Origin of the sequence: Tabrizicola sp. YIM 78059, from assembly GCF_004959785.1 — a bacterium.
Taxonomy (GTDB): domain Bacteria; phylum Pseudomonadota; class Alphaproteobacteria; order Rhodobacterales; family Rhodobacteraceae; genus Tabrizicola; species Tabrizicola caldifontis.
Genome location: NZ_SJZH01000008.1, coordinates 1 through 110987, shown reverse-complemented (window position 1 = coordinate 110987; position 110987 = coordinate 1). Strand labels below are relative to the sequence as shown.

109 protein-coding genes and 1 riboswitch (1 of these 110 running past the window's edge) are annotated in these 110987 nt (G+C 66.4%); of the genes, 43 read left to right on the top strand and 66 right to left on the bottom strand.

Going from position 1 to position 110987, the window contains the following annotated elements; genetic code table 11:
* Positions 1-496, bottom strand: partial view of a hypothetical protein gene (locus tag EZM81_RS12010; protein ID WP_136645886.1) — the beginning only. The gene continues 2564 nt to the left of window position 1, outside the view; 496 of the gene's 3060 nt are visible here — the first part of the coding sequence; the start codon lies at positions 494-496; its stop codon lies beyond the left edge, outside the window.
* A 162-nt stretch (positions 497-658) separates the two neighbouring features.
* On the opposite strand from EZM81_RS12010, the gene EZM81_RS12005 reads away from it, so the two are divergent.
* From EZM81_RS12005 to EZM81_RS11995, 3 genes are all read left to right on the top strand, one after another.
* Positions 659-1354: an SIMPL domain-containing protein gene (locus tag EZM81_RS12005; protein ID WP_136645885.1), complete on the top strand. Its 696-nt coding sequence runs from the start codon at positions 659-661 to the stop codon at positions 1352-1354.
* A gap of 108 nt (positions 1355-1462) precedes the next feature.
* Positions 1463-2608: a hypothetical protein gene (locus tag EZM81_RS12000; protein WP_136645884.1), complete on the top strand. Its 1146-nt coding sequence runs from the start codon at positions 1463-1465 to the stop codon at positions 2606-2608.
* Complete coding sequence (locus EZM81_RS11995; protein WP_136645883.1) at positions 2608-3366, top strand: hypothetical protein; 759 nt, start codon at positions 2608-2610, stop codon at positions 3364-3366. Before EZM81_RS12000 ends, EZM81_RS11995 begins: the two co-directional genes overlap by 1 nt.
* Positions 3367-3383: 17 nt before the next feature.
* Here the strand turns inward: EZM81_RS11995 and EZM81_RS11990 are convergent, their stop codons facing one another.
* The 9 genes from EZM81_RS11990 to EZM81_RS11950 all read right to left on the bottom strand — a co-directional run bounded on the left by EZM81_RS11990 (position 3384) and on the right by EZM81_RS11950 (position 11624).
* A complete protein-coding gene (locus tag EZM81_RS11990; protein ID WP_135449927.1) occupies positions 3384-4673 on the bottom strand; it encodes an O-acetylhomoserine aminocarboxypropyltransferase/cysteine synthase family protein in 1290 nt (429 codons plus the stop codon).
* 167 nt (positions 4674-4840) lie between these two features.
* Positions 4841-5806, bottom strand: coding sequence for a class II fructose-bisphosphatase (gene glpX, locus EZM81_RS11985; RefSeq protein WP_136645882.1), 966 nt, complete (start codon positions 5804-5806; stop codon positions 4841-4843).
* 78 nt (positions 5807-5884) lie between these two features.
* Positions 5885-6433, bottom strand: a complete 549-nt coding sequence (locus EZM81_RS11980) for a hypothetical protein (protein WP_136645881.1) — start codon at positions 6431-6433, stop codon at positions 5885-5887.
* Positions 6434-6484: 51 nt separating this feature from the next.
* Positions 6485-6985, bottom strand: a complete 501-nt coding sequence (locus EZM81_RS11975) for a hypothetical protein (protein WP_169052363.1) — start codon at positions 6983-6985, stop codon at positions 6485-6487.
* A gap of 61 nt (positions 6986-7046) precedes the next feature.
* Positions 7047-8342, bottom strand: coding sequence for a homoserine dehydrogenase (locus EZM81_RS11970; RefSeq protein WP_135449930.1), 1296 nt, complete (start codon positions 8340-8342; stop codon positions 7047-7049).
* A 67-nt stretch (positions 8343-8409) separates the two neighbouring features.
* Positions 8410-8634, bottom strand: a complete 225-nt coding sequence (locus tag EZM81_RS11965; RefSeq protein ID WP_135450028.1) for a hypothetical protein — start codon at positions 8632-8634, stop codon at positions 8410-8412.
* A gap of 74 nt (positions 8635-8708) precedes the next feature.
* A complete protein-coding gene (locus EZM81_RS11960; protein ID WP_136645879.1) occupies positions 8709-9293 on the bottom strand; it encodes a hypothetical protein in 585 nt (194 codons plus the stop codon).
* Positions 9294-9300: 7 nt separating this feature from the next.
* Positions 9301-9855 carry a TadE/TadG family type IV pilus assembly protein gene (locus EZM81_RS11955; RefSeq protein WP_136645878.1) on the bottom strand — a complete coding sequence of 185 codons (555 nt, stop codon included), beginning with the start codon at positions 9853-9855 and terminating at the stop codon, positions 9301-9303.
* Positions 9852-11624, bottom strand: coding sequence for a Tad domain-containing protein (locus EZM81_RS11950; protein ID WP_169052362.1), 1773 nt, complete (start codon positions 11622-11624; stop codon positions 9852-9854). Before EZM81_RS11950 ends, EZM81_RS11955 begins: the two co-directional genes overlap by 4 nt.
* A 442-nt stretch (positions 11625-12066) precedes the next feature.
* Here EZM81_RS11950 and EZM81_RS11945 point away from each other — a divergent pair, with 442 nt between their 5' ends.
* The 7 genes from EZM81_RS11945 (at position 12067) to EZM81_RS11915 (ending at position 21209) form a co-directional block, all read left to right on the top strand.
* Positions 12067-13500 (top strand): Glu/Leu/Phe/Val dehydrogenase, encoded by a 1434-nt coding sequence (locus EZM81_RS11945; RefSeq protein ID WP_136645876.1) that lies wholly within the window; start codon positions 12067-12069, stop codon positions 13498-13500.
* A gap of 230 nt (positions 13501-13730) precedes the next feature.
* Positions 13731-14654, top strand: coding sequence for a glycosyltransferase (locus tag EZM81_RS11940; protein WP_136645875.1), 924 nt, complete (start codon positions 13731-13733; stop codon positions 14652-14654).
* Between the two features lie 138 nt (positions 14655-14792).
* Positions 14793-16043 (top strand): sarcosine oxidase subunit beta family protein, encoded by a 1251-nt coding sequence (locus tag EZM81_RS11935; protein WP_135449936.1) that lies wholly within the window; start codon positions 14793-14795, stop codon positions 16041-16043.
* Positions 16044-16216: 173 nt separating this feature from the next.
* On the top strand, positions 16217-16480 hold the full coding sequence (locus EZM81_RS11930; RefSeq protein WP_136645874.1) for a sarcosine oxidase subunit delta: 264 nt from the start codon (positions 16217-16219) through the stop codon (positions 16478-16480).
* Entirely contained in the window at positions 16477-19389 is a 2913-nt protein-coding gene (locus tag EZM81_RS11925; protein ID WP_136645873.1) for a sarcosine oxidase subunit alpha family protein, read from the top strand. The genes EZM81_RS11930 and EZM81_RS11925 overlap by 4 nt, the downstream gene beginning before the upstream one ends.
* Positions 19382-19927 (top strand): sarcosine oxidase subunit gamma, encoded by a 546-nt coding sequence (locus EZM81_RS11920; RefSeq protein ID WP_169052361.1) that lies wholly within the window; start codon positions 19382-19384, stop codon positions 19925-19927. Before EZM81_RS11925 ends, EZM81_RS11920 begins: the two co-directional genes overlap by 8 nt.
* 94 nt (positions 19928-20021) lie before the next feature.
* Entirely contained in the window at positions 20022-21209 is a 1188-nt protein-coding gene (locus tag EZM81_RS11915) for a DegT/DnrJ/EryC1/StrS aminotransferase family protein (RefSeq protein WP_136645871.1), read from the top strand.
* 92 nt (positions 21210-21301) lie between these two features.
* On the opposite strand, the gene EZM81_RS11910 is transcribed toward EZM81_RS11915, so the two are convergent.
* The 4 genes from EZM81_RS11910 to EZM81_RS11895 all read right to left on the bottom strand — a co-directional run bounded on the left by EZM81_RS11910 (position 21302) and on the right by EZM81_RS11895 (position 25329).
* The gene (locus EZM81_RS11910; protein ID WP_135449941.1) at positions 21302-22240 is read right to left on the bottom strand and encodes a LysR family transcriptional regulator; all 939 of its coding nucleotides are present in this window, start codon (positions 22238-22240) and stop codon (positions 21302-21304) included.
* A 3-nt stretch (positions 22241-22243) separates the two neighbouring features.
* Positions 22244-22795: a polyhydroxyalkanoate synthesis repressor PhaR gene (phaR, locus tag EZM81_RS11905; RefSeq protein WP_135449942.1), complete on the bottom strand. Its 552-nt coding sequence runs from the start codon at positions 22793-22795 to the stop codon at positions 22244-22246.
* Between the two features lie 123 nt (positions 22796-22918).
* Positions 22919-23368, bottom strand: a complete 450-nt coding sequence (locus EZM81_RS11900; protein ID WP_135449943.1) for a Phasin — start codon at positions 23366-23368, stop codon at positions 22919-22921.
* 155 nt (positions 23369-23523) lie between these two features.
* Positions 23524-25329 carry an alpha/beta hydrolase gene (locus EZM81_RS11895; RefSeq protein ID WP_136645870.1) on the bottom strand — a complete coding sequence of 602 codons (1806 nt, stop codon included), beginning with the start codon at positions 25327-25329 and terminating at the stop codon, positions 23524-23526.
* A 96-nt stretch (positions 25330-25425) separates the two neighbouring features.
* On the opposite strand from EZM81_RS11895, the gene phaZ reads away from it, so the two are divergent.
* Positions 25426-26694, top strand: a complete 1269-nt coding sequence (gene phaZ / locus EZM81_RS11890) for a polyhydroxyalkanoate depolymerase (protein ID WP_136645869.1) — start codon at positions 25426-25428, stop codon at positions 26692-26694.
* Between the two features lie 555 nt (positions 26695-27249).
* Here the strand turns inward: phaZ and EZM81_RS11885 are convergent.
* Complete coding sequence (locus EZM81_RS11885; protein ID WP_135449946.1) at positions 27250-27999, bottom strand: carboxylesterase; 750 nt, start codon at positions 27997-27999, stop codon at positions 27250-27252.
* A gap of 161 nt (positions 28000-28160) precedes the next feature.
* Here EZM81_RS11885 and thrS point away from each other — a divergent pair, with 161 nt between their 5' ends.
* Positions 28161-30107, top strand: a complete 1947-nt coding sequence (gene thrS / locus EZM81_RS11880) for a threonine--tRNA ligase (RefSeq protein ID WP_136645868.1) — start codon at positions 28161-28163, stop codon at positions 30105-30107.
* A gap of 211 nt (positions 30108-30318) precedes the next feature.
* On the top strand, positions 30319-30525 hold the full coding sequence (locus EZM81_RS11875; RefSeq protein WP_135449948.1) for a cold-shock protein: 207 nt from the start codon (positions 30319-30321) through the stop codon (positions 30523-30525).
* Positions 30526-30536: 11 nt separating this feature from the next.
* Here the strand turns inward: EZM81_RS11875 and EZM81_RS11870 are convergent, their stop codons facing one another.
* From EZM81_RS11870 to EZM81_RS11865, 3 genes are all read right to left on the bottom strand, one after another.
* Positions 30537-30869 carry an arsenate reductase family protein gene (locus EZM81_RS11870; RefSeq protein WP_136645867.1) on the bottom strand — a complete coding sequence of 111 codons (333 nt, stop codon included), beginning with the start codon at positions 30867-30869 and terminating at the stop codon, positions 30537-30539.
* Positions 30870-31219: 350 nt separating this feature from the next.
* A complete protein-coding gene (locus EZM81_RS18675; RefSeq protein WP_256371625.1) occupies positions 31220-31342 on the bottom strand; it encodes a hypothetical protein in 123 nt (40 codons plus the stop codon).
* Positions 31343-31593: 251 nt separating this feature from the next.
* Positions 31594-32739, bottom strand: a complete 1146-nt coding sequence (locus EZM81_RS11865) for an alpha-D-ribose 1-methylphosphonate 5-triphosphate diphosphatase (protein WP_136645866.1) — start codon at positions 32737-32739, stop codon at positions 31594-31596.
* 104 nt (positions 32740-32843) lie between these two features.
* Between EZM81_RS11865 and EZM81_RS11860 the strand changes: the two genes are divergently transcribed.
* Entirely contained in the window at positions 32844-33515 is a 672-nt protein-coding gene (locus tag EZM81_RS11860) for a DUF1045 domain-containing protein (RefSeq protein WP_371685743.1), read from the top strand.
* Here EZM81_RS11860 and phnN read toward each other — a convergent pair.
* Genes phnN through EZM81_RS11840 form a run of 4 tightly spaced genes read right to left on the bottom strand, consistent with a single transcriptional unit; the run spans position 33497 to position 36444 of the window.
* Positions 33497-34021: a phosphonate metabolism protein/1,5-bisphosphokinase (PRPP-forming) PhnN gene (phnN, locus tag EZM81_RS11855; protein ID WP_136645864.1), complete on the bottom strand. Its 525-nt coding sequence runs from the start codon at positions 34019-34021 to the stop codon at positions 33497-33499. The two genes, EZM81_RS11860 and phnN, sit on opposite strands and share 19 nt — an antisense overlap.
* A complete protein-coding gene (phnL, locus tag EZM81_RS11850; RefSeq protein WP_136645863.1) occupies positions 34018-34701 on the bottom strand; it encodes a phosphonate C-P lyase system protein PhnL in 684 nt (227 codons plus the stop codon). The genes phnN and phnL overlap by 4 nt, the downstream gene beginning before the upstream one ends.
* Before the next feature lie 4 nt (positions 34702-34705).
* Entirely contained in the window at positions 34706-35467 is a 762-nt protein-coding gene (phnK, locus tag EZM81_RS11845; protein WP_136645915.1) for a phosphonate C-P lyase system protein PhnK, read from the bottom strand.
* 20 nt (positions 35468-35487) lie between these two features.
* Positions 35488-36444, bottom strand: coding sequence for an alpha-D-ribose 1-methylphosphonate 5-phosphate C-P-lyase PhnJ (locus EZM81_RS11840; protein WP_135449954.1), 957 nt, complete (start codon positions 36442-36444; stop codon positions 35488-35490).
* A gap of 44 nt (positions 36445-36488) precedes the next feature.
* Between EZM81_RS11840 and EZM81_RS11835 the strand changes: the two genes are divergently transcribed.
* On the top strand, positions 36489-36695 hold the full coding sequence (locus tag EZM81_RS11835; protein WP_136645862.1) for a hypothetical protein: 207 nt from the start codon (positions 36489-36491) through the stop codon (positions 36693-36695).
* A 2-nt stretch (positions 36696-36697) separates the two neighbouring features.
* On the opposite strand, the gene EZM81_RS11830 is transcribed toward EZM81_RS11835, so the two are convergent.
* From EZM81_RS11830 to phnG, 3 genes are read right to left on the bottom strand one after another with little or no spacing between them, the layout of a single operon-like run.
* A complete protein-coding gene (locus EZM81_RS11830) occupies positions 36698-37894 on the bottom strand; it encodes a carbon-phosphorus lyase complex subunit PhnI (RefSeq protein WP_136645861.1) in 1197 nt (398 codons plus the stop codon).
* Positions 37894-38475 carry a phosphonate C-P lyase system protein PhnH gene (gene phnH / locus EZM81_RS11825; RefSeq protein ID WP_136645860.1) on the bottom strand — a complete coding sequence of 194 codons (582 nt, stop codon included), beginning with the start codon at positions 38473-38475 and terminating at the stop codon, positions 37894-37896. The genes EZM81_RS11830 and phnH overlap by 1 nt, the downstream gene beginning before the upstream one ends.
* Complete coding sequence (gene phnG, locus EZM81_RS11820; RefSeq protein WP_136645859.1) at positions 38472-38915, bottom strand: phosphonate C-P lyase system protein PhnG; 444 nt, start codon at positions 38913-38915, stop codon at positions 38472-38474. The genes phnH and phnG overlap by 4 nt, the downstream gene beginning before the upstream one ends.
* Positions 38916-39033: 118 nt before the next feature.
* Between phnG and phnF the strand changes: the two genes are divergently transcribed.
* Positions 39034-39750 (top strand): phosphonate metabolism transcriptional regulator PhnF, encoded by a 717-nt coding sequence (gene phnF / locus EZM81_RS11815; RefSeq protein WP_135449959.1) that lies wholly within the window; start codon positions 39034-39036, stop codon positions 39748-39750.
* Here phnF and EZM81_RS11810 read toward each other — a convergent pair.
* The 16 genes from EZM81_RS11810 to EZM81_RS11735 all read right to left on the bottom strand — a co-directional run bounded on the left by EZM81_RS11810 (position 39741) and on the right by EZM81_RS11735 (position 56350).
* Entirely contained in the window at positions 39741-40409 is a 669-nt protein-coding gene (locus EZM81_RS11810) for a chloramphenicol acetyltransferase (protein ID WP_136645858.1), read from the bottom strand. The genes phnF and EZM81_RS11810 overlap by 10 nt on opposite strands.
* Before the next feature lie 172 nt (positions 40410-40581).
* Complete coding sequence (gene phnE, locus EZM81_RS11805; protein ID WP_136645857.1) at positions 40582-41910, bottom strand: phosphonate ABC transporter, permease protein PhnE; 1329 nt, start codon at positions 41908-41910, stop codon at positions 40582-40584.
* 185 nt (positions 41911-42095) lie between these two features.
* Complete coding sequence (gene phnE / locus EZM81_RS11800; RefSeq protein WP_136645856.1) at positions 42096-42974, bottom strand: phosphonate ABC transporter, permease protein PhnE; 879 nt, start codon at positions 42972-42974, stop codon at positions 42096-42098.
* A gap of 63 nt (positions 42975-43037) precedes the next feature.
* Entirely contained in the window at positions 43038-43934 is an 897-nt protein-coding gene (phnD, locus tag EZM81_RS11795) for a phosphonate ABC transporter substrate-binding protein (protein WP_136645855.1), read from the bottom strand.
* A gap of 37 nt (positions 43935-43971) precedes the next feature.
* Entirely contained in the window at positions 43972-44790 is an 819-nt protein-coding gene (phnC, locus tag EZM81_RS11790) for a phosphonate ABC transporter ATP-binding protein (RefSeq protein ID WP_136645854.1), read from the bottom strand.
* A gap of 109 nt (positions 44791-44899) precedes the next feature.
* On the bottom strand, positions 44900-45838 hold the full coding sequence (locus tag EZM81_RS11785) for a lysophospholipid acyltransferase family protein (RefSeq protein ID WP_135449965.1): 939 nt from the start codon (positions 45836-45838) through the stop codon (positions 44900-44902).
* Between the two features lie 15 nt (positions 45839-45853).
* A complete protein-coding gene (locus tag EZM81_RS11780; protein ID WP_135449966.1) occupies positions 45854-47089 on the bottom strand; it encodes an alpha-D-ribose 1-methylphosphonate 5-triphosphate diphosphatase in 1236 nt (411 codons plus the stop codon).
* Complete coding sequence (locus EZM81_RS11775; RefSeq protein WP_240784076.1) at positions 47086-47754, bottom strand: class I SAM-dependent methyltransferase; 669 nt, start codon at positions 47752-47754, stop codon at positions 47086-47088. The genes EZM81_RS11780 and EZM81_RS11775 overlap by 4 nt, the downstream gene beginning before the upstream one ends.
* Positions 47751-48554: a phosphonate ABC transporter, permease protein PhnE gene (gene phnE / locus EZM81_RS11770; RefSeq protein WP_135449967.1), complete on the bottom strand. Its 804-nt coding sequence runs from the start codon at positions 48552-48554 to the stop codon at positions 47751-47753. Before phnE (EZM81_RS11770) ends, EZM81_RS11775 begins: the two co-directional genes overlap by 4 nt.
* Positions 48551-49324 carry a phosphonate ABC transporter ATP-binding protein gene (locus EZM81_RS11765; protein ID WP_211195407.1) on the bottom strand — a complete coding sequence of 258 codons (774 nt, stop codon included), beginning with the start codon at positions 49322-49324 and terminating at the stop codon, positions 48551-48553. Before EZM81_RS11765 ends, phnE (EZM81_RS11770) begins: the two co-directional genes overlap by 4 nt.
* 37 nt (positions 49325-49361) lie before the next feature.
* Complete coding sequence (locus EZM81_RS11760) at positions 49362-50225, bottom strand: PhnD/SsuA/transferrin family substrate-binding protein (RefSeq protein ID WP_135449969.1); 864 nt, start codon at positions 50223-50225, stop codon at positions 49362-49364.
* A 101-nt stretch (positions 50226-50326) separates the two neighbouring features.
* On the bottom strand, positions 50327-52039 hold the full coding sequence (locus EZM81_RS11755) for a cation:proton antiporter (protein WP_136645852.1): 1713 nt from the start codon (positions 52037-52039) through the stop codon (positions 50327-50329).
* A gap of 361 nt (positions 52040-52400) precedes the next feature.
* Positions 52401-53456, bottom strand: coding sequence for a hydrogenase expression/formation protein HypE (gene hypE, locus EZM81_RS11750; RefSeq protein WP_136645851.1), 1056 nt, complete (start codon positions 53454-53456; stop codon positions 52401-52403).
* Positions 53453-54589: a hydrogenase formation protein HypD gene (gene hypD, locus EZM81_RS11745; protein WP_136645850.1), complete on the bottom strand. Its 1137-nt coding sequence runs from the start codon at positions 54587-54589 to the stop codon at positions 53453-53455. Before hypD ends, hypE begins: the two co-directional genes overlap by 4 nt.
* A complete protein-coding gene (locus tag EZM81_RS11740) occupies positions 54586-54867 on the bottom strand; it encodes a HypC/HybG/HupF family hydrogenase formation chaperone (RefSeq protein WP_135450031.1) in 282 nt (93 codons plus the stop codon). Before EZM81_RS11740 ends, hypD begins: the two co-directional genes overlap by 4 nt.
* A 4-nt stretch (positions 54868-54871) precedes the next feature.
* Positions 54872-56350 carry a sigma-54 dependent transcriptional regulator gene (locus EZM81_RS11735; protein WP_136645849.1) on the bottom strand — a complete coding sequence of 493 codons (1479 nt, stop codon included), beginning with the start codon at positions 56348-56350 and terminating at the stop codon, positions 54872-54874.
* Between the two features lie 77 nt (positions 56351-56427).
* Between EZM81_RS11735 and EZM81_RS11730 the strand changes: the two genes are divergently transcribed.
* The gene (locus EZM81_RS11730) at positions 56428-56892 is read left to right on the top strand and encodes a hypothetical protein (protein WP_136645848.1); all 465 of its coding nucleotides are present in this window, start codon (positions 56428-56430) and stop codon (positions 56890-56892) included.
* A 14-nt stretch (positions 56893-56906) separates the two neighbouring features.
* On the opposite strand, the gene hypB is transcribed toward EZM81_RS11730, so the two are convergent.
* From hypB to EZM81_RS11690, 8 genes are all read right to left on the bottom strand, one after another.
* Complete coding sequence (gene hypB / locus EZM81_RS11725) at positions 56907-57791, bottom strand: hydrogenase nickel incorporation protein HypB (protein ID WP_136645847.1); 885 nt, start codon at positions 57789-57791, stop codon at positions 56907-56909.
* Positions 57791-58132: a hydrogenase maturation nickel metallochaperone HypA gene (hypA, locus tag EZM81_RS11720; RefSeq protein ID WP_136645846.1), complete on the bottom strand. Its 342-nt coding sequence runs from the start codon at positions 58130-58132 to the stop codon at positions 57791-57793. The genes hypB and hypA overlap by 1 nt, the downstream gene beginning before the upstream one ends.
* Positions 58125-59012 (bottom strand): HupK protein, encoded by an 888-nt coding sequence (locus tag EZM81_RS11715; RefSeq protein WP_136645845.1) that lies wholly within the window; start codon positions 59010-59012, stop codon positions 58125-58127. The genes hypA and EZM81_RS11715 overlap by 8 nt, the downstream gene beginning before the upstream one ends.
* A 130-nt stretch (positions 59013-59142) precedes the next feature.
* Entirely contained in the window at positions 59143-59910 is a 768-nt protein-coding gene (gene hybE / locus EZM81_RS11710; protein WP_136645844.1) for a [NiFe]-hydrogenase assembly chaperone HybE, read from the bottom strand.
* Positions 59907-60740: a hydrogenase expression/formation protein gene (locus EZM81_RS11705; protein ID WP_136645843.1), complete on the bottom strand. Its 834-nt coding sequence runs from the start codon at positions 60738-60740 to the stop codon at positions 59907-59909. Before EZM81_RS11705 ends, hybE begins: the two co-directional genes overlap by 4 nt.
* Before the next feature lie 8 nt (positions 60741-60748).
* Positions 60749-61165, bottom strand: a complete 417-nt coding sequence (locus EZM81_RS11700; RefSeq protein ID WP_136645842.1) for a hydrogenase accessory protein — start codon at positions 61163-61165, stop codon at positions 60749-60751.
* A gap of 6 nt (positions 61166-61171) precedes the next feature.
* A complete protein-coding gene (locus tag EZM81_RS11695; protein WP_136645841.1) occupies positions 61172-61492 on the bottom strand; it encodes a HypC/HybG/HupF family hydrogenase formation chaperone in 321 nt (106 codons plus the stop codon).
* Positions 61493-61727: 235 nt separating this feature from the next.
* Positions 61728-62339 (bottom strand): HyaD/HybD family hydrogenase maturation endopeptidase, encoded by a 612-nt coding sequence (locus EZM81_RS11690; protein WP_248298207.1) that lies wholly within the window; start codon positions 62337-62339, stop codon positions 61728-61730.
* Between the two features lie 286 nt (positions 62340-62625).
* On the opposite strand from EZM81_RS11690, the gene EZM81_RS11685 reads away from it, so the two are divergent.
* From EZM81_RS11685 to EZM81_RS11645, 9 genes are all read left to right on the top strand, one after another.
* Complete coding sequence (locus EZM81_RS11685; RefSeq protein ID WP_136645839.1) at positions 62626-63954, top strand: sensor histidine kinase; 1329 nt, start codon at positions 62626-62628, stop codon at positions 63952-63954.
* Entirely contained in the window at positions 63951-64937 is a 987-nt protein-coding gene (locus tag EZM81_RS11680; RefSeq protein WP_136645838.1) for a HupU protein, read from the top strand. Before EZM81_RS11685 ends, EZM81_RS11680 begins: the two co-directional genes overlap by 4 nt.
* Positions 64934-66346, top strand: coding sequence for a nickel-dependent hydrogenase large subunit (locus tag EZM81_RS11675; RefSeq protein WP_136645837.1), 1413 nt, complete (start codon positions 64934-64936; stop codon positions 66344-66346). The genes EZM81_RS11680 and EZM81_RS11675 overlap by 4 nt, the downstream gene beginning before the upstream one ends.
* A gap of 63 nt (positions 66347-66409) precedes the next feature.
* The gene (hypF, locus tag EZM81_RS11670; RefSeq protein ID WP_136645836.1) at positions 66410-68644 is read left to right on the top strand and encodes a carbamoyltransferase HypF; all 2235 of its coding nucleotides are present in this window, start codon (positions 66410-66412) and stop codon (positions 68642-68644) included.
* A gap of 190 nt (positions 68645-68834) precedes the next feature.
* Positions 68835-69920 carry a hydrogenase small subunit gene (locus EZM81_RS11665; RefSeq protein WP_136645835.1) on the top strand — a complete coding sequence of 362 codons (1086 nt, stop codon included), beginning with the start codon at positions 68835-68837 and terminating at the stop codon, positions 69918-69920.
* Positions 69921-69923: 3 nt separating this feature from the next.
* Positions 69924-71717, top strand: coding sequence for a nickel-dependent hydrogenase large subunit (locus EZM81_RS11660; RefSeq protein WP_136645834.1), 1794 nt, complete (start codon positions 69924-69926; stop codon positions 71715-71717).
* A 14-nt stretch (positions 71718-71731) separates the two neighbouring features.
* Entirely contained in the window at positions 71732-72304 is a 573-nt protein-coding gene (locus tag EZM81_RS11655) for a HupE/UreJ family protein (RefSeq protein ID WP_136645833.1), read from the top strand.
* A gap of 4 nt (positions 72305-72308) precedes the next feature.
* Positions 72309-73049 (top strand): Ni/Fe-hydrogenase, b-type cytochrome subunit, encoded by a 741-nt coding sequence (gene cybH / locus EZM81_RS11650; RefSeq protein WP_136645832.1) that lies wholly within the window; start codon positions 72309-72311, stop codon positions 73047-73049.
* A 99-nt stretch (positions 73050-73148) separates the two neighbouring features.
* Positions 73149-74807 carry a thiamine pyrophosphate-dependent enzyme gene (locus EZM81_RS11645; protein ID WP_136645831.1) on the top strand — a complete coding sequence of 553 codons (1659 nt, stop codon included), beginning with the start codon at positions 73149-73151 and terminating at the stop codon, positions 74805-74807.
* An 80-nt stretch (positions 74808-74887) separates the two neighbouring features.
* Here the strand turns inward: EZM81_RS11645 and EZM81_RS11640 are convergent, their stop codons facing one another.
* The 3 genes from EZM81_RS11640 to EZM81_RS11630 form a co-directional block, all read right to left on the bottom strand.
* Entirely contained in the window at positions 74888-76303 is a 1416-nt protein-coding gene (locus EZM81_RS11640; protein WP_205909973.1) for an FGGY family carbohydrate kinase, read from the bottom strand.
* A gap of 66 nt (positions 76304-76369) precedes the next feature.
* A complete protein-coding gene (locus EZM81_RS11635; protein WP_211195406.1) occupies positions 76370-77491 on the bottom strand; it encodes an NAD(P)/FAD-dependent oxidoreductase in 1122 nt (373 codons plus the stop codon).
* Positions 77484-78866 carry an NAD(P)/FAD-dependent oxidoreductase gene (locus tag EZM81_RS11630; protein WP_169052366.1) on the bottom strand — a complete coding sequence of 461 codons (1383 nt, stop codon included), beginning with the start codon at positions 78864-78866 and terminating at the stop codon, positions 77484-77486. Before EZM81_RS11630 ends, EZM81_RS11635 begins: the two co-directional genes overlap by 8 nt.
* Before the next feature lie 156 nt (positions 78867-79022).
* Between EZM81_RS11630 and EZM81_RS11625 the strand changes: the two genes are divergently transcribed.
* The 4 genes from EZM81_RS11625 to dctP are packed head-to-tail and all read left to right on the top strand — an operon-like array spanning position 79023 to position 82797.
* Positions 79023-79781 carry a DeoR/GlpR family DNA-binding transcription regulator gene (locus EZM81_RS11625; protein ID WP_135449994.1) on the top strand — a complete coding sequence of 253 codons (759 nt, stop codon included), beginning with the start codon at positions 79023-79025 and terminating at the stop codon, positions 79779-79781.
* A gap of 25 nt (positions 79782-79806) precedes the next feature.
* Positions 79807-80316 (top strand): TRAP transporter small permease subunit, encoded by a 510-nt coding sequence (locus tag EZM81_RS11620; RefSeq protein ID WP_135449995.1) that lies wholly within the window; start codon positions 79807-79809, stop codon positions 80314-80316.
* Positions 80317-81654 (top strand): TRAP transporter large permease subunit, encoded by a 1338-nt coding sequence (locus tag EZM81_RS11615; protein WP_135449996.1) that lies wholly within the window; start codon positions 80317-80319, stop codon positions 81652-81654. It begins immediately after the preceding gene.
* Positions 81655-81708: 54 nt separating this feature from the next.
* On the top strand, positions 81709-82797 hold the full coding sequence (gene dctP / locus EZM81_RS11610; protein ID WP_135449997.1) for a TRAP transporter substrate-binding protein DctP: 1089 nt from the start codon (positions 81709-81711) through the stop codon (positions 82795-82797).
* Between the two features lie 53 nt (positions 82798-82850).
* Here dctP and EZM81_RS11605 read toward each other — a convergent pair whose 3' ends face one another.
* The gene (locus EZM81_RS11605) at positions 82851-83420 is read right to left on the bottom strand and encodes a flavin reductase family protein (protein WP_136645829.1); all 570 of its coding nucleotides are present in this window, start codon (positions 83418-83420) and stop codon (positions 82851-82853) included.
* 83 nt (positions 83421-83503) lie between these two features.
* Between EZM81_RS11605 and EZM81_RS11600 the strand changes: the two genes are divergently transcribed.
* The 3 genes from EZM81_RS11600 (at position 83504) to EZM81_RS11590 (ending at position 86342) form a co-directional block, all read left to right on the top strand.
* Positions 83504-83989, top strand: a complete 486-nt coding sequence (locus EZM81_RS11600) for a GNAT family N-acetyltransferase (protein ID WP_136645914.1) — start codon at positions 83504-83506, stop codon at positions 83987-83989.
* A 39-nt stretch (positions 83990-84028) separates the two neighbouring features.
* The gene (locus EZM81_RS11595) at positions 84029-84781 is read left to right on the top strand and encodes an EcsC family protein (protein ID WP_136645828.1); all 753 of its coding nucleotides are present in this window, start codon (positions 84029-84031) and stop codon (positions 84779-84781) included.
* 85 nt (positions 84782-84866) lie between these two features.
* Positions 84867-86342: an AMP-binding protein gene (locus tag EZM81_RS11590; protein WP_136645827.1), complete on the top strand. Its 1476-nt coding sequence runs from the start codon at positions 84867-84869 to the stop codon at positions 86340-86342.
* A gap of 257 nt (positions 86343-86599) precedes the next feature.
* Here the strand turns inward: EZM81_RS11590 and EZM81_RS11585 are convergent, their stop codons facing one another.
* Positions 86600-86824: a hypothetical protein gene (locus EZM81_RS11585; RefSeq protein ID WP_136645826.1), complete on the bottom strand. Its 225-nt coding sequence runs from the start codon at positions 86822-86824 to the stop codon at positions 86600-86602.
* A gap of 16 nt (positions 86825-86840) precedes the next feature.
* On the opposite strand from EZM81_RS11585, the gene EZM81_RS11580 reads away from it, so the two are divergent.
* Entirely contained in the window at positions 86841-88031 is a 1191-nt protein-coding gene (locus EZM81_RS11580; RefSeq protein ID WP_136645825.1) for a PqqD family peptide modification chaperone, read from the top strand.
* A 6-nt stretch (positions 88032-88037) separates the two neighbouring features.
* Here the strand turns inward: EZM81_RS11580 and ptsP are convergent, their stop codons facing one another.
* From ptsP to purD, 3 genes are all read right to left on the bottom strand, one after another.
* On the bottom strand, positions 88038-90284 hold the full coding sequence (ptsP, locus tag EZM81_RS11575; RefSeq protein WP_135450002.1) for a phosphoenolpyruvate--protein phosphotransferase: 2247 nt from the start codon (positions 90282-90284) through the stop codon (positions 88038-88040).
* 306 nt (positions 90285-90590) lie between these two features.
* Complete coding sequence (locus tag EZM81_RS11570) at positions 90591-91847, bottom strand: aspartate kinase (protein ID WP_135450003.1); 1257 nt, start codon at positions 91845-91847, stop codon at positions 90591-90593.
* A 307-nt stretch (positions 91848-92154) separates the two neighbouring features.
* Positions 92155-93423 (bottom strand): phosphoribosylamine--glycine ligase, encoded by a 1269-nt coding sequence (purD, locus tag EZM81_RS11565; protein ID WP_136645913.1) that lies wholly within the window; start codon positions 93421-93423, stop codon positions 92155-92157.
* A 64-nt stretch (positions 93424-93487) separates the two neighbouring features.
* On the opposite strand from purD, the gene xseA reads away from it, so the two are divergent.
* Complete coding sequence (gene xseA / locus EZM81_RS11560; RefSeq protein ID WP_136645824.1) at positions 93488-95050, top strand: exodeoxyribonuclease VII large subunit; 1563 nt, start codon at positions 93488-93490, stop codon at positions 95048-95050.
* A gap of 347 nt (positions 95051-95397) precedes the next feature.
* Here the strand turns inward: xseA and EZM81_RS11555 are convergent, their stop codons facing one another.
* The 4 genes from EZM81_RS11555 to EZM81_RS11540 are packed head-to-tail and all read right to left on the bottom strand — an operon-like array spanning position 95398 to position 97708.
* Positions 95398-95787, bottom strand: a complete 390-nt coding sequence (locus tag EZM81_RS11555) for a hypothetical protein (protein ID WP_136645822.1) — start codon at positions 95785-95787, stop codon at positions 95398-95400.
* 1 nt (position 95788) lies between these two features.
* The gene (locus EZM81_RS11550) at positions 95789-96181 is read right to left on the bottom strand and encodes a hypothetical protein (protein WP_135450006.1); all 393 of its coding nucleotides are present in this window, start codon (positions 96179-96181) and stop codon (positions 95789-95791) included.
* A gap of 4 nt (positions 96182-96185) precedes the next feature.
* On the bottom strand, positions 96186-96584 hold the full coding sequence (locus EZM81_RS11545) for a hypothetical protein (RefSeq protein ID WP_135450007.1): 399 nt from the start codon (positions 96582-96584) through the stop codon (positions 96186-96188).
* A 56-nt stretch (positions 96585-96640) separates the two neighbouring features.
* Positions 96641-97708: an alkane 1-monooxygenase gene (locus EZM81_RS11540; protein ID WP_136645821.1), complete on the bottom strand. Its 1068-nt coding sequence runs from the start codon at positions 97706-97708 to the stop codon at positions 96641-96643.
* Between the two features lie 205 nt (positions 97709-97913).
* Between EZM81_RS11540 and ftsY the strand changes: the two genes are divergently transcribed.
* From ftsY to EZM81_RS11525, 3 genes are all read left to right on the top strand, one after another.
* The gene (ftsY, locus tag EZM81_RS11535; RefSeq protein WP_136645819.1) at positions 97914-98978 is read left to right on the top strand and encodes a signal recognition particle-docking protein FtsY; all 1065 of its coding nucleotides are present in this window, start codon (positions 97914-97916) and stop codon (positions 98976-98978) included.
* A 251-nt stretch (positions 98979-99229) separates the two neighbouring features.
* The gene (locus tag EZM81_RS11530) at positions 99230-99838 is read left to right on the top strand and encodes an inner membrane-spanning protein YciB (protein WP_135450010.1); all 609 of its coding nucleotides are present in this window, start codon (positions 99230-99232) and stop codon (positions 99836-99838) included.
* Positions 99839-99937: 99 nt separating this feature from the next.
* Complete coding sequence (locus EZM81_RS11525; RefSeq protein WP_136645818.1) at positions 99938-100573, top strand: hypothetical protein; 636 nt, start codon at positions 99938-99940, stop codon at positions 100571-100573.
* 16 nt (positions 100574-100589) lie between these two features.
* On the opposite strand, the gene EZM81_RS18325 is transcribed toward EZM81_RS11525, so the two are convergent.
* The 3 genes from EZM81_RS18325 to EZM81_RS11515 are packed head-to-tail and all read right to left on the bottom strand — an operon-like array spanning position 100590 to position 102678.
* Positions 100590-100739 carry a hypothetical protein gene (locus tag EZM81_RS18325; protein WP_169052360.1) on the bottom strand — a complete coding sequence of 50 codons (150 nt, stop codon included), beginning with the start codon at positions 100737-100739 and terminating at the stop codon, positions 100590-100592.
* A gap of 18 nt (positions 100740-100757) precedes the next feature.
* The gene (locus EZM81_RS11520) at positions 100758-101711 is read right to left on the bottom strand and encodes a tetratricopeptide repeat protein (protein ID WP_169052359.1); all 954 of its coding nucleotides are present in this window, start codon (positions 101709-101711) and stop codon (positions 100758-100760) included.
* Positions 101712-101769: 58 nt separating this feature from the next.
* Complete coding sequence (locus tag EZM81_RS11515) at positions 101770-102678, bottom strand: alpha/beta hydrolase (protein WP_136645816.1); 909 nt, start codon at positions 102676-102678, stop codon at positions 101770-101772.
* 128 nt (positions 102679-102806) lie between these two features.
* Positions 102807-102884: riboswitch (SAM riboswitch) on the top strand.
* Positions 102885-102946: 62 nt separating this feature from the next.
* Here EZM81_RS11515 and metZ point away from each other — a divergent pair.
* The 3 genes from metZ (at position 102947) to EZM81_RS11500 (ending at position 106850) form a co-directional block, all read left to right on the top strand.
* Positions 102947-104128, top strand: coding sequence for an O-succinylhomoserine sulfhydrylase (gene metZ, locus EZM81_RS11510; RefSeq protein ID WP_136645815.1), 1182 nt, complete (start codon positions 102947-102949; stop codon positions 104126-104128).
* A 153-nt stretch (positions 104129-104281) separates the two neighbouring features.
* The gene (folE2, locus tag EZM81_RS11505; protein ID WP_136645813.1) at positions 104282-105367 is read left to right on the top strand and encodes a GTP cyclohydrolase FolE2; all 1086 of its coding nucleotides are present in this window, start codon (positions 104282-104284) and stop codon (positions 105365-105367) included.
* Between the two features lie 34 nt (positions 105368-105401).
* Positions 105402-106850 carry a TrkH family potassium uptake protein gene (locus tag EZM81_RS11500; protein WP_136645812.1) on the top strand — a complete coding sequence of 483 codons (1449 nt, stop codon included), beginning with the start codon at positions 105402-105404 and terminating at the stop codon, positions 106848-106850.
* Between the two features lie 12 nt (positions 106851-106862).
* Here EZM81_RS11500 and EZM81_RS11495 read toward each other — a convergent pair whose 3' ends face one another.
* On the bottom strand, positions 106863-107645 hold the full coding sequence (locus EZM81_RS11495) for an enoyl-CoA hydratase (protein WP_136645811.1): 783 nt from the start codon (positions 107643-107645) through the stop codon (positions 106863-106865).
* Between the two features lies 1 nt (position 107646).
* Positions 107647-108036, bottom strand: a complete 390-nt coding sequence (locus tag EZM81_RS11490) for a polymer-forming cytoskeletal protein (RefSeq protein ID WP_135450018.1) — start codon at positions 108034-108036, stop codon at positions 107647-107649.
* 164 nt (positions 108037-108200) lie between these two features.
* Between EZM81_RS11490 and EZM81_RS11485 the strand changes: the two genes are divergently transcribed.
* Complete coding sequence (locus tag EZM81_RS11485; protein ID WP_135450019.1) at positions 108201-109166, top strand: agmatinase; 966 nt, start codon at positions 108201-108203, stop codon at positions 109164-109166.
* Between the two features lie 50 nt (positions 109167-109216).
* A complete protein-coding gene (locus EZM81_RS11480; RefSeq protein ID WP_136645809.1) occupies positions 109217-110893 on the top strand; it encodes an amidohydrolase in 1677 nt (558 codons plus the stop codon).
* Positions 110894-110987 lie beyond the last annotated feature (94 nt).

Sequence of the window (110987 nt, the reverse complement as noted above, 5' to 3'; positions counted from 1 at the left end):
GGGGAAGAACGGTGTCGGCGGCGACGGTCTGGCCGAACCAGGGCTCGCCGACAAACTTGCCCTCTTCGGGGATGGCGACGAAGGAAACCGGATTCAGCCGATGCTGGACGGCGAAGGCCTCGGCCTCTTCAAGCGTTTCGCGTGCGACGACGGCGACCTTGACGGTTGCCCCCTTGCCCGACCAGTCGAAGACCAGATCCTCGACCGCATAGGGGGTGCGCCCTTCCAGCGCCGCGGCGATCTGGCGGCGCTTGTCGTTGCGGCTGGGGCCAGGGGCCTCGATCTCGGTGTAAAGGATCTGGCTGTTCGGGAGGATGATCTTTGTCGCAAAGCCGATCGGCGACAGGCCAAGCGCGGTGCGGCGCAGATAATCCAGCGCGTCAGCCATGTCGGGGGCGTCGAAGGCGACTTCGCCGATGGAAAGCCAGCCCTTCGGCGTCCGATGCAGCAGCGCTATGGCGTCGCGGGTCAGGTCAAGTGCGAATGTCGGTTTCATGGGGCCGGGTCTAACACGGAAAATCTGCGTGCGGGAACGTGTTCCGCCGCGTTGCCGCACAACTACAGCAGCTTTTTGCCGAAAGAAAGGAAAACGGCCAAGGATCCGCTTGCGGCCTGCGTCACAACTCCGAAATCTAGCGCCAGTCAAAGGAGTAGACCGATGCGCCTTGTTCAAGCCATGATCCTGTCCGCCGCCCTGGCCCTGCCCCTGTCTGGCCCGGGGGCTGCCGAGGAGGCAAAGGCCCCCAGGATCGTCGTGACGGCAACCGGGACGGTCGAGGTGGCCCCGGACATGGCCACGCTGACCATCGGCGTCACCACCCAGGGCGACACGGCCGCCGCCGCGCTTGCCGCCAACAGCGCCTCGGTCGAGGCAGTCATGGCCCGTCTGGCCGCCACCGGTGTCGAGGCGCGCGACATGCAGACGTCGAACCTGTCACTTTATCCCAACTGGTCGGGTACTGAAGGCATGGCGCCCACCATCGCGAATTATGTCGCCTCGAACCAGGTGACGATCCGAATCCGCAAGCTTGATGCGCTTGGGGCGATCCTGGACGCCGCGGTTGCCGACGGCGCCAACACGCTGAACGGTCTGGCCTTCGGGCTGGCCGATCCCGACCCGCTGCTGGACGAAGCCCGCAAGAAGGCCGTGGCCGCGGCGCGCGCGCGGGCCGAGCTTCTGGCTGCCGCAGCCGGGGTGACGCTGGGCCCCATCGTCCAGATCAGCGAGGGCGGCAGCTGGAGCGAGCCCGTGCCCATGTATCGCGCAGAGGTGGCGGCCGCACCGGTGCCGGTCGCCGGGGGAGAGGTTGGTCTATCCGCGACGGTGACCATCCAGTACGAAATCTCTCGGTAATCGCCGGCCCAAGCGACGAGATTCGCAACAGTTCCGCCGTTTGGGCCTTATTTTGCCCAAGTCTGCAAGCAGTGATCCTGCAGGCAACGACAGTGGCAAGGCAGGGGAATGGTGCGCGCGGCGTTCAGGATGCTGGTTTTCGGCGCCATCCTTCTGGCGGCCCTGGCCTTTGTCGTCCTGCGCCCGCGCATGTTCGAGGCCATCCTGCCTGACTCGGCGATCACCTTTCTGGAAGGGCTGACCGGGCCGGGCGCGGCCGGCGCGCCGCGCAACGCCGGTCAGTCGCCGGCCGATTACCTAGAGGACGGCGCAGAGGGACTGCTGGCGCAGGGGCCGATCGCCGCAGGGCCGGGCAACAGCCCCGTCTTCATCCGCGATGCCGTGACCGGCTACTCCGTGCGACTGGCAACGGGTGTCCCGGCAGAAATCACAACGATCCGCCCCATTCTGGGGTGTCGTCTGACCCCCCCTCAACCCGGCAGCATCGTCGGCCATGTGGTCGCCGGCAGCAGCGGCGTTGCCACGGCTCTGGCAACCTACAACGATACGCATCTTGCAGCCGAAGTGCAGGTCTTCGTGGACCATTACCGCAGGACCGGCATGGCAGATCCCGCGCAGGCCTCCGCCCCGGCCTACGAGGCTTATGATGTGGCCGTTACCGAGACGCGAGCCCCGGTCTATCTGGTGCTGGAAAGCGGGACCGGCAACCGGTTGTGGAACATCCACCTCGCCGAAGGCGCGCGGATCGAACGGGTTGTGCTGCTGGGTGCGGATCAGGCCGGGGTTGCCAATCTTGATCCGGTCGTGCCGGTCGAGGTTCTGCTGAACGGCGGCCTGCGCGCGTGCGACATCGAGCCGGCCTATGTGCTGAATCCGGGGCACCGCCTCTATCAGGATCTCGCCAGCGGCTCGTCCACGGCGGCCGAGGCAGACCAGCGAGTTGCCGCGCAACTGGAAGCGGCCATGCGGTACGACACATGGTTTCATGACAGTTTCGGCGTGAAGGCGGGCGAAAGCCGGATCGGTTATGCGGCAGGCACGATCTCGATCATCGGTCCGGTGCCGGGTGCGGGCGAACCCAAGGCGGTTTCCGCCCCGATCCTTGGCGCCAAGGTGCGAATGACCCGCGACATCTATCTGGAAATCGCAGGCCAGGTGCCGGAGGGCGAGGATTTTGCCTCGCGCGTCCGCGCCATCGCCACCGCCTTTGCCTTCGGTGATCTGACAAATCTTCGACAGGGGGCACGGTTCTGATGCTGCGCCTGGTGATCTCGACCGGGCTGCTGCTCATGGCCGCAGGATTCGGCGCTGCCGGCTGGCAGTTCTGGCAAGGGATCGACCCCGGCAATCCCGGCATGGCCACAGAACGCGCCAATAGCGCCGATACAGGCCAGCCTTGGCTGATCTCTGCCACGGGCACCCCGGTTTCCCGGCTGGAAGCCGAAGCATACCTGGCGCAAGAGCGTCTGGTGCCGGCGCGACGCGCGACGCTGACCCTGAAGGCCAACCTGGCCGCCCTGCTTTCCCAAGGCGAGAAGCTTCCGGAGGAGCCCTATCTTCAGGTTCTGGCCGACATCCGTGCCCCGGTGCTTGCCCGGTCCCTTTGTGCCGTGCTGACCGAACGTATCGCCGCAGACTGCGCCGTCGATTCCGCCCGGGTGGTCGAGGGCAGCGTCGATCCTTTGCAGGGAACGGCGGCATTTCGGATCGAACTTGTCTACCGTCTCAAGCCCCAGGACCAGGAGATGCCGGATCCTGCCAGCCATGTCCTGAATCAGCGCGCTGTCGAGCTGGAGATTGCCGACAACGCTGCGGGGGCGGCCGAAGCAGCCCTTGGCAACGCGATCGACGTTGCTACGATTGCTTGCAACAATGCCGGCAAGTCCTGCCGGCTGCTGCGGATCGACCTTGATCTTCTGGCGGCATCGGGGCGCGCACATATCGCCTGGCTGGCCCCGATGCCAGCGGGGATGTCGGTTGCCCCGCCGCTCGGCCCCCTGGTCGGACACTGAGCGGCGGGAAGGGGGCCTCAGGCCGTTGCCTTTGCCAGGGCTTGATCCAGATCGGCAATGATGTCGCGCACGTCCTCGATCCCGATCGAGACCCGCACCACATCCGGTGCCGCGCCGGCCTTGACCTGCGCCTCGGGCGTCAGCTGGCGGTGCGTCGTCGAGGCCGAATGGATGATCAGGCTGCGCGTGTCGCCCAGGTTCGCGACATGGCTGAACAGCTTCACATTGTCGATCAGCCTGACGCAGGCCTCATAGCCGCCCTTCACGCTGAAGGTGAACAGCGCGCCGGGCCCCTTTGGCGTGATCTTCTGCGCCAGGTGATAGTAGGGCGAGGACTTCAGCCCCGGCCAGGTGACCGTACCGATCCGCGGATCCTGCTCCAGCCATTCGGCGACGATCTTCGCGTTCTCGACATGGCGCTGCATTCGCAGGGCTAGCGTCTCGATTCCCATCAGCGTGTAATGTGCCCCCTGCGGATTCATGGTCATGCCGAGGTCGCGCAGCCCGATGGCGATGGAGTGGAAGGTGAAGGCCATGTTGCCGAGCGTCGGGTGGAAGACGAGGCCGTGGTAGGCCGGCTCGGGCTGCGAGAGCGAGGGGAACTTGTCGTCCTTCGACCAGTCGAACTTGCCAGAATCCACGACGATCCCGCCGGTGACCGTGCCGTTGCCGGTCAGATACTTGGTGGCCGAATGGACGACGAGCGTCGCGCCATGTTCGATCGGGCGGCACAGGTAGGGGCTGGCGGTGGTGTTGTCCACGATCAGCGGGATATGGGCCTGGTTCGCCACCCGAGCGATGGCGGGCAGGTCGCTGATCGCGCCGCCGGGGTTGCAGATCGTTTCGCAGAAAAGCGCGCGGGTATCGGCGTCGATCGCAGCTTCGATCGCCTTGGGGTCATCGAAATCGACGAATTTCGCCGACCAGCCGAACTTGCGGATCGTGTTGGAGAACTGCTGGATCGTGCCGCCGTACAGCTTGGTTGACGCCACGATGTTGCGCCCCGGCTGCATCAGCGGGAACAGTGCCATGATCTGCGCGGCATGGCCAGACGAGCAGGCAATGGCACCCGCCCCGCCTTCTAGCGCCGCAACGCGGTTGGCCAGCGCTGAAACTGTCGGGTTGGTCAGGCGCGAATAGATGTATCCCACTTCCTGAAGGTTGAAGAGTTTGGCCGCGTGGTCCGCATCGCGGAAGACGTAGGCCGTGGTCTGATAGATCGGCACCTGCCGCGCGCCGGTCGCGGGGTCGGGCTCTGCCCCGGCGTGAATGGCAAGGGTTTCAAAGCCAAGGGGTCTTTCGGTCATGGGTCATCCCTCCGTGTTCGGACGGCAGGGTAGGGGAGGATGCGGGGTCTGGCAACGGGGCACGCCGGCGCGAGGTACCCCGCCGAATGTTCCTGCCACGGGCCGCCTTCGGCCTTGCCGCGACGGGCCGAAGGGTGTCCATGCAGGTGCGGCGAAGGCCGTTCGGCTCAGCGCACCGGGCTGCGATAGGTCATTCGGCGGACCGAGCCGGTCTTGGATCGCATCAGGATCGTCTCCAGCGTCACCCAGCCGGGTTCGCGCTTGATGCCCGCCAGCAACGAGCCATTCGTCACCCCCGTTGCGGCGAAGATCACGTCGGATTTCACCAGATCGTCGCGGGTATAGACGCGGTCCAGGTTGGTGATTCCGGCCTTGCGGGCGCGGGCGCGTTCGTCGTCGTTGCGGAACAATAGCTTGCCGTAGAACTGCCCGCCCATGCATTTCAGTGCCGCGGCCGCAAGCACCCCTTCCGGTGCGCCGCCCGAGCCCATGTACATGTCAATGCCGGTGATTTCGGGTTCGGCGCAGTGCATGACGCCCGCCACGTCGCCATCGGTGATCAGCCGGATCGCCGCGCCGGTGGATCGGACCTCGGCGATCAGATCCTCGTGCCGGGGGCGGTCGAGGATGCAGACGGTGATATCCTCGGTCGAGCAGCCCTTGGCGGCGGCAAGGGCCGAGACGCGTTCAGAGGGGCTTTGCGCCAGCGTCACCGTGCCTGGCTTGTGGCCGGGGCCGATGGCCAGCTTTTCCATGTAGACATCGGGCGCGTGCAGCAGCGTGCCGCGCGGCGCCATGGCGATGACGGTCAGCGCGTTCGGCATGTCCTTGGCGGTGAGGGTCGTGCCTTCCAGCGGGTCCAGCGCGATATCCACCGCCGGGCCGTTGCCGGTGCCGACCTCTTCGCCGATGTAAAGCATCGGGGCCTCGTCGCGCTCGCCCTCGCCGATGACGACGACACCCTTGATGTCCAGAAGGTTCAGCTGGTCGCGCATCGCGTTGACGGCGGCCTGATCGGCGGCCTTTTCGTCGCCGCGGCCGATGAAGCGCGCTGAGGCGAGGGCGGCGGCTTCCGACACCCGGGCGAGGCCCAGCGATAGAAGCCGGTCCTGGAATTGCGATTTCTCTGACATGCTTGCCCCCTCCGGCCTTGTTCCGTCTGCTCTAGCGGCGGGTGGATCGGGCGGCAAGGATGGTGACGCTAACGGACGTCAGGGGCCGAGGGAAATCTGGTCGCGGCGGGCAAGGACACCGGCGTAGCAGGCGTCGAGGGCTTCGGCCATGGCGCGGTCGGCGGCGGCGGCGCGGTCATGGCGCGGGCGGATCAGGGTGAGGAGGCCGCGGTCAGAGGCGGCGAATTCGGCCGGGTTGAGCGCATCGGAAAAGGGTTGCAGAACGGTGAAGCCAGGATCGGGCAGGCCGGGGAAGGCAAGCATTGCGGCTTCGCAGGTGGCAAGGCTGTCGGGGCAGTGCGCCTGGCAAAGGTCGGTGACGGGGCGAAGCTCGGTCCGGCCTTGCAAGGCGTCACGAGCACGGGTTGCGGTGGCGGCGGGGGTGGGAATGTCGTCCACGGAGAAACCGAACCAGACCGCGCGGACGGCGCGGGCGTCCTCGATCCGCGCTTCGGTATCGGCGGCGGACAGGCCGGTGCCGGCAAGCGGGCTGCCAATGATGTCGAAAATCCGGGGTTCGGTTTCCAGAAGTTGCACATAGGCCATCCAGGCGGCCAGTCGGTCTTCCCGCATGAGCGACAGCAGCAAACCCGCCTCCAGCAACGGCGACCCGTCCTGGTAGACCGCCGCGGTCAGCCGTCAGGTCAGGGCGAAAGCTCCGAGCATGGCTGGAGAGTCGTCGGACAGAAGCTGCGGTGGCAGATCGCCGAAAGCGCCGGTCATGTTGACCCAGGCTCGGAGGAGGACGGCCGCCTTTTCTGGTTCCCCCGCGGCCAGAAGGCCCGCGGCGCGGTCGGGCAGGTCCTCGGGGGTGTCGGTCCGGCCGAGGTCCCAAAGCGCGGTGGCGCCATGCGCTTCAGCTGCCGCATCCTGGGCCTTGACGCCGGCGACCTGGCGCTGGGCGTTCTTCTCCTTGAGGTTGCCTTGGGGCGGCACCCATATCAGCGCCAGCGGCAGGGTGACGAGAGCGGCCGCATTGCCCGCTTTGGCCAGATCGCGCAGGGTGGCGACGGCGGCGGGGTCGTCGGCGGCCAGCAGCGTGGTCAGTGCGGCCCGGAAGGCCGGATCGTCGGCGCCGTCCAGCATCTCCGCCTGGACCGGGGCGGCGAGCAGGGCAAGGGCGGCAAGGCAGCGCAGCATGGGCCCCCCCCGGTCATCGAAAGACCGAAGGGTCCCGCGCGGGCCGGGGTCTGTCAAGCGGTCAGACTTCCTCGATCCGGATCGCCACCGGATTGCCGACCAGCACGCCGGTCGCGGCGAACCGGCTGGTGGCATGGGCCACATCGGCGGGCGCGGCCTTGTGGGTGACGATGAGAACGACAGCATCCTCAGCCCGGTCGCCGGGGCGGTGCAGCTGGCGCATCTGGTCGATCGAGATCCCGGCCTCGCCAAGACAGGTGGCGATCTTGGCGAGTGCCCCGGGTTTGTCGAGCAGCGTCATGCGCAGGTAATAGGGCGCGGGCGTCGCGGCGCTGGCCGGAACCGGTTCGGTCAACTGTGCGGCAGGCACGCCGAAGGTCGGCAGGCGCAGTCCTCGGGCGATGTCGATCACGTCGGCCATCACCGCACTTGCGGTCGGGCCCATGCCGGCACCGGGACCACGCAGGACGATCTGGCCCACGCTGTCGCCTTCCAGCACCACCATGTTGGTGCCGCCCTGCAACTGGCCGAGCGGGCTGTCGGCCGGCACGAGGCAGGGGGTCATCCGCTGCTCCAGCCCCCGACCGGTCATCTGGGCCACGCCCAGAAGCTTGATCCGGTAGCCCATGTCTTCGGCCAGGCGGATATCGTCGATCGAGACATTGCCGATACCTTCCAGTTCCACCGCGCCGAAGGCGACGCGGGTGCCGAAAGCGATCGCCGAGAGAAGCGACAGCTTGTGCCCGGCGTCGATGCCGCCCACGTCCAGGTTCGGGTCTGCCTCCAGATAGCCCAGTTGGCGCGCTTCCTCGAACACGGCGTCGTACGGCAGCCCGGCAGACTGCATCCGGGTAAGGATATAGTTGCAGGTGCCGTTCATCACGCCCATCACCCGCCTGATGCGGTTGGCGGCCAGCCCTTCGGTCAGCGCCTTGATCACCGGAATGCCGCCCGCGACCGCGGCCTCGAACCGCAGGACGCGACCAGCGGCCTCGGCCGCTTCGGCCAGCGCCTGGCCGTGATGGGCCAGCAGCGCCTTGTTGGCGGTCACGACATCCTTGCCTGCGGCGATGGCCGCCTCGGTCGCAGCTCTTGCAGCCCCCTCGTGGCCGCCCATCACCTCGACGAACACATCCACGTCCGGGCGGCGGGCCAGCGCAACGGGATCGGTTTCCCAGGCATAGGCCGACAGGTCCGCATCGCGGTTCTTCTTCGGGTCGCGCGCCGATACGGCGGTAATGATCACCGGGCGTCCTGCGCGCGCGGCGATCAGGTCAGCCTGAGACTGGACAATCCTGACGACGCCAATACCGACGGTTCCCAGACCGGCAAGGCCAAGACGCAGGGGGGCGGACATGGGAAGGACCTCGGGCTTTTGACGGACCCCCGTCTGTTAGCCGGAAGCCGGGCGGGGTGCAACGCCGTCAGGGCGCGTCAAGAGCCGCGGCCCGCGCCTTCAGACTTGCTGCCCGCGCGGAAAGATCCTGAGCCGGGTCGATCAAGCCGGTATCGGCCTGCGCCAGAAGCTGGTCGATGGGAAGGATGGCGGGATAGGGGCCGGGCGCACCGGACTGCGCCGCGACCTCGGGGAATGGTGCGCATGCTGCTGCGGCAAGGCCGGTCGCACAGACCAGGGATCGGAATGGCATGGGCATGAGCATCGTCCGCATTGCATCCGACGATACAGAAGGCCCGGGCACAAGGAAAGCGCCCAGGCGCTGCCTCAGCTGGTGCAGGCGGGTGCGCCCTGAAGGCAGATGCGCCGCCAGTTCCGCGGCCGGGTCACGATGAACTGCGTGAAGGTCTGGTCCGACACGCCGGGCGTGAAGTTCAGCACCCCGGTGTCGAACCGCGGCCGGTAATCGACCCAGGTTTCGACGATGATGACCGATTCGAGATCGGCCAGAACCGGAATTCGTGGTCGAAGCGTCTGGATCGTCGTCTGGGTATGTGCCGGCACCTTGCCGCCGGGTGAGCGCGAGAACAGAAGTTCATATCGGTCGTCGCGGGCATTGTACTCGATGCTGGTGATTCTGAGCCGCGAGTCGGGAACGCCCGGTGTCAGGAATTGCAGCACGTTGCTTAGCCCGTCGACGAACTGCGTGTTGACCACCCCCTGCCGCGACAGAAGATCGGAAATGGAATAGGCAGCCTTCTGGCTGACGTTGATCGTGCGGAACACGTCCCAGTACACCACCAGCGCGATGAAGCCCCAGATCAGCATGGGAAGCAGGATCAGTGCCTCGGCCAGAAGAGCGCCACTTTCATCCCTGGCGAAGGCGCGAATGCTGTTGCGCAGACGGGTCATGCTGGCGTCATCCCGGTTCGTTGACAAAGACGGACGTGGCAAGCAAGGCATAGTTGCCGTCGCCTTCCCCATCGGCGATCAGGGATGCCCCGACGGCAGTGGTGGGAAACATCGGCCGCTCTTTCAGGCAGATGCGCAGCAGCATGATGTCGTTATCCGCACCATAGGTAAATTCGGTGGCGCTCGGCTCTGGCGCCAAGGGATCGATCGGTGCGCTGCGGTCCACGCAGTGGCGCGGCGGGGCGACCATGGCGAAATTCGCGGTGTTGATCGGCTGCATCCAGATGCGCATGGAATCGACGCATTGCTGCACCGAATTGACCAGCGCGCTGGTCTGGCAGATCCGCCGCTTCAGCTCGGCATGCGTCAGCCCGTCAAGCCTGCCCAGGCGTATGTCGCGCACCACGATGTCCACGCTGCGTTCCAGCATGACATAGCGGGCCATGTACAGGCTGCTTTCGACCGACGCCATGAAGATGATCAGGACGACCGGCACCACGAAGACGAACTCGATCGTTGCGGTGCCGCGTTCGTCTGCCAGGAAACGCGCGAGGCGGTTCATTGTGTCAGCCTCAGGGCAGAGATGTCGGTGGCGATGGCGCGGAAGGCGGCCAAAAGCGTGTCGCCATCGGTGGCGTTGAAGTAGTAGCTTTCCTTCGGCGAGGAGGAACAGCCTCTGATTGCTGCCTGGCCTTCCGGCGGGGCATTGAACGCAATTCCATAGATCTCGATACCGGCATTGCGTGCCGCCGTGCAGTTGGTCTGCAACAGTGAATCCATCGTCGTTTCGTTGGTGTAGAAGGTGTCGCGGAAGACGTTGCGCACCGTTGTGGCATTGCTGGTCCCGCTCACATTCGAGCGCATGTAGAGCTGACGCACCACATAATCGAGGCGGAGATCCAGCCAGACCTCGCTCCAGTCAAGTTGGCGCACGGCACCGCTGCCGGTCCATGTGGGCGAGGCCAGCCAGGCCACCCGGCCGGCGCTGGAGGTGCTGTTGCAGCTGGTATCCGAGTTCGGCTTGAGGTGCGGCACGAAATAGGTGTTGGAGCCGGCACAGGCCGGGCGGGTTCCGCCCTGCAATCCCGGGCCGCCAGTCCAGAAACGGATCGCATAGCGCCCATCCGCGCCGCGCCAGATCGGCGATGGGCCTGACTTGTAGGCATCGACGATACGGGTGCTGGTCACATGGTCGCCGTCGGTCATCAGGATGATGATCTTGCGAGTCTCCCTCGCGCTGTTGTCCGCGGGCCGGCCCTGCACCGAAGCATCGCCAATGGCGGTGTAGATGGGCCGCGCGGTTTCGTCGATCAGAGCCGTGGCCCAGCGCATCCCCGTCACGATGTAGGTGTTCCCCGCTGCCTGCAGCTGCTGGATCCGGTTGATCACGGCGGCGCCGTTCTTCGTCGGCAACATGACATGGTTGTAGGTCGATTCATCGAACGGAGTGCTTGGCACATCGTTCAGTGTCGTGCAGATGCGGTAGCCCGCCCGGATGTCAGGGCGCACCACGTTGGCATTCGAACTGAGCGTCGGGTCGATGAAGTTCGTCGTGTTGGTCGTCGTGCCGGTCGTGTCGGCGACCGACGCCATGGGCATCGGTGTCGTGCGCGACAGCGCGGTCTGGTTGTAGGTAGAGGTCGGCAGCTCGATGCAGTTGATGTTCGGCACGCCCTGGTTCGCCACGCCACCCCAGTGCGACAGGTTCGTCACCGTGAACTGCGCGCGCAGGTTGGCGGGCAGGTTCACCTGCATGTTGTAAGGCACCAGTCCGATCGAGACGCTGTTCTGGCTGTCGTTTTCCTTGACCACATTCACGAAGTCGGTCGCTGCGCTGCGGAGGGCCTGGATCTTCGACCAGGACGCTTCGTTCTGCGGCGTCTTGGGGTCGTCCTTCATGCCTGCGGATTCGCTCATCGACCCTGTGATGTCTAGCGCGAGCATCACCTCGATGTCGTTCACGCCCTGGGTCGCCTCGGACACGGTCGAGCTTTCCAGGTATTCGTTATCGGAAAAGATGCCCATGAAGAAGTTGTAGGACCGCACCCTTGCCGAAACCGTCACCCGCCGCAGCCCGGCATCGGCGATGGCTGCTGTCGTCGGGTCGCTGAACCGGACCATTTCGAGATCGGCGCCGAGGCCGGCCTTGCCGAACCAGTCATCCACCACCTCTCGCGGCGTGCGCGTCTGCGTGAGACTGGCGGCCGCAAGGGCTGCCCTGTCCATCGTCTGCTGCAGCGCGACGCGCCGGGTCTCGAAGCGCATGACATCCACGGCAATCCCGCCGAAGATGATCATGAGAACGAAGATGAGCAGAAAGAAATACGACATCGAGCCGCGCTCATCCTCCCGAAAGCGGAGCAGCCCTGTGCAGTGACGATTGCGGACCAATGCGGAAGTCGGTTTCGGCATCGTGACACCTATGAAATGGCAGCAGCCCCGCCGGCAGACGGCAGGAAATCCGATAATCATTAAAATCGAAGATCGGGCAGAAGTGTGGCATTTGCCTCGGAAGAAGCCGAAATCTGCAGTTTTCGGAAACAATTCTTCGGGTTTCGCTGACGCTTTTCTCAAGCCGGGCGCAAAGCACGGGCGTCATGCGGGCGTCGGCAAAGCCTGGCACCCTGATTCGCGCTTGTCGGTAATCGCCCGTCCGCCCCCTTTCGTGGCGACGGCTGGCGATGCGGGTGGAAGCGGGCTTCACAGACGCGGCCAGACCTGTAGGGTGCAACTGCGGCGCCGCGTGGCGCACGGCCAGACATGGAGGCATGGCATGAGGGTATCCGGCGAACCGAGTTTCCGGGAATCCGTCGATCTGATGTTCAACCGCGCGGCGAGATTGCTGGATCTGAGCCCGGGACTGGAACAGAAGATCCGCGTCTGCAACTCGACCTACACCGTGCGTTTCGGGGTGCGGCTGCGGGGAAAGATAGAGACCTTCACCGGCTATCGCTCGGTCCACTCCGAGCATATGGAGCCGGTCAAGGGCGGCATCCGCTATGCCCTCTCGGTCAGCCAGGACGAGGTCGAGGCGCTGGCCGCGCTGATGACCTACAAATGCGCGCTGGTGGAAACGCCGTTCGGCGGATCGAAGGGCGGATTGTGCATCGATCCGCGCCAATGGGACGAACACGAGCTGGAACAGATCACCCGCCGCTTCGCCTATGAGCTGATCAAGCGCGACCTGATCCACCCGGCACAGAACGTGCCGGCCCCCGACATGGGCACGGGTGAGCGCGAGATGGCCTGGATCGCCGACCAGTATGCGCGGATGAACACGACCGACATCAATGCCAAGGCCTGCGTGACTGGCAAGCCTCCGCATGCGGGAGGGATTCAGGGGCGGGTCGAGGCCACGGGCCGCGGCGTGCAGTATGCCATGCGCGAATTCTTCCGCCACAAGGACGACATGGCCCGCGCCGGGCTGACGGGAGGGCTGGAAGGCAAACGGGTGATCGTGCAGGGGCTTGGCAACGTGGGCTACCATGCGGCGAAGTTCCTGTCCGAGGAGGACGGCTGCAAGATCATCGCGGTGATCGAGCGCGACGGCGCGATCGTGAACGAGGCGGGCCTGCCCATCGAGGAACTGCGTCAGTGGATGAACGCCAACGGCGGCGCTGTCGCGGGCTTTCCTCGTGGCACGCATGTAGCCGACGGCGCGTCGTTGCTCGAAACCGCTTGCGACATTCTGATCCCGGCGGCTATGGAGGGGGTCATCAACCTGTCCAACGCCGAGCGCATAAGGGCGCCCCTGATCGTCGAGGCGGCGAACGGCCCCGTCACCTTCGGCGCCGACGAGATCCTGCGTCGCAAGGGCTGTGTCATCATTCCTGACATGTACGCCAATGCCGGGGGCGTGACCGTTTCCTATTTCGAATGGGTCAAGAACCTGTCTCACATCCGCTTTGGCCGGATGCAGCGCCGCGCGGAAGAGGCGCGGAGCCGTCTGCTCGTCGAGGAACTGGAACGGCTCAGCGCCGACAAGGGCCTGGGCTGGACCTTGGCCGAGGATTTCAAGGAGCGCTTCCTGACCGGCTCGGACGAGCTGGCGCTGGTGCGCTCGGGCCTCGACGACACGATGCGCACGGCCTACCAGGCGATGCGCGAGGTCTGGCATTCCAGGCAGGATGTCGAGGACCTGCGGGTCGCGGCCTATATCGTGGCGATCGACCGTGTGGCGAAGACCTATCGGTCGAAGGGGCTTTGACCCGGTTTCGCCAATGCCCGGTTGGGGTGCGTCAGTGACTGCTGCCCAGCGGGATCGCCCGGCTGGACTTGAAAATCGCGGTAGCAAGGCAATTTGTGGTGTCCACACAGTGTGATCAGGACGGTCGGTTGGTGCGGAACAGTTCTATTGGTGAAGGCGCCGAAGCCGCAGTCGTGGTTTGCTCTGATGCGACGTGGGCTTGGCAGGGCGCTTATGTTTTGTCCCGTTCCATGGCGCTGGACCGTTCTTGCAGGCTGGACCACCACGCCTATCTCGTGGGTGATGTGCCTGACGATCTGATCGAGGTCTTTCCCGAAGGCGTGCAGGTCCATCATCTGCCAGAATATCCTCGGGCCATCCATTACAGCCCCACCACGCATGTGCCTCTTGCCGCACTACTGCGGCTGTTCGCGCTTGAGGAACTGGCGAAGATCTATCACCGCGTGATCTACCTCGACGGCGACGTCTTCCAGGCTTGGGGTTCGCTGGCCGATCTTCTCGACCTGCCCGAAACCGGCAGGCCGCTGGCTGCGGTGCGCGACCGGTCGCACTGGCCCGACCGGGAGCGGTTGCGCCACCAAAAGTCGTACGTTGCGGCGCTGAATCCCAAGATTGGCAGCAACTACTTCAACTCCGGTGTGCTGTTGGTTAACGGGCCGGTCTGGACCAGCGGCGGCTATTCCACTGCCGCGCTGGATTTCTTCCAGCAGAACCAAGGACTTTGCCTCTATGTCGACCAGTCGGCCCTTAATGCCGTAATCGAGGGCGACTGGGACAGCCTTTCTCCCGGGTGGAACTGGCAGATGTCCAAGACCAGCTATCCGTTGGTGTCGGGGCGGAGGCCGAGGCTTGTACACTTCACCGGGCCAATCAAGCCTTGGAACGACAGGCTTCGGCTGTTCGATCCGGCAATCTTTGCAGACATGAAGCAATTCTTGCGGAAGCGGGGCGCGGAGCATCTCCTGGACCCGGGGGTTGGTCCTGATGGCTTCACGCTGGAGATGGAGCGGCGTCGAATGCGTGAACTGGCTGTGTTGGTAGAGGATCCGCTAGGCAAGCGGGATAGCATCAAGCGGTTCCTTGATGCCGAGGAGCACATCGATCATGCAGCCGGTATTGCGGCCTATGGTGTCGGTGCCGCCGGGTCGGTCTGATCCGGTCTCCAGAAGCGCGTGATCGGGCGGAATCGGTTGCAACCGACATGTAATGTCGCAGATGGCCAAGGAACTGCTTGCACGGACTTGAATATGCCAGCGGTTCCGGTTTGATGGCCGGAACGGGAGGCAGAAGCGATGCGATATTCCGGGCTGAGGGTCATCACCGAGGGGCTTTTCGGCAACAGGGGCTGGACGCCCGCCTGGCGCGAGCCATCACCCAAGGCAGAGTATGATGTGGTCATCATCGGTGGCGGCGGGCATGGGCTTTCGACGGCCTATTACCTGGCCAAGAACCACGGGATCACCAATGTCGCGGTGCTGGAGAAGGGCTATCTGGGTGGCGGCAACGTGGGGCGGAACACGACCATCGTGCGCGCCAACTACTTTCTGCCGGGCAACAGCGAGTTCTACAGCCATTCGCTGAAGCTGTGGGAGGGGCTGGAGGCCGAGCTGAACTACAACGTGATGCATTCGCAGCGCGGCCTCATCAACCTGTTCCATTCCGACGGGCAGCGCGACGCCTTCGTGCGGCGTGGCAATGCGATGATAAACCAGGGCGATGATGCGATCCTTCTGGATCGCGAGGGAGTGCGGGAGCATCTGCCCTATCTCGATTTCGACAACACGCGGTTTCCGATCTATGGCGGGCTGTTGCACCCGCGCGGCGGGTCGGCCAGGCATGACGCCGTGGCCTGGGGCTATGCGCGGGGGGCGGACAAGCGGGGCGTGGACCTGATCCAGAACTGCGAGGTCACGGGCATCGACATCGAGAACGGGGTGGTGAAGGGCGTGCAGACCACGCGCGGGGCGATCCGGGCGAAGAAGGTCGGAATCGTTGTGGCCGGGCGGTCGAGCCAGGTCGCGGCGATGGCGGGGATGCGCCTGCCGATCGAGAGCCATGTGTTGCAGGCTTTCGTGACCGAGGGGCTGAAGCCGGTGATCAACCATGTGGTCAGCTTCGGCATGGGGCATTTCTACATCAGCCAGTCGGACAAGGGCGGGTTGGTGTTCGGGGGAGACCTGGATTTCTACGCCAGCTACGCGGCGCGGGGGAACCTGCCGATGGTCGAGCATGTGATGGAGGCTGGCATGACGCTGATGCCGATGATCGGGCGGGCGAAGGTGCTGCGGTCCTGGGGCGGGATCATGGACATGTCGCCGGATGGCTCGCCCATCATCGACAGGACGCATGTCGAGGGGCTTTATCTCAACTGCGGCTGGAACTACGGCGGGTTCAAGGCGGTGCCGGCGAGCGGCTGGTGCATGGCGCATCTGATGGCGACCGATCAGCCGCACGAGGTGGCGCGCAAGTTCCGGCTTGACCGCTTTGCCACGGGCCATCTTCTGGATGAAGAGGGCACCGGCAGCCAGCACAATCTGCATTGAGGGCGGGCGATGCGTGAGCAGAGGGCAGCCCCCCACCCCCATCCCCTCCCCACCAGGGTGAGGGGAGGCGCCTGGCATAGGGCGTCCGCGGGATCGGGTGCGCTGCGCCTGGCGGAGAGGGCGGATGCCTTTGGCGGGGATATTTGGGAACGGAAGAAGGCGGGGGCCGGCTCATGCGGTTGAGATGTCCGTTGTGCGGTGAACGCGACCGGCGGGAATTCTACTACTATGGGGCAGAGGACTATCTGCACCGCCCGGCCGCAGATGCGGCCCTGGCGGAATGGGACGCCTACCTGCACCTGCGGGACAATCCCGCCGGGGTGACGCGCGACCTGTGGTATCACGAGGCTGGGTGTTCCCAGTGGCTTCTGGTCACCCGGAACACGGTGACGCATGAGATTTCCGGCGTCGAACTGGTGGTGGAGCGCAAGGCATGAGGATCGACGGCAAGGGGCTGATCGACCGGACGAAGCCGGTCCGCTTCCGCTTCGACGGGAAGGATTACGCCGGCTACAAGGGCGACACGCTGGCCTCGGCGCTTCTGGCCAATGATGTTCGGCTGGTCGGGCGGTCGTTCAAGTATCACCGCCCGCGCGGCGTGCTGACCGCGGGGTCGGAGGAGCCGAACGCGCTGGTCGAAGTGATCGGGCCGAAGAACCAGACCCCGAACGTGCGCGCGACGGTGCAGGAGGTGTTCGAGGGGCTGGAGACGCGCAGCCAGAACCGGCTGGGCAGCTTGCGCTTCGATCTGCTGGCGGTGAACGATCTGCTCTGGCCTTTCCTCGGGGCGGGGTTCTACTACAAGACCTTCATGTGGCCGCGCGCCTTCTGGGAAGGGCTTTACGAGCCGCTGATCCGCCGGGCGGCGGGACTGGGGAGCCTCTCAGGCAAGCATGACGAGGGCACCTACGAGAAGGCCTTCGCATTCTGCGACGTGCTGGTGATCGGGTCCGGTCCGGCGGGCCTGATGGCGGCGCTGACGGCTGGGCGGGCCGGGGCCGATGTGATCCTGTGCGACGAGAGCCATGCCTTCGGCGGGCGGCTTCTGTCGGATGGCGGCGTGATCGGGGGGATGCCGGCGGGCGAGTGGCTGGCGCAGGTCCTGGCCGAACTGGAGGCCTTGCCGAACGTGCGGCTGATGCTGCGGACCACGGTCACCGGGGCCTATGACCACGGCACCTATGGCGCGCTGGAGCGGGTGGGGCTGCACAAGCCCGCGCGTCCCAACCTGCCGCGCGAATGTTTCTGGCGGATCGTGGCGAAGCATGCGGTCCTCGCCGCGGGCGCGCTGGAGCGCCCGGTCGCCTTCCCCGACAACGACCGGCCGGGGATCATGCTGGCCTCGGCGGTCAGGACCTATCTCAACCGCTATGGCGTCAGTCCCGGCAAGCGGGTGACGCTGTTCGCCAACACCGACCAGGCCCGGGCCGTGGCGCGCGAGCTGATGGCGGCGGGAGTGACGGTGGCGGCGATCATCGACCCGCGTCCGGATGCCTTTAGCGTCGAGGACTGTCCGGTCCATGTGGGGGGCGAGGTGATCGGCACCCGCGGACGGCTGGGGCTGACGGGGATCACGGTCCGCAAGGGGGCCGAGACCTTCGAGATCGAGACCGATTGCCTGGCGATGTCGGGCGGCTGGAACCCGACGCTGCATCTGACCTGCCACATGAACGGCCGCCCGCGCTGGGACGAGGATCTCGCGGCCTTCGTGCCGATGGAGGGCGCGGTGCCGGGTCTGGTCGCGGTTGGTGCGGCGAACGGCAGCATGTCCACCCATGGCGCGCTGGTCACCGGCCACGCGGCGGCGGTGCAGGCAGTGCAGGCGCTGGGCCGCAAGGCACCCGACCTGCCCTTGCCCGAGGCCGAGGATAGGCCCTATGTGCTGAAGGCGCTCTGGGCGGTCGAGGGCAAGGGGCGGGCCTGGCTCGACTTTGCCAATGACGTGACGACGAAGGACGTGAAGCTGGCCGCGCAGGAGGGTTTCCGGTCGGTCGAGCACATGAAGCGCTACACCACGCAGGGCATGGCGCCGGATCAGGGCAAGAACTCGAACGTGGCGGCGCTGGCGGTGCTGGCAGATGCCACCGGGCGCGGCATCCCCGAGACCGGGACCACGACCTTCCGCCCGCCCTATACGCCGGTGTCGATCGCCGCGATGGGGGCGGGGGGGCGGGCCGAAGGGTTCGCGCCGCAACGCTTCCTGACCAGCGACCAGGCCAGCCGCGACCGGGGCGCGCCGATGATCGAGGCGGGGCTTTGGTATCGGCCATCCTACTTCCCGAAGCCCGGCGAGACCACCTGGCGCGAGGCCTGCGACCGCGAGGTGCGCATGGTGCGCGAGGCGGTGGGCGTGGCGGATGTCTCGACGCTGGGCAAGATCGACATCCAGGGCAAGGATTCCGGAAGGTTCCTCGACTTCGTCTATACCAACACCTTCTCGACCCTGCCGGTGGGCCGCGTTCGTTACGGTCTGATGCTGCGCGAGGACGGGCATGTGCTGGATGACGGCACGAGCGCCCGGCTGGGTGAGGATCACTATCTGATGACCACGACCACCGCCGCGGCGGGGCTGGTGATGCGGCATCTGGACTTCGTGCATCAGGCCTTCTGTGCCGACTGGCAGGTGCGCTTCATCAGCGTCACCGAAAGCTGGGCACAGTTCGCCGTGGCCGGGCCGAAGGCGCGGGCGCTGGTGCAGTCCTTCCTGGAGGAGCCGGTTGATCTGCCCTTCATGGGCGTGGCGCCGGTCCGCGTCGGCGGGGTGGAGGGGCGGCTCTTCCGCATCTCGTTCAGCGGCGAGGAGGGTTATGAGCTTGCCGTTCCAACCCGCTATGGCGAGGCGCTGTTCCGCGATCTGGTGGCGCGGGCGGAGACCATGGGCGGCGGACCCTACGGGATGGAGGCGCTTAACGTCCTGCGGATCGAGAAGGGCTTCATCACCCATGCCGAGATCCACGGTCGCGTCACCGCGCATGACATCGGCATGGAAAGGATGATCAGTGCCAAGAAGGACTGCATCGGCAAGGCGGCGGCGCAGAGGCCCGGCCTCTGGGGGCCGGAGCGCGAGCAGCTGGTGGGCCTGAAGGCCAGCGCCCCGATAAGCGCCGGTGCGCATCTCTTCGTGCCGGGAATGGAGATTCACCGCGAAACCGACCAGGGCTATGTCACCAGTGTCTGCTGGTCGCCCACGCTGGGCGCCTGGCTGGCCCTTGCCTTCCTGAAAGACGGGCGCAACCGGCATGGCGAGAAGATCCGGCTGGTCGATCACCTGCGCGGCATCGACGTGATCTGCGAGGTATGCGACCCTGTATTCCACGATCCGGCAGGGGAGAAGCTGCGTGCCTGAACTGATCGCGAAATCGGCCCTGGGCGGGCGCCGCCTGACGCTTGGCGGGGTGACGCTGGCGGAACTGGACCCCGGCCCGATCACCTCGGTTGCGCTGTATCCGGGCGGGGCGAAGCTGGCGGCAAAAGGGCTGAAGACCCTGGGTCTGACCTTTCCGCCCCCCAATACCTTCATCGAAAAGAAAGGTGCGCGCATTGTCTGGACCGGGCGCGAGCAAGCCTTCCTGATGGGGGTCGCACCCCCGGCTACCGAGGGAGCGGCGTTGACCGATCAGAGCGACGGCTGGGCAGTGCTTGGGATTTCGGGCGCCGCCGCCGTCGATGTGCTGGCACGGCTGGTGCCGGTGGACCTGCGGTCTTCTGCCTTTCCTGCCGGGCGGGTGGCGCGAACCCAGGTGAACCACATGAATGCCGTGATCCTGCGAACGGGGGATCATGAGCTTGAGATCATGGTCTTCCGGTCCATGGCACGCACCGCCTGGCACGAGTTGGAAGGCACAATATCCATGGTCGCGGCGCGACAGGCGGTGAAAATCTAGGCGGAGAACTGCAGACCGCCGAATTTGTCACTGGCGCGTCATCAATGCGGCGTTTACACCTTTCCTGAACCTGAGTTTCAGAAAAGGTGCACGAATGGCCCCCGACGGTCAGACCCTCGCCCCCAATGTCTATGACGCCGAACCGATCCCTGAGGCCGCGCGGGCCGAGATCGACCGGCTTCTCGCATCGGGCGACCTGTTCCGCTATACCGCACCGTCGGATGCGCCGGTTGCCCTTTTGGAGCAGGAGTTCGCCGAGCTTCTGGGGGCGCGCTATGCGTTGGCGGTCTCGTCCTGTTCGGCGGCGCTGTTTCTGTCCTTGAAGGCGCTGGACCTGCCTAGGGGCGCGAAGGTGCTGATCCCTGCCTTCACCTTCGCGGCTGTCCCGTCCAGCGTGGTGCATGCCGACTGTGTGCCGGTGCTGGTCGAGGTGGGCGACAACTACCGCGTGGACATGGCGGATTTCGCTGCCAAGCTGCCAGGCGCGGATGCGGTGATGATTTCGCACATGCGAGGGCATACGTCCGACATGGACGCGATCATGGCGCTCTGCGATGCGGCGGGCGTCCCGGTGATCGAGGATGCGGCGCATTCGCTGGGCACGGTCTGGGGCGGGCGCAACATCGGCACCATCGGCAAGGTGGGCTGTTTCAGCTTCCAGTCCTACAAGCTGGTCAACGCGGGCGAGGGCGGGATCCTTATCACCGACGATCCCGAGATCGCGGCGAAGGCGATCATCATGTCGGGCGCCTATGAGACCAACTGGAAGAAGCATCCCGGTCTGACCAATTCCTGCGCGCACTGGCAGAACCGGCTGCCGCTTTACAATCTGCGCATGCAGAACCTGTCGGCGGCGGTGATCCGGCCGCAATTGCCCCTGGTGGCCGAACGCGTGGCCAAGGGCCGGGCCGGGCATGACCGGGTGGCGGCCAAGCTGAACCGATCGGCGCATCTGGCGGTGCCCGAGGCCCTGGGGCCGGAGGAGCGCGCGCCGGATTCGATCCAGTTCAACCTGGTGGGCGGATGGACGGACCAGCAGGCAGTCGATTTCCAGACCGCCGCCAAGGCGCGAGGGGTATCGGTGCAGGTGTTCGGCCTGAGCGAGGGCAACGCCCGTGCCTTCTGGAACTGGCAGTTCCTGGAGGATGTGCCAGAGCTGCCAAAGACCCGCGCGATGCTGATGCGGGCCTGCGACGTGCGCCTGCCGACACGGTTGACCGAGGCCGAGCTGGATTTCATCGCCGCCGCCATCGTGGATGCGGCGGTCGAGATCCGGGGCTAGCGGAAGGCGTCTTGCCCGATTCGCGTCGCCTCACGCGCAAGGCCAGGAGATGACTGACAGGCACTCGGGCACACTTGGGCAGGGGCGGTCGCCTATAGAACCCGTAGCGCCGGGGCGAGCCAGGGATGATCGGCCAGTGCCGGTCCGATGACATGGCCGGCTATCAGCGGCTTCAGCCTTGCGGTGATCTGCGACGGGATGTCCTTCAGGATGCCTGCGCGGGCGGACAGCGACAGCGTCCGGTGCAGCGGCGCAAAGGGCAGGGGGCGAAGCTCCACCCTGTCGCGGAAACCGCGGGCCTGATGCAGGGCCAGGGGCGTCAGGATTGTCCACCCTTCTCCGCCGGCGACCATCGCCAGGATCGCGGCGTAGCTGTCCAGTTCGAACCGATGTGCGGGACGCACCCCGTGCCGCGCCAGATGCGCGGCGATCTGACGGCCCATCAGGTGGCGGGCAGTATAAAGGATCAGCGGCAAATCCTCGACACGGGCGCCGACGGGTGCGACGGCGACGAAGGGTTCCGCCATCAGGGGATGCACCTCGCGCCAGTGGCCCTCGGCTTCGGCATCTGCGGCGATCACCACGTCCAGCGCGCGGGCCTCAAGCTGGTCAAGCAGCCGGTGGCTGGCACCGGTTTCCAGCAGGAACCGGCAGCCCTTCAACTCACGCGACAGTGCGCTGAGCAGGTAGGGCGTCACGTCGCTGTCGAAATCCTCGATCACGCCCAGCCGCAGCGTGGTCATCCCTGCAAGATCGGCCATGGCCAGTTCGGCACGCGCCTCGCTGGCTGCGTTCAGGATGGTCTGGGCGTGGCGGCGGAACATGGCACCGGCAGGCGTGACCGGCATCGGCCGGCCGGAACGGTCCAGCAGGACGGCGCCTAGTGCGGATTCAAGCCCGGAAAGCTGCTGGCTGACGGCCGAAGGCGACACGCCCAGACGACGTGCGGCAGCCGAAATCGAACCTTCCTCGGCGGCGGCGACGAAGACTTCGATCCCCCACAGCGTGACGCGGCCCTCAGCCTCGGCCATGGGTCAGAGCTTGGAGAGTTTCTTCTGCAACTCGGCCAGTTGCTTCTTGATCTCGGCAATGTCGTCGGATGCGGCGGTGTCCTCTTCCCTTGCGGGCCCCGACCCGCCCCAGCCGGGCATGCCGCCCATCATCGACTTGAGGAAGGCTTCCTGCTGCTTGCGCATCGCCTCGAAGCCAGGGACGGCGGCCATCGGGTTGGGAAAGGCAGAGAGGTTCTCCATCATCTTGGCCTGGCTGTTCCGCAACATCTCGAAGCTGGCAGCGAGGAATTGCGGCATCACTGCTTGCATGCCGGTGGCATAGCTGCGCACGAGGTCGGTCAGCACGTCCACGGGCAGGACGCTTTCGCCTTTCGATTCATGTTCGGCCACGATCTGTAGCAGGTATTGCCGGGTCAGATCGTCGCCCGTCTTCAGATCGACGATCTGCACCTCGCGTCCGGCGCGGATGAACCCTGCGATGTCTTCCAGCGTGACGTAATCCGATGTCTCGGTGTTGTAGAGCCTGCGGCTGGCGTAACGCTTGATCAGAAGCGGCTTGTCGGTTTCGGCCATCGGTCCCTCCCCGGGGAATTTCGCGGTTGCAGAGAAGTCTAGGGGAGGGAAATTCAAAAAGAAAGGGCGGGCTGGGGTTGACCCGGCCCGCCCGCATCCTGAAGAGATGCTGCCGTTCTGCGATTACTTCGCAGCCGCAGCGGCCTTCTTGGCGGCAGAGGTCACCTCCGCGGTGGCCTTCTTGACGGCGGCGGTCGCATCTTCAGACATGTCCTTGCCGGCGGCCAGCATCAGCTCGACGGTTTCCATCTGAACCTTCTTCGCGACTTCGGCGAAGGCAGCAAGGTTTTCGGCGGTCATCTCGGCCGCGGCCGAGGCGAAGTCGGTCACCGCCTTGGTGTAGTCGGCCGGCTCGGCTTTGGCCTTCGACATGTCGGCAACCTTGGCCAGGGTGTCCTTGGCCCATTTGGCCGAAATCTCGGTCGATTTCTCGGCAGCTTCGATCGCCACTTTCGAAAACTTCTCAGCGAAGGCGGCCTGGGTCTTGAACGCGTTCTGGAACGCCGAGGCGTCAACCGGGAACGAGGCCATCATGTCCTGCACGACTTTGGTGAAATCCGGGGTCTTGGTCATCTGATCACTCCGATCTGGGGGCTTCGGTATCGGGGATGCTACCCCGTCTTGATGACAGAGATATAGATGCTGCGGTGCAGCATTGCAAGTCTTTTTCTGCAATGCAGCAAAACCGCAAGTTGCTGGCGTTAACCCTGCGTAAAGCGGCTGAAATGTCAGCTTGTCGGCTCGAGCACCGGCGTTGCGACCACATAGGTTCCCGGTGCCGGTGCCAGCGAATCGGCTGGTATCCTTGCCTTGACCAGCGGCCCCGAGTGCGCCTTGAGCCATTCGCCCCAGCGCGGCCACCAGCTGCCCTTGTGGAAGGTGGCGCCCTTCAGCCACGCGTCCGGGTCACCTGCCACGGGGGCATCGTTGGTGTAATGGCCATACTTGTCCTTCGAAGGCGGGTTGATGATGCCGGCGATATGGCCCGACTCCGAAAGTATGAAGGTCTTGTCCCGAGAGCCCATCTGCTTGATGCCGTTGAAACTGCCGCGCCAGTGGGCGATGTGATCTGTCTCGCAGGCGACAGCGCAGAGCGGCTGCGTAACGTCGGCAAGGCTGACCGGTTGGCCGAAGACCTTGAACTCGCCCTTTGCAAAGCCATCCTGCTGGCAAAGCCCGCGCAGGTATTCGACGGCCATCTTCGCGGGCAGGTTGGTCCCATCGCCGTTCCAGTACAGCAGGTCGAAGGCAGGCGGCGCCTCGCCCAGCATGTAGGACTTGATCGCCGGCGTGTAGATCAGGTCGTTCGAACGCAGGAAGCTGAAGGTGCGGCTCATGAAGAATTTTGACAGGATGCCGTCACGTTCGGTCTGCCGTTCGATTCCGTCAACGAAATCGTCATTCAGGAAGACGCCCACTTCGCCAGGGTCGGAGAAATCGGTAAGCGTGGTGAGGAAGGTGGCACTTTTGACCGTCTTGTCCCCGGCCTTGTTCAGATGCGCCAGCGTCAGGGCCAGGGTGGTGCCGGCAATGCAATAGCCGACCGCGTTGATCTGCTTTTCGCCGGTGATGCGCCGGACCTCGGCCATCGCGCGCAGATAGCCATCGCGGATGTAGTCGTCCATTCCGGTCCCGGCGTAGCTCGCGTCGGGATTGACCCAGGAAACGACGAACAGGGTGAAGCCCTGGTCCACGATCCATTTGATCAGCGAATTCGCGGGCTTCAGATCCAGAATGTAGAACTTGTTGATCCAGGGCGGAAAGATCAGCAAGGGCGTCTTGTGGACCTTCTCGGTCGTCGGTTCGTACTGGATCAGCTCCAGCATCCGGTTGCGGTAGACCACGGCGCCCGGAGTGGTCGCGAGATTTTCGCCGACCTTGAACGCCTCGCGGTCAGCCAGCGTCACCAGTAGGTCGCCCTGATTGGCCTCGATGTCGCGCACCAGGTTCTCCAGCCCCTGCACCAGGCTTTCGCCGTCGGTCTCGACCGCGCGTTCCAGCGCCTCGGGGTTGGTGCCCAGGAAATTCGTCGGGCTGAACATGTCGACGATCTGTCTGGTGAAATACTCCACCCGGCGGCGGTCCTCGGGCGAAAGCGTCTCCAGGTCGCCCACGGCGGTCGATATTGCCTCGGCGTTCAGCAGATACTGCTGTTTCAGGTAGTTGAAGAAGGGATGCGTGTCCCAGAGCGGATTGCTGAACCGGCGGTCCCTGGGGCCGGGGTCGGGCGGGGCCCTGAACTCGCCCTTGGCAAGGGTCTGCTGCGCCTCGACATAGTGTTTCAGCGTCTTGCCCCAGTAGTTGACCTGATGTTCCACCATCTTGGCGGGGTTCTGCATCATCTCGGCCAGCCAGGCGGCCGCAGCCTTCATGTAGACATCGGGCGCGGGGCCGTGCAGGGCGGGGTCAACATGGCGGCGCCGGGTCAGGGCTGCCGTCAGACGCTTTGACAGTTCCTCAACCCTGGCCAGGTTGGCATTCAGCCGGGCGGTGCGGGCCTCGGGGCTGTCGGGGGTCTTCTCTTCTGTTGTCATGCCAATGTTTCCCCCCTATCTTCGCCGCCGTGCAGCATTGCGCCACCCTCCCGGGCAGTGCCATGCGACATTTGTCCGCCCTGGCGAGGAGACGCCATGAAGTATATGTACACCTACGACCTGATGGAAAGCGCCCGCAACACGAATGAGTGGCTGGGCGCCTCGGCCCGGGCCTTCGCCAGCTATCCCGCCTTCGCCATGTCGGTGAACCCGATGTTGCCGTTGATGGCTGCCTGGGGCGAAGTGACGGAGCGCACCTTCCGCCGCATGATTGCCAAGCCCGACTGGGGGATCCGGTCGATCGTGGGCCCGGATGGTACCGATCATCTGGTGGACGTGAATCCGATCGTGCAGAAGCCGTTCGGCGATCTGGTGCAGTTCTTTGTGCGCCGCCGGGCACCGATGGCGCGGAAGGTGCTGCTTGTGGCGCCGATGTCGGGGCATTATGCGACGCTTCTTCGGTCCACGGTCGCCAGCCTTCTGCCGGATGCTGACGTCTATGTGACCGACTGGCACAACGCGCGCGACATTCCCGTTTCGGCCGGCAAGTTCGACATCGAGGACTACACGCTTTACCTTGCCGAATTCATCAAGGTGCTGGGCCCCGATACCCATGTCATCGCCGTCTGTCAGCCGGTGCCGCTGACCTTGGCCGCCACAGCCTTTCTGGCTGCCGAACACCCGGAAGCGCAGCCAAAAAGCCTGGTTCTGATCGGTGGACCGGTCGATCCGGATGCTGCTGCCACCGAAGTAACGGATTTCGGCCGCCGGGTCACCATGGGCCAGCTGGAGCATCTGGCAATCCAGCGTGTGGGCTTCAAGTACAAGGGCGCGGGGCGGCTGGTCTATCCGGGGCTGTTGCAGCTGCAAAGCTTCATGGCGATGAATGCCGAGCGCCATTCCAGGGCCTTTGCCGAACAGATCTTCCGCGTTGCGCGCGGTGAAGCCTCGGATCACGATGCGCATAACCGCTTCTACGATGAATATCTGGCCGTGATGGACATGACGGCGGAATTCTACCTGTCCACCGTCGAACGCATCTTCAAGAACCGCGAGATTGCCCGCAACGATTTCGTGGTGGCGGGTCGCAAGGTGGATTTCGATGCTATCACCAACGTGTCGGTGATGACAGTCGAGGGCGCGAATGACGATATTTCCGCGCCTGGTCAATGTGTTGCAGCCTTGGGCCTGCTTACTGGGCTTTCGCAGGACAAGAAGGCCCACCATGTCGAACCGGGCGCCGGCCACTACGGCATATTCGCCGGGAAAAGCTGGCGGTTGAACATCCGCCCCCTGGTGCTGAACTTTATCGACCGCGCAGCGGGCAAGCCGAAGCCGCGCATCGCGCTGGCCTCGGGACAGTAGGTTCGCGCACGGGGGTATCCGGCAGTTCGTTCGCTGCCGGCACGGGTGTCGCTTGCCGCTCGCGAAGCGTGGCGATCAGGTGCAGTCGGACATGACCATGGCCGGCAAGTGCCTGGATGCAAGGATTTCCAGTCGCAGGTTCGCACGGTTCCTGCTTTGCTTTGTCAGCGGCCTTCCCAGCAACCTTTACGAAACCCTTCGGCGCAGTTCCAGCTCGGCGCCTGTCCTTGACGCGACAGCAATGTGGCCCGCCCTTCCGGGATCCGCGGCGCAACCCACTGCGGTCGATCGGCAAGAACTAGTCAGGTGGCGTCGCCACGGCTGCTGCGATCTGCGCGGCATCAACTGCCGACCTTCGACCATGAAGTCAAAGGCAGCCGCGCGGAACTGGTCACCTTTGGACCGATGGATCAGGATGCTTGGTAATGAACATGATCATGTTGCAGAATTCTGGGAGGTTGGCTGCTTAAGTACTTATTTTCAAAAAAGTAATTATAGAAATGATCAGATGGATCTTCGGACGTGAAATCTCAAAGCATGTTCGATTTATTCAACTCATCCTGATGCTGCCAGAACCTGATCCACCGCTGTCACGATCAGGTCCAGGCATGTGGGAGAGGAAAAACGATGGTCCGCGTCCTTGACCAGCGTAAGGCTCAGGTCGGGGCTGTCGATGTGGTCGAACAGGCGCAACGCCACACCGGGCGGCACGTCGCTGTCGGAGCTGCCCTGCAACAGGCGGACTGGCATCGGCAGGGGCAGCGGCCGGTCCAGCACCAGATTGGCGCGACCGTCCTCGATCAGGCGACGGGTAATCGGGTAGGGGGCATCGGAATAGGCAGATGGGCGGTGAAGAAGCCCGGCTTCCAGCAGACGGGCCCGTTCGGTCGCACCGAATTCTTCGTGCCACATCCGTTCGGTGAAGTCCGGCGCTGCGGCAATGCCCACAAGCCCTGCTACGCGCCGGGGCATGTCGCGGGCGACAAGCAGGGCAATCCAGCCGCCCATTGACGAGCCGACCAGAACCTGCGGCCCTTCGGTCAGCGCCTCGATCACGGCCAAGGCGTCTTCGCGCCAGTCGGTGATTGCCCCATCTTCGAAAGCGCCGCGTGATGCGCCATGGCCGGAATAGTCGAAGCGCAGGAAGGATCTGCCCGTGGCCTCGGCCCAGGCTTGCAGATGAAGAGCCTTGGACCCGGTCATGTCCGATCGGAAACCGCCAAGGAAGACGACACCGGGCCCCTTCCCGGGGGTCTGGTGATAGGCGATGTGGCGGCCTTGCGGGGTACTGAGAAAGGTTGTCATGGCGCTGATATAGGCGTGCTTCGCGGCAAGCGTGAGGCCCCTTTAACGCGCCGGGCAAGGACCTGCGCATGACTTGACTTCCCGGAAGCCGCCGGGCAAGAACGCGCGACTTTACCCGCAACCGGGCGTTTCGTGGGCGCCAAACCGACGAGGAGCCGGCCATGAGCCAGATTTCACTGACATTTCCTGACGGCAACAAGCGCAGCTACGCGGCCGGCGTGACGCCGGCCGAGGTGGCGGCGTCGATCGCCCCCTCGCTGGCCAAGGCGGCGATCTCGGCGCAGGTGAACGGGCGGCACTGGGATCTGCAATGGCCGATCCATGAGGACGCCACGATCAGCCTGAACACGATGAAGGACGAGGCCCCGGCGCTGGAGCTGATCCGGCATGACCTTGCGCATATCATGGCCCGTGCGGTGCAGGAGCTCTGGCCCGAGGTGAAGGTCACCATCGGGCCGGTCCGGGACCAGGGCTGGTTCTACGACTTCGACCGGGAAGAGCCCTTCACGCCCGAGGATCTGGGCGCGATCGAGGCGCGGATGAAGCAGATCATCAACGCGCGCGATCCGGTGCGGACCGAGGTCTGGGACCGCGCCCGCGCCGTCGAATACTACCGGGGCCGGGGCGAGCCCTTCAAGCTGGAGCTTCTGGACCGGATCCCCGAGGGCGAGGACATCCGCATGTACTGGCACGGGGACTGGCAGGACCTGTGTCGGGGGCCGCATCTGCAACACACGGGCCAGGTTCCGGCCGATGCCTTCAAGCTGACGCATGTCGCGGGGGCCTACTGGCTGGGCGACGCGAGCCGTCCCATGCTGCAACGCATCTACGGCGTGGCGTTCCGCAACCGCGACGATCTGAAGGCGCATCTGACGATGCTGGAAGAGGCCGCCAAGCGCGACCACCGCAAGTTGGGGCGCGAGATGGAGTTGTTCCATCTGCAGGAAGAGGCGCCGGGAATGGTCTTCTGGCACCCGAACGGCTGGACGATCTACCGCACGCTGGAAGACTACATGCGCGGCCGGCTGCGGCAGGCGGGTTACAAGGAAATCCGCACCCCTCAGGTCGTGGACCGCATCCTGTGGGAGAAGTCGGGCCACTGGGAGGCCTACCGCGAGAACATGTTCATCGTCGAGGTGGACGAGGAGGGTGCGAAGGAAAAGCGCATCAACGCTCTGAAGCCGATGAACTGCCCCTGCCATGTTCAGGTGTTCAACCAGGGCCTGAAGTCCTACCGCGACCTGCCCTTGCGGCTGGCGGAGTTCGGATCGTGCCACCGCTACGAGTCTTCCGGCTCGATGCACGGGTTGATGCGCGTGCGTGGCTTCACCCAGGACGACGCGCATATCTTCTGCACGGAAGACCAGATCGAGGCCGAATGCGCCGGCTTCATCTCGCTCTTGTCATCTGTGTATCGCGACCTTGGCTTCGAGAAGTTCGACATCAAGCTGTCCACCCGGCCCGACGTGCGGGTCGGCAGCGACGAGATCTGGGACAAGGCCGAAAACGCGCTGCAAAAGGCCATCGAAGGGCTGGGGCTGCCTTACGAGATAAACCCCGGCGACGGGGCCTTCTATGGGCCGAAGCTCGACTTCAAGCTGACCGATGCCATCGGGCGGGAATGGCAGTGCGGCACCTTCCAGGCCGACTTCAACCTGCCGGTCCGGCTGGGCGCGGAATATGTCGGCGAGGACGGGATGAAGCACCGCCCCGTCATGCTGCACCGCGCGGTGCTGGGGTCGTTCGAGCGGTTCATCGGCATCCTGCTGGAAAACTACGCCGGGAAACTGCCCTTCTGGCTGGCGCCGCGCCAGGTGGTGGTGGCGTCTATCGTCTCGGACGCCGACCCTTTCGTGCATGAGGTAGTGGCGGCGCTGAAGAAGGCAGGGGTCCGGGCGGAGGCGGACGTGCGCAACGAGAAGATCAACTACAAGGTCCGCGAACATTCGGTCGGCAAGGTTCCCGTGATCCTGGCGATTGGGATGCAGGAGGTCGAGGCGCGGACGGTTTCGGTGCGCCGTCTGGGCGAGACGCGGACCGAGACCATGTCGCTGGATCAGGCTGTGGCGACCTTTGGCTTCGAGGCGCTGCCGCCCGCAGCTGCCTGAAGGCCTCTGGCCGGAATTTCAGCACGGACGGGTGGAAGCGCCCCGTCCGACTGAGTCCGCTTGCCATGTGGCTTGATTTTCGGCGAATCCTTGGCATCATCGCCTCAGTGACGACAGATTTCCTGGCCGGCTCTCGGATCGAAGCCCTGGAAGACCTGGTGGCACGGCCTGCGGCAATGTCGCCGCAGGGGGTTCTGAGAGGAGAAGCGGAATGCCGACGGGCACCGTGAAATGGTTCAACGCGACGAAGGGCTACGGTTTCATCGCGCCGGATGATGGTGGCAAGGACGTGTTCGTGCACATCTCGGCGGTCGAACGCGCCGGGCTGAAGGGGCTGAACGACAATCAGAAGATCGGCTACGAACTTCAATCCGGCCGCGACGGCAAGATGTCGGCCGGCGACCTGCGCCTGTTGTAAGCCTTGGTGGATCAGCGCGGCCCCAGCAGAATGTCGGCGGTCGCGCTGTCCCAGCCCAGAAACCAGCGATCCCCGTCCTGGATGACCGGCCGCTTCATCACGGTCGGTTGTGACATGATCTGCACCTCGGGATCGGATGCCTTCAGGAAATCGTTGAAGCTGCGGTATGTGGTGGACTGCCGGTTTACCGCAAGGTCGCCGAATTCCTGCACGATCCGGCTTACCTCTGCCTCGCTGAGCGGGTTGGCCCGAATGTCGCGGAAGGTGACCTCGCGGCCGGCGGCTTCAAGCGCCTTCAGCGCCTTTTTGCAGGTATCGCAGGTCGGGATGCCGTAAAGGATCATGGCGGGGTCTTTCGCTGTGCGTCCAGTTTTGATGCTTGTTTTTCAAGGGCTTGCTAGCATATCCCGAAAGCGCCGGAAAGGGGGAAGGGTGCGGGCTGTTAATGCCGGGCCCGGATTTGTGCACAGGCGACAAGCATGGCGCCGGTCGTTGCCGGCCGAATTCTCGTGTTGCATTCCGATCTTTCTCAAGTGCTTGAGCCTGTTGAAGAAGCCTTCCACGGGCGGTGCGCCGGGGACAGATGTCAATATCGACGGAACGTTGCAACTTTCGCTAGCACGGGGTAGGGGTGTGGCCGCGCCTGGCGCGTGCGGCAATCAGCACAAGGATGGTGCGGGCGTCACAGCATCGATCAGCCATAAACCACATCCCCGGAGGGAAAGTGGTTGGCCATCAGTTCCGCCACACCTGCCTTGTCCCAGGTCCGGCCGGGCGAAAGTGTGATCGGCAGCGGCAGGTCGCAGTGAACGACCATGGCGCTGATCCTGAAGCCGAATCCCCCGACCGGAACGGCCAAATGTCTGATCCGTGCCCGTTTCTGAGCTGCGTCCGGCAGAGGGTGCGGATGACCGAACTGTCGATGAACAGCAAGTGATCACGCGATCTTTCCGAAGGCGCTTCGGGGGGCTGGACCCACAATTCCGTCTTCGCCCCCTGTCGAAGCGGTTGCACGCGCTTGTCGCGGCCCATTTTGCCCGACACCGCTTCTTTCTCCAGGCAGAGGGATCAGCCCACCCGGCAGCCTTGCACCCAGACCCCGCGAACTGCGCCGGCCGGGCCAAGCCGCGTGACCCGGATGACATCCGCCCGCGCGCCCGGCACCAGATGGCCACGGTCCGGCAGGCCTGCCGCATCGGCAGGGGCCGCAGTCACCGTCGCGATGCCACGGGCCGTGTCACCCCAGAGATCACCCAGCATCAAAGCCGCCGACAACAGCGACGAGGGCACATAGTCCGATGACACGATATCCAGAAGGTCCGCCTCGGCCAGCTCCTGCGCGGCCACGTTGCCGGAATGGCTGCCGCCGCGGATCAGGTTCGGCGCGCCCATCATCACCTTGATGCCGTGGTCCTGGCAGGCCCGTGCCGCCTCGACCGTTGTCGGGAACTCGGCGAAATGCGCGCCGTGGGCGGCGGATTGCGCTACATGCTCGGGTTCGGTGTCATCATGGCTGGCCAGCACTGCCCCATAGCGGCGGGCGGCTGCGACGGCGGCGGCCTCGTGCGCCGCGCCCAGCCGGTCGCGCAGCGCCTTCTGGGTGGCAACGTGTGCCTCCCAGTCAGCCTCGGAAATCCCGTATTTGCCCACGTAGTATTCCTTCAGCTTCGAGATGTCGCGGAACTGCCGCGCGCCCGGCGTGTGGTCCATCAGGCTGACGATTCCGATGCCGTCATTGGGGCCGAACTTGTCCAGCTCCTCGATCAGGGTTTCGGAACAGACCTCGGCGCGCAGGTGCAGGAAATGGCTGATCCGCAACACGCCCTGCGCGCGCAGGCCCAGGATCTCGTCGGCCAGCGCGCGGGCATATTCGCCGTAGTTCATCTTGGCGTTCGACACGACCGACCCCACCCGCAGCGCGTCGAAGACCGTGGTGATGCCGACCGAGGCCAGCTCTGCGTCATGGGCGATGATCGCGGCGGCGTGCGGCCAATCCACCTTGGGGCGCGGCTGGATGTGGCGTTCCAGGTTGTCGGTGTGCAGCTCGATCAGCCCCGGCATCACCAGGTCGCCGCCGCAGTCCACCGCCCCCGCCGGCACCGTCGCCCCTTCGGCGATGTCGGCGATGCGGCCGTCCCGGATGCGGACCTGGCCCCGCAGGGTCTCGGTCGGCAGGACCAGGGTGGCATTGGCCAGGATCGTCTCGGTCGTCATCTTGCACTCTCATGTCTTGCGGCCCGCTTGCGGCTGGCGTCTGCTGACACGGATGCGTCACACGGATGTGACATTGCCCCGTTACGCCCGCGCCCATGGACCAGATGAAACGTTTCGCCGTCTATTATGCCCCGCGCCCCGGCGCCTTTGCCGGCCGCGCGAATGAATGGCTCGGATGGGATCCCGCGACCGGCCAGGCGCTGCCGCAACCCCGGGTGCCCGGCATCGCCGATCCCGCCGCGATCACCGCCGACCCGCGCCGCTACGGCTTTCACGGCACGATCCGCGCCCCCTTCAGGCTGGCCGAGGGCGTGACGCCTGACCTTGCCGCCGCCACCGTCGCCACGCTCGCCGCGCGCCTTGGCCCCGTCACCTGCGAGGGGCTGATTCTCGAAAACCTGCACGGCTTCCTCGCGCTGACGCCGCGGGGCTGCGAGGCCGCGCTTCTGGAACTCGGCGCCGCCGTGGTCGAGGGCACGAACGACCTGCGCGCGCCGCTCAGCGAGGCCGAGATCGCCCGCCGCCGGCCCGAAGCCCTCTCGCCCCGCCAGCGCGAATTGCTGCACCGCTGGGGCTATCCTTACGTGATGGAAGAATTCCGCTTCCACCTGACGCTGACCGACCGTCTGGCCGACCCGGCCCCCGCCATGGCGGCGCTGGGGGCGCATTTCGCCGATGTGCTCCCCCGGCCCTTCGAGATTCAGGATCTGTGCCTGTTCGGCGAGGATACGGCGGGCCGGTTCCATCTGCTGCACCGCTATGCCCTGACCGGCTGAAGCGCGGCCAGAAGCCGGGCCACGCCGGCCTCCTGCGAGCCATCGTTGACCACCGTCTCGGCGGCGATGCCCTCCGGCAGGGTGAAGGCCGCCCGGGCCAGCCGCCCGCGGATGTCGGCCTCGCTCTCGCGCCCCCGTGCGGCCAGCCGCGCGGCCAGCACCGCATCGGGAGCCGTGACAAGGATCACCCGCAGGTCGGGAAAGACCCGCACCGCCTCGGGCAGCGCCGCGCGGCTGCCGTTGAAGATCACGTCGCCCGGCCCTGCGACCTGCGCCCTGGGGACGCCGTAGGACAGGCCATGCGCCTCCCACCACAGGGCGAACTCGCCCCGGCCGCGGCGCAGGGCGAACTCCGGCGCCGAGACGCCTTCGAAATCCTCGCCTCCCGCCTCGGCGGGCCGGGTGATGACGCGGCGCACCAGCCGCAGGTCGGGCCGCGCGGCCATCGCGCCCCGGATCAGCGTATCCTTGCCTGCCCCCGATGGCCCCACGACCGCGAAGATCATGCTGCGGCCTTCGGAGTGAACCCGGTCACATCGACAAGCCGGTCGCAGACGCGCGCGCGTGCCGCCTCGTCGTGGAAGATGCCCAGGATCGCCGCGCCGCGCGCCTTGGCTTCCTCGATCAGGCTCAGCACCACCTCGCGGTTGGCGGCATCGAGGCTGGCGGTCGGTTCGTCCAGAAGCATCGCCGGATAGGCATGGGCAAAGCCGCGCGCGATGTTCACCCGCTGCTGCTCGCCGCCCGAGAAGGTGGTGGGCGACAGGGACCAGAGCCGTTCGGGGATGTTCAGCCGCCGCAGGAGAGACGCCGCCCGCGCGCGCGCCTGATCGGCCGGGGTGCCAAGGGCCAGAAGCGGCTCGGCCACGACTTCCAGCGTGGGGACGCGGGGAACAACGCGCAGGAACTGGCTGACATAGCCCAGCGTTTGGCGGCGCAGCGCGATGATCTGGCGCGGCTCGGCGGTGGCGACGTCAAGGTCGCCCACCATCAGGCGTCCCCCGGCGGCAAGGTAGTTGCCGTAAACCATGCGCATCAGCGTGGACTTGCCCGCGCCGGACTGCCCGGTCAGCCCCACGCATTCGCCGGGGCCGACGCTCAGCGCCGCGCCGGCCATGACCGGGATCACCGCGCCGCCCTGGTTGTGCAGGGTGAAGGACTTCGACAGGTTCTCGATACGGATCATGGGCTTACACCTGAAGGACGGAGGAGACCAGGAGTTGCGTATAGGCGTGCTGCGGGTCGTCCAGCACCTGGTCGGTCAGGCCCTGCTCTACCACCCGGCCGGATTTCATCACCATCAGCCGATGCGCCAGCAGCCGGACCACCGCAAGGTCATGCGTCACGATGATGGCGGATAGGCCGAGGTCGCGCACCAGCCCGCGCAGAAGGTCCAGCAGCCGCGCCTGCACGCTGACATCGAGGCCCCCAGTCGGTTCGTCCATGAACACCAGCCGCGGTCCCGTCACCAGGTTCCGCGCAATCTGCAACCGCTGCTGCATGCCTCCCGAGAAGGCCGAGGGCCTGTCGTCGATCCGGTCGGCGGCGATCTCGACCCGGCCCAGCCAGTCCGCTGCCTTGCCCCGAATCTCGCCATAATGCCGGGCACCGACGGCCATCAGGCGTTCGCCCACATTGCCGCCAGCCGAGACGCCCATCCTGAGCCCGTCGCGCGGGTTCTGGTGGACATAGGCCCAGTCGGTGCGCGACAGACGGCGACGCTCGGTTTCCGACATTGCCAGGACATCGCGCCCGTCATAGGCGATGCGGCCTAGGTCCGGGCGCTGGTGGCCGGCCAGGCAGGACAGAAGGGTGGACTTCCCCGAGCCGCTTTCGCCGACGATCCCCAGCACCTCGCCGGGGTAAAGATCGAAGGAGACATCCGCGCAGCCGATCCTTTGGCCATAGCGTTTCGTCAGCCCCTCGACGCGCAGAAGCGGCTGGTCGGTCATGGTCATGCGCTCCATCAGGGTCATGCCGCGCCCTCCGTCCCGGCGCCCTGCGCGACGCTCTCATGTCGGGCGCATCCCTCCCTCCTCGTGGGGGAGGGATGGGGTGAGGGGGCCACTCCCTCGCCGGAAAGTCGGCCCCGATGCCCCTTCGCCCGCCGCCCGGCGCAGAAATCGGTGTCGGAACAGACGAACATCCGCCCGCCCGTGTCATCAGTGATCACCTCGTCCAGATAGCTGTCCGTCGCGCCGCAAAGGTCGCAGTCATGCGGGGCCTTGGAGGCGGTGAAGGGATGGTCGTCGAAATCGAGGCTCACGACCTCGGTAAAGGGTGGGAGCGCATAGATCCGCTGCTCGCGCCCTGCGCCGAACAGCTGTATCGCCGGGCTGTTGCCAAGCTTGGGGTTGTCGAACTTGGGGATCGGCGAGGGGTCCATGACATAGCGCCCTTCGACCTTGACCGGATAGGCGTAGGATGTGGCGATCTGCCCGTGTCGGGCGATGTCCTCGTAAAGCTTCACATGCATCAGCCCGTATTCTTCCAATTCGTGCATCTTCCGCGTCTCGGTCTCGCGCGGTTCTAGGAACCGCAGGGGTTCGGGGATCGGCACCTGATAGACCAGGATCTGACCTGCCTTCAGAGGGGTTTCCGGGATGCGGTGGCGGGTCTGGATCACCGTCGCCTCGGCGGTGGCCTCGGTCGTGGCCACCCCGGCCGTGCGCTGGAAGAAGCGGCGGATCGACACCGCGTTCGTCGTGTCGTCCGCGCCCTGGTCGATGACCTTGAGCCGGTCCTCGGGGACCAGGCAGGCCGCCGTTACCTGCACCCCGCCCGTCCCCCAGCCGTAGGGCATCGGCATCTCACGGCTGGCAAAGGGGACCTGGTAGCCCGGCACCGCAATCCCCTTCAGGATCGCGCGGCGGATCATCCGTTTGGTCTGTTCGTCGAGATATGCGAAATTGTAGGCCTGATCTGTCACGATATGCTCCTGCAGGGGGGCAAGGCCGGGGAAGGAGGCAGGGAATGCTCTGGATCGCGCTCGCCGCAGCGGTCGGCACGGTTCTTGTCGGTCTGCTGACGATGCGTCAGCCGGCGGTGTATGGCCGGCAACGGCGCCGCGGCAAGTCGGGCGACGGGGGCGACGGGGGCGCGACAATGGCGGGGGCAGACGATGGCGCCACCTGTGATGCCAGCGCCAGCTGCGATGCCGGCGGAGGCGGGGGCGACTAGGGTCATTCCGCCGCCTCCTGCATGGTCTGCGCCTCGGCCCGCAGGCGGCGGACCAGTTCCAGCTCCGCCTGGAAATCGACGTAGTGCGGCAATTTGATGTGTTCGAGGAACCCCGTGGCCTGGATGTTGTCGCAGTGCATCAGCACGAATTCCTCGTCCTGCGCCGGGGCACCTGTGAAATCCTCGCCCAGTTCCTGCCAGCGGAGCGCGCGGTCCACGAGGCTCATCGCGATGGCCTTGCGTTCCGACTGGCCCATCACCAGCCCGTAACCCCGGGTGAACTGCGGCGGCTTGGTCTTCGAGCCCTTGAACTGGTTCACTGTCTCGCATTCGGTCAGTTCGATCTCGCCGATCTCGACGGCGAAACCCAGTTCCGGGATATCGACCTCCACCGCCACCCGGCCGATGCGCAATTCGCCGACGAAGGCGTGGGTCCGGCCATAGCCGCGCTGGGTGGAATAGGCCATGCCGAGGACGAACCCCTCGTCCCCCCGCGCCAGCGCCTGCAGGCGCAGGGCGCGGTCGGCGGGCAGTTCCATCGGCTCGCGCGTCAGGTCGGGGGGCGTGGCATCAGAGGGATGCGCTTCCTCGATCAGCCCGTCGCGGTTCAGGAAGGTCGTGACATGGGGGACGCGGGGTGCCCCCCCTCCCCCTCCCTCCCCCACCAGGGGGGAGGGAGGCGCCTCTTGCCCGGCCGCCGCGCCCGGAANGGGAGGCGCCTCTTGCCCGGCCGCCGCGCCCGGAACCTCCCCTCCCCCTCGTGGGGAGGGGATGGGGGTGGGGGGCTCACCCTCGGCCATCAGAGCGAAGTCCAAGAGGCGATGCGTATAGTCGAATGTCGGCCCCAGCACCTGGCCGCCGGGCAGGTCCTTGAACGTGGCGCTGATCCGCCGGTCCACCGCCATCGCGGCCGTGTCCACGGGGCGCGACCCGGCGAGGCGCGGCAGCGTGGTGCGATAGGCGCGGATGAGGAACACCGCCTCGATCAGGTCGCCGCGGGCCTGCTTGATCGCCAGCGCGGCGAGGTCGGGGTCGTAGAGCGAGCCCTCGGCCATGACCCGGTTGACGGCCAGCTTCATCTGCTCGCGGATCTGCGGGATAGTCAGTTCGGGCACCGCGCGGTCGCCCCGGCGTTCCTCGGCCAGCCAGCCATGCGCATTGTCGATGGCGCGTTCGCCACCCTTGACGGCGACATACATCAGATCTTCTCCACGCGGGTGGACCGGGGCAGGCCGGCGATCCGGTCGCCGGCGGTGAACAGGCAGTCGAAGCCCAGCGGGAACAGCGCGCGGTTGGCACGGAAGGCCGCCGTCTCGGGCAGGTTCAGCCAAGTGGCCAGTTCAATGCCGGGGCCGGTCAGGGCGGGGCCGTGGTTGACCAGCCTCTCCATCTCGACGATCAGCGTGGCCGACCGGTCGGGATAATCCGGCTGGCCGATGCGGAACCGGGTGACGGGCTGCAGCGCCTCCCAGGTGCCCAGCGCGAAATCCGCTGCCTCGGCGGCGACCAGCGGCGCGCCAATGTGGAAAGCCACCCAGTCGCGCACCATGGGGCAATCGGCGGCACCCGCCAGATGCAGCCCCGTCGTCGGATCACAGAGCGTCAGAAGCGCCACCCCCGCCGCGACAGACAGCGGCGCTGGAGGTTCCGCCCCTGCGACGCGGCGAATCGTGCCGGGGCGCGCCATCGCCTCGAGGATCTCGCGGAAGGCGCGGGCGGATTGCACGGGGGCATCGGCGAAGCCGCCGGAAAGCGCGTCGGCAGGCTGGGCGGCGGTCATTTGTCCTCTCCCCTGACCATGGTGAAGAACTCGACCTTCGTCCCGGCAGCCTTCGCGGCACGAGCGGCGCGGCGGGCCTCGGCCTCCGTCCGGAGGGGGGCGAGGATGCGGGCCGACAGGGCCGGCGCGGCCTCGGTCTGCATCAGCGCGTCGATCACCGCGGCGCGACGGGCGTGGGCCTTGTCGCGGCCCTGCACCCAGGCATGGCCCACCGGCCCGGCCGGAAGCTGCACCGAACAGCGCGTCACCGTCATCTCGCCCAGGTTGAAGGCCGCACCTGTGCCCCCCGTGCGCCCCCGCACCATGACGGCGCCAATCTCGGGTGACCGCAGCACGTCGTGCGGCGGCAGTTCGGGCATCAGCTCGGCCAGACGGGCGGGGGGCGCCTTGGCCAGTGTCGCAATCCAGGCCCGTCGGGCTTCGGCATCAGGAGAAGGCATGGCGATCTCGACAGATTCAGGGGGTTGTCCAGTATTCTATACAACTATACAAATCCTAACGCAGACCCGGCCCTTGGCCAACCGGAGATTTGTGAATTTTCCATGACAGGAGGCAGACTTGCCGCGTGACACGATCTGGTCAGCGATTGCCGGCACACTGCGAGCGGAAATCGCGGGCGGGCATTATCCACCTGGCAGCAGATTGCCGACCGAGGCAGCGCTGTCGGCCCGGTTCGGGGTGAACCGCCATACGGTTCGCCATGCCTTGGCGACGCTGGCGGAAGAGGGGCTGGTACACGCACGTCGGGGGGCAGGGGTCTTCGTGACGGCACGGCCGACCCATTACCGGCTGGGTCGGCGGGTGCGTTTTCACGACAATGTGCTGGCGGCCGGGCAGACCCCTTCGCGGCAGATCACACGCAGCGAGACGCGGCCATGCGATGCAGCCGAAGCACGGGTGCTGTGGCTGAAGCCGGGCGATCCGGTCCTGGTGGTGGAAGGCCTTTCACTGGCAGACGGCCAGCCCCTGGCGGCCTTTCGGTCGGTGTTCCCGGCCGCGCGCTTCCCCGGCCTGGCACAGGCGATCCGGGCCGAGGCTTCGATCACGCGGGCGCTGTCGGCCTGCGGGCTGGCAGACTACATGCGGCTCGAGACGCGGATCAGAGCCGAGGCCGCCGACCCGGTTCTGGCGTTGGCCTTGCAGGTGAAGGCCGGTGCCCCTGTGCTGCGCAGTGAAGCAGTGAACGTGGATGCCGAAGGCCGACCGGTCGAGCAGGGGACGACCTGGTTTGCCGGTGATCGGGTGACGCTGACCGTGGCGGCAGATCAGCCCTGATATTTCTCGAGAAATGCCTCGGCCTGCAATTCGCGGAAGTCGGCCAGCGCGGCGCGCAGCCTTTCGTGCGGCCAGTCCCACCAGGCCAGCGCAAGCAACCGGTCGATCACGTCTTGCGCAAAACGTTTGCGCATGGGCCTGGCGGGGCAGCCGGCGACGATCGTGAACGGGGACACATCCTTTGTCACAACGGCACCGGCGGCGACGATGGCGCCGATTCCGATCGTCACCTCGGGCTTGACGATCGCCCCATGGCCGATCCAGCAATCGGCGCCCAGACTGGTGCGCCGTGCTGCGCGGGCGGCGAAGAAGGCGTCGTCATCGGTTGCGTCCTCCCAGTAATAGGAGGAACGGTAAAGGAAATGGTGCTGCGCGGCATGGGCGAAGGGGTGGTCGGTCGGCCCGATCCGCGTCATCGCGGCGATGTTGGAAAAACGGCCGACGGTCGTGTTCGCGATGTCGGCGAAGCGGTCGCAATAGGCATAGGCCTCGAAGGTGGAATTCAGGATGCGCGAGCCTTCGCCGACCTCGGTCCAGGGGGCGAAGCTGGAATTCGCAACCTGTGCCGAAGGGTGGATTACCGCCCCGTCGGGTGACAGGAGGGGGCCGGTCCGGTGCGAGTGCTGCGGTTCGGTGGGTAACGGGCTGATGGCAGTCATCTCAAGTGTGAGTCCGCTGGTTTTCGCGTGGGGCAAAGTGTGGGCAATCGCGCGGCTTCGCAGGCGCAAGCCTTGTATCTGGCCTCGGTGCCTTCGGCCCGACCGGCTGAGGCGAAGGGGGCATTCTGCCCCCGAACCCCCTGAGAGTATTTGGCAATGAGCAAGCGCGCAGTCATTCGCCCTTGATCAGCTTGCGGCGGATCCAGCCCGAGAGGCTGTCCATCAGCATGACCATCAGCACGATCAGGACCATGTAGTATGCCACTTCCTCCCAGTCCTTCTGGGTTATGATCGCCTGTGTCAGAAGAAGGCCGATGCCGCCACCGACGATGGCGCCGATGACGGTCGCGCTGCGGGTGTTGGATTCGAGATAGTAGAGCACCTGCGCCAACAGAACCGGCATGACCTGCGGGATCACCCCGAAGCGGGCGCGCTGGACGGCGTTGGCGCCGGTGGAGCGGACGCCTTCGACCTGCTTTTCGTCTATGTTCTCAAGAGCTTCCGAGAAGGTCTTGCCGAAGCTGCCCGTATCGGTGATCGCGATGGCGATGGCTCCGGTCATCGGTCCGGGACCGAAGGCGCGGGACAGGACGATGGTCCAGATCAGGCCATCCACGCCGCGGACGAAGTCGAACACCCGCCGCGCCGCAAAGCGCAGGGGTCCGAAGGCCATGAAGTTGCGCGCAGCCAGGAAGGACAGCGGCAAAGCGATGATCGCGGCCGTCATCGTGCCGAGGAAGGCCATCAGGATCGTTTCGAAGATCGCCCAGGCCACATCGCCGTGGCGCCACATCCTGTTGGTCCAGAACTCCGACGCGATCAGCGCCAGGTTCGACCGCGCCGGATCGAGCCTTTCGACCGAGACGGCCAGGGCGGCCAGTTCGCCGAAGGACTTGCCGTAAAGGGGGCTGTCGAGGGTGAAGAACCACAGCTCCCAGCCGGGCTGGTACCTGAAGGTCTCGACCTTGGACCGGGTATAGGTGAACCGGCCGGCATCGGTGGTGACACCGATGCGGTTATCGCCCACGCTGATCCAGTCGGGAATCGGTTCAGGCGCCGTGAGGGCCGGGCGGCCGCCCTCCTCGCGGATGTCGATGGTGCCGTAGCCGGGCACGACATAGCGGGCGCCGTTCGTGTCGTAGGTGACGATGTGGCCTTGCCCAAGGTCGATGGTCGTTACATCGTCCGCGACCGTAACCCAGTCGGGCAGGCGGCCTTCGGGGTAGGTGGCCTTGGCCTCGCCCTCGATGGCTACGGTCAGATTGCCCGTGCGGTTGTCGCGGGTGACATGGGTCTTGTGCGACCAGAAGTCGGATAGAAGGATCGCCGCATTGTCGAAACGCGCCCGGGCCATCAGGCCCGCGATGTCGAAGCTGATCGCGGCATAGACAAGGTAGGCAAGGATGGCGGCCGGAATGGCAAAGGCGAGCCGCCGCTTGCGGTCGAAGGCGCGGGTGACGGTCTCGGCCAGCGCGGGGCCGGCAAGGGTGGCATCGGTCATGCGTCAAGCTCCGGGCTGGCGGCCCCCCCACCCCATCCCTCCCCCAGGCGGGGGGAGGGAGGCGCGGGATGGCGAATGAAGGGCCGGGGACGGGCCGGGTGGCTCCCCTCCCCCTGCGTGGGGAGGGGATGGGGGTGGGGGGCGCCTGCCGGACGGCGGGCTCTGGAGGGGCAGTATTGCATCGGTCAATGCCCCTTCACCAGCTTGTGGCGGTAATGGTCGGACGCCCGGTCGATGAGGACGATGGTCAGGAACAGCAGCAGGAAGATCGCGACGACCTGGTCATAGCGGCCTTGGCCCCATTGCATTGCGATCTTCAGGTCATGGCCGATCCCGCCCTCGCCCACGAAGCCCAGGATGGCCGAGGCGCGCACGTTGATCTCGAAGCGGAGAAGCGCATAGGACAGCCAGTTCGGTGCGACCTGCGGGATCACCCCCAGCCACATCCGCTGCGACCAGTTGGCGCCCACCGAGGCCAGGCCTTCGACAGGTTTCAGGTCGGCATTCTCGGCAACTTCCGAGAACAGCTTGCCCAGCGCGCCGCCCGTGTGCAGCGCGATGGCGATGACGGCGGGCACCGGGCCGCCGCCGAGGATATAGATCAGCACCAGGGCGATGACGATCTCCGGGATCGCTCGCAGTGCGTCCATCGTGCGGCGGAAGACCGGGATCAGCCGCGGCCAGCGCGCAAGGCCCCGCGTCGCCAAGAGCGACAGCGCCATCGCTGCCAGCGCGCCCACCAGAGTCGCCACGGCGGCGATGTTCACTGTCTCGATCAGGGCGGGAACATGTTCCCAGAAGATCGCCGGCAGGTTTGCACGCTTTTGCCAGGCTTCGGACAGCACCTCGGCAGGGAAATCGAAGACCTGATGCAGCCCCTGCCAGAAGCCACCGGCATTCCGGCTGTCGGCCAACCACCAGCCAGAGGACATCAGGGCCACGAAGATGACCATGAGGATGCCGCCATACATCCGCTTGCGGCGGATCATCTCGAGATAGACTTCGCGGTTGTCGGACAGGTCCGGGCGCTTGCCGCGCTCCGGGCCGAAGGCAACATCGACCATTGGATCATCCGGAAATGAAAAGGCCGGACCCCGGGGAGCTTCGGGGCCCGACCGGTGGGTGGCTTACATGCCTTCCTGCAGCTTGCGGGCGGCGATGATGCCCAGATAGTCCTCGTGCTTCACCGGCACGAAGTCCTTGGCCTCGCCCGCGGCGACGGCATAGGCGCATTCCTTGTCGGTTTCCCACAGGTCGGCGGTCAGCTGGGTGACTTGGTCCTTCACGTCCTGCGGCAGGGCCTTGCGCACCACCATCGGGCCTTCCGGAATAATTTTCGAGCGCCAGATCTCGACCAGGTTGTTCATGTCCACGAGGCCCGCGTCGGCGGCCTTGCGGAAGGCACCCGAGTTGTAGCCGTCTTCCCAGTTGCCCAGACCGTCGGCCCAGGCTACGCCGGCGTCGAAGTCGCCGTTGGCGACGCCGACGATGGTCTGTTCATGGCCGCCGGACATCTTCACTTCCTTGAAGTAGTCTTCCAGCTTGCCGTATTTTTCGGTCAGTTCGGCGCCCGGCACCAGATAACCACTGGTCGAATTCGGATCAGCGAAGGCGAAGACCTTGCCCTTGGCGTCATCCATCGTCTTGATGCCGCTATCCGCGCGGGCGAAGCCGATCGAGTAGTAGCCGGTCGAGCCGTCGGTGTTCTGCTTGGTCAGCTTCACCTCGACCGCTTCGGGGTTGGTCAGGTAGATCTTGGCATAGGCCGAGGCGCCCAGCCAGGCATAGTCCAGCGACCCGCCCAGCAGGCCCTGGATCACGCCGTCATAGTCGGCCGGGGTGAACAGCTTCACCGGCACGCCCAACGCTTCCTCGATCTTGGCGCGGAAGCATTCGTTTGAGGCCAGGCGGTCCTGGGCGTTCTCGCCGCCGAGGATGCCGATGTTGAATTCCTTGATGCCTTCGGCCATCGCCGACGAGGCGAGGACGGCAGTCAGGGCGGTTGCAGTCAGCAGCTTTTGCATGGGCGCTCCATGGGATTGTGGCCTTGGGGGCCGGTGGTCACGACAGCATCAGGTCGGCGTAGGACCGGTCGGCTGCGGTGTCGGTGGGGATCGAGGTCGAGGTGGCGGCCTCGTTGAAACTGTCGTCGGCACCGTAGATCTCGCGCGCGACGCCGGTGGAAAGCTGGCCGGGCGTGCCGTCAAACACGATGCGGCCGTCGCGCATGCCGATCACCCGGTCGCAATAGCGCCGCGCGGTGTCGAGCGTGTGGAGGTTCGCGATCACCATGCGCCCGTCCTCGACGTTGATCCGCTTCAGGGTGTCCATGACGACCTGGGCGTTCATCGGGTCGAGGCTGGCGATGGGCTCGTCGGCCAGGATGATCTTCGGGTCCTGCATCAGGGCGCGGGCAATGGCCACGCGCTGCTGCTGGCCGCCCGACAGCGCCTCGGCACGCTTCGGGGCCTGCTCGGCGATGCCGAGGCGGTCGAGGATCTCCAGCGCCTTCAGGATGTCGGCGCGGGGCCAGAGGTTGAACATGGTCTGCAGCGTGGACCGGCGGTTCAGGATGCCGTGCAGCACGTTCGAGGCCACATCCATTCGCGGCACCAGGTTGAACTGCTGGAAGATCATCGCGCATTGCGACTGCCAGGCCCGCGCCTCGGCCCCCTTCAGCGCCAGCACGTTCCGGCCCTCGACGCGGATTTCGCCTCCAGTTGCGTCAATCAGTCGGTTCATCAGCCGCAGGAAGGTGGATTTTCCCGCGCCGGACCGGCCGATGATGCCCACAAAGGCAGGTCCTTCGACGCGAAAGCTGACATTGTCCACAGCGGCCTTCTGACCGAACATCCGCGTCACGCCCTGCACATCCAGCATCGGTCTCCCCCGCCTTGCGTTGCCGGGGTCGTAGCTGCGCCGTGTGACACTGCATCAAACCTTGTGTGAAACTTGCATGACGCGGGGCTTGTGCCGGCTGCAACCGGGCTTACCAGCGGATATGGCGCGGCCAGACGTAGTGCTCGTCGGGGTCGGCCAGTGCTGGTGTTGCCAGCGCCATGGTCCGCCGCCGCAGGTCGGGGGCAACCTGATCACGGGGCAGGCGCCGCAGTTCCTCGGCCATGACCGGCGCGCCGATGGTCAGGTCCACCGGTCGGCCCATCCGGCGGCAGGTTTCGTGAAAGATCAGTGCGACCCGAAGCGGGTAGGAGGTGTGGCTTGCGATCTGGAACAGACGGGAATTCTGTCCGGCCACATGCACGGGCAGGACCGTGGTGCCCGGCACGGTCGCCAGCCGACCCACAAAGGGATGCCAGGGTGAATCCACCGCCCGACCGGTCAGTGGCCTGTTTGCGGTCGCCACGCCCCCTGCCGGAAAGATCGCCACAACCTGGCCCTGCGCCAGCAATTCTGCCGCACGCCGCCGCGTCTCGCCAGTCAGCCGCCGCGCCTCGGGCGTGCCTGAAAAGTCGACCGGCAGAAGGTAGGGGTCCATTTCGGGCACCCGGCACAGAAGGCTGTTGGTCAGGATGCGGACATTGCCGCGCAGCCTGATCCCCAGATGCCCGAGCGTCAGCCCGTCCACCACACCAAAGGGATGGTTCGACACCAGAAGTAGCCCGCCGGACTGTGGAACGCGGGCAAGATTGCGGGCACCCCCGACGATACGGGGGCGGATCTTCAGCTTGCGCAGCGCCGCGTCGAACACCGGCTCGCCCGGCCGCTTGTCGCACAGCACCCAGTCCAGATAGAGCCGCTTCAGCTTCGGTTGGCCCGTCGCGACCTCGACCGCGCGGATCAGGCTGCGACGGATCAGTGACTGCCCGGAATGCGAATAGCTGAAATGGACGGGCGCAGAGATCGGCCCCCGGTCAAAGGCGGGGGCGTCCTCGGTGAAACAGTCGGCGGGAAGGATGTCGGCGGACATGGGGCCTCCGGGGGTTCAGAAGGCAGGTTCGGCAAGTGGCCGGGCCGGCAGGGCGGAATAGCCGCCGCGGCCGGCGACAAAGGTGCGCAGGGGGGCGGGGGGCTGACCTGCAGGCCAGTCGATCAGGATCAGGTCGGCGCGCAGGCCCGGCGCGATGCGACCCCGGTCGTTCAGGCCCATGGCGCGAGCCGGGTTGCGCGACACAAGATTCCACAGCACCGGCAGTGGTGCCACGCGGTCGGCGTGAAGCCGGGTCACCGCGCCCAGCATGGCCGGATAATAGTAGTCGGACGCCAGAATGTCGCACAGGCCCCGCGCGATCATCTCTGCCGCGCCGGGGCTGCCCAGATGGCTGCCGCCGCGCATGGCGTTCGGCGCGCCCAGCACGATCGGGTCGCCCGCCGCGCGCGCGGCAAGAAAGACGCGTTCGTGCATCGGGAACTCGGCCACCCTTGCGCCGAGCGCCCGGTAATAGTCGCGCGTTTCAACCTGGCTGTCGTCGTGGCTCAGCATCGGGGCACCATGGGCGCGGGCAAGGGCTGCCACCCGCGCGATGTCGCCCGGAACCTCGGCCCGACGCGCCCAGACCCGGGCGATCAGCTCCACGAAGTCGGCCGTGGTCATGCGCGAACGCCTGGCCCGTTCACTCATCTTTTGCATGAAGGCAGCCGTCGTCATGTCGGTCACGGGATAGTCCTTCACATGATCGAAGGGCCGGTCGTGAACGGCGATTTCGGGATGCAGCAGCGCCGAGGTGGTGTGGTCGTTGAAGGCCAGCGCCGGGCGGTCTGGACCGGCAAGGACATGGGCGATAAGGGGCTCCGCCTCGGGGCAGAAGGTTTCCCAGCGCAGCTGGATCCGGTTGTCCGCAGTCAGGCGCCCGCGCAGCCCCTCCAGCGCGCGGACGACCTGCCAGCCGGTTTCGACACTGCGCAGGCCGGGTTCCCAAGACAGCGTGAGGGCATGATAGGCGGTCGCGATGCCGTTCGCCGCAAGCTGGCGGTCGGTTTCCAGAAGCGCGGCCTCGGTCGTGACCATGACCCCCGGGCGCGGCATCAGCTGGCGCTCGAAGGCATCGCCGTGGATATCGACGAAGGCCGGGGCCAGGATGCGCCCCTTTGCGGGAAGCACGGTGGCGCCGTCCCGGGCAACGTCGATCCCGGTGATCCGTCCGCCCTCGATGCGGACCGAACCCGTTTCTACCCGGTCCTCCAGGATCAGCGTCGCGCCTTCGATCAGCTCCGCGCTCATCCCAGCCGCTCCGCCAGAAGGTGCCAGTGCCAGGAGCCGGGCTTTTCATGTGGACGGTCGTAGAGGGTGAGGAGTTCAAAGCCCCACAGAAGGCCGGTCAGTTCGGCAGCGGTGCAGAAGTAATGCGGATGGACCTTGTCGCCGGGGCCCTCGAAAACCCAGGTGTTGCGGCTGATCTCGCGCCCCGGGGCACGGGCCTGTTCCACGGGCAGGCGGCGGGCCGACAGCATCGTGGCCATGAAGGTTCCTCCGGGTCTGATGATGCGGGCGATTTCCGCCAGGGTGCGACGCACGATCGTCTCATCCCCGTGGTAGATCACGTTCCAGGCCAGCACATGGTCGAAGCTGGCCGAGGCAAAGGGCAGGTCGGTCATTGGGGCCTGAACGGTGTCCACGCTCAGCCCCTGGGCGAAGGCGGCAGATGCGGTGGCGGCCACCGCGGCCTCTGAGGCATCAAGGGCGGTCACTCGATGCCTGCCCCGAGCGTAGGCCAGCGCATGCCGCCCGATGCCGCAGCCAAGGTCCAGGATGTCCGATCCGGGTTTCAGCGTCGCCGCATGTTCGGCCACCCAGGGCTCTGCCCGGGCCCAGGGGCTGGTGCCGTCAGCCTTCTGCCATTCGGCGTTCCAGTAGAGATGTGCGGTATCGGTGGTCATCATGGTCATATCAGCTTCCTGCGGATCCAGCCCGAGCCCTGCTCGACTGCGATGACAAGGGCGAGCATCATCAGGATGATCGCCAGGGCTTCGTCATAGTTGAAAAGGTCGAAGGCGACCTTCAGGTCCACCCCTATTCCGCCGGCGCCAACCAGGCCAAGGGCGGCGGACCCGCGCACCGATTTCTCTAGCGCGAACAGCGAGGTGGCGGTGAATGACGGCAGGCAGGCGGGGAAGACCGACGAGACGATAACCCCTAGGCGGCTGGCCCCGATGGCGCGCAGCGCGTCCTGCGGGCCGGGATCTGTTTCCTCCATCGCCTCGGCGAAGAAGCGGCCGGCGAAACCGATCTTGTCCACCATGATCGCCATGACGCCGGCGGCGGGGCCAAGGCCCACGATGATGATGAAGATGATTGCCCAGACCAGATCGGGCACGGTGCGGAACAGCGCGATGATTGCGCGGGCAAGCGTGCGGACGATGGGGTGGGGCGACAGCCGGTCGGTCGCAAGGATGGCGAAGGGTACGGCGAGGAGCAGCCCCAGGAAGCAGCCCGCCACGGCCATCTGCAGCGTTTCCAGCAGCTTCCAGGAAATCGGCCCGATCCGGCTGAAGTCTGGCGGGAACATCTGCGTCAGCAGCCCGGAAGGCGAGACCAGCCGCGCCAGTCCCCGCGCCAGCTTGTCGGTGGCCGGAGCTGTGGCCGCCAACGACGACACGACCAGTGTCAGCACAACCAGCAGCCCGACATAGCCGGGCAGACCCAGGTGGCGAAATCGCGGCGGAGCGGGCACGGCGGTGTCGGTCATGCAGTCACCTTATGGTCGAAGAACCTGCGCAGCGCCTGCGCCGTCGCCTGCGCAGTGGACTGGTCAAGCGCGATCCGCCCCGAAGCGAGGCCGAGGATGCGGTCGGAATAGGCCAGCGTGTGTTCCAGCCGGTGCGAGATCACCAGAAGCGACAGCCCGTCCTGCCGGACGAGGCCGAGCAGAAGCTCCATGACCTCCTGCCCGGTCTGGGGGTCCAGGCTGGCGTCCGGCTCGTCGGCCAGGATGAAGACGGGACGCTGCATCAGCATCCGGGCGATCGCCACGCGCTGCTGCTGGCCCCCCGACAGGCTGTCCACCCGGGCCGAGGCGCGGTCGGCGAGGCCCACTCGGGACAGGCAAGCCATCGCCTCGGCGCGCACCTCGGCTGGCGCCAGCGACTGGAACCAGGCGCGCGGCCCGGACAGGCGCGATTGCACGCCATGGACGACATTCGACAGCGCCGACAGGCGGGGCACCAGGTTGTGGCGTTGCCAGACGATGCCCACCTGCGCCCGAAAGCGGCGCAGCGCCCGGGGTGCAAGTGCCGTCACGTCCTGGCCCAGCATTTCGATGCGGCCCGAACTCGGCTCTACCAGCCGGACCAGGCATCGCAGAAGGGTCGATTTGCCCGACCCGTTTGCACCGATAAGCGCGGTGGATTGACCGGGCGGCAGTGCAAAATCCAGACCCGACAGGATTTCGCGGTCGCCGAAGGTCTTGCGAAGCCCGGCAACGGCAAGGACCGGCTCCACCGACGTGGAACCGGCCATGGCCCGGGCAGGTAGGACGGGCGCGTTCATCGGCGGATTACTGGCCGATGAACTGCGTGAATTCGGTGATGCCGATGTTCTGGTACATCTTGCGGACCACGTCATAGTCGGCATCGGTGACACCGGCATCGAAGCTGCCGCCAACGTACTTGGCGTTCTCTTCTACCGAGGTCACGGCGGCGAGCAGCGCCTCGCCCTGTTCCGCAAATGTCTTGCGCACCGTCTCGACCACTTCGGGCGCTACCTTGGCCGAGGCCAGCAGGATGTCGTCCGGCAGCTGCTCGCCCTTGAGCAGGACGCGCAGCTTCACATCGGGGAACTTCTTGGCGAAGCTTTCGATATGCGTGCGGTTCACGCCGATGCCGGCGATCTCGCCAGCCACCAATGCCTCGATCGCGACGTTGCGGTTCAGGAAGACGGGCTCATAATCGACGGCATAGCCCAGCCCTGCCTTGGCCAGCAGATCCACCGGACCCAGGTGCTGCGAGGTAGAGCCGATCTCGCCGAACGAAATCTTCTGGCCCTTCAGATCCTCTGGCGTCCTGATCGGGCTGTCGTCCAGCACGACCACGGTCGAGTAATAGTCGGGTCGCTTGAAGGTCACGACCGGCTGGGCGTCGAGCCGCGCGTTGAAGACAACGTATTCCGCCGGGCCGGTCAGCACGAAATCGACCTGATCGGCGGCCATCGCCTCGACCGCGACCGTGCGGCCCGAGACCGGGAAGAACTCGACCTTCAGGCCCGAGGCTGCCTCGAAGGCGTCCTTGAACGGCCCCATTTCGCGCTGCAGCGCCTCTAGCCCGTCGATGTCGGTCACGGCGAAGCGGATCGTGTCCTGGGCCAGGGCGGGGGCGGCCAGCAGGCTGGCGGCAAGAAGAGCGGGTGCAAGAAGCTTGGTCATGGTTGCAGGTCCGTTGCTGAAGTGACGGGGCAGCCCCTAACACCCCAGCATGACGGCCGGACGACCACAGCATCACAGATTTGCAACGAACGGACGTGTGGTCAGCCCGCCGCTCGACCTTCCGATGCGATCTCGGGGATCTCGGTCCGCGCTTCGGCCTGCGCCCCGCACAGCAGCTCCACAGCGCGGTCGGCAGCGTCCTGGAACGGTTCCAGCACCAGGTCGGCGCCGGCCCGGGTCAGCGCCTCGGTTTCGGACGGGTTGTGCGACGTCACCGCGACCCTTCCCTCGAAGCCCGCGGCCCGGGTCAGCTGGATCAGCGTGAACCTGGCATCGTCGTGACTGACGCCGGTGACATGGACAGGCACCGACGAAGCCAGCCAGTCTGCGCGGGACAAGGGCAGGGTGGCGACGAATTCGGGATCGGTGCCGTCGCCGAACTCGGCATCGATTCCCAGGGCACGCGCCCGGCGCACCGCCTGCGGGTTGAAATCCACCCCAAGCACCCGGATGTTGCGCGCCTTCAGGCGCAGCGCGATGGCGGTGCCGAAGCGGCCGAGACCGAACAGGATGACCGGATAGCCCGCTTGGGCCTGCGGCGCGCCTTCATGGGGTTCGCGCGGGGTGCCCTTGCGTTCGAAGACCCCGAGCCAGGGTTCGAACACCAGGTAGAGCTGATGCGAAAAGGTGATCATGTATGTCGATGCGGCAATGGTCACCAGGCCGACCATGGTGACCAGCCCCAGCGCATCCTCTGCCACATGGCCAAGCGAAACACCCATCGCGACGAAGATCAGTGAGAATTCCGAAATCTGCGCCACGGTCAGGCCAGCGAGAAACCCGGTACGTTTCCGATAGCCCATGGCGCCCATGATGATGAGAACGATCAGCGGGTTACCGATAAGAACGAACAGCGAAAAGATCACCGCGCCGGTGACGTGGCTACCCAGAAGCGTCAGGTCCAGCGTGGCGCCGAGGCCGATGAAGAAGAACAGCAGCAGGAAGTCGCGCAAGGGGGCCAGCCGCGCAGCGATGGTCTCGCGGTAGGGGGTTGAGGCAAGCGCGACGCCGGCCAGAAGGCCACCGACCTCCTTTCCCAGTCCTACCGCGTCACCGATGGCCGCAATCGCGGCGGCAAGGGCGATTGCGAAGATCACCAGCAATTCCGGTGCATGGGCCAGCCGCTCGGTCAGGGGTGTCGCGGCGTAGCGGACGAAGAGGATGACCGCCGCCACCAGCGCAATTCCCGCTCCAAGGACAGTGATGACCGACCCGCCATGCCCATGGTCGCCGGCGCCGATGCCGATGGCCGACAAGACCACCATGGCCAGGACCACCACCAGATCCTGCACGATCAGGAAGCCCAGTGCGATCTGGCCGTGCAGCGCGTCGATCTCGCGTTTGTCCGACAGCAGCTTGACGATGATGATGGTCGAGGAAAACGTAAGCGCGACCGCGACATACAGGCTGGTAACATGGCCAAGGCCAAGAGCCAGACCGATCAGGTAGCCGAAGAAGGCCGTGAAGACGACCTGACCCAGGCCGGTGACGATGGAGACGATGCCGAGCGAACGGATCAGCTTGATGTCCAGCTTGATGCCGACAAGGAACAGAAGGACCGCGATACCCAGTTCGGACAGAAGCGCGATCTGTTCGTCTGCCTTGACGATGTCCAACGCCGAGGGACCGGCAAGCAGGCCCACTGCGATAAAGGCCACGATCAGCGGCTGACGCAGCATGAGGCCCAGGGTGCCAAGGCCGGCGGCCAGCATCAGAAGAAGCGCGAGTTCGGTGAACGGGGTCAGCATCGGCATCGGACTCTTCGGTGGCGGGTCGGTGGATTTGCGGTCAGCTTAGGGCAGGGCGCGGGGAAGGGGAATTGTCGCACAGCGGTTTCGCCGGATCGGGGGGACATGGCGGCATGACGCAGGGCAAGCGCAAGGGCTTTGATGGCAGGCAGAACTGCCAGGGTTGGCGGGCAAGTGGTTTCTTGCCTTCAAACCCTGTCTGGGTCAGTTCGTTGCGTCGTCTGCCTGTCCTCACCGCGTCTTCAGCTGTCGCAGGCTGACAGACCGTCAACCCCTGGTCACGAATCGCCGGAAGATCCGATCAGTCCGATCGAAGCCTGACAGGCTCCGCAGCGGAACCTTCAAGATCCCGCATCACGCACGGCTGTCAGCAGATGCGCGGCAACTGTTCGCCCACCAGCATGTCCACGATTCGCGCGCCGCCGAAAGCCGTGCGCAGGGTGACGCGGCCGGGCTGACCCGCCTGCGCGCGTCCGATGATTGCGGCTCCTGCGCCTTCGGGCATGGCGTGCATCGCGGCGAGCGCGGCCTCGGCCTGATCGGGCGGGCAGAAGAGAACGAGGCGACCCTCATTGGCGAGGTAAAGCGGGTCCAGGCCCAGGATCTCGCAGACGCCCACCACTTCGGGGCGAAGGGGAAGGCGGGTTTCCTCGATCTCGACGGCAAGGCCGGCTTCGGCTGCCATTTCGTTCAGGGCGCTTGCCAGCCCGCCGCGGGTGCAGTCGCGAGCGGCGGTGATGCCGGGGGCGGCGGTCAGGGCGGCCTGCATCAGATGGCCGAGCGCGGCGCAGTCGGATTGCAGGTCGGTCGAAAGTGCCAGGTCGCCGCGCGCGGCAAGGATGGCGGCACCATGGTCGCCGAGGACACCGTTGACGATGGCAACGTCGCCGGGGCGGATCTTCGCGGCGCCGATGTCGATGCCCGGCGGGATCACCCCGATCCCGGCGGTAGTGATGAAGACCCCGTCGCCTTTGCCGCGCTCGACCACCTTGGTGTCGCCTGTGACGATGCGGACACCCGCGCGTTCTGCCTCGTGCGCCATGGTGGCGACGATCCGGCGGAGGAGCGCGATCTCGCAGCCTTCCTCGATCACGAAGGCGGCCGAGAGCCAGAGAGGCCGCGCGCCCCCTACGGCAAGGTCGTTGACCGTGCCGCAGACCGCCAGCTTGCCGATGTCGCCACCGGGAAATTCGAGCGGTGTCACCACGAAGCTGTCGGTGGTGAAGGCGAGGCGCGCACCCGGTTCCTGAAGTGCTGCGGTCATCAGGCGGGCCTGGTCCTCGTTGCCCGGGGGCTGGAAGACGCTGGTGAAGACCTGATCGATCAGGTCGCGCATGGCGCTGCCGCCGCCGCCGTGGGCGATCGTGACGTGGCTTTCGCGGACGAATCTTCTGCGAAACGTCTGGGGTGGGGCGGCGGTCATTGGGCGGCGACCCTTGCTCCGGCATATTGCCAGTAGGCCGCGCAGGCGCCTTCCGAGGAGACCATGAGCGCGCCGAGCGGCTTGTCGGGGGTGCAGCCCGTGCCGAACTGGGGGCACCCTGTGGGTCTCAGTTTGCCGGTCATCACCTGGCCGCAGGCGCAGCCCGGGGTTTCGGGGTGATTCCGGCTGGCAGCGCCGTAGCCGATGCCGAACTTTTCTTCCGCATCGAAGGCGGCGTATCTGGCGCGGATCCGCAGGCCGGAGGCATCGATCTCGCCCAGGCCGCGCCATTCGAAGCTTGGGCGGCGTTCGTAGACATCCGCGATGGCGGCGAGCGAGACCGGGTTGCCATGTTCCGGCACGACGCGGGCGTACTGGTTTTCAACCTGCGCCCGGCCTTCGGCGATCTGTGTCAGGAGCATGAGGACGGATTGCAGCAGATCCGTGGGTTCGAAGCCGGCCACGACGATGGGCTTGCCATAGTCCCGCGCGATGAAGTCATAAGGCCGGATACCGATGACCATCGACACATGGCCAGGGCCGATGAAGCCGTCGAGCAGCATGTCGGGGTCGTCGAGCAGCGCCCTGATCGGCTCGGGCACAGTGATATGGTTGCAGAAGACCGAGAAGTTCGTCACCCCCTCGCGCGCGGCCTGCTGGATGGACAGGGCGGTGGAGGGGGTCGTCGTCTCGAAGCCGAGGCCGAAGAAGACGACCTGGCGGTCGGGGTTGCGGCGGGCGAGTTCAAGCGCGTCGAGCGGGGAATAGACCATGCGGATGTCGGCGCCGTCGGCCTTTGCCTGCATGAGTGATTTCCGATGGCCGGGCACGCGCATTGCATCGCCGAAGGTGGTGAAGATCACACCGGGGCGTTCGGCGATTTCGACGCATTCATCAACCCGGGCCATAGGCAGGACGCAAACCGGGCAGCCGGGGCCGTGGATGAACTCCACCCCTTCATGGATCAGCTTGTCCAGGCCGTAGCGAAAGATCGAATGCGTATGGCCGCCGCAGATTTCCATGATGCGGACCGGATTGGCCCGGGAGGCGCCAATGGCCTCGGCCTTTGCGGCAACGGCGGACAGAAGCGCGCGTGCCGCGGCTGGGTCGCGGAATTCACTGGCAAACTTCATTGCAGCGCCTCCTGGCTGGCGGCGATCTGGTCGAGGGTTTCCTGCGCCTCTCCAAGGTCGCGTAGCGCCTGAAGGGTCTTTTCGGCCTCTTCCTCGTCGATGATCGACATGGCGAAGCCGACATGAATCAGCGCCCATTGGCCGACAAGGGCGGAAAGGTCGCTGCCCGCGACGCAGGCGACGTTCACCTCGCGTCGGACGCCCGAGACCTCGGCCATGGCCATCTGGCGTTCAGGGTCGGTGATGGCCATGATGCGGCCGGGGATACCGAGGCACATGGGGTCAGTCTTCCTCTTCTTCATGGGCGCGGCCCGAGGGATCGGAGATGCCATAGCGGTCGAGCTTCGCCCGCAGGCCGACGCGGCTGAGGCCCAGTTCCACCGCTGCGCGCGACTTGTTCCAGCGATGGCGGGTAAGCGTTTCACGAAGGATGCGCATCTCCATCAGGTCGGTCCGGTCCTTGAGCGTGCCGCTGGAGGTCAGCACTGCCTCGGCCGTGCGGTCGGCGCCGCTGTCCGAAGGCGGGGCCTGAAGGATCGGCCGGCTGATCAGTTCGGCGCCAAGCATCGGGCCACGGGCAAAGACCAGCATCCGGGTGATCTCGTTGCGCAGTTCCCGCAGGTTCCCCGGCCAGTCCCAGTTTTCAAGGAATTCCAGTGCCTCGGGGGTAAAGCCGTGGGCAGCCTTGCCGTGGCGCGCAGCGAGATCGTCAAGAAAGCTCTGCGCCAGGATCGCCACGTCGCCACGGCGCGCGCGCAGGGGGGGCAAGTTCAGTTCGGCGACAGACAATGCATAATGCAGATCGGGGCGGAACCTGCCCTCGGCGACCGCGCGGGCAAGGTCGGCGCCCGCCCCGACGATAAGGCGAAGGTTGGTGGTCAGCGTCTCCTGTCCTCCGACGGGCGAGAAGCTGCCTTCATCCACCAGCCGCCATAGGGCAAGCTGAAGTGCGGCGCTGGCATGTTCGATGCCCTCGATGAACAAGGTTCCGCGGTCGGCCTTCTGGGCAAGGCCTATTCGGTTGACCCCGCCCGGGAGCACGCCGCGTTTGGCGCCGAACAGTTCGATCAGGGCAAGATCGTCGGGCAGTCCGGCCAGAGACAGGGCATGAAAGGGGCGGTCCGACCGCAGGCTGGACAGGTGCATCGCCCTGGCGAGCCGACCGCGGCCGGTGCCGGGTTCTCCGGTCAGAAGCACGGGGATGTCGAAGCTGGCATAGTGGCGCGCGGCTTCGACCGTGATGTTCATCGGGCTTTGCGGGCTGCGCAGGATCGATTCGAACCCGAGGCCATCGCGCAGGGCGGCGCGGCGTTTGTCCAGCCTTGTCTGGGCCGATGACGCCAGGAAGCGCATCTCGAGTGCCAGGCGTTCGTTGTCTCGGGCAAGCTGGAAGAGGCGGGCACCGTTGCGAGCGGCCATCAGCAGCTGTTCGGGGTGCCAGGGCTTGGTCAGGAACTGATGGATGCCGGCATCATTGATCGCGGCCTGCATCGCGGCGGGGTCGGTGTAGCCGGTGATGATGATGCGGACGGCATCGGGCCAGCGTTCGCGCAGCTCGGTCAGCAGCTCCACCCCCGTCCGCCCCGGCATGCGCTGATCGCAGATCACGACCTGGACCCATTCTTCCTCCATCCAGCGGGCGGCGGTCTCGGCGTCGCCGGCGGTGATGCAGTGGAATTCATCCTCCAGTGCCATGCGCATGGCGGCCAGCGAATGGGGTTCGTCATCGACAAGCAGGACGGTGGGCCGGGGTGCGGTCATGGCCTTGGCCCTTCGGAAAGGGTTGTGCGGTGCCGGTCGATGTCGCTAGGGTCTGCGCAAAGAGGGGGGACAAGACCATGCGCAATCTGATCCTTGCCATTCTGGTGGCGGCCGTCGCGATCCTGGGCTTCTTCGCGTATCAGTCCGGCCGGCAGGTCGCGGGGCTTCAGGCGGAACTTGCCGCACGAGGCGAGGCCATCGCGGGACTTGAGGCCGAGAAGGCCGCGCTGAGCGCGGAAGTGGCTGCCTTGCAGGGCCAGATCGATGCGGCGGCGCAGGCGGTCTCGGAGGCCAGTGCCGCCGTGGAAGCCGAAAAGACGGCACTGGCCGAAAAGGTGGCTGCGCTCGAGGCCGAGCTGGCCGCTCTGACGGAAAAGGCCACGGCCCTTGAATCGGGCAACGAGGTGCTGGCCGGGCAGGTTGCCACGCTGGAGGCCGACAAGGCCGCCCTGGCCGACCAGGTGGCCGAACTGCGCGCGGAACTGGAGGCGCTGGCCGCGCCGGTCGAGGCCCCGGCCGTCGAGGGCGCGACCAACCCCTGAATCCGGGCGGGCGGTCATGCTGCCTTCTCCGCCAGCCGGGCGCGCAGCCAGTCCAGCCAGTCCTGCATCCCTTCGCCGCTTCGGGTGGACAGGCGCAGGACGTGAATGGCGGGGTTCACGCGGCGCAAGTTCGCCTCGTAGGCGGCAAGATCTGCGTCGCAGTGTGGCGCGAGGTCGAGCTTGGTCAGGATCGCCAGCTGTGCCGCAGTGAACATGTCGGGGTATTTCAGGGGCTTGTCCTCGCCTTCGGTGACCGACAGGATCGCCACCTTGGCGTCCTCGCCCAGGTCGAAGGCAGCAGGGCAGACAAGGTTGCCCACGTTCTCGATGAAAAGATAGCTGTTCGGGCGGGGGCGCAGGTCGTCGATCGCGTGTCCCACCATCTGCGCGTCCAGGTGGCAGCCCTTGCCGGTATTGATCTGGATCGCCCGGGCGCCGGTCGCGCGGATCCGGTCGGCGTCTGCACTGGTCTGCTGGTCGCCCTCGATCACCGCAAGGGGGACATCCCCCAGTTCCTCGATGGTCCTGCACAGCAGCGTCGTCTTCCCCGAGCCGGGGCTGGAGACAAGGTTCAGCGCCAGGACGCCAAGCGCTTTCAGCACGCGGCGGTTGGCGGCAGCAATGGCATCGTTCTTGGCCAGGATCGAGGTCTCAACCTCGATCAGCCGGGCCTGGGACATGCCGGGAACCGAGACACCGGCCGGCCCGGTGCCGTAGTGGTGACGGTTGCCGTGGTGCGGGGCGGCGGTTGCCTGCACATGCGGGAAGGGCAGAGACACTGCCTCGGGCTGGAAGGCGGGGGCATGGGAATGGGCAAGGCCCAGCCGGTGCGCTTCGTCGTGGGTCATCACCTTGCCGTCTGCCGTCACCAGGTCGGAACATCCGCAGACCGTACACATCACGCCACCTCCATGTCCTTGATCCGCATCTCGTCGCCACCTGCGGGAAGAAGCCGGCCGCCTCCGCACAGCGGGCAAGGGTCGAAGCGGTCGGCGATCTCGACGGTCATGCGGCAGTCGTAGCACAGTGCCCGGCCAGGCAGGTCGATCATCTCCAACCGGGCGCCCTCGGCGGGGCTGCCCCGCATCACGACGTCGAAGGCGAATTCCAGCGCGGGTTTCTCCACCCCGGCGAAGCGGCCGATTTCCAGCCTGAGGACGGTTACTCGAGTAAAGCCATGCGCGCGGGCCTGGTCCTGCACGATGTCGCGGATGCCTTCGGCAAGGCTCATCTCATGCATGTTCTGCCTCCCGGACGGTGACGGGGATGCAGGGATCGTGAAGCGCAATCACCTTTGGCGCAAGCGCGCGATGGGTCGCAGGAAGGTTGGCCAGAGATTGCAGAAGCGCCCCGCCCGGGGCCAGCTGGTGGTCGGTCGGCGTGCGGCGGCAAAGTCCGGTAACGACGCCATCGCGCTGCGTCACCCGCAGGGCATAGATGCCGCGCGCGGCCGGGACCGTGGCGGTGCCATCGGCGGAAAGGGCCGGGGCGGGCAGACGGTTGTGGCTGACAGCCTCGAGGTCGGCCATCAGACCGGCCAGACGCCAGAGCGGCCCGCGGCCATGGGTCTGTTCGATGCGGCGCAGTAGCGGATGGTGCGACTGTCGCCCGGCGGGCGAATTCTCGAAGGCGCCGTCCGCCAGCGGGGCAGACGGCAATGGCAGCGCTGCGCAGGTCGCCATGCCGGGAGGGAAGGTGGCGGCGACCCGGTGGAAAAGGGGGGCAAGCGGGCCCGCAAGGCGCGATGGCATGTCGGGCAGCCCCTCGGGGCCCAGAAGGGCGGCGGCGTCCATCGCCCCGGGCAAGGCCAACGGCTGGTGGGGCCGCGTCGGTGCTGGCAGCGGGATCGGGTCCAGGCCGAAGGCGCGGGGAAGCATGACGCAGAGTTTCAGCCGGTGGTCGCGCAGTATCTCGGCGCGCGGATCATCGGTTGCCGGCAAACCCAGCGACAGCCGTGCCGCCATCGCCTGCGCCCCGCGGCACAGGTTGAAAAGCTGCGGCAGAAGGTCGGCCGCCATGGCGACGGGCTTTCCGATCACCAGCGCCTCGACCGGCAGGGCTGGGCCCGCACTGATGCCGGGTACGGGGCCGAGGGTGACACTGGCGGCCGAGAGGGTCATGGGCCGGCCTCGCCTGTCGGGCGGAAGGGCCGCAGGCCGGGAATGCCCGCCTTTCCCCTTTCTCCCAAAGGCGGGGAGAGGCGGATGCCCGGCGGAGTGGGCGTGGCGAAGGTGCGAGCATGGCGCCGGATCATTGCCCGAGGCCCCCGGTGATGAGCCTTCGACGGGAGGGGGCGGCGTCGGGTGCGTTATCCGGCGCGGGGGCGAGGGCGGCCTCGCGTGCAGCGCGGATTTCGGCGGCGCGGTCGGTTTCAGCGCGGTTCTCGGGCTTGAATAGTTCAGCCATCACCGCCCGGGCGACCTCGACAGCCTGTAACTGGCTGATGAACTCTGCCATGGGCGAGAACAGCGAGCAGGCAAGGTAGGGGCCGGTCAACTCGCGTGCATTGTGAAGGAATTCGTAGTCCCCCGAGGGGAAGGCGATGACCTCCCTTTGCGTCGGGGCCATTGCAGGGCGGTCGGCGGGCGGAAGGAAGACGAGGTTCATGAACCAGGGCGCGACAAGGACGCCAAGGAAGCCGCCTTCCCAGGGGCGGAAGTCCACCGCCTGCACATGGAGCGCGCGGTTGACCATCGGCAGGTCGCGCATCCTGCCGTTCAGGATCTCGGTGAAGTCGGCAACCAGCGCGCGTGTGCGGCGGTCCATCTCGGCAAGGATCGGGGCTGTCGCCGCGCCAGGGTCGTCGCGGACCAGGAACTGCGCCTTCGGGGCAGAGCAGCCGGGGCAGGTCCAGTCCCCGGGCAGGTCGAGGAACGGGGTTCCGGGGTCGATCTGGCGCGTCTCGTCGCCCTGTGCCGGGTCATAGGGCGTCCAGCAGATCTTGCATTCCATCACCGCAAGCGGGCTGATCTTGTCGGCCGCGCCGAGGAAGCTGCCTTCGAAGCCGGGCGCGATCATCGGATCGCCTCGATCACGGCGCGCAGGCGCTGCGCGCTGTCCGCGAGGTCCACATCCGCGGCAAGGGCGACCTCGGGCAGGGCGGTGACCTCGTAGGTGTCGAGGATCAACGTGTCCATCGAGTTGAAGAACTGCACCTTCCAGACGCGCGGCAGGGCGGTCGCGGTGATCCGGCAATTGCCATAACCGCGCGACAGGATGCTGACCGCGCCTTCACCCAGCGCGGTGTCAAGCCAGGCGAGGTCTTCAGGCGTATGCGGCAGCAGGGAAAGGTTGATGACATGCGGTGGACCGCCCGCCGGGTGGGTGGCGGATCTGTCGGTCAGTTCGGCCAGCAGGGCGGGCGCATTCGCAAGGCCGGGCACTCGCGCCGTGCGCGGGCCCAGGGCGGGGCGGTGCGGCACATGGGCGCGAGAGAGCGCAAGCGCGGGGGCAGGCGCGATCTCTACCCGGTCGATCGTTGCGCCGGCCAGCAACCAGACGCCGGCAAAGACGCTTTCCTGTACCAATATCGCCGGCTTTCCGCGCAGCTTCATGCTGACCTCCCCCTGGCCCAGTGCATCGGCAACCACGATGCGGGCCTCGGGCGAAAGGGGGGCAAGGTCGAATTCCTCTGCCGCCGCGCCGGTAGCCACGCGGTCTGCTGCCGCGGCGAGGGCAGCAAGGAAGGCCAACGCCTCGGCCAGTGCGGCGGGGTCTTCGGCCCTGGGGAGGCGGGGTTCGTAGGTGCGCATGCCCGAAGGCAGGGCGATATACTGCAACCTATCGTCGGGCAGCGGCTGCGATCCGGGGCCGAAGCCCATGGGCGGAAGGGTGAATGGGCTGACCATGCAGGGCCTCAGGCGGTTTCGTGCGACAGGATGTGGGTGATGCGGGCGAGGTAGTCGGACCAGTCGCGGACCTTTTCGATCGCGCCAAGGAAGCGGGGGCCGTGGAAGAAGAGAAGCCCAGGCGTCTTGAGTGCGCGATGCTGTTCACGCACGGCGGCCTCGATGGCGTCGTCGATCAGTGCGCAATCGAAGCGGTGCTGAAAGGTCTGCGCCAATTCGGGCAGGATCACGGCGGCGTCGGCGGTTTCGAGGTTGCGGCGCGGGTCGCCGGGGATGAAGAGGCAGTGCAGACCGGGGCGGGCCAGATGCTCGCACAGCGCCTGTGGTGTTGCCAGGCGGGGATAGCGGTGTTCGGTTTCCAGCCGTGCGATCAGGGGATGGATTGCAGGTGCCGGGGGCAGGATGGGCGGGGCGTGGTCGTGCATGGGGTATCAGCCTTTCGTCTCGCCTGCGGCGTGAGCGGTCTGGAGATGGGGGGGGAGCCGGGGCGGTCGTGCCTCGAGGTCGGCGAAGGCGTCGCCGAGCGTGCCCCCCTGCATCAGCGAAGCCAGGCCCTGAAGGGCGGCACGGATCTTCAGCGCCTCGTCCTCGGGCAGGATGGCGCGGGCGGTGCCGAGGAAGGTGAGAAGCCAGTCCCCCGGCTGCGCCTCGGGGATGAGGGAGAGATCGACGGTTTCCACCCTTTCGCCGTCCAGGGTGGTGCCGACGATGCCGTCGCGCGCGGCGAGGCGCAGGGGAAGGCCGACACACATCAGCCGGTTTCCCTGTGGCAGCCATGCGGAGCCTCGCCGGGAATGCTTTCTTCGCATCCCTTCCGCACGCGGGTGAAAGGCGCAGCCACGCGCCGGTAGGTGCGCACATCGGGCGGTATCTCGGATGGTGCGCCTTGCGGTGCGAGCCGGTGTCTCGCCTCTGCGCCCGCGGCGCAACCGGCTCGGTCCTGCCTCCGGTGGGGATACTTGGGCAGAGAGAAAGCGGCGCGGCGCGTCACGGCCGTTGCCCCGGAAAGAAGCGGGCGTCGCCGGTTCGGCAGGCTTCGGCCGCCGAGGGGCGACCCTGTTCGTAAGCGGCCTGGCGGATCGCGGGGTTGGCCAGAAGGTCGCTGGCGGTGCGACCGTCCGAAACCGTCACGCCCCAGCGGGCAAGCGTTTCGCGGGCGAGGCACAGGGCCTCGGGGATCCGTGCGGCGATTTCCGGGCGCAGGCCGCCGCCGTAATCGTCCAGCTCCGCCGGCTGGCAGCCGATCAGCACCATGTCGCGCGGGCGGTAGCCCATCAGCGTGGCTGTGGCGATCACGTCCTGAAAGCCGGTCTGATGCAGGCTCATCTTCTTGGCGCCCATGAAGGCGGGAACCTCGTCGTTCGTGACCACCTTCAGAGTGCCCGGGGGCAGGCCATAGTCGATGGCGTCGAAGACCAGAAGCGCGTCGGTGTCTTCCAGGAAGGGTAGGAGGTAGAGGCCCTGGGTGCCGCCGTCGAGAAGCCGCACGTTCGGGGGCAGTGCGTGGGTTTCGGCCATGGCCTCCACGCAGCGGACGCCGAAGCCCTCATCCGCCCAGAGGACATTGCCGATACCGAGAATCAGGATGCGGATCGACACTGGCTTCCCCCCTCTTGGCTGGTCGAATGGCTTGCAGTTGTCTTTCCAAGTGAAAGCAGGGTTTGCAGGGCTTGACGCGGGGAAAGCCAGATCTGGGCAAAATTGGCGGTAAACGGTTGGAATTGCAGGCGAAAGCAGGGGTATGGCTTGCCTGGGTCCGGAAAAAATTGGAAAGAAGATGTCCATTTTGGCTGGAAGTCGGAAGGCTTGCTTCCGTTCGGCCCTGTGGGCCTGGACTGTGCCATTCCTGCTTCTCAGGATGCGGCAGCAAGACTAGATTCGTTTCATGGCCACTCATCCGCACCCCCCGGGTTCCGACAGCCCCGCGAAATTCTCGGACGACGCCTGGGTCGAGGTGTTGTCCGCGATGGACCGGACCTATGCCGATCTGGTCAGCTATCAGGAGCAACTGGAACGCCAGAATGCCGAGTTGCAGGAGATGCGGACCTTCCTCACGGCGATCCTGTCCTCGGTGTCCGATGTGCTGATCGTGGCAGACCGCGGGGCGCGGGTCGCGCGGGTCAGCCGGTCGGTCGAGGCGCTGACCGGGGCGGGCGAGGCGGCGCTGGGCGGGCGGCCGCTGGTGGGGCTGTTCGCCGAAGCGGCCCGCGAGGCGGTGGAGGCGACGCTGGCGCGCGTGCGCGACAGCCGCAAGGGGGCGCAGGTCGAGGCCGAGCTGCTTGCTGCGGGCGGAGTGGAGCCGCTGGACCTTTGGGTCGCGCCCAGGCTGGACGACCGTGGCCGGGTGGATGGGTTCGTGCTGACCGGCCGACCCTTGGGCGCCTTGCGCAAGGCCTATGCCGAACTGTCAGAAAGCCATGACGCGCTGAAGACGGCGCAGGCCCAACTGGTGCGCAACGAGAAGCTGGCCAGCCTCGGGCGGCTTCTGGCCGGAGTGGCGCATGAACTGAACAACCCGATCAGCTTTGTCTATGCCAATGCGCATGCGCTGGAGCGCTATGCAGGCAAGTTCGAGACCTACTTCGCGCGTGTGCAGGAGGGGGCGAGCCGCGAGGAACTGATCGCGCTACGGCAGGAGTTGCGCCTTGACCGCGAGGTGGCGAACCTGCGCACGGCCATCGAAGGCGCAAGGGAAGGCGCCGAGCGGGTGCGCGATATCGTGGAGGATCTGCGGCGGCTCTCTTCGGACGGGTCGGGGGTGGCGGTGGTCTTTGACCTCGCGCAGACCGCGCGCACGGCGGCGGAATGGGTGATGCGGGGGATGAAACAGCCTGTGGTGCTGACGATCGAGACCGAGCCGGTGCAGGTGCTGGGCCGGCCCGGGCATGTGCAGCAGGTGGTGATGAACCTGGTTCAGAACGCGGTCGATGCGCTGGAAGGTCAGGCGGGCGCAGCGATCCGCCTGACCGTGCGTCCCGACGGCGACCGCGCGGTTCTGACCGTTTCCGACAACGGACCCGGCGTGCCAGAGGCGCTGCGGCCGGCGATCTTTGACCCCTTCTTCACCACCAAGCCGGTCGGGCGTGGCACCGGACTGGGCCTGTCGATCAGCCACAAGATCTCCGAGGAACATGGCGGCACGCTGACCCTGTGCGATGCGGGTCCTGGCGCTTGTTTCCGTCTGTACCTGCCGCGGGCCGAGGGGGGCGCATGACCAACGTCCTTTGGCTTCAGGCCTCGGGCTGCGGCGGCTGCACAATGTCGCTGCTGTGCGCCGAAAGCCCCGACCTGATCGAAACGCTGGAGGATGCCGGGATCCGGCTGTTGTGGCACCCGGCGCTGTCGGTGGAGACGGGGGCCGAGGCGCGGGCGCTGCTGGAGGATGTGGCGGCAGGAAGGGTTCTCCTGGACATCCTGTGTGTCGAGGGCGCGATTTCCCGAGGCCCGGCAGGAACCGGGCGGTTCCAGATGCTTTCGGGGACGGGCGACAGCGTCATGGCCTGGGTCGCCCGACTGGCGCCGGTCGCGGGCCATGTGGTGGCTGTGGGATCATGCGCGGCCTATGGCGGGGTGACTGCGGCGGGGGGCAATCCGACCGATGCGGTGGGGCTGCACTATGATGGCGCCCATCCCGGGGGGCTGTTGGCCGAGGGCTGGCGGTCGCGCGCGGGTAGGCCGGTCATCAATGTCGCGGGCTGCCCCACGCATCCGGGCTGGGTGCTGGAGACGCTGATGCTGCTTGCTTCGGGTGAGGCGGTGGCGCTGGACGGGATGGGGCGGCCCCGGTTCTTTGCCGACCATCTGGTACATCACGGCTGCCCGAAGAACGAGTTCTACGAATACAAGGCCAGCGCGCGCGAACTGTCGGAAATCGGCTGCATGATGGAGAACCTGGGCTGCATCGGCACACAGGCCGTGGGCGACTGCAACATCCGGCCGTGGAACGGGGAAGGATCCTGCACCCGGGGCGGATACCCGTGCATCAACTGCACCGCGCCGCGCTTCGAGGATCCGGCGCATGCCTTCGTGGAAACCCCGAAGATCGCAGGCATCCCGGTTGGCCTGCCGACCGACATGCCCAAGGCCTGGTTCATGGCGCTGGCCTCGCTGTCGAAGGCTGCCACGCCCGAGCGGATCGGGCGGAACGCGCGGGCCGACCGGGTGGTGGTGCCGCCCACCTTGCGCAGGCCGAAATGACGCGGCTGGTGATGGGCCCGTTCAACCGGGTCGAGGGCGATCTGGAAGTGACGCTGGACGTGGTAGATGGCCGGGTGGCCGAGGCGCGGGTCAATGCGCCGCTCTTTCGCGGGTTCGAGCGGATGCTGGAGGGGCGCGATCCGCGCGATGCGCTGGTGATAACGCCGCGCATCTGCGGCATCTGTTCGGTCAGCCAGTCGGCGGCGGCGGCGCAGGCACTGGCCGCGGCGATGGGGCTGGTGCCCGCGCCCGCCGGTGCGGCGATGGCAGCCTTGATCCATGCGGCCGAGAACGTGGCGGATCACCTGACGCATTTCCACCTGTTCTTCATGCCGGATTTCGCCCGCCCCGAATATGCCGGACGCCCATGGCACGAGCGGGCGGTCGAGCGGTTCACGGCAATGGAGGGTAGTGCACAGCGCCGTGCGGTGCAGGCGCGTGCCGAGCTGCTGCACGTCATGGGGCTTCTGGCCGGGAAATGGCCGCATACGCTGGCGATCCAGCCCGGGGGGGTGACGCGCGCGCCGGGGGTGCGGGAAAAGGCACGGCTGGCGGCAACCTTGCGCGCCTTCCGCCGCTATCTTGAGGAGGTGCTGTTCGGTGGCTCGCTGGGCGCTTTCGCGGCGCTGGCGACTGTTGATGACCTGCTGGCCTGGGGGCGGGGCGACGTGGGCCTTTTCCTGGAAATCGCCGCCGATCTGGGGCTGGAGCGGATGGGCGGCGGGTCGGGGCGCTACATGTCCTTCGGGGCCTATCCGCTGGCGACCGGGCCAGTCCTTGCGCGCGGCGTCTGGGACGGGAAGCTGCGCCCCCTGGACGAAGCCGCGATCGCCGAGGATCTGAGCCATGCCTGGATGAAGGGCGCCACGGCGCATCCGCGTGAAGGCCGGACCGAGCCGGACGAGTCGATGGCATCCCCGGCCTACAGCTGGTGCAAGGCGCCGCGACTGGCCGGCCAGACTGTCGAGGTCGGCGCACTTGCGCGGCAGGTGGTGGACGGGCATCCCCTGGCGCGGGCTCTGGCCGGCGGCGGTGTGCTGGCGCGGGTGACGGGGCGGCTGCTGGAAATCGCACGGACACAGGAGGTGATGGAACGACTGATCGCCGGGATCGTGCCGGGGGCGGGATACATGGCGCGGGGCCAGCTTCCCCGGCAGGGAGAGGGCGCGGGGCTGGTCGAGGCTGCGCGCGGGTCGCTGGGCCACTGGCTGCGGATCGAGGGGGGCCGCATCGCGGGCTATCAGATCATCGCACCAACGACATGGAATTTTTCGCCGCGCGATGGCTCGGGCGTGCCCGGGCCGCTGGAGGCGGCGCTGGTGGGGCTGGAGGTGGCGGGCGATGTGCCGCTGTCGGTGCAGCATGTGGTGCGCAGCTTCGATCCCTGCATGGTCTGCACGGTGCATTGACAGGAAGCCACGGACCGGGGGGCACACCCCCGGACCCCCGTGGAGTATTTGGGTAAGGAGCAAGTGCCAGAGGCGGTTGCGGTCAGGGTTCGGGGACAGGTGCAGGGGGTCGGGTTCCGGCCCTTCATCTGGCAGCTCGCGCACGAGTTCGGGTTGCGCGGTCGGGTCTGGAACGATGCACAGGGCGTCGGGATCGAAGCCGCCGGGACGGGCATTGATGCCTTCGTCGCGGCGATTTCCGCCCGGGCGCCGAAACTCGCCCGGGTCGATGCGGTGGAGGTGTCCCCCTTCGCGGGCGACCTGCCCGAGGGGTTCGAGATTGCCGAAAGCCGGGGCAAGGGGGCCGAGACCCGGGTGACGCCGGATGCCGCGACCTGCCCCGACTGTGCTGCCGAAATCCGGGCTGATGGGCGACGACGTTCCTATGCCTTCACCAACTGCACCCATTGCGGACCGCGTTTCACCATCCTGAAGGATTTGCCCTACGACCGCGCGCAAACCACGATGGCGGCCTTCCCGATGTGCCCCGAATGCCGGGCTGAATATGTCGATCCTGCCGACCGCCGCTTTCACGCGCAGCCGGTGGCCTGTCCGGCCTGCGGCCCCCGCCTCTGGCTGGAGGTGGCAGGCGCCGAAGTGCCGGGCGATCCGGTGGCGCTGGCGGTTGCGCGGCTGAGGGCGGGCGAGGTGCTGGCGGTCAAGGGTCTGGGCGGGTTCCATCTGGCCTGCGATGCGACCGATACGGCGGCGTTGGCGCGGCTGCGGGCGCGCAAGCACCGGCCGACGAAACCTTTTGCGCTGATGGGGCACGTGGCTGCCTTGGACCGGGTGGCGGTGCTGTCCCAGCCCGATCTGGACCTGTTGTGCGACGCGGCTGCGCCGATCGTGCTTGTGCCGTCACGCCGGGTGCTGCCGGAAGACGTCGCTCCGGGCATGGCCAACCTTGGGGTGATGCTGCCCTATACACCTTTGCATCACCTTTTGTGCGATGCCTTCGGGGGCGTGCTGGTGATGACCAGTGGCAACCTGTCGGGCGAGCCGCAGGTGGTGGACAACGACGAGGCGCGGGCCAAGCTTTCGGCCTTTGCGGATGCCTTCCTCATGCACGACCGGGCGATCGCCCGCCGTCTGGACGACAGCGTAGAGCGCGCAAGTCCTCCCATGGTCCTGCGCCGGGCGCGGGGACGCGTGCCTGGCACGCTGCCCCTGCCGGCCGGCTTCGAGGGCTGCCCGCAGGTGCTGGCGCTGGGTGGGCAGATGAAAGGGGCGATCTGCCTGGTCAAGAATGGCGAGGCACTGCTTGGCCACCATCTGGGCGATCTGGACGATGCCCTGTGTGCCGAGGAATTCGGCAAGGCGGTAGCCGACTACACTGCGCTGTTCGATCATCGCCCCGCCCTGGTGGCGGTGGATGCCCATCCCGGCTATCGCGCCTCGCAGGAAGGTCGTGCCATGGGTATGCAGGTCGCAGAGGTGTTCCATCACCATGCCCATCTGGCGGCCTGCCTTGCCGAAAACCTCTGGCCGCTTGACGGTGGACGGGTGGCGGGCATCGTGTTGGACGGTGCCGGTCTAGGCCCCGACGGCACGATCTGGGGCGGCGAACTTCTGCTGGGCGATTACCGGGGTTTCGAGCGGCGGGCCTGGCTTGTGCCGGCACCTCTGCCGGGAGGCGACCGGGCGGCGCGCGAGCCGTGGCGGAATGCGCTTGTGCGGCTGGATCAGGCGGGGCTTTCCTCCTGGGCGGATGCGCTGTTTCCCGGCCAGCCGCGCGATCTGTTGCGGCAGGCGGTGGCTGCTGGGGTGAACGCGCCCATGTCGACCAGTGCCGGGCGGCTGTTCGATGCCTTCGCGGCGGTGCTGGGGATCTGTCCGGGCGGCATCAGCCACGAGGGCGAGGCAGCGATGCGGCTGGAGGCAACGGCCGATGAGGCGGGCGATGGTCTGCCATTCGCCCTTGTGGACGGGAAGATCGACCCTGCGGCGATCTGGGCCCCGGTGCAGGCGGCACTGGCGGCCGGCACGACGCGGGCCGTGTTGGCCTGGCGTTTTCATGCGGGCCTTGCGCGGGCCTTCGCGCGGGCCGCGCGCGCGTTGGTGGAAACAGGAGAAGCGCGGGCCGTCGCGCTGTCGGGCGGTTGTTTCCAGAATGCGTTGTTGCTGGATCTGACGCTTCGTGCGCTGGGCGAGGTGCCGGTGCTGACCCACCGGCTGACGCCCGCGAATGACGGCGGGCTTGCGCTGGGGCAGGCGGTGATCGCCGCGGCACAGGCGCTTGCCGAGGCGGAAAGCATCTGACCGGCATCGGCGCCCGCCGGAAAGGCCGCAACCGGCCCGATTGATGCGAGCCGCCCGCAAGGTGCTGAAAATCAACAGGGAAAAGAAGGCACCTGCTACGGGAAGTTTCCTTTGTATGCCGCAGCACACCCTGCTTCCCTGAGACAGGATAGGGGCGCGTGCCCCCGAAAAGACAAGGGAGGTGCCAGTCTTGAGCCAGATCGAAACCTTCTACGAGGTCATGCGCCGGCAGGGGATCACCCGGCGCAGTTTCCTGAAATACTGTGCGCTGACGGCAAGCGCGCTGGGCCTTGGCCCGGCCTTCGTTCCGAAGATCGCTCATGCGATGGAAACGAAGCCGCGCACTCCCGTCATCTGGGTCAACGGGCTGGAATGTACCTGCTGTTCGGAAAGCTTCATCCGCGGCGCGCATCCCTTGGCCAAGGATGTGGTGCTGTCGATGATCAGCCTGGATTACAGCCATGTCCTGATGGCGGCAGCGGGCCATGCGGCCGAGGCTGCGATGGAAGAGGCTATGGAGACGCACCGGGGCAATTACATTCTTGCCGTCGAGGGGAACCCGCCCCTGAACGAGGACGGGATGTTCTGCATCGTCGGCGGCAAGCCCTTCGTGGACAAGCTGAAGCGCGCCGCAGAAGGCGCGAAGGCGGTGATCGCCTGGGGCGCCTGCGCCTCTTACGGCTGCGTGCAGGCGGCCAAACCCAACCCGACGCAGGCCACGCCGGTCCACAAGGTCATCACGGACAAGCCGATCATCAAGATCCCCGGCTGCCCGCCGATTGCCGAGGTGATGACCGGAGTCATCACCTACATGCTGACTTTCGACCGCCTGCCCGAACTGGACCGCCAAGGCCGTCCGGCAATGTTCTACGGCCAGCGCATCCATGACAAATGCTATCGTCGCCCGCATTTCGACGCCGGCCAGTTCGTCGAGCACTGGGACGACGAAAACGCGCGCAAGGGTTTCTGCCTGTACAAGATGGGCTGCAAGGGGCCGACGACCTACAACGCCTGTTCGACCGTCGGATGGAACGAGGGCGTCAGCTTCCCGATCCAGTCGGGCCATGGCTGCATCGGCTGTTCCGAGGACGGGTTCTGGGATCAGGGCACATTCTACGACCGGTTGACCAACATCAAACAGTTCGGGGTCGAGGCGAACGCCGACAAGGTGGGAATGACCGCCGCCGGGGTCGTCGGCGGCGCGGTGGCGGTGCATGCCGCGATTTCGGCGCTGAAGCGGGCGCAGAAGAAAAGCCAGGACAGGGTGGAGGGATAGGTCATGACGATCAACACGCCTAACGGCTTTGCGCTGGACACCTCCGGCAAGCGGATCGTGGTGGACCCGGTGACCCGGATCGAGGGCCACATGCGCTGCGAGGTGAACGTGGACGATCAGGGGATCATCCGCAACGCGGTCTCCACCGGCACGATGTGGCGCGGGCTGGAGGTGATCCTGAAGGGCCGCGACCCGCGCGACGCCTGGGCCTTCACCGAACGGATCTGCGGCGTCTGCACGGGCACGCATGCGCTGACATCGGTGCGCGCGGTCGAGGATGCCTTGGGGATCACCATCCCCGAGAACGCGAACTCGATCCGCAACATGATGCAGCTGAACCTGCAGATCCATGACCATGTCGTGCATTTCTACCACCTGCATGCGCTGGATTGGGTAAACCCTGTCAATGCCTTGCGGGCCGATCCTAAAGCGACATCCGAACTGCAGCAGGCGGTCAGCCCTTCGCATCCGCTGTCGTCGCCCGGCTATTTCCGCGATGTGCAGAACCGGCTGAAGGCATTCGTCGAAAGCGGTCAGCTGGGCATCTTCAAGAACGGCTACTGGGATAACCCGGCCTACAAGCTGCCGCCCGAGGCCGACCTGATGGCCACGACCCATTACCTGGAGGCGCTGGATCTGCAGAAGGAGATCGTGAAGATCCACACGATCTTCGGCGGCAAGAATCCGCATCCGAACTGGCTGGTCGGCGGCGTGCCCTGCCCGATCAACGTCCATTCCACCGGGGCGGTCGGCGCGATCAACATGGAGCGGCTGAACCACGTCAGCAGCATCATCGACCAGTGCCTGACCTTTGTCCGCAACGTCTATCTGCCCGACGTGGTGGCGATCGGCGGCTTCTACAAGGACTGGCTCTATGGCGGGGGCCTGAGCGGCAAGTCGGTGCTGGCCTATGGCGACATTCCCGAAAACGCCAATGATTTCAGCCCGGAGCAGCTGCATCTGCCGCGCGGCGCGATCATCAACGGCAACCTGAACGAGGTTCAGGATGTCGATGTGCGCGACCCCGAACAGGTGCAGGAATTCGTCGATCATTCGTGGTACGACTATGGCGAGCCGGGCAAGGGGCTGCACCCGTGGGACGGGGTCACAAGCCCTAAGTTCGAGCTTGGCGCCGCGACCAAGGGCAGTCGCACCGACATTCAGGAAATCGACGAGGCGGCGAAATACAGCTGGATCAAGGCGCCGCGCTGGCGGGGTCACGCGATGGAGGTGGGCCCCCTGGCCCGCTATGTCGTGGGCTATGCCAAGGGGCACGAGGACATCCGGAACCAGGTCGAGGGCCTGTTGCGGACGATGAACCTGCCGGTCTCGGCGCTGTTCTCGACCCTGGGCCGCACGGCGGCGCGGGCGCTGGAGGCGGAATACTGTGCGCGGCTGCAGAAGCATTTCTTCAACAAGCTCGTGCAAAACATCAGGAATGGCGATGAAAGCACTGCGAACATTGCAAAATGGGATCCGTCCACCTGGCCGAAAGAGGCCAGGGGTGTGGGCATGACCGAAGCCCCGCGCGGTGCCCTGGGGCATTGGGTGAAGATCAAGGACGGCCGGATCGACAATTACCAGTGCGTCGTGCCGACCACCTGGAACGGCAGCCCTCGTGATTCTGCCGGAAATATAGGCGCTTTCGAGGCCAGCCTGATGGAAACGAAGATGGAGCGCCCCGAAGAGCCGGTCGAGATCCTGCGCACGCTTCACAGCTTCGATCCCTGTCTGGCATGTTCGACCCATGTCATGTCGCCCGACGGTCAGGAACTGACCCGGGTCAAGGTCCGCTGAGGGAGGAACCACCAATGAAGAAACTTGCACTCTCCGCCGCCAGCGCCGCCCTTGCCGGGCCGGCGCTGGCCCATACCGGATACGGGGACGCGAACGGGTTCCTGCACGGTCTGGCGCATCCGGTCATGGGCCCCGACCACCTGCTGGCCATGCTGACGGTGGGCCTGTGGTCGGGCCTCGTGCTGCCGCATCGCTTCTGGGCAGGGGCGGCTGCCTTCATGGCGGCCATGGTCGCAGGTGCCGGGCTTTCCTGGGCAGGGACGGGTTATCCGGCAGTGGAAGCGGTGATCGTATCCTCGGTCGTGGCCTTTGGCCTTCTGACGCTGGTCAGCCGCCGCGGGCAGGCGGGCTGGGTCAGCGGCCTGTCGCTGACGGTGATTGCGGTCTTTGCCAGTGCGCATGGCCATGCCCATGCGACCGAGGCACAGGGCAATGCCCTTGCCTATCTGACGGGCTTCCTGATCGCGACCGCCACGCTGCACCTGGCGGGGATCGGCATCGCCCGTTCGGTGGCGGCGCGGCCTGCGCTCCGGCGGGCAATGGGGGCGGGAATCGTGCTTTCCGGCCTCTGGCTGATGGCGGGGTAGGCCGATGTCCAGCCCCAGCACAAACCTGCCCGCCCATGACGTGGCGCCCGAGGATCTGGGCACAGTCAGCCGTCAGACGAGTGTCTACGTGTACGAAGCGCCGGTGCGCATCTGGCACTGGGTCAATGCCGCAGCAATTCTGGTGCTGATCGTCACCGGCTATTTCATCGGCTCGCCGCCGCCGACGATGATGATCGGCGAGGCCTACGAGCAGTTCGTCTTCGGCTACATCCGGTTTGCCCATTTTGCGGCCGGCTGGGTGCTGGCGATCGGGTTCCTTGGCCGGATCTACTGGGCCTTCTTCGGCAACCACCACTCGCGCCAGCTGTTCTATGTGCCCTTCTGGTCCGCGACCTTCTGGGCCGAGGTCTGGTTCGAGATCCGCTGGTATCTGTTCCTGGCGAAGGAGCCGAAGAAGTATGTCGGCCACAATCCCTTGGCGCAGCTTGCGATGTTCTTCTTCATTACGCTGGGCGTGAGTTTCATGATCGTCACCGGCTTTGCGCTTTACGCCGAGGGTGCGCAGGAAGGCAGCCTGACGCATGACCTCTTCGGCTGGGTGCATGGCCTGACCTGGAACAGCCAGCGTCTGCACACGCTGCACCATCTGGGGATGTGGTGGATCGTGATCTTCATGGTCATCCACATCTACGTGGCGATCCGCGAGGATATCATGAGCCGCCAGTCGATTGTTTCGACGATGATTTCCGGCACCCGGACCTTCAAGGACGACCGGCCGGACTGACCCTGCGGGACAGGGTGAAGGGGCGCAGGCCGGGCCTTGCGCCCCTTTCGCTTGGGCGGTTCCCGGTGCATGGTGCGTCCCGGAAGACGGGAGGCGGCGATGCGCAACGGTGGACAGCTTCTGGTGCAGAGCCTGGTGGGGCTGGGGGCGACCAAGGCCTTCGGCGTGCCGGGGGAAAGCTATCTGGCGGTGCTGGACGCGCTGCACGACACGCGGGGCGTGCTGGACTATGTGCTCTGTCGGCATGAGGGGGGTGCTGCCTTCATGGCAGCGGCCTGGGGCAAGCTGACGGGCAGTCCGGGCATCTGCATGGTGACCCGGGGCCCGGGGGCGACGAACGCCTCGATCGGGGTGCATACGGCGATGCAGGATTCGGCGCCGATGATCCTGTTCGTGGGCCAGGTCGGCACCGACATGCGTGGGCGCGAGGCGTTTCAGGAACTCGACTACCGGGCGGTCTTCGGCACGATGGCGAAATGGGTGGTCGAGATCGACCGGGCCGAGCGCGTCCCCGAGCTTCTGTCGCGGGCCTGGGTGACGGCGGTTTCCGGGCGGCCGGGGCCGGTGGTGGTGGCGCTGCCCGAGGACATGCTGACCAGCCTGACCGATATGACGCCGCTGCCGGGGCCAGTTGTCGTGCATGAGCCGGCGCCGACCGCGGCGGCGGTCGAAGCGGCGTTGGCGGTGCTGGCGGGGGCCGAGCGGCCGCTGATCCTGCTTGGCGGCTGCAACTGGACGGCTGCGGGCCGGGCGGCGCTGGAAAGGTTCGCAGGGGCCTCGGACATACCGGTGGTCGCGGCCTTCCGCTATCAGGATCGGTTCGACAACCATGCCGAAGTCTATGCAGGCGAGGCCGGGGTGGGAATGCCCACCCATGTGAAGGATCTGATCCGTCGGGCAGACACGATACTGGCGGTGAATGTGCGCTTCGGCGAGATGACGACCGACGGCTATACGCTGCTGGAAGTGCCGACCCCGAGGCAGCGGCTGATCCATGTGCACGGCGAAGCGGGCGAGCTGGGCAAGATCTATCGGCCCGAGGTGGCGATCCAGGCGGGACCGAATGCCTTTGCCGAAGCCCTCCGCCCGGTTCAGGGGGGCTGGGCCGACTGGCGGGCGTGGGCGCGGGCGGGATATCTGGCGTCGCTGAAACTGGGGCCCTTGCCCTCTCCGGTCGATATGGGGGTGGTCACGGCGCATCTGCGGCAGGTGCTGCCGGGGGATGCAATCGTCACCAACGGGGCGGGGAATTTCGCGGTCTGGCCGAACAAGTTCCTGCAATACGGGCCACTTGGCCGGTTGCTGGCGCCGCAGTCGGGTGCCATGGGCTATGGCGTGCCGGCCGCGATCGCTGCGAAGGTGGCGCATCCCGATAGGCTTGTGGTCTGCTTTGCGGGCGACGGCGATTTCCAGATGACGGCGCAGGAACTGGCTACCGCCCGGCAGGAAGGGGCGCAGCCGGTGATCCTGATCCTGAACAACGGCATCTACGGCACGATCCGGGCGCATCAGGAACGCGAGTTCCCGGCGCGCGTTTCGGGGACCGAGATGGTGAACCCCGACTTCGTGATGCTCGCGCGCGCGCATGGCTTTCATGCCGAGCGGGTGGAGACGACCGAAGCCTTCGCTGGGGCCTTTGCCCGTGCCGTCGCCTCGCCCACGGGCGCGGTGCTGGATCTGGCGATCTCGCCAGAGGCACTGACCCCGCGTGCGTCACTGAGCGCGATCCGTGCGGCGGCGCTGGCACGGCAGGGCTGAACCCGTGGCAGATCATCGATGACTTTGTCACGCCTCGCGGTCGGCACGCTGACGAAAAGACGCAGTCGGACGAGAGGGCGTCACGACAGCGCGGCGTAGCCTTCCACGGCTCGGCGGGCCTCGGCGAAGCGGGCAAGGCGGGAAGGGCCGGGGCGTGCGGGGCCGGCGGCGATGGTGCGTCCCGGTTGGTGGTCGGGGACGGCGATCCCCGCTGCCTTCGCGGCCATGCGGGCAAGGCCCATGGCGGTCAGTTCCGGCTCGTCGGAAAGATGCAGGTCGCGGCCCAGCGTCTCGGCCAGGAAGGCGGTGAAGTAGGGGTTGCGCGAAAGCCCGCCATCGACCGAGACCGGGCCTGCCGGCGGCTGCACGCTGGCCATGGCGTCCAGCACCTCGGCGGCGCGCAGCGCGATGCCTTCCAGCAGCGCCTGCATAAGGTCGCGGGGCCCATGGGCGAGGTCGAGGCCCAGCCAGGCCCCGCGCGCGGCGCGGTTCCAGTGCGGCGCGCCAAGGCCGACGAGCGCGGGCACGAAGGCGAGGCCTCGGTCGATGGCGGTGCCTTCGAACCTGGAAATCTGGGCGTAGTCGGCGAACAGGCCCAGCTTCCGCGCCCAGTTCACCGCCGAGGCCGCGGCATAGACCCCGCCATCCAGGGCATAGGTGACTGCGGCGCTGCCCTCGGCCCATGCCACGGTGGGCAGGATGCCGCTGTCGGGCCGCACGAGGCCCCCGGTCACGCATTGCGCGAAGGCCCCGGTGCCGAAGGTGATCTTGGTCTGACCCGGCGCGCGGCAGCCGTGGCCGTAAAGCGCGGCCTGCTGATCGACGATCGACGCCATCAGCAGCGCGCCGCCGGGCAGGGGGCCCAGGTCGCCCGAGGTGGGGGTGATCGTGGGCAACGCCGCCATCGGAACACCAAAAAGGCGGCAAAGTTCTGCATCCCAATCGCCCGAGGCGAGGTTCAGCAGCGAGGTGCGCGAGGCGGTGGCGATGTCGGTCTGGAACCGTCCGGTCAGCCGGTCACGGAAGAAGGCGTCGGTGGTGCCGAGGCGCAGACGACCCTGTCGGGCAAGCTCGGCGGCTGCGGGGATGTGCCTGACGATCCAGCCAAGTTTCGAGGCCGAGAAATAGGGGTCGAGAGGCAGACCCGCACGCTCCATCACCATGTGCGCTGCGCCGTCACGCTCCAACGCGGCGGTGACATCGGTGGTGCGGTCGTCCTGCCAGCTGATCACCGGGCCGATGGGGCGACCGTCGCGGGCATCCCAGGCGAGGCAGCTTTCGCCCTGGTTTGACAGGCCCACGACCTGCGCATCCGATGCCTGAAGGCAGCGCAGGACGTTGGCCAGAAGCTCCTCGCCATCCTGTTCGACATGCCCGGGCGCGGGGGTGGCCTGCGCATGGGGCAGCGAAAGGATCGGGGTCAGGCGGCCATCGGCTCCGAGGACCAGCGCGCGGGTCGAGGTGGTGCCCTGATCGATGGCGGCGATGCGCATCATTCCTCCACCGTCACCAGAATGTCGCCTGTGCCGCGCGGCTGGGGCAGGGGCAGGGTGATGCGGCGTTCAGGCAGACTGTCGATGCGCCTTTCCAGAAGCGTTGCGCCGTCCTGCGCCAGCCGCAAGCGGCCCCGGACCGGGCGGGCGAGGCGCAGTTGCAGCCGGCCTTGGGCGCCCGCGACGATCACCTGCGGCAGGGCGAGTTTCACCGCATCCGAGGCGATGCGCAGGCGGGCACCGCCGGGGGGGGGGAAGTTGGCCCTTCAGCGCGGCATGGATCGCGCCGGCCACATGCTGGCCTTCGGCCCAGCACCAGCCGGCTGTTTCCACCCCGCGCAAGAGGTTCCCGGCGGCGAAATAGGCCGGGTCGGTCAGGCGACCCCAGGGATCGACCACCGGGCCGCCGGAGGCGGGGTCAAGCTCCATGTGGCTTGCGCGGACCAGGGGGGCGTCGGGCCGGAAGCCGCCGGTGATGATGACGCCGTCTGTCTCGATCTCGTCGGGGCCGTCAGGGGTATCGACCAGGATGCGTTCCACCCGGCTGCGACCGAGGATCTGGGTGATCCGCGTTTTGAGGCGCAGGGGCACGCCCAGCGCCCAGGGTAGCCAGCCGGCGGGTGCGCGGGCGGTGATGCGGGGGCCGGGTTCCAGCATGGCGACCGGCTTGATCCCGGCCTCGCGGCAAGTAAGCAGGGCCGAGAAGGCAACGAGTTCGGTGCCAAGGATCACCGGGCGACGGAAGGGGCGCTGATGATTCAGGTGGACGATGCCCTGCAGCGCGCCGGTGTTCAGGACGCCAGCCTGTTTCTCGCCGCCGATCAGGCGTGCGGCGCGGCTGGTTTCGCGCACGCCAGTGGCCAGCAGGACGGCGGGGGCGGTCAGGGTTTCGCTGCCTTCGGGCGAGGTGATCTCGATCCGCCCGCCGGGGTGCAGTGCGGTGACAGTTGTCAGCGTGCGGATCTCGGCGCCGGCGGCAAGGGCCTCGGCCGCCAGCCGGCGGGCATAGGCCGGGCCGAACATCGGACGGTGGAATTCGCGGAAGCCGTAGGGCGAATGGGCGCAGTGCCGGGGGATGCCGCCGGGTTCGGGTTCCCGGTCCAGTACAAGCGTGCGGACGCCCCCGCGCGCAAGGCGCATGGCGGCGGAAAGGCCCGCAGGACCGGCGCCGATGATGATGACCTCAGTCATCCTCGCCCCCGAGCATCGGCTGGGCAAGGCGGCCTTCGGTGATACGCGCCAGTTCGGCAGAGCAGTAGAAGCCCTGGCAGCGGCCCATGGTGACGCGGGTGCGGCGCTTGAGCCCGCCCATGTTGCCCGCGGCGAGGGGGCCAGTCAGGGCGGCCTCGACCTCGCGGCGGGTGACGAGTTCGCAATGGCAGAGGATGCCGCCGTGGCCGGGCGCCTGCCAGTCGCGCGGGCCCTCGGTCGAAAGGTTGGGCATGCGTGGCCAGACGGGATCGGTCAGCGGCGTCCAGTTGCCCTTCGCAAGGCCAAGGACATGATCGGCGATGCCAAGGGCAGCGGAGAGGCCGGTGGAGCGGATGCCGCCGACGCAGATGTAGCCCTCGGCCAGGTCGTCGCGGATGCGGTATTCCTTCTCCTCAGTGGCCGGGCGCAGACCGGCATAGGTGGCTGTGACCTCGTGCCTCGCCAGGGCGGGCAGGATCTCGCAGCCGCGCCGGATCAGCGCCTGAAGCGTTGCGGTGTCCAGCGTGGCATGTTCGCGGTCGTCCTGCTCTTCCGCCGTGGGGCCGACCAGCAGATTGCCGAAGGCAGTGCGGCAGACGACGATGCCCTTGGTGATCTTCGTGGGCACCGGCAGGAGGATATGGCCGGCAAGCGCGGCGGCGGATTTGTCGAAGACCACGAACTGGCCCTTGCGCGGGCGGATCTCGAACCAGCTTTCGCCGATCAGGCGGCGGTCCACCTCATCCCCCCAGAGGCCGGCAGCGTTGATGACGAGGCCCGCCTCGACCGCGCCTGCCGTGGTGGCAAGATGCCAGATGCCCTGTGATCGGCGCCCGGCCAGCACCTCGGCCTGTCGCATCAGGATCGCGCCGTTATCGAGCGCCTGCAGCAGATAGCCATGCGCGGCCGACCAGGGGTCGATCAGGTGTTCGCCGGGGACACGGAAGCCCGCCAGCACGCGGTCGGAGAGCGCCGGTTCCAAGGCGCGCGCTTCGGCAGTGGAGAGGGGCGAGACATCGGTGACACCGTTCGTCACCGCCTGCGCCATAAGGGCGGGCAGGCTGGCGACCTCTTCCTCGGTCCAGGCCAGCACCATGGCGCCGGAGCGAATCACCGGCAGGCCGAGCCGGTCACGGATCTCGTGGTACATTCGGTAACCTTCACGCACGCAGGCCAGCTCAAGGCTGCCTTCGGGCGCGTCGAACCCGGTATGGAGGATCGCCGAGTTGCCCTTGGAGGCGCCGTCCAGGACATCCACCGCCTTTTCCAGAACCACGACGCGCGCGCCCGCAAGGGTAAAGGCGCGCGCCAGGGCACAGCCCACCACCCCGGCACCGATCACCGCCACGTCATAGTTGGGCAGGAGTTCGGGCAAGGCGCTCATCCTTGGATTGTGGCTTTCAACAGGAATTGACTAAGCGGGCAATCCTGTCAAGCTGAGGCAGGCCGGCGTGGCAGAATTTTCACCGTCCGGTCAAGAAATCTGTTGACCTTGGCCGGCGCGCTTGGTCGGCTGCGGTTGAGGAAGGTCATGAAGCCGCACGAACGACAGCCTCAGATCGAGGCGATCATCCGGCGCGAAGGGGAAGCCTCGGTCGAAATGCTGGCAGCACGCTTCGACGTATCGGCCGAGACGATCCGGCGCGACCTGTCGCTGCTTGCCGAACGGGGCCGTGTGCAGAAGGTGCATGGCGGGGCCAGGCGTCCGCTTCTGGTCGCCGAGCCCAGCCACGAGGTGCGCGAGGTCGTTTCGGCGGCGGAAAAGGCGCAGATCGGGCGGCGTCTGGCGGATGCAGTCGGCCCGGGCGAGACGCTGTTCATCGACACCGGATCGACCACGCTGGCCGCGGCCGAACCGCTGGCGGCGGTTCCCGGGTTGACGGTGATCACCAATTCCTGCCGGCTGGCAGAAAGGCTGGCGCAGGCCGGCTCGGATGCGGTGATTCACCTTCTGGGGGGGCGCTACGGGGCGGACAATGCCCAGACCACGGGCAGCGCCGTGATCGAGCAGATTGCCCTTTTTCGCGCCGACCGGGCGGTGCTGACGGTGGCAGCCTTCGATCCGGCGGTGGGGGCGATGGACGCAAGTCTTGACGAGGCCCAGGTCGCCCGGGCCATGATCCGCAACGCGCGCAGCGTCACGCTGCTGGCCGATGCCACGAAATTCGGTCGTTACGCGGCCTATGCGGTCTGCGGGACCGCGGATGCGGATCTTGTGATCAGTGACGGACGTTTGAACAGGGCGCACCGCGAGGCGCTGAAGGACAGGGGAGTGGAGCTTTGGACATGACGATGCAGCCAGATGCGGGGGCATCATGCCGCGCGTGATACGGTCCTATGTGCGGATCGTGGACAAGGTGTCGGACTGGGTGGGATACTTGGCCGCATCGCTGATCTTCATGATGGTGGCGACGCTTCTGTTCGATGCGCTGACGCGCAACGTGATCCGGGTGCCCGTCCACTGGGCGATCGAACTGACGCAGTTCACGCTGGCCGCCTATTACTTCATGGGGGGGGCGATCACGCTGAAGAACAACAGCCATGTTCGGATGGACCTCTGGTATGCCAACCTTTCGGACCGCGCCAAGGCGAAGCTGGATCTGGTCACGGTCTTCTGCCTGATCTTCTATCTGGTCGTGATGCTGATCGGTTCGATCTCGTCGCTGCAATACGCGATTGCAACGGGGGAACGGCGGTTTTCCATCTGGAACCCCTCGACGATCCCGATCAAGTCGCTGCTGACGGTGTGTCTGGTGCTGATGCTGTTGCAGGCGGTGTCGCTGGTATTCAAGCACATCGCCACCCTGCGTGGGGAGCAGCTGTAAATGTCGTACGAGATGATTGCACTGCTGATGTTCGCCTCGATGGCGCTGCTGCTGGTGACCGGCCAGCGGGTCTTTGCTGCCATCGGCTTTGTGGCGGCGGGGGCGGCGTTGCTGCTTTATGGCAACGGGGCGATCGAACTGCCCTACAACCAGGTCTTCAAGCTGTTCAACTGGTATGCGCTGCTGACGCTGCCGATGTTCATCTACATGGGCTACATCCTGGCGGAATCGGGGATCGCCGAAGACCTCTACAAGATGATGCATGTCTGGTTCGGCCGGGTGCCGGGGGGGCTGGCCATCGGGACGATCCTGGTCATGGTCATCATCTCGGCGATGAACGGGCTGTCGGTCGCGGGCATGGCCATCGGCGCGACTATCGCCCTGCCCGAGATGCTGCGGCGGGGTTACGACAAGGTGCTGATTTCCGGTGTGGTGCAGGGCGGGTCGTCCCTGGGCATCCTGATCCCGCCTTCGGTCGTGCTGGTGCTTTACGGCATGATCGCGCGGCAGCCGGTATCGAAGCTGTGGTTCGCGGGCCTGGTGCCGGGGCTGATCATGGCGGCGATGTTCATTGTTTACATCCTGATCCGCGCCAAGCTGAACCCCAAGCTCGCCCCACCGGTTCCCAGGGAAGAGCTGGAGATGCCCTTCCTGCAAAAGCTGGCGCTGGCGCGGGCCGGGATCATCCCGTTCCTGATCTTCTTCCTGATGACCGGGCTGTTCGTCTTCGGCTACACGAGCCTGGTGGAAAGTTCGGCCGTGGGGGCGACGGCGGCGACGCTGGCGGCGGTACTCAAGGGTCGCTTCACCTGGCGGCTGATCCGCGAGACGTCGATGAAGACGCTTGCGGTGTCCAGCATGTTCCTGTGGCTGATCCTGGCCGCGCTGGCCTTCGGATCCGTCTTCGACGGGCTGGGCGCAGTCAAGGCGGTCGAGCGGCTTTTCCTGACGCAGTGGGATCTGTCGCCCTGGACGATCATAATAATGATGCAGCTCAGCTTCCTGCTTCTGGGAATGTTCCTTGACGACACGGCCATGCTGGTGATCGTGGCGCCGCTTTACATTCCGCTGGTCGCCAGCCTGGATCTGGGCTTCGACAATCAGCTGATCTGGTACGGCGTTCTTTACACGATCACCTGCCAGATCGCCTACATCACGCCGCCCTTCGGCTACAACCTGTTCCTCATGCGCTCGCTCGCCCCGCGCGAGATCACCCTGCCGGACATCTACCGCTCGATCTGGCCCTTCGCAGCCATGATGGCGCTGACCATCGTGCTGTTGATGATGTTTCCGCAGATCGCGCTCTGGCTGCCCGAGCACATGAACGTCAGGGGTTGACCCACCCATCACCCACCGGGGCCGACAGAGCCCGCAACAACAGAGGAGACGACGATGACCGACCAGAAACCGCAAAGCCCGTCCGAGGCGATCCTTGCCTCGCGCCGCAGCTTCCTGCGCAAGTCCGTCATGGGCGCGGGCGCCGTGGCCGGGGCGACGCTGGCCGCACCTGCCGTGATTGCCCAGACGGGCCCGATCAAGTGGCGCCTGCAGACCTACTCCGGCGCACCCTTGGGCGCGCATGTGATCAAGCCACAGATCGACGCCTTCAATGCCGCCGCCAATGGCGAGATGGAGATCGAGCTTTACTACGCCGACCAGCTTGTACCTACCGCCGACCTGTTCCGCGCGCTGCAGAACGGTACGCTCGACGCCGTGCAGTCGGACGAGGCGACCATGGCCTCGCCGGTCGATATCTCGGTCTTCGGCGGCTACTTCCCGTTTGCCACCCGCTACAGCCTGGATGTGCCGGCGCTGTTCCGCTACTACGGACTGCAGGAAATCTGGGAAGAGGCCTACAGCGAGGTCGAGGGCGTGACCTGGCTTTCCTGCGGTGCCTGGGATCCGCTGCACATCTTCACGGTGAACAAGCCGATCCGCAGCCTGGCCGACATGAACGGCCTGCGCGTGTTCGGCGTGCCCACCGCCGGGCGCTTCCTGGCCCGCTATGGCCTGATCCCGGTGACGATCCCGTGGGATAACGTCGAGGTCGCGATGCAGACCGGCGAGATTGACGGCGTGGCCTGGTGCGGCTTCACCGAGGCCTACGAAGTCGGCTGGGCCGATGTCTGCAAGTATGCCCTGACGAACTCGGTCACCGGTGCCTGGTTCGGCAGCTATTTCGCCAACACCGCCAGCTGGCAGAAGGTCCCGCCGCACCTGCAGGAGCTGTTCAAGATCACCATCGACCAGTCGCACTACTACCGGGCGGTCTGGTACTGGGGCGGCGAGGCCAAGCTGCGCGTCGAGGGCGAGAAGATGGAGCTGACCTCGCTGCCTGACGAGGAATGGGCGCAGGTGGTCAAGGACGCCGAAGGCTTCTGGGACGAGATCGCCGCCCAGTCGCCGCGGTCTGCCAAGGTGGTCGAGGCGTTCAAGAAATACGCCGAGACGATGGAGAAGGCGGGCTATCCCTACCGCTAGGTTCGGCTGCCCGACGAGCAATGGAAAGGCAGGGGTGGGCAGCGATGCCCACCCTACGGTCGGCGAAGTTCGACGACCTCGCGCACGAAGGTATAGTCGTGGTAGCCCAGCCGCGCCGCCGGGGCATAGCGGGTATAGTCCAGCCTGCCGTTCACGATGCAGTCGTCGCGCAGGTGCACGCCTACCACCTCGCCGATCACCAGATGATCGTCTACCGGCAGGTCGATGATCTGCATCACCCGGCATTCCAGCGTTGCGGGCGCATCCGCCACGCGCGGGCAGTCGATCACCAGGCATTCCGCCTTGGCTACGCCCACGGTCTGGAACTCGTCGGTCCCGCGGGGAAAGCGGGCCGAGGTCGCGTTCATCGCCTGCAGCGCGGACTCGGCCACGATGTTCACTGCAAAGACCCCGGTTTCGCGCACGTTCGCCACCGTATCCAGCGGATCGCCGGAGAACATTACCTTGGGCGGCGTGTAGCCCACCGCGTTGAAGAAGGAATAGGGTGCCAGATTGTCGCCTGCCCCGGCTCGGGTGGATATCCATGCGATGGGGCGCGGCGCGACGATGGCGGAAAACGGGTTGTGGCGCAGGCCGTGGCCTTCGGCGGGGCGGTAGAACATTGGGCTGCCTTTCGCGATTTGATCCTGACATGTCGGCATGTTACGGCGCGGCTCACAAGCAGATTCGGGAACGGGGCGCGGGCGTGTATCGGCTGGAGGAAGAGACCGAAGCCGACTGGTGGGAGGTCGAGGCGCTTTACGATCTTTGCTTCGCGCCGGGGCGGACGGCACTGTCGTCCTACCGTCTGCGTGAAGGGGTGCCGACCGTCGCCCCCCTGTGCCTGACCTTGCGCGACGAGGACGGCACCCTTGCCGCGGCAATCCGCTATTGGCCCGTGCGCGTCGGCGGGCATGACACGCTGCTTCTGGGCCCCGTCGCAGTTCATCCGACCCGACAGGGCGAAGGGCTGGGCGCGCTCTTGATCAACGAAAGCCTGGCCGAGGCACGGCGGCTGGGATGGGAGCGCGTGCTGCTGGTGGGGGATGCCCCCTATTACGGTCGATTCGGGTTTCGCAAGCTGGAGGGGGTTGAGATGCCGCCACCCACCAACCCGGATCGCGTGCTGGGGCTGGAACTGAAGGCCGGCGCGTGGAAGGGCGTGACGGGGCAGGTCGTCAAAGCGACCTGAGATCATTGCGACGTCGCGCGCCGGGGCCATATTCAGGGCATGGATCAGAACCTGCCCATGCCCCTTGCCCCCGACCTGTCGGCCGAAATCGCCGAACTTGCCCGCTGCCACGTCCGGGCAAACGGTCCGTTCATGCGGCTGGTGACGCGCCTGGGCGGCAAGCTGGAAGATCAGCTGAAGCTTGTTCCCGAATCCTTCCGCGATCAGCTGGACCGGGCAACGGCGCGGGCCCTTGAAGTGTCATATGGTCTTGCTTCACGGGCACCCGACATGGGGGGGCGCGCGCCTCTGGCGGCAGTGGTCGCCTCGGGTGCGGCGGGGGGCGCAGGGGGCATCGCCTCGGCGTTGGCGGAACTGCCGGTAACGGTGACGCTGATCCTGACCGCGATCAGGGCCGAGGCGCGCGCGGCAGGGTTCGACCCGGACGATCCGGCGATTCGGGCCGAATGCCTGCGTGTCTTCGGGGCGGGCAGTCCGCTGGCACAGGACGATGGGGTGAACACGTCGTTCTTCACAGCGCGGCTGACGCTGACCGGGCAGGCGGTGCAGAACCTGATCGCCTCTGTCGCGCCCCGTCTGGCCGCCGCACTGGGCCAGAAGCTGGCGGCGCAGGCGGTGCCGGTTCTGGGCGCGCTATCAGGTGCGGCGCTGAACGCGGCCTTCCTGAACTATTACCGCGAAATTGCCCGCATCCGCTTTGCGCTTCTGCGCCTGGCCGGGGTGCATGGGGCCGAGACCGTGCTCGCGGCCTTCCGTGCCGCGGTCGAGCCGCCGCGGATCAGGCGGGCCTGAGCGCGGCGGCCACGAATTTTCTGCGAAAATTCTTGGGTTTCCCCAAGGGCGGCGCTACACCCCGCCCAAAACGGGGAGGCATGTGATGAGCGTGGATGTCATCGACAGGCTGCGAGACATGGCGGCGCGGGCGGACCGGATCTGGATCCAGGGAAGCACAAGCTATGGCGACCTTCTGGCCGAGACCGGGCGCATGGCCCATGCCTTGGGCGCGCTGGGGCTGGCCAAGGGCGATCGGCTGCTGGTGCAGGTCGAAAAATGCCCCGAGGTGCTGTCACTGTATCTGGCTTGCCTTCGTGCGGGGGTGATCTTCCTGCCGGTAAACCCCGGATACACGGTGGCCGAGACGCAGCATTTCCTGACCGATGCCGAACCGGCGCTGGCCCTGGTCGAGCAGGCCCGGGTGGCTGCGGTCGAGGAGCTTGGTGCGCGCGCGATGAGTCTTGTCGATTTCCTGGCGCTCGCCGCGGGGCAGGGCGCCGATTTCCCCGACCCGCCCCATGCACCGGGCGATCTGGCGGCGATCCTTTACACCTCGGGCACCACCGGGCGGTCGAAGGGCGTGATGCTGAGTCGCGAGAACCTGGCATCGAACGCCGAGGCGCTGGTGGATCTGTGGAAGTTCACGGAAACCGATGTGCTTTTGCACGCATTGCCGGTCTTTCATACCCACGGACTGTTCGTGGCCACCAACTGCGCGCTGTACGCGGGCGCCTCGCTGGTCTTCCAGCGCTCGTTCCAGCCCGACGCAGTGCTTGCCGACCTTCCGAAGGCCACGGTGATGATGGGAGTGCCCACCTTCTACAGCCGGCTTCTGGCTGACCCGCGCCTGACGCCAGAGCTGTGCCGGGGGATGCGGCTGTTCATCTCGGGCTCTGCCCCCCTGTCGCCGGCGACCCATGCCGAATGGCGGGCGCGGACAGGGCACGTGATCCTGGAACGCTACGGGATGACCGAAACCAACATGATCACCTCGAACCCCTATGACGGCGAACGGCGGGCAGGGACGGTCGGGATGCCCCTGCCAGGGGTGGAGGTGCGGGTCACCGGCCCGGACGGGACCGTGCTGGCGCCGGGCGAGGCGGGGTCGATCGAGGTGAGGGGGCCGAATGTGTTCGGGGGCTATTGGCGCCTGCCGGAAAAGACTGCGGAAGAATTCCGCCCCGGCGGCTGGTTCGTGACTGGCGATCTGGGGGCCTTCGATGCAGAGGGGTATCTGTCGATTCTGGGCCGGGCAAAGGATCTGGTTATTACCGGGGGGCTCAACGTCTATCCGGCCGAGGTCGAGGCGGCGCTGGATGACCTGCCGGGCATTGCTGCGTCGGCGGTGATCGGCGTGCCGCATCCCGATTTTGGCGAGGCGGTGGTGGCCTGCGTGATCCCCGCGGCCGGGGCAAAGCTGGACGAAGCCACGATTCGCGCCGTGCTGCGCGATCGGCTGGCGGCTTTCAAGATTCCGAAGCGGGTGCTGGTTCTGTCCGAATTTCCGCGCAACGCCATGGGCAAGGTGCAGAAGGCAGAGCTTCGGCGGCAGCATGCCGGGCTTTTTGCCGATGATTGACGGGATCCCGCCTATACCTGCGGTTTATGGTAGCGCGGTAAACCTTTGGTGACTGGCCGACGCGGCACCGGCCCCCCAAGCTGTCTGGCCCGTGCAACCCGGATCCGTGTGCCACTTGGCAGCGGACCAAACCGGAAAGGACAGTCGATGACCAGAAAACAGGATCCCGTCCACAACCGCCGCCGTGCGCTTGCCCGCCTTGGGGCGCTGGCACTTGCCGCCTATGCGACACCGGCGATGACCACACTGAGCGTCGCTCAGGCCAAGAGTTCCAGCGGGTCGAGTGGCGCCAGCGGGTCGAGCAATCCCTCGCCAGCCAGCCCGCCGACCGCCCCCTCGCCTGCAAGCCCTCCCAGCAAGTCAAGCGCGCCGACCTCGCCCAGCACCTGTTCGGGCCCGACGGACGACGACGTCGGCTGTGCCGCTGCGCAGCCCTGAGGAAAAAGGTGATGCCTCTGGCGCCCTCGCTGCGCCAGAGGCATCGCCCGTGCAAGCGTGATGATGCTGGATGTGCATTTCCGGGGCCTTGCCGCCCCTCTGCGCCTGACCGCAGCCGAGGCCCTGCTGCCCGTGCTGGCCGAGGTCGCTTCGGGCTGGCCCCTTGCGGCCCGCACTGCTGATCCCGTGGCATGTCCGTTCTTTTCCATTGCCGGACAGGGTAGCCTCTATCGCTGCGAGAACCATGTCGAGGGGCGGCCAGCACGGCTGCTGGACGCGGTCAATGCAGTCTGTGATGCGGTCACGGGACTGGCGCTGGCCTTGCCGGCCCAGGACGACCGCCTGCTTTGCCTGCATGCGGCGGGGGTCGAGATGGGCGGGACACTGGTGGTCTTTCCGAATGTCCGACGTGCCGGGAAAAGCATGCTGGCGGCGGCGCTGGCGCGGGCCGGGCATCGGGTGTTCAGTGATGATGTGCTGCCCGTTGTCTTTCCGCCTGGTCAGCGTGCAGTGGCGCAGTCGATGGGGATAGCCTCGCGCTTGCGCCTGCCCTTGCCGGATACCTTGCCGCAGGGGTTCCGAGACTGGTCCGAACGGATTGCCGGGCCTCGGAACCGCCAGTATCGCTACCTGTCCCTACCCAACCCGCCACGGCGCGGTGAAAGCCTGCCCATCGGTGCCTTCGTGATCCTGGATCGCCGCGATGCCCCGGTGCCTGCGCGGCTGGAGGAGGCGGCGCCGGATGAGGCGATGGATGCGCTTCTGCACCAGAACTTCACGCGCGACCGCCATTCCGGGGATGTGCTGGCCGTGATGGCTGCCGCGCTGGAAGGGGTGCCCGTCCGGCGCCTGACCTATTCGGCGGCTGACGATGCCGCGGTCTGTCTGCACGGGGGGCTGGCGGTTCTGGCGCCTTCGCACCGGGCCGATGGCGCCGTCCTGCGCTTCCGACCGGCCGAGGCCGGGCCAGCGCCGGCCTCGCCAGATACCGGGGCAGTCTTGCGCCAGCGTCCGGGCACGGTTGCGCGGATCATTGGCGGCGCGCTTTACCTTGCCGATGCCGAGGGGCGCGCGATTCACCGGATGGACCCGCTGGCCGCCGCGATCTGGGAAATTCTGGAGGCCCCCACCATGCCCGCCGAGATCGAGCACATCCTTGCCGAGGCTTTCCCGGATGTTGACCGCATACGGCTGCGGTCCGATCTTGCGGGTCTGCTGGGAAACCTTTGCGCAGCCGGCCTGATCGAATGACCCGGCTCAGCCCGGCCCCTGGTTGGCCAGCCATTCCATCAGCAGGGGGCGTGCGCTTTCGGCGCCTTCTGTCCTGGCCCTTTCGATCACGGCGCGCACCTCGGCCAGGTTGACGCGACGGATCAGGGCCTTGACCGGGCCGACCGACGCCGGCCGCATCGACAGCGTGCGAAAGCCGATGGCGGCGAGTGCCAGCGCCTCGACCGGACGGCCGGCATCCTCGCCACAGAAGGACAGGGGCGTGCCGGTTTCGGCGCAACGGGCGACTATGCCTTCGAGGAAGGTCAGGAAGGACAGGTTCAGCGTGTCGTAACGGCGGCGCACCAGTTCGTTTTCGCGGTCGGCGGCGAAGAAGAACTGCTTCAGGTCGTTGCCCCCGACCGAGACGAAATCGGCCAGCTCGAAGAAGGCGCGAGGCGCGAAGGCGAGCGAGGGGGTTTCCAGCATCGCGCCGATTTCGAGCCGGTCCGGGACCGGATGGCCCAGCGAGCGTTCCCGGTGCACCTCGCGCAGGACATGGGCACGGGCCTGCTGGAATTCGCTGTGTTCCGAAATCAGCGGAAACATGATCGTCAGTGGCCGCCCCTTCGCAGCCCGGATCAGGGCCTGAAGCTGCATCCGCAACACGCCCGGCTTGTCTAGCCCCACGCGCACGGCGCGCCAGCCCATGGCGGGGTTGGGCTCGTCCTGCGGCTTCATGTAGGGCAATACCTTGTCCGACCCGATGTCGAGCGTGCGGAAGGCCACGCGCTTGCCCTTGGCCGCATCCATGACACGGGCGTAGAGCGCGGCCAGTTCCGCCCGCTGCGGCATCCGCGACCGTATCAGGAATTGCAACTCGGTGCGGAACAGGCCCACCCCGTCTGCTCCCGAGCCTTCAAGGCTGGGCAGGTCGGCCATCAGGCCGGCGTTCATGTGCAGCGAGATGGTCGTTCCGCAAAGTGCCGTCGCGGGCAGATTGCGCAGGGACGCATAGCGCTTCTGTGCCTCGGCCTGCATGGCGATCTTGTCGCGGAAGGCGCGGGCGACGGTTTCCTCGGGCCGCAGATGGACGACGCCCTGGTCACCGTCCACAAGGATCGGGTCGCCGTTCAGGGCCTCGGTCGTGATCCGTTCGGCATTGATCACCAGCGGGATCGCAAGCGCCCGCGCGACGATGGCGGCATGCGATCCGACCGACCCTTCCTCCAGCACCACACCCTTCAGCTTGCGCCCGTAGTCCAGAAGTTCGGCCGGGCCGATGTTGCGCGCGACCAGGACCGGATTGTCTGGCATCTCGGCGCCGGTGTCCTTGCCCTGACCGGTCAGGATGCGCAACAGACGGTTCGACAGATCGTCAAGATCCGAAAGCCGCTCGCGCAGATAGGCGTCGGGCACCTGTTCCATCCGCGCGCGGGCGGCAGACTGTTCCTTTTCCACCGCAGCCTCGGCCGAAAGGCCGCGCATGATGTCTTCCTCCATCCGCCGCAGCCAGCCGCGGGAATGGGCGAACATCCGATAAGCTTCCAGGACCTGCTTCTGCTCCTTGTCCAGATGTTCGGCCGCCAGCAGGTCGTCGATCGAGACGCGCAGCTCGCCCACCGCGGCGCGGATGCGCTCGATCTCGGTCAACGGGTCGTCTGCCACGGGGTTGGTGATGACGACGCGCGGCTCGTGCAGCCAGACCCGGCCTTCCGCGGCGCCTTCCTGGCCCGAGCCGCCGCGGAACATCACTGGCTGCTTGTGCAGCGCGCGGATGCCGTTCTCCTCGCTGGTGAAGGCGCCAAGCTCGGTCATCTCGGCCAGCACCATCGCGACGACATCCAGCGCATATATCTCGTCTTCCGAGAACTGCCGTGCGGTCCTCGACTGGACAACCAGCACGCCCAGCTTCTCGCCCACCCGCTGGATGGGCACCCCGAGGAACGAGGAATACAGTTCCTCCCCCGTCTCGGGCATGTAGCGGAAGCCCTTTTCACTGGGTGCGTCGGCGGTATTGACCGGCATGCCGGTGCGCGCGACACGGCCGACCAGACCCTCGCCCAGCTTCATCCGGGTCTTGTGGACGGCAGACTTGTTCAGGCCCTGCGTGGCGCACAGTTCCAGCGTCTCGGAATCACGGAAAAGATAGATCGAGCAGACCTCGGTTCCCATGCTGTCGGCGATCAGATGGGTGATCTGGTCCAGCCGGTCCTGGCCCTTTCCCGGCACGGCCAGCGTGTCGCGCAGGCGGCGCAGAAGCTTGCGGCTGTCGCTTTCACTCCGATCCGGCATCAGGCATCCCTGCGGTTGTTTTCCCCTTCTATAGGGGGACGCCACGCGGAAGGGAACGACTTTGCTCACGGCTCTGGCCGCAGCAGGGTGGGGCGGCATCGGCAAGGGTGACCATGCCTGCGGTTTGGGCAGCCGCCACCATCCGCGCCACGCGGACAGTATGCCCTACATGCACGATCATCACAGAATGCCGGACGGTACGGCGGGCGCATCCGCTGCGAATGGTCGCGCCCGGACGGCGACCGCCACCCTGAACGCCGGCCGCACCTTGCTCTGGCACAGGCCCGGTGATGGCCGAAGCGGACCCTAGGCCTTTTCCAGCTCGAAGGCGTCGTGCAGGGCCTGCACGGCCAATTCCATGTATTTCCTGTCGATCAGGACGGAAATCTTGATCTCGGATGTAGTGATGACCTTGATGTTCACGTTCTCTGCCGCAAGTGCCGCGAACATCTTGGCGGCCACGCCCACCTGGCTGCGCATGCCGATGCCGACGACCGAGACCTTGGCAACATCGCTATCCGTCACCAGTTCGGTGAAGACGAACTTGCCCGCAGCGGCGGCATCCTCGATCGCCTTCTTTGCCCGCTCCACCTGGTTGGTGGGCAGGCTGAAGGTCATGTCGGTGAAGGCGCGTTTGTCGGTCGGGTTTTCCAGCTCGCTGATGTTCTGGACGATCATGTCCACGTTCACGCCCGCATCTGCGAGCGCCCCGAAGATCGCCGCGGCCACGCCCGGCCGGTCCTCGACCTTCAGAAGCGTCATCTTCGCCTCGTCGCGGGAATAGGCGACGCCGGAAACTACCTTCGATTCCATGATTTCATCCTCGTCGCAGACCAGGGTTCCAGAGGTTTCGGTGGCGTCCTCGAACGAGGACAGCACCCGCAGCCGCACCTTGTAGCGCATCGCCAGTTCGACCGAGCGTGTCTGAAGCACCTTCGCACCCAGCGAGGCAAGCTCCAGCATCTCCTCGAAGGCGATCTTGTCCAGCTTGCGGGCCTTGGGGCTGATGCGGGGGTCGGTGGTGTAGACGCCGTCGACATCGGTGTAGATGTCGCAACGTTCGGCGCCGAAGGCGGCGGCGAAGGCGACGGCGGTGGTGTCGCTGCCGCCGCGGCCGAGCGTGGTGATCCGCCCCTCGGGCGACAGGCCCTGGAAGCCCGCGACGACCGCGACCTTGAAGCCTTCGCGGAACTTGGCGTCGATGTTGTCGCGCGGGATCGAGACGAAGCGCGCCGCGCCATGGGCCGAGGTGGTGTTGATCGGCACCTGCCAACCCTGCCACGACCGCGCGGGAATGCCCATCTCCTGCAGGCGCAATGCCATGAGGCCGGCGGTCACGTTCTCGCCCGAGGAGACCACGGCGTCATATTCGCGCGCGTCGTACAGCTTCGAGGTCTGCTCGACCCAGCCCACCAGTTCGTTGGTCTTGCCGGACATGGCACTGACGATCACGATCACGTCATAGCCGCGCTCGACCTCGGCCTTTACCTTCCGGGCGGCATTCTCGATCCGCGCCAGGTCGGCGACCGAGGTTCCCCCGAATTTCATCACCAGAAGCGGCATGGTCCCTCCCAAGGGCCGGATCAATCCGCGGGTCTCTTATGCAAGGCCCGTTCCGGGTGCAAGTGGCGGCGCATGGCAAATCGAGCGCCTTGGCAGGCGCGCCTCGGGTCTCGTCTCTGAGCCGGCAACCCAACCGGTTCCGGCAATGGGGGGGTCACCCCAAAAACCCCAGAGTATTTGTGCAAGGAGCAAGTGCATTCGCTCCTTCGGAAATACCCTCGGCTGATGGGGGCAGGATGCCCCCATCAGCCGAGGAGGAGGGCGCAAGGCGCGACGACGAGAGGAAAGGCCTGCGGTGCAAGCCGCGCTATTCTGCAAGCGCGCGCCAGCCGATGTCTCGGCGGCAGAAGCCGCCGGGCCAGTCGATTGCATCGACCATGGCATAGGCCGCGTCGCGCGCCTCGCGCAAGGTTCCGCCGCGCGCAGTCACATTCAGCACACGGCCCCCGGCCGCAATGATCTGCCCGTCGCGCGCGGCCGTCCCGGCGTGAAACACCATGTGCCTGCTGTCCTCGGGCAGTTCCTCGAGGCCGCGGATCTGGCTGCCTTTTGCGTAGGCTCCCGGATAACCCCGTGCAGCCATGACGACAGTCAGCGCATGGTCGTCGGCCCAGTTCACCCGCACCTCGTCCAGACGGTGCTCGGCGCAGGCCAGCATGAGGTCCAGCGCCTGCGCGCCGAGGCGCATCATCAGAACCTGACACTCCGGGTCGCCGAAGCGGCAGTTGTATTCCACCAGGCGGGCGCGGCCCTGGTCGATCATAAGCCCGGCATAGAGCACCCCCTCGTAGGGCGTGCCGCGCCGGGCCATCTCGCGGATGGTGGGCAGGACGATTTCCTCCATCGCCTGCTTCTGGATGGCATCGGTCAGGACCGGGGCGGGGGAATAGGCGCCCATGCCGCCGGTGTTCGGTCCCGTATCGCCATCGCCCACGCGCTTGTGGTCCTGGGCGGTGCCGACGGGAAGGGCGTGCGTGCCATCGGAAAGGACGAAGAAGCTGGCCTCTTCGCCATGCATGAATTCCTCGATCACCACCTCGGCACCTGCGGCGCCGAATTCGCCGCCGAACATGTCGTCGATGGCCGCCAGCGCCTCGGCCTCGGTCATCGCCACGATGACACCCTTGCCGGCAGCAAGGCCATCGGCCTTGACCACGATGGGGGTGCCTTGTGCGCGGACATGGTCCTTCGCGGGCTCGGCAGAGGTAAAGCGTGCCCAGGCTGCGGTGGGGGCGCCGCAGGCCGCGCAGATTTCCTTGGTAAAGGACTTCGATGCTTCAAGCCGGGCTGCCGCCGCCGATGGGCCGAAGGTCAGGATGCCGGCAGCACGTGTGGCATCCGCCACACCGGCGGCCAGCGGGGCCTCGGGGCCGATGATCACGAAGTCGATGGCGTTCTCCTCGCAGAAGCCGACCACCGTCGCACCGTCGAGGATGTTCAGGTCGGCACATTCGGCGAGCATCGCGATCCCGGCATTGCCCGGGGCCACGATCAGCCGGTCGCATTTGGGGTTCTGCTTCACCGCCCAGGCCAGCGCATGTTCCCGCCCGCCCGAGCCCAGGATCAGGATGTTCATCGCCGCGCCCCCGCTTGGAAGTTCCGTCGCCGCGTCATAGGGTCGGGGGCGACGGAGGGCAAGCATGGACCTTTTCGACAACGGCCCGACACCGCAGGGCAACCAGCCGGAATACACCGTTTCCGAGCTTTCGGGTGCGGTGAAGCGGGTGATCGAGGGCGAATTCGGCTTCGTCCGGGTCAGGGGCGAGGTGGGGCGGGTCAGCCGGCCGGCCTCGGGGCATTTGTATTTCGACCTGAAGGACGACCGTGCCGTGATCGCGGCGGTCAGCTGGAAAGGCCAGGTGGCGCGGATGCAGGTGCGCCCGGAAGAGGGGATGGAGGTCGTGGCCACGGGCCGGATGACCACCTTTCCGGGCCAGTCGAAATATCAACTGATCGTCGAGGATGTGGTCCCGGCCGGCGCGGGCGCGCTGATGGCGATGCTGGAAAAGCGCAAGGCCGCACTGGCGGCCGAGGGGCTGTTCGACCAGGGAAGGAAGAAGCCGATCCCCTATCTGCCGCGGGTGATCGGGGTCGTGACCTCTCCCAGCGGGGCGGTGATCCGGGACATCCTGCACCGTCTGCGCGACCGCTTTCCGCGGCATGTGCTGGTCTGGCCGGTGGCGGTGCAGGGCCAGTCCTGCGCGGCCGAGGTGGCCGCCGCGATCCGGGGGTTCAACGCGATCGAGCCCGGGGGGCCGATCCCGCGCCCCGATGTGCTGATCGTGGCGCGGGGCGGAGGGTCGCTGGAGGACCTCTGGGGCTTCAACGAGGAGGTGGTGGTGCGCGCGGCGGCGGCCTCGCACATTCCGCTGATCAGCGCCGTGGGGCACGAGACGGACACCACGCTGATCGACTACGCCGCCGACCTGCGCGCGCCCACGCCCACCGCGGCGGCGGAGCTGGCGGTGCCAGTGCGGCTGGAGCTGGTGGCGGCGCTGGAGGCCCTGGGTGCGCGGCTGGTGCGCGGGGCGGTGCAGGGGGTGACGTTGCGCGGCCAGCGGCTGCGTGATCTGTCACGCGCGCTGCCCCGGCCAGAGGCATTGCTGGCGACGCCCCGGCAAAGGCTGGACACAGCGGCGATGCGGCTTTCGGCGGGGCTGGGGCTGGCCGCGGCGGTGAAGCACCGCGCTTTCGATCGCGTGGCGGGGCGGTTGCAGCCGGGGGCACTGCGGGCTGGGCTGGCGCGGCAGCGCGACCAGCTGGCGGCCAGGGCCGACAGGCTGCACCGTGCCGTTGCCCAGCGGCTGGACCGGCGGGGCGAGCGGCTGACTGGCCTGGCTGCCCGGCTGACCCCGGCCCTCGTCCGGCTTCTGGGCGAGGCAGCGCGACGGGCGGCCGAGGGGCGGGCGCGGCTTTCGGTGCTGGCTGACCGGCTGGAGGCGGCCCCGACGGCGCGGCTGGCCCGGCTTCGCGACCGACTGGAGGCCCTGGACCGGACCCGCACGACGCTGGGCTATCACGCGACCCTGAAGCGGGGCTATGCGGTGGTGCGCGGCGACGGGGCAGTGGTAACGACGAAGGCAAGGGCGGCGGCAGCGGCGGCCCTGGAGATCGAGTTCCACGATGGTCGGCTGGCGCTGGGGGCAGGTCCAGCGCGACAGGGCAGGGATGGGGGCGAAGGCGGACAGGGAAGCCTTTTCTGAAACGGCGTGCCGCCCGTGGGGCATCGAGTCCCCCTATGCGGCCTTACGCGTATGAAACGGTGGCCGGGGTCGCCGGGATCACCGCAGGCTCATCTTGAGGGTCTGCTGCGCAAGCCCGGGGCGAATCCCGGGATGCGGCCGAGTGAAGACCTGTCGCTCAATCCGTTTGGCGGGAACCGCAAGATACGAGTTGAAAGGCGCACCGCGTCACGCGGCGCAAGTCCGTGGACGCTGCGGCACCTTGACCGGGTCACCACCGCAGGCGCGTCGTGTCCGTCACCGCGGCACTGTCACGGTAGCCGCAGGCAACCAGGGTTGTCCCGGGGAAAGGCACGATGGGCTTACGCTCATGACCCCAGGTCGGGGCCGGGACAGGCAAGCGGCTGGTCAGAGATGGTCACCTCTGCCACAGGCGAGTCCGGGTTTCCGGCGATCCTTGCGAGGACACGGTCGCCATCGCGCCAGAAGCTCCAGCAGTGCGGCCCGGGACCGGTTTCGTAGTGAAAGCAGATATCGCCGCCCTGGGGATACCACTGGCCTGCGACGCATGCCCCGCCGGCATCGGCATCAAGCGTCCGCCGATCCGGGAAATGCTGTTCACTGCCCCAGAGCTGTCCGTCGATGCGATAGTCGAGTGTGCGACCGTTGGACCAGGACTCGAACTCATCCGGCGTCATCCGTGTCTGGGCCTCGACGGTGGCGCCGGAAAGGGCAAGAATCAGGGCCGGGCGCAGCATCTCAGGCCCCCACGTCCGGGCCGGGGCAGGAGAGCGGCGTCGCGCTGCGCTCGGTCTCGTGAAGCTCGGCCCCTGGCTCTGCCTCGGTGGACAGGGCTGCCAGCGCGCCAGCTTCCATCCAGAAGGTCCAGCAGTGCGGGGTCGGATCACTTTCGTAAACGAAGCAGATCGCCTGACCTTCGGGATACCAGGTGCCATGCTGGCAGATGCCGGGTGCCACCGACCAGCGGACCTTGCGGCCCGGCAGGTATTCCTCGATGCCGAACACCTGGTCCTGCTGGCGGTAGGTGATTGTCTGGCCAGTCACATGTGCCTCGAAGGCCTCGGCGGTCAGCGGCGGGTTCGCATGGGCGAGGCCGGGCATCAGGCCCAGCATGAGGATGGCCAGCCGCATCGGCTCAGACCCCCACATCGGGACCGGCACAGGGCAGCGGGCCGCCGTCACGCGAGGATTCCAGAATCTCCCAGCCGCCACCTTCGCCCATGTAACGGCCACGAATGCGACCGTCTTCCAGGAAATACAGCCAGCAGGCAGGAGTGGGGTCGTCTTCGTAAGCGAAGCAGATCTGGTCGTCCTTTTCATACCAGATGCCGTAGATGCAAAGCTCGCCCTCGAAAGCCCAGCGGACGCGGCGTCCGGGCAGATATTCCTCGGTGCCGAACAGGCCGTTGCCGTAGTCGTAGGTGATGGTCTCGTTCGTGGTATTTGCCTCGAACTCGGCACCCGTCATGGGGGTTTCAGCCAGAGCCGGCAGGGCTGCGACGAAAAGGGAAAGGCCGGCAAGAACAGGTCGCATCAATCGCTCCGGGAACTTCGGGGCGGAAGGTGCCAGAGAGTGGCGCTGATTTCCAGTCAAGCCCGCGTGTCCTGCGCCGGTGTGGGGGGCCGGTGCCAGTGCACGAGATGTGGACGAATCGCGCGACGCCAAAGACGGGGCATCAGCGCCAGCGTGCAGGCGACGGGAAGGGGCCAGGGCAGGCGGGGGGCTTCTTCGGGCGGTGGCAGGCGCAGGGCGGGGAAGGGGCGCCCGGGATTGGTGTGATGGTCGGAGTGGCGCGGGGCGTTCAGCATCAGCGCCGAGGTGAACCAATGTGCGGTGTTCCAGCTGTGACGGGGGCCGACGGGTTCCAGCCTGCCATCTGCGCGCTGGCTTCGGGTCAGGCCATAGTGCTGGACGTAGTCGGACAGCAGGATCTGCATCTGGGCATGGAGTGACAGCAGTACCCAGACCAGAACCCCGGCCGGGCCGGCCACCAGCAGGGCGGTGGCAAGGGCCAGGGCGCTTCCGGCCAGGTAGCCGGCATAGGGGTGCAGGCCTTTCCACGGGCTGCGGGCGCGCAACTCGGCTTCGGCCTGGTAGCCCTGGACGAAGCTGCCATGCCAGGCGCGCAGGGCGAAGCGATAGAAGCTTTCGCCTGCGCGAGCTGTGTTGGGATCCAGGGCGCTGGCGACATGACGGTGATGTACCAGCCGGTGGGCGCTGGCATGATGACCGAACAGCAGGGCGGAATAGACCGCAGCCCCCAGCCGGAAAAGTTCGCGCCGGGGGCGGTGGATCAATTCGTGCGCGGCGGGATGCGCGACCTGACCCAGCCAGAGACCTGTGGCGAAGAACACAAGCACCCGTTCGCCCGCCGCAAGGCCGCCTTCGCCCGCAATGGCCCAGGTCGCGACCGGCAGGGCAGTCAGCGCACCGATCGCCACGCTGACGAGGAGCAGGTCGGCAGCAGGGAATTCTTCCCCCTCGGCACTGCCAGCGGTCAGCGGGATCAGCTGGTCCAGCATGACGGTGAGTATGGCCATGTACAGAAACGCGGCCCAAAGCCATATCCCGCCCAGCAGCGCCCCCAGCGCAAGAAGCGGCAGGGGCAGAAGGGCGGCCAACGCAAAGGAGGCCAAGGGCAGGGGGCGGCCAGTCATGGGCTGGAAAGTAACATCCCCGCGCGGTCCTGCCAGTCGCGAGAATGCCGCAGGCAGAACGCAGTCCGTTTGTCGCCCCACCACGCCAGCCTCGCTTCTGTGGGAAAGACAGGGCAGCGATCGTCGAGCTCGGTCAGTTGGCGGGACTTTCCACGCGCGGCCAAAGCGATTAGGTGGAAGAAAACGGCAGGAAAGGCGGTGGGTCATGTCCTTTTTCAAGAAACTGAAGGACCGTCTGTTCCGATCCTCGGACAAGATTGGCGAGGGGCTGGAGGCGCTTGTCGCCGAAGGCGGGCCAGGGGACGAGGCTGGTGCGGCCCCTGCCCCGGCTGCACCCTCGACGGCGCCCGACACCGGATCTGTCGCGTCGCCCGCTCCGGCCGAATCCGCGAAACCAGGCCTGCTGGGGCGCATCCTGAGCCGGGGCGAGGAAAGCCGCCGTGTCCTGGACGATGCCATGCTGGAAAGCCTGGAAGAACTGCTGATCCAGGCCGACATGGGGGTTGAGACGGCGGTGCGCGTGACGGCGAACATCGCCGAGGGGCGCTTCGGCAAACGGGTCTCGGCAGCCGAGCTGCGCGCGGCGCTGGCGGCCGAGGTGGCGCGGATCATGCAGCCGGTGGCGCGGCCGATGCCCCTTTATCCGCAGAAGCCGCAGGTCGTGCTGGTGGTAGGGGTGAACGGGTCGGGCAAGACCACGACGATCGGCAAGCTGGCCAGCCAGTTCAAGGCCGCCGGCAAGCAGGTGGTGATCGCAGCCGGCGATACCTTCCGCGCGGCTGCGGTGGATCAGCTGAAGATCTGGGGCGAACGGGCGGGCGTCCCCGTGCTGACCGCCCCCGAAGGCTCGGACCCCGCAAGCCTCGCCTTTGATGCGCTGACGAAGGCCAGGGCCGAGGGCGCGGACCTGCTGCTGATCGACACGGCAGGCCGCTTGCAGAACCGGGCCGACCTGATGGAGGAACTGGCCAAGATCGTCCGCGTGATCCGAAAGGTCGATCCGACCGCGCCGCACAACACGCTGTTGGTGCTGGACGCGACCACGGGCCAGAACGCGCTGACCCAGGTGGAGATCTTCCGCAGGATCGCCGATGTCTCGGGCCTCGTGATGACCAAGCTGGACGGCACCGCCAAGGGCGGCGTGCTGGTGGCGCTGGCCGACCGCTTCGGCCTGCCGATCCATGCCATCGGCGTCGGCGAACAGATCGACGACCTCGCCCCGTTTGACCCCGATGATTTTGCCCGTGCGCTGGTGGGATCTGAAGGTTGAGGGGCCCTTCGACGGCCCCTTTTGCGGCAGAGCGGATCGGGCCTTGCGTGGCCGGCCTGGTCCCTTCCGCCCAAGGGACGTCCCCCTGGTGCCTGTCTGGCGGTGACGCGATTGTGCCTCGACAGCGGGATGCGGGGGCCGGGCTTGCCACCTGTCTCGGCCGCCCGTGGCATCCTGCCATGCGCCGCCGCCCTTGAACCGCTGACCGATCCGGGCCAGATAGGCGGAACAAGGAACGGGAAGGGCCCAGGATGGCTGAGCGGAAGATCAATCCGGTGCTGAAGCAAGTGCTGGAACTGGGGCCGACGCTGGCCTTTTTCGTGATCTACATGTGGATCAAGGATGACTCGTTCCTGATCGCCGGAACCGAATATTCGGGCTTCATTGTGGCGGCGGTCATTCTGGTGCCGCTGCTTCTGGCCTCGATTGCGGCCCTGTGGTGGCTGACGGGCGCCTTGTCGCGCATGCAGATCTTTGTTGCCGTGATGGTCGTGTTCTTTGGTGGGCTGACCGCCTGGTTCAACGATGAGAGTTTCTTCAAGATGAAGACGACGATCGTCTATGGCACCTTCGCGCTGATCCTTGGCGCGGGCCTGCTGCGTGGGGTCAGCCTGCTGCAATGGGTAATGTCCGAAGCTTTGCCAATGAAACCAGAGGGCTGGATGATCCTGACCCGGCGGCTGGCGCTGATGTTTGCGGCCTTGGCCATTGCGAACGAAGGGATCTGGCGCACGCAATCGACCGAGCTTTGGGTGAAGCTTGAAACGTTCGCCATGCCCGCCGCGCTGTTCCTGTTCCTGATGGCGCAGTTCGCGATGCTGGCGCGCTACATGGAAGAGCCGCCCGAAGACAAGCCCTGACAGAGTGCACAGGAATGCCGCCTGAAGGTCAGCTTCCTGCCGCAGACCTGCCTTGATGCGCGGATAACGAGAACGGCGAAGCTGTGGGAGTTCGCCGCCATGCACCGCCAGCCGTTCGACGTGATCCGCCTGTTCCTGAGCCTGTTCCAGGATCTGCCGCCGATCTCGCGCAGCATGTACATTCCCGGCGCAGTGCTCTTGCTGGGCTACCCGGCCCTGTCAGTGCTTCTTGGCGCCGACCACGAAGGTCAGGCCTTCGTTACGGCCTTCCTGCTGGCGCTGGCGGTTCGTATTGCGCTGGGGTTCGAGGGCATGGTCCTGCGGATGCGGACGCGCTATTCGCCCGCTCGCACGGCCTTGCTGGCGCTCAGCTTTGCGGGGCTGCCGCTTCTGGTGCTGGCCGCAGTCGATGCGCCGATCTGGTGCCAGAGGATGCAGAGCGTGTTCTATGTTGTCATTGGTGCCATCTTCCTGATGGATGTCCTGAAGAACCGCAACGACACCGCCGCCAGCTTCTGGCCTGACGCGGAAATGCGCGGCCACCTGCCGAACCTTACCCGGATGATGGTGGTATACAACTTCGCCTTCCTGCTGCTGAACGAAACGCTGATCCAGGTGATGGATGCCTCGCACTGGTTGCTGTTCTGGGCGGTCCTGCCGGTAATCGGCCAGATGGTCCTGCGCGCCATGGTGCTGACGGTGATCAATCTGGACGATGACGGCCAACCGGTCTGAGGGGTGGCGTTCGGCTTCAGGCCTTCGCGAGACATGTATTCTTCTTCACATCAAGGCAGCGTCTGAGCGCCGTCAGCACCGCTGCCGGCGTGTTCGACAGCGGAAGCAAGCCAAGGCCCGACAGGCTGCGGGCGCAGGTGCGGGACAGGCCGGGTTCAAGGCGCATGGCCTCGGAATAGTTGGCTTAGACGTCGTCAAGCCGGCCCAGCGCCACGTCGATCCGCGCCAGGGTGTCGTGAAAGATCGCCGCCATCTGCTTGTCGTCGGGGGTGCTGCGCAAGATCTGCGTTGCAGCATCGGCCTCGGCCGCCTTGCCCGCATCCAGAAGGGCACGGCCCAGGATGTGCAATGCCGTAAGGTTGTCCGGATAGCGGGCGAGCAGGGCCAGCGCCCCGGCGGTGACGGTTTCGGGGGACTCCATCTGTGCCACAGCCATCAGCCGGCGGGACAGGATGTCTACCTCGATCACCGGATTGGGGATTGGCACGACATCCGGGCTCATTGCCTTGTCGGCGGTGGTGATCACCTCCTGATGGCGGCCCAGCACGGCCAGCGCGGCCAGCTTGTTCCAGTAGGCGTTCTGGTAGCCGGGCGCCAGTGCGATGGCCATGTCGAAATAGCTGATCGCCTCTTGCGCGCGGCCGAGTACGGTCACGCAGCGGCCCTTGATCTCGTTCGCAAAGGCATGTTCGGGATCAAGACGCAGTGCGTTGTCAGCATCGTCGGAACACCGCTGATCCATTCGGAATTGCCACCAGGCCTCTGCCCGGTTGGCCCAGGCGTCTGCATGGTCTTCGACTGCCAGCGCCGCGGAATAATGCGCGAGGGCCCCGGCCAGATCGCCCTGATCATGGCGGACATTGCCCAGTTCGACCCAGACCCAGGAATTGTCCAGAGTCACCTCCAGCGCCTGTTGCAGGGTTACCGCCGCAGCTTCGCAGTCACCCAGCAACCGCTGCGCCTCGCCCTTCATCGCCAGGGCAAAGGCCGCGTCGCCGGGATTGTCCGACGCATCTAACGCCTGATCGCAGAGCGAGATACGGGCGGTGTAGTTGCCGCTGCGGTCGGCGCAGGTTTGCGACCAGGCCGGGATTGCGGGCAGCAGGACGGCAAGGATGAGGACGAGTGGGTGCCGCATCAGGGGCTGCGGAAAACCGGGTGTCAGGTCATGACCGTCGCGCGGGTTCCGGCGAAAATCAAGTGTGGCAGGCATCGGGTCCGGGTTGCCAGCCGCGCCCTCCCAGAAGCAGCCGCGACCAGCGCCGACCGGGGCGATTCAGTGGCAGGTCGCGCACGGCAAGCCGCCCCTCGATCAGCGCGCGGTAAAGCGCGATGGTGCCGGGGCGCAGATAGGGGGACCAGTGACAAATACGCCGGGGCGGGGCGGTCAGCGGGTGGCCGAGTGCGGCCAGCGCCTGCAGCGTCTGTGCCTGATCAATCCAAAGATCGTGCCAGTTTGGCAGCCGGCGCCCGAGGCCCTGACCGATCGAAGTGCGCAGGCCAAGGTGGATTCCCCATTCGAAGCAGGCGTCGAACAAGTCGTTCTCGCGGGTGGTGACATTGATCACCTCCACCGATCGGCCCGCAGGCGTGCCCATTGCAGCCAGCGCCCGACCGCGCGTTTCGGCCGGTGCCAGCAGGATCATCCGGGTGATATGATCTGTCGCGCTCTGCGACAGGGCGGCAAGTGCCACCCGCGCGCCCAAGGAATGGGCGATGACCTGGACCCCGCGCCCGGTCCGGGCATGGACCAGTCCTGCGATCTCGGCCAGTGCAGCGCCGGTCCGGCCGGCGCGCCAGTGCGCGCGCCAGGGATCGCATTTCGCGTTCCAGCCCAGCGCGATGCCAAGGCCGGCCGTTCCATTCAGCCCTAGGTGCCGTGGCCAGCTGACCGCGCGCCGGTCGTCCGGGCGCGGGTCGAGCGACAGGATCGAGCCATGCGGACAGTCGCGCGCAAAATCCGGGGCATAGCGCCAGCCGTGGATCATCACCACCACGGGCGCGGTCGGGGGTAGCAGGTCGAGCTTGCGCCCCAGCCGTTCACGGTCAAGCTTCAGGACGTCGGGGCCCATGTCGGCGCGGATCGGACGGGAATCGTCGGTCATGGCCTGCCTCGTGCTGCTGGGTTGCACGCCTTCTGGCGTGCGGCAGCGACGGCGGGGTGACGCGGCGATGACCGGCGCATGACAGGGCCGGGGTGTGGCGCCTTGACCACGGTCGGGTCGGGGCGTATGAGGCGGGTCGTGGTGCTTTGTGACCGGATTGCGGGCCACGTTAAACAAGCCGCTAAAGAGGTGAAGGGCTCGCGCCCCGGCACCTTTCAGGGTCCGGGGCTTTTTCATGGTCGCAAGGCCAGCAAGGAAAGATCGGGCGATGACGAAGGACTGGAAGACCCGCACGCAGCTGGTGCATGAAGGCAGCCGCCGCAGCCAGTACGGCGAGATGGCCGAGGCGATCTTCCTGACGCAGGGCTTCGTCTATCCCTCCGCCGAGGCCGCCGAGGCGCGGTTCCTGAAGGCGGGCGAGGACGAGTTCATCTATGCCCGCTACGGCAACCCCACGACGCGGATGTTCGAGGAGCGCATCGCCGCACTGGAAGGAACCGAGGACGCCTTCGCCACCGCCAGCGGCATGGCGGCCGTCAGCGGCGCGTTGATGTCAGTGGTCCGGGCGGGCGATCAGGTCGTCTCGTCGCGCGCGCTGTTCGGGTCGTGCCTGTATGTGCTGGAAGAGGTGCTGGGCAAGTTCGGCGTGCATGTGACCTTTGTCGATGGCGCCGACCTGAACCAGTGGCGCGCGGCGGTTACGCCCGGCACGAAGGCGGTTTTCTTCGAATCGATGTCGAACCCCACGCTTGAACTGGTGGACATCCGCGCGGTGAGCGAGATCGCCCACGCGGCGGGGGCGATCGTGATCTGCGACAACGTCTTTGCCACCCCGATCTTTTCGCGGGCGGTCGAGCAGGGCGCGGATGTCGTGGTCTATTCCTCGACCAAGCATATCGACGGTCAGGGCCGCGCGCTTGGCGGCGTGGTCTGCGGAAGCCGCGAATTCGTTCGCAAGACGCTGGAACCCTACATGAAGCATACGGGTGGGTCGATGAGCCCCTTCACCGCCTGGTTGCATCTGAACGGCTTGGCCACGCTCGACCTGCGCTGCCGCGCCATGGCGGATGCCGCGTTGCAGGTGGCAAGGGCGCTGGAAGCACATCCGAAAGTGACCAGGGTGATCTATCCGGGCTTGCCGGGCCATCCGCAGCACACGCTGGCCATGGCGCAGATGGGGTCCGGGGGCACGCTTGTGACCTTCGAGGTCAAGGGCGGCAAGGAAGCGGCGTTCCGCTTCCTGGATGCGCTGGAGATCGCGAAGATTTCGAACAATCTGGGCGATGCCAGGACCATCGCGACACACCCGGCCACCACCACCCACCAGCGCCTGCCGCAGAACCAGAAGGACGCGCTGGGGATCACCCCCGGCCTGATCCGGCTGTCGCTGGGGCTGGAGGATGCGGGTGACCTGATCGCCGACCTGACCGGGGCGCTTTCCGCCGCGTGAAGGTCGCAAACCCCGCTTGTGCGGGCGGCTGAAATGCCTATCTGATGAAGGCCTGCCACGGACCAGGGTGATCCGGCGGCGGTCATCATCCGTAAGACTCTCCGGAAATTGACGGCAGGCTCTTGCCTTGCCCGAACCGAAAGGACCCTTCCCATGAACATCCACACCCCCGAGATCGACCGTCTGCCCACCCGTGACGAGGCCGAGGCTGCGTTGGCCGTACTGCGGCAATGGGCGGGGAAGGTCTCGGACGAGGAGATTTCGCGTCTGGATGCGGCGGTGGGGTATCTGCTGCCAGGGCAAGGCTATCCGGCCCTGTCGCGTGATTATCCGGGCGATTTCCGCCCCGATGCGGCCTATCTGCGCGCCATGCCCGACCTTCAGAACGGGCCGTCCAGCCTGATCCGTGGCGCGAAGGCGCGCATTCAGCATGTGGGCATATCGAATTTCCGACTGCCGATCCGCTATGCCACTCGCGATGGTGGCGCCGTGGTGCTGGAAACCAGCGTGACCGGCACTGTCAGCCTTGAGGCGGAAAAGAAGGGCATCAACATGAGCCGCATCATGCGGTCGTTCTATGCCCATGCGGAACGAGAGTTCTCCTTCGGCGTGATAGAGGCGGCGCTGGACGATTACATTCGGGATCTGGGCTCATTCGATGCGCGCATCCAGATGCGCGCGTCGTTCCCGATGCAGTTGTCCTCGCTGCGGTCGGGCCTTTCGGGCTGGCAGTACTACGACATCGCTCTGGAACTGGTTGAGACCGCCGGTGTGCGCAAGCGGATCCTGCATCTGGACTACGTCTATTCCTCGACCTGCCCGTGCAGCCTGGAACTTTCGGAACATGCGCGCATGACGCGCGGTCAGCTTGCGACTCCGCATTCGCAGCGGTCGGTTGCGCGGCTGTCGGTGGAACTGACGGCCGAGATGGCGATCGAGGATCTGATCGACCTGGCCCGCAGTGCCGTGGTCACTGAAACACAGGTGATGGTCAAGCGCGAGGACGAGCAGGCCTTTGCCGAACTGAACGCGGCGAATCCGGTCTTCGTGGAAGACGCAGCGCGGCTGTTCTGCGAGGCGCTGCGGGCTGATCCCCGGATCGGCGATTTCCGGGTGATTGCCAGCCATCAGGAAAGTCTGCACAGCCACGATGCGATCAGCCTGCTGACCGAAGGCGAAACCTTTGCCGCGACCAGCCTTGACCCGCGGCTGTTCGCAAGCCTCATCCACGCCGGTTGACGCAACCGGCGGGGCCGCGTAGCCATGGCCCACCATGGTTGACTTCCGCCCCGTCGCCTATGTCATCGGCCGCATCCTGATCGTTCTGGCGATCCTGATGCTTGCGCCGGCGATCATCGACTGGCGAGCCGGGCTGGAGAACGGCACGGCTTTCCTTGTATCTGCGACGATCACCGGGGTCGTGGGCGGGGCGCTGACGCTTTCCACCGGCAATGCGCTGGGCCGTGCGCTGGACACGCGGCAGGCTTATCTGCTGACCGCAGGGATATGGTTCCTGGTACCATTCTTCGGCGCGTTGCCCTTCTGGATCGGTGCGCCGGGGTTAAGCCTTCTGAATGCCTATTTCGAGGCGGTGTCGGGCATCACGACAACCGGTGCCTCGGTGATTTCGGGTCTGGCGGATCTGCCCACGGGCATGAACCTGTGGCGGGGAATGCTGAACTGGCTGGGAGGGCTGGGCATCGCCTTCATCGCCATGATCTTCCTGCCGCTGATGCGGATCGGGGGTATGCAGTTCTTCCGCACCGAAGGCTTCGACACCTTCGGCAAGGCGCTGCCACGCGCAACCGACATCGCCCGGCAGCTTCTGCTGGTCTATTCCGGGCTGACGGTGATCATCATGCTAACCTACGCCGTTCTTGGCATGCCGGCGGTCGATGCGGTGATCCACGGCATGACCACTGTGGCGACCGGGGGATTTTCGTCCAAGGATACCTCGTTCAGCGGCTACAGCCCGGCAATACAGTATGCTGCATCGGTATCGATGTTCGCAGCCAGCCTGCCTTACATCCGTTATGTCCAGCTGATGAACGGAACCACCGGCCCCCTATGGCGCGATGCCCAGGCACGGGCCTATTTCCGCTGGCTGATGAGCGCGGTGATCGGGCTGGCTGTGCTACGGGTCTGGCAAAGCAACACGGGTATCGAGACCGCCTTCCGCGAAAGTCTGTTCAATCTGAGCTCGATCATGTCCTCGACCGGCTACGGGGCAGGCAGCTTCCCCAGCTGGGGTGGCGCGATGCTGGTCGTCAGCTTCGTTCTGGGCGTGGTCGGCGCCTGTTCGGGATCTTCGGCGGCGGGCCTGTCGGTTTTCCGGGTTCAACTGTCGCTGGCCGTGCTGCGGCGCGAGATCCGGCGCATCGGCAGTCCATCAAGCGTGGACCCGATCCGCTATGACGGGCGGACGGTGGAAGAGGACGTCCTGAACGCGCTGATCCTGTTCGTGTCAAGCTACATCCTGATCCTGGGCGTGATGAGTGTGGCGATGACGCTGCTGGGGGTCGATACCGTGTCGGCGCTCTTCGCTGTCTGGACGACACTGGGCAATGTGGGCTACGGCTTTGGGCCGATGGTCGAGCGCACGGGCACCTTCATTGACTTCCCGCCGGGGGCCATAGCGATCATGACGCTGTGCATGATCCTGGGTCGGCTGGGCCTGCTGGCGGTGTTGGTGCTGGTGCTGCCCAGCTTCTGGCGACGCTAGGACCGCGGGTCTTCATCCCCTGTGCGCGCTGCGGTCCAGGAAGGCCTGGATACCCTGGGCGGTCGCCGCCAGAAGCGCGTTCTCGACCATGACATCGGTGGCCACGCGGTAGGCCTGATCCAGTGGCAGGCCGATCTGTGCGCGGAAACCGGCCTTTCCGATGCGGATGGCATCGGGATCCTTCACGGCGATGCTTGCGGCAAGCGCCAGGGTTTCGGCCTGCAGCCGGTCGGGAGTGGCCAGGCGGTTGACCAGCCCAAGGTCATGCGCGCGGGGGGCGGCAAGGAACTCGCCCGTCGCCAGCAGCTCGAAGGCAATGGCAGGGGCAAGCCGTCGGGATAGGGCAACGGCGGGGGTGGAACAGAACAGACCGAGGTTGATGCCGTTCACGCCGAACCGTGCCGTTTCGGAGGCCACGATCAGGTCGCAGGAACAGGCCAGTTGGCAACCCGCCGCGGTGGCCACGCCCTGCACTTGCGCGATCACGGGCTGGGGCAGGGCGGCAATCTGCTGCATCAGCAGGGCGCAGCGGTCGAACAGCGCCGTCAGGGCCGAGCGCCCCTTGTCGTTCGCAGTCCGGCAGCCCTGCATTTCCTTCAGGTCATGACCGGCTGAAAACGCCTTGCCCTCGGCCGCCAGGATCACGACGCGGATGCTGTCGTCTGACCCGATCGCGCCAAAGGTTTCCGCAAGCTTCTCCAGCATTGCCGAAGACAGGGCATTCAGCGTCTGCGGCGAAGACAGGGTCACGGTGGCGATGCCGCCATCATCCGTCCGGGTCAGAAGTCCGGACATCTCAGCCCTTGGGTTTGAGGAACCGGCCTTCCATCGAGGCGCCGCTTTCGATCACGATGCCCGCGGTCGTGACATCCGCCTTGACCTCGGCGGTCGAGCGGAGGGTGAAGCTGTCGCAGGTCACCTTGCCATCGAACCGGCCCTTCACCTCGACCGTGTCGGCCTTGACCGAGCCGGTCACCCGACCCTCTTGCCCGATGATCAGTCCGTGGGCGGTGATGTTGCCGTCGATCTCGCCCAGAACCTCGACCGACCCGGTGGTGCTGATCTCGCCGGTGATCTTCAGGTCGGCACCAAGGACCGAGCGGCTGACATTCGTCCCGGCGGTCGAGGGGCGCGACACCGAAGGCGCCACGGGGGCGGAGGTCGGATCGGAAGTCTTGGAAAACATCGGGGGCATCCTTGAAAGGGGTTGCACCGATAAGGCGGGATCGGAGCCAAGGGGTCAAGGGGCCGAGTGACCCGCTGGCGGCTTTCCCCCGATTGTGATGTCGCAACGGGGGCTGACAAGGGGTCATGCGGGTGCTCAGATGCGACGGGAATCAGGGGGGCACAATGACGGATGACTTTTTCGCGCCGGTTTCGGGTTTCGATCTGCCGCGCTTTGCGGGGGTGCCTACCTTCATGCGCCTGCCGCATGTGCCCTTCGACCATCCGCGCTTTGCCGAGGTGCAGATCGGCCTGATCGGGGCGCCCTGGGACGGTGGAACGACGAACCGGCCCGGTCCGCGCCATGGGCCGCGGCAGTTGCGCGACCTGTCCACAATGATCCGGGCGGTGAACGGGGCAACCTGGGTGGCGCCGTTCAGGCTGGCGCGCTGCGCCGACCTTGGCGACGTTGCGCCGAACCCCGGCGACCTGATGGATTCGATGGCGCGTATGGAGGCCTTCTATGCGAAAGTGGTGGCTGCAGGCATCCGGCCGCTGACCGGTGGCGGTGATCATCTGTGCAGCCTGCCGATCCTGCGAGCCCTCGCCAGGCAGCGCCCCGTCGGGATGATACAGTTCGACAGCCATACCGATCTGAACGACGTCTATTTCGGCACCTCGCGCTACAACCACGGCACGCCCTTCCGTCGCGCGGTGGAGGAGGGGCTGATCGACCCCCGGCGCTATTGCCTGATCGGCATCCGCGGCACGGCCTACGGGCGCGAGGACTGGGACTTCGCCCAGGCCAACGGGATCCGCATCATCCCGATCGCCGAGTTCCACGCGCGGGGGGCCGAAGACGTGATGGCCGAGGCACGCGAGATAGTCGGGCCAGGGCCGGTCTATGTGACCTACGACATCGACTTCGTGGATCCCACCTTCGCGCCTGGCACCGGGACGCCGGAGGTGGGCGGTCCGAACAGCTGGCAGGCCCTGCAGGTGGCACGGGGGCTGCGGGGGCTTGACGTCGTGGGGGCGGATCTGGTCGAGGTCTCGCCACCCTTCGACCCCTCTGGCGGGACGGCCTGGCTGGGGATCAGCCTGATGTTCGAGATGCTCTGCGTCATGGCCGAGCAGATCGCGGGGCAATAGTCGCGGCGCGCGCCCCATCCGGAAGAAAGCAAGCAGCAAGCGAGGAAGCCATGTCTGGCCCCGAAATGATAATCACCAACGCAAAGGTCCTGACGATGGACGAGGACAACCCGCGGGCCGAGGCGGTGGCCCTGTCGGGCGGGCGGATCCTTGCAGTGGGAAGTCGCGAAGAGGTAGAGGCCCTGGCGGGACCGGGGACGCGCCTGTTGGACGCGGGCGGACGGACGCTGTTGCCGGGCTTCGTGGAAAGCCACCTGCATCTGGTCCTTGGGGGGAACGAACTGTCCCAGCTGCAACTGGGCGGCGTGCATGGGTTCGACGATCTGGCGCGTCTGTTCCGGGACTATGCGGCGAAGAACCCGGAACTGCCGCTGTTGATGGCACAGGGGGCGGCCTACGAGATCCTGGATCATCCGGTGACGCGGCAGGATCTGGACCAGGTGATCGCCGACCGTCCCATCGCAATGATGGCGCCGGATCACCACACGGTATGGGCCAATACGGCGGCTCTCAAGGCGGCCGGCATCCTGCACGGGGCGGCGATGCCGCCCGGCCACGTGGTCGTCATGGGGTCGGACGGAACCGCGACCGGCGAACTGCTGGAGTTCGAGGCCTTTTCACCGGTTCTGGCGCTGACGGGCGATCTGCATCTGCAACTGGGCATTGCGACGGGCGGCGAGCCCGATCCCTGGCCTGACGCCGCCCAGCGGGCGAAGGACAAGCAGAAGGTGGCCGCAGGGCTTGCCCACTGCGCCATGCATGGGATCACCAGCATGGTGAACATGGATGGCAACCGCTACACCTGCGTCCTTCTGAAAGAGATGGAGCAAGAAGGGCGTCTGACGGCGCGGGTGAAGGTGCCCTTCCACTTCAAGCCACACATGGATCTGACCGAGCTGGACCGCGCGAGCGCCATGGCGGCAGAGTTCCAGGGCGAATGGGTGACAAGCGGCTTCGTCAAGATGTTCATGGACGGGGTGGTGGACAGCCGCACCGCCTTCATGCTGCATGACTATCCCGGTACGACGGAACGCGGGGCGCCGCTGTTCGAGGCGGAACGGTTCAAGGACATCTGCACCGAGATCGACCGGCGGGGTCTGCAGATCGCGGTCCATGCCATCGGCGATGGCGCGGTGCGGCAGACGATCGACGGATACGAGGCCGCACGGCTGCGCAACGGTCCGCGCGACAGCCGGCACCGGATCGAGCACATCGAGCTGATCGACCGTGCCGACGTGCCCAGGCTGGGGGCGCTGGGAATCACCGCATCGGTCCAGCCGCCGCATCCGCCCGGCGCGATGGACTTCCCGATGTCCACGATGGACCATGTCTTCCATCGCCACCGCTGGAAGGATGCCTACCTGACGCGGACACTGGCCGAGCACGGCGCGCATCTGGCCTTTGCTTCGGACTGGCCGGTGACGGATGTCAGCGTGATGCGCGGGATCCAGGCGGCGCTGACACGCAAGCCCTACGAAGGCTGCCAGGACGAACGGGTGGGGCTGATGGAGGTGCTCAAGGCCTATACCGCCGGCGGGGCCTGGGCGGCGCATATGGAAGGTCTGACGGGAAAGCTGCGCAAGGGTCTGGCGGCCGATCTGGTGCTGATCGACGGCGATATCGAGTCGATTCCGGCCGAACAGGTGGGCCGGACCGGAATCGCCCTGACCGTGGCCGGGGGCCGGGTGACGCACGACCCGTCCGGCATGGCGGGAGGTGCAGGGTAAGATATTGATTTATAAGGGGAAGATGGTGGTTTGAAAAAAATCGTCATCTTCCCGTCATTTTCCCTCTTGCGGCTGGTGTGTGGTCTCCGTAAAT

Coding starts and splice junctions, on each gene's coding strand:
- EZM81_RS11765 (WP_211195407.1), bottom strand. CDS start 49,324: ATGGCCGGTTCCACGTCGGTGGAGCCGGTCCTTGCCGTTGCCGGGCTT.
- EZM81_RS11875 (WP_135449948.1), top strand. CDS start 30,319: ATGCCGACGGGCACCGTGAAATGGTTCAACGCGACGAAGGGCTACGGT.
- EZM81_RS11625 (WP_135449994.1), top strand. CDS start 79,023: ATGAAGCCGCACGAACGACAGCCTCAGATCGAGGCGATCATCCGGCGC.
- EZM81_RS11495 (WP_136645811.1), bottom strand. CDS start 107,645: ATGTCCGGACTTCTGACCCGGACGGATGATGGCGGCATCGCCACCGTG.
- EZM81_RS11655 (WP_136645833.1), top strand. CDS start 71,732: ATGAAGAAACTTGCACTCTCCGCCGCCAGCGCCGCCCTTGCCGGGCCG.
- EZM81_RS11945 (WP_136645876.1), top strand. CDS start 12,067: ATGAGGGTATCCGGCGAACCGAGTTTCCGGGAATCCGTCGATCTGATG.
- EZM81_RS11995 (WP_136645883.1), top strand. CDS start 2,608: ATGCTGCGCCTGGTGATCTCGACCGGGCTGCTGCTCATGGCCGCAGGA.
- EZM81_RS11915 (WP_136645871.1), top strand. CDS start 20,022: ATGGCCCCCGACGGTCAGACCCTCGCCCCCAATGTCTATGACGCCGAA.
- EZM81_RS11590 (WP_136645827.1), top strand. CDS start 84,867: ATGAGCGTGGATGTCATCGACAGGCTGCGAGACATGGCGGCGCGGGCG.
- EZM81_RS11965 (WP_135450028.1), bottom strand. CDS start 8,634: ATGCCATTCCGATCCCTGGTCTGTGCGACCGGCCTTGCCGCAGCAGCA.
- EZM81_RS18325 (WP_169052360.1), bottom strand. CDS start 100,739: ATGCGCCTTGAACCCGGCCTGTCCCGCACCTGCGCCCGCAGCCTGTCG.
- EZM81_RS11940 (WP_136645875.1), top strand. CDS start 13,731: ATGGCGCTGGACCGTTCTTGCAGGCTGGACCACCACGCCTATCTCGTG.
- EZM81_RS11480 (WP_136645809.1), top strand. CDS start 109,217: ATGTCTGGCCCCGAAATGATAATCACCAACGCAAAGGTCCTGACGATG.
- EZM81_RS11775 (WP_240784076.1), bottom strand. CDS start 47,754: ATGACCATGATGACCACCGATACCGCACATCTCTACTGGAACGCCGAA.
- EZM81_RS11870 (WP_136645867.1), bottom strand. CDS start 30,869: ATGATCCTTTACGGCATCCCGACCTGCGATACCTGCAAAAAGGCGCTG.
- EZM81_RS11645 (WP_136645831.1), top strand. CDS start 73,149: ATGCGCAACGGTGGACAGCTTCTGGTGCAGAGCCTGGTGGGGCTGGGG.
- EZM81_RS11885 (WP_135449946.1), bottom strand. CDS start 27,999: ATGACAACCTTTCTCAGTACCCCGCAAGGCCGCCACATCGCCTATCAC.
- EZM81_RS11865 (WP_136645866.1), bottom strand. CDS start 32,739: ATGACGACCGAGACGATCCTGGCCAATGCCACCCTGGTCCTGCCGACC.
- phnE (WP_135449967.1), bottom strand. CDS start 48,554: ATGACCGACACCGCCGTGCCCGCTCCGCCGCGATTTCGCCACCTGGGT.
- EZM81_RS11730 (WP_136645848.1), top strand. CDS start 56,428: ATGCGCAATCTGATCCTTGCCATTCTGGTGGCGGCCGTCGCGATCCTG.
- EZM81_RS11485 (WP_135450019.1), top strand. CDS start 108,201: ATGACGGATGACTTTTTCGCGCCGGTTTCGGGTTTCGATCTGCCGCGC.
- thrS (WP_136645868.1), top strand. CDS start 28,161: ATGAGCCAGATTTCACTGACATTTCCTGACGGCAACAAGCGCAGCTAC.
- dctP (WP_135449997.1), top strand. CDS start 81,709: ATGACCGACCAGAAACCGCAAAGCCCGTCCGAGGCGATCCTTGCCTCG.
- phnC (WP_136645854.1), bottom strand. CDS start 44,790: ATGCTGGATGTGCAGGGCGTGACGCGGATGTTCGGTCAGAAGGCCGCT.
- EZM81_RS11910 (WP_135449941.1), bottom strand. CDS start 22,240: ATGGCCGAGGCTGAGGGCCGCGTCACGCTGTGGGGGATCGAAGTCTTC.
- EZM81_RS11950 (WP_169052362.1), bottom strand. CDS start 11,624: ATGTCGTATTTCTTTCTGCTCATCTTCGTTCTCATGATCATCTTCGGC.
- phnE (WP_136645857.1), bottom strand. CDS start 41,910: ATGACCGATGCCACCCTTGCCGGCCCCGCGCTGGCCGAGACCGTCACC.
- EZM81_RS11545 (WP_135450007.1), bottom strand. CDS start 96,584: ATGCGACCTGTTCTTGCCGGCCTTTCCCTTTTCGTCGCAGCCCTGCCG.
- EZM81_RS11715 (WP_136645845.1), bottom strand. CDS start 59,012: ATGACCCTCTCGGCCGCCAGTGTCACCCTCGGCCCCGTACCCGGCATC.
- phnH (WP_136645860.1), bottom strand. CDS start 38,475: ATGACCGCCGCCCAGCCTGCCGACGCGCTTTCCGGCGGCTTCGCCGAT.
- EZM81_RS11515 (WP_136645816.1), bottom strand. CDS start 102,678: ATGACCGACGATTCCCGTCCGATCCGCGCCGACATGGGCCCCGACGTC.
- EZM81_RS11500 (WP_136645812.1), top strand. CDS start 105,402: ATGGTTGACTTCCGCCCCGTCGCCTATGTCATCGGCCGCATCCTGATC.
- phnK (WP_136645915.1), bottom strand. CDS start 35,467: ATGACCGACCAGCCGCTTCTGCGCGTCGAGGGGCTGACGAAACGCTAT.
- EZM81_RS11530 (WP_135450010.1), top strand. CDS start 99,230: ATGGCTGAGCGGAAGATCAATCCGGTGCTGAAGCAAGTGCTGGAACTG.
- EZM81_RS11605 (WP_136645829.1), bottom strand. CDS start 83,420: ATGTTCTACCGCCCCGCCGAAGGCCACGGCCTGCGCCACAACCCGTTT.
- EZM81_RS11595 (WP_136645828.1), top strand. CDS start 84,029: ATGGATCAGAACCTGCCCATGCCCCTTGCCCCCGACCTGTCGGCCGAA.
- hypE (WP_136645851.1), bottom strand. CDS start 53,456: ATGACCGCCGCCCCACCCCAGACGTTTCGCAGAAGATTCGTCCGCGAA.
- phnL (WP_136645863.1), bottom strand. CDS start 34,701: ATGATCCGTATCGAGAACCTGTCGAAGTCCTTCACCCTGCACAACCAG.
- EZM81_RS11760 (WP_135449969.1), bottom strand. CDS start 50,225: ATGACCAAGCTTCTTGCACCCGCTCTTCTTGCCGCCAGCCTGCTGGCC.
- EZM81_RS11925 (WP_136645873.1), top strand. CDS start 16,477: ATGAGGATCGACGGCAAGGGGCTGATCGACCGGACGAAGCCGGTCCGC.
- ptsP (WP_135450002.1), bottom strand. CDS start 90,284: ATGCCGGATCGGAGTGAAAGCGACAGCCGCAAGCTTCTGCGCCGCCTG.
- EZM81_RS11970 (WP_135449930.1), bottom strand. CDS start 8,342: ATGTCCGCCCCCCTGCGTCTTGGCCTTGCCGGTCTGGGAACCGTCGGT.
- hybE (WP_136645844.1), bottom strand. CDS start 59,910: ATGATCGCGCCCGGCTTCGAAGGCAGCTTCCTCGGCGCGGCCGACAAG.
- ftsY (WP_136645819.1), top strand. CDS start 97,914: ATGTCCTTTTTCAAGAAACTGAAGGACCGTCTGTTCCGATCCTCGGAC.
- EZM81_RS11735 (WP_136645849.1), bottom strand. CDS start 56,350: ATGACCGCACCCCGGCCCACCGTCCTGCTTGTCGATGACGAACCCCAT.
- EZM81_RS11680 (WP_136645838.1), top strand. CDS start 63,951: ATGACCAACGTCCTTTGGCTTCAGGCCTCGGGCTGCGGCGGCTGCACA.
- EZM81_RS11755 (WP_136645852.1), bottom strand. CDS start 52,039: ATGCCGATGCTGACCCCGTTCACCGAACTCGCGCTTCTTCTGATGCTG.
- EZM81_RS11550 (WP_135450006.1), bottom strand. CDS start 96,181: ATGCGGCTGGCCATCCTCATGCTGGGCCTGATGCCCGGCCTCGCCCAT.
- metZ (WP_136645815.1), top strand. CDS start 102,947: ATGACGAAGGACTGGAAGACCCGCACGCAGCTGGTGCATGAAGGCAGC.
- hypB (WP_136645847.1), bottom strand. CDS start 57,791: ATGTGTACGGTCTGCGGATGTTCCGACCTGGTGACGGCAGACGGCAAG.
- EZM81_RS11520 (WP_169052359.1), bottom strand. CDS start 101,711: ATGCGGCACCCACTCGTCCTCATCCTTGCCGTCCTGCTGCCCGCAATC.
- glpX (WP_136645882.1), bottom strand. CDS start 5,806: ATGTCAGAGAAATCGCAATTCCAGGACCGGCTTCTATCGCTGGGCCTC.
- EZM81_RS11975 (WP_169052363.1), bottom strand. CDS start 6,985: ATGCTGCGCTGCCTTGCCGCCCTTGCCCTGCTCGCCGCCCCGGTCCAG.
- EZM81_RS11490 (WP_135450018.1), bottom strand. CDS start 108,036: ATGTTTTCCAAGACTTCCGATCCGACCTCCGCCCCCGTGGCGCCTTCG.
- EZM81_RS11585 (WP_136645826.1), bottom strand. CDS start 86,824: ATGCCTCTGGCGCAGCGAGGGCGCCAGAGGCATCACCTTTTTCCTCAG.
- EZM81_RS11635 (WP_211195406.1), bottom strand. CDS start 77,491: ATGACTGAGGTCATCATCATCGGCGCCGGTCCTGCGGGCCTTTCCGCC.
- EZM81_RS11685 (WP_136645839.1), top strand. CDS start 62,626: ATGGCCACTCATCCGCACCCCCCGGGTTCCGACAGCCCCGCGAAATTC.
- EZM81_RS11780 (WP_135449966.1), bottom strand. CDS start 47,089: ATGAGCGCGGAGCTGATCGAAGGCGCGACGCTGATCCTGGAGGACCGG.
- xseA (WP_136645824.1), top strand. CDS start 93,488: ATGGACCTTTTCGACAACGGCCCGACACCGCAGGGCAACCAGCCGGAA.
- phnE (WP_136645856.1), bottom strand. CDS start 42,974: ATGGTCGATGTTGCCTTCGGCCCGGAGCGCGGCAAGCGCCCGGACCTG.
- EZM81_RS11705 (WP_136645843.1), bottom strand. CDS start 60,740: ATGGTCAGCCCATTCACCCTTCCGCCCATGGGCTTCGGCCCCGGATCG.
- EZM81_RS11900 (WP_135449943.1), bottom strand. CDS start 23,368: ATGACCAAGACCCCGGATTTCACCAAAGTCGTGCAGGACATGATGGCC.
- phnN (WP_136645864.1), bottom strand. CDS start 34,021: ATGATCTTCGCGGTCGTGGGGCCATCGGGGGCAGGCAAGGATACGCTG.
- phnD (WP_136645855.1), bottom strand. CDS start 43,934: ATGCAAAAGCTGCTGACTGCAACCGCCCTGACTGCCGTCCTCGCCTCG.
- EZM81_RS18675 (WP_256371625.1), bottom strand. CDS start 31,342: ATGGTCGTTCACTGCGACCTGCCGCTGCCGATCACACTTTCGCCCGGC.
- EZM81_RS11675 (WP_136645837.1), top strand. CDS start 64,934: ATGACGCGGCTGGTGATGGGCCCGTTCAACCGGGTCGAGGGCGATCTG.
- EZM81_RS11835 (WP_136645862.1), top strand. CDS start 36,489: ATGCTCTGGATCGCGCTCGCCGCAGCGGTCGGCACGGTTCTTGTCGGT.
- EZM81_RS11785 (WP_135449965.1), bottom strand. CDS start 45,838: ATGTCCGCCGACATCCTTCCCGCCGACTGTTTCACCGAGGACGCCCCC.
- EZM81_RS11810 (WP_136645858.1), bottom strand. CDS start 40,409: ATGACTGCCATCAGCCCGTTACCCACCGAACCGCAGCACTCGCACCGG.
- EZM81_RS11525 (WP_136645818.1), top strand. CDS start 99,938: ATGCACCGCCAGCCGTTCGACGTGATCCGCCTGTTCCTGAGCCTGTTC.
- EZM81_RS11640 (WP_205909973.1), bottom strand. CDS start 76,303: ATGATGCGCATCGCCGCCATCGATCAGGGCACCACCTCGACCCGCGCG.
- EZM81_RS11990 (WP_135449927.1), bottom strand. CDS start 4,673: ATGACCGAAAGACCCCTTGGCTTTGAAACCCTTGCCATTCACGCCGGG.
- EZM81_RS11740 (WP_135450031.1), bottom strand. CDS start 54,867: ATGTGCCTCGGTATCCCCGGCCGCATCATGGCCATCACCGACCCTGAA.
- EZM81_RS11895 (WP_136645870.1), bottom strand. CDS start 25,329: ATGACAACAGAAGAGAAGACCCCCGACAGCCCCGAGGCCCGCACCGCC.
- purD (WP_136645913.1), bottom strand. CDS start 93,423: ATGAACATCCTGATCCTGGGCTCGGGCGGGCGGGAACATGCGCTGGCC.
- EZM81_RS11555 (WP_136645822.1), bottom strand. CDS start 95,787: ATGCTGCGCCCGGCCCTGATTCTTGCCCTTTCCGGCGCCACCGTCGAG.
- hypA (WP_136645846.1), bottom strand. CDS start 58,132: ATGCATGAGATGAGCCTTGCCGAAGGCATCCGCGACATCGTGCAGGAC.
- EZM81_RS12000 (WP_136645884.1), top strand. CDS start 1,463: ATGGTGCGCGCGGCGTTCAGGATGCTGGTTTTCGGCGCCATCCTTCTG.
- phnG (WP_136645859.1), bottom strand. CDS start 38,915: ATGCCTTCTCCTGATGCCGAAGCCCGACGGGCCTGGATTGCGACACTG.
- phaZ (WP_136645869.1), top strand. CDS start 25,426: ATGAAGTATATGTACACCTACGACCTGATGGAAAGCGCCCGCAACACG.
- EZM81_RS11540 (WP_136645821.1), bottom strand. CDS start 97,708: ATGACTGGCCGCCCCCTGCCCTTGGCCTCCTTTGCGTTGGCCGCCCTT.
- EZM81_RS11955 (WP_136645878.1), bottom strand. CDS start 9,855: ATGAACCGCCTCGCGCGTTTCCTGGCAGACGAACGCGGCACCGCAACG.
- cybH (WP_136645832.1), top strand. CDS start 72,309: ATGTCCAGCCCCAGCACAAACCTGCCCGCCCATGACGTGGCGCCCGAG.
- folE2 (WP_136645813.1), top strand. CDS start 104,282: ATGAACATCCACACCCCCGAGATCGACCGTCTGCCCACCCGTGACGAG.
- EZM81_RS11580 (WP_136645825.1), top strand. CDS start 86,841: ATGATGCTGGATGTGCATTTCCGGGGCCTTGCCGCCCCTCTGCGCCTG.
- EZM81_RS11930 (WP_136645874.1), top strand. CDS start 16,217: ATGCGGTTGAGATGTCCGTTGTGCGGTGAACGCGACCGGCGGGAATTC.
- hypD (WP_136645850.1), bottom strand. CDS start 54,589: ATGAAGTTTGCCAGTGAATTCCGCGACCCAGCCGCGGCACGCGCGCTT.
- EZM81_RS11700 (WP_136645842.1), bottom strand. CDS start 61,165: ATGCACGACCACGCCCCGCCCATCCTGCCCCCGGCACCTGCAATCCAT.
- EZM81_RS11620 (WP_135449995.1), top strand. CDS start 79,807: ATGCCGCGCGTGATACGGTCCTATGTGCGGATCGTGGACAAGGTGTCG.
- EZM81_RS11660 (WP_136645834.1), top strand. CDS start 69,924: ATGACGATCAACACGCCTAACGGCTTTGCGCTGGACACCTCCGGCAAG.
- EZM81_RS11570 (WP_135450003.1), bottom strand. CDS start 91,847: ATGCCGCTTCTGGTGATGAAATTCGGGGGAACCTCGGTCGCCGACCTG.
- EZM81_RS12005 (WP_136645885.1), top strand. CDS start 659: ATGCGCCTTGTTCAAGCCATGATCCTGTCCGCCGCCCTGGCCCTGCCC.
- EZM81_RS11695 (WP_136645841.1), bottom strand. CDS start 61,492: ATGTGTGTCGGCCTTCCCCTGCGCCTCGCCGCGCGCGACGGCATCGTC.
- phaR (WP_135449942.1), bottom strand. CDS start 22,795: ATGGCCGAAACCGACAAGCCGCTTCTGATCAAGCGTTACGCCAGCCGC.
- EZM81_RS11615 (WP_135449996.1), top strand. CDS start 80,317: ATGTCGTACGAGATGATTGCACTGCTGATGTTCGCCTCGATGGCGCTG.
- EZM81_RS11960 (WP_136645879.1), bottom strand. CDS start 9,293: ATGACCCGTCTGCGCAACAGCATTCGCGCCTTCGCCAGGGATGAAAGT.
- EZM81_RS11935 (WP_135449936.1), top strand. CDS start 14,793: ATGCGATATTCCGGGCTGAGGGTCATCACCGAGGGGCTTTTCGGCAAC.
- EZM81_RS11860 (WP_371685743.1), top strand. CDS start 32,844: ATGAAACGTTTCGCCGTCTATTATGCCCCGCGCCCCGGCGCCTTTGCC.